This window comes from Mesorhizobium sp. M0816 (genome assembly GCF_040320005.1).
In the GTDB taxonomy this organism is placed as follows: Bacteria; Pseudomonadota; Alphaproteobacteria; order Rhizobiales; family Rhizobiaceae; genus Mesorhizobium.
Genome location: NZ_JAMYOT010000008.1, coordinates 166,017 through 278,453, shown reverse-complemented (window position 1 = coordinate 278,453; position 112,437 = coordinate 166,017). Strand labels below are relative to the sequence as shown.

Genomic DNA, 112,437 nt, shown 5'->3' with positions numbered 1-112,437 from the left:
TCCTGTTTGGGATAATCGGCTCAGTGCTGGCACTGAGTGTCGGCTTTGCGGTCAACGTGTCCCAACTCTACAATGTAAAATCGAGCCTGCAAGGCGTGGTCGATGCAGCGGTCACCTCGACGGCCCGCGACCTGACAACCGGCGTCATCAGCGAGGCCGACGCCAGCAAATCGGTGCAGGCCTTTCTCGATGCCAACAGCACGGCGGGTATCCTCCAGGACAACCAGATCGTCCTCGACAATCTGGTTGTCGACAGGACAGCCAAGACTGTCCAGGCGGACGTCCATGTCAACGTCAACTACTATTTCCCGCTTTTCAGCACGGGTGGCATGCAACGCGTCCCCGCATCGACGACGGCGCTCTATTCGGACAAGCAGATCGAAGTCGCGATGATGCTGGACGTGACCGGGTCGATGGCCGGCCAGAAAATCATCGATCTGCGGGCGGCCGCGGCGAATGCTGTCGACAGCTTCCTGGGCGGCCAGGACCCCTCCAAGCCACGTGTGCGGGTTGCCATCGTGCCTTATGCCAATTCGGTGAATGCCGGTACACTTGCCGCCAGCAGCGTCTATGTGGAAACCACCGCCAGTCAACGCAAACAGGCGCCGGCCAATGACGCCGTGCAGTATGTCTCGGGCTTTATCCGTCCCGATAATTGCGCCACCGAGCGCAAGGGGACCTATCAGTATTCGGATGCGGGCCCCGACGTCAGCATGGTCAATCGCGACTACCTGCTGTCATCCTTCGCCTGGCAGACCGGCACCGCCGCCTGCCCGATCGCCGCGCTGATGCCGCTGACAGCGGATGCGACGGCGCTCAAGACGGTCATCAAGAATTTCGTCGCCTCCGGCGGCACCGCCGGCCATATCGGCGTGCAGTGGACCTGGTACATGCTTTCGGAAAACTGGGGCAGTGTGATGAAAGCCTCGGAACGGCCGGCCAAGATGGATCCAAAGAAGGTTGCCAAGATCGCGATCCTGATGACCGATGGCGAATTCAACCTGTCCTACTTCGATGCGAGCACGGTCAGCGACGTCTACAATGACGCCGGCAAGGAGCCGACCCGCACGGCCGCCAAGAAACTTTGCGCTGCCATGCGCGACAAGGGCATTGAGGTCTTCACCATTGGGTTTGACCTAAACGAAACGAATGCCAAGGCGACGCTCCAGGATTGCGCGAGCCCGGACACCGCCAAGATCAAGCACTTTTATCAGGCGGCCAATGGAACGGAACTCAACCAGGCTTTCCAGGATATAGCGCGCAACGTCGAGATGTTAACCGTAACCAAATAGGGGACAACAGCCCAAAAAGGAAAGGCCGCCGCTTCTCGCGAAGCCGGCGGCCTTCCGTGTTTCCGTCCATGGCGCGGCTCCTGGCGGCGACCCTGGTCGCCAGCCGCGCATCTCGCGCCTTAGCGGGAAGACTGCTTCCCGAAAGTGCGATCCGCTGAGGCCACGTTCTGGAAAACGAAATCACTCGACATCGGATCACCTCCTTTCGATTTGTTGAACACTCCCTCATGATGGGGTGTCATCCGGCAAATGGCAAGGCGCGGCACCCGAAAATCCTGAACAAGCCTGCTTGTGCACTCGGGCGGCTTGCGGCCGGCCGATCGGGCAGGCAAGATCGAGCCGCTATTGTTCCGGGCCACTATTTTGCCGGGTAAGGGAGGACGGGATGGAGGCAGCCGAGAGAGCGGCCCGGATTGTTCGGACGGTCATCGAGACGCTGAAGCCGGGTTTTGCGGTGAGGCTGTGGACAGGCGAGCGGATCGGCCCGGCTGCCGGCCCGGTGCTCACCATCAACGACCAGGACATCGTCTGGCAGATCGTACGTCGGCCCTCTTTATCGACGCTGATCGAGATGTGGATTGCCAAGGCGGTCGACGTCGAAGACGGATCGCTGTTCGATTTCTACGCCTTGCCCACGCACGGCAAGCTCAGGACGAAGCTCAAGACATTGCCGAAGCTGGCGATCCTGCGCGACCTGCCGGCGGTGCTGTTTTCGCGAAAACAGATGACGACGCGAACCGATCTTTCCGGCCGCAATCCTTTCGTCAGCGGTTCGAGCAAGGAGGCGATCGAGCATCATTACGACATTTCCAACGCATTCTACCGGCTCTTCCTCGACGAGCGCATGGTCTATAGCTGCGGCTACTTCAAGGATTTCGCCAACGATATCGATCAGGCCCAGAGAGACAAGCTCGACCATATCTGCCGCAAGCTTCGGCTGAAGCCCGGCGATAGATTGCTCGACATCGGCTGCCGCTGGGGAGCGATGCTCATCCATGCGGTGAAGAATTATGGCGTCGTCGGCCACGGCGTTTCGCTATCGGAAGCACAGACCGAGCTCGCCCGTGAACGCATCCGCGCCGAGGGGCTGGAGGACCGCATCACCATCGAGATAAAGTCCTATGCCGAGCTGTCCGGCTCCTTCGACAAGATCTCGTCGATCGGCATGTTCGAGCATCTGGGGCTTGCCAACCATGCGGCCTATTTCTCGAGGATCCATCGCCTGCTCAAGCCGGGCGGCATCTATCTGCACCACGCCATCACCCGGCGCGACAAGGGCAGCTTGAAGAAGACGCTGCGCAAGGGGCCGGAATTCAAGGCGCTGATCAAATACATTTTTCCGGGCGGCGAACTCGACACGATCGGCATGACGCTCGGCAATCTCGAGGCCCACGGCTTCCTCGTCTACGACGTCGAAAATTTGCGCGAGCACTATGCGCGCACCTGCAGGCTATGGGCCGAGCGCCTCCACGCACGCTTCGACGAAGCTATCGCCGAGGTCGGCGAAGCCAAGGCGCGGCTCTGGCTGCTTTATCTCACCGGCTGCTCGATTACCTTCGAACGCGCCTCGGCGCAGGTTTTCCAGACCGTCGCCACAAGGCGCGCGCGTGGGCCGAGCGGCCTGCCGCCGACGCGGGCGGATTTGTACCGATAGCTACAGGAGGCGCATCGTGGCGCCGATCTCGACGCGGGCCGGTCGATCGACGGTGCAGTAGACGCCGAGGTTATGGGCGTTGTGGCGGACCAGGCTGCGCAGGATTGCCGGGTCGTGGTCGAACCCGTCCTGGCCAATGATGGTGAAGCCGCAGCGGCGGCACGGCTCGGAGATGGTCAGGAGCAGGTCGCCGATCGCCAGCTTGCGCCCGATCCATTCCGTCTCGGGGAACGACCCCTCGACCTCCGGCACATCGACGACGATGTTGGGGCGGAAGCGGCGCGCGTCGGCGGTGCCCTTTGGATGCAGCACTTTCAAACGCGCCAGTGAGGCGGTGGTCAGCAGATGAATAGGGGCTTTGACGTAGCGTTCCGTCAGCAGAGGGCCGGCGTAATCCGGAGCAGCATTTTCCCGACGGAACGGCCGGATGGAAGCCGCAAAGCCGAGATAGGCGCAAATGGCGCGATCACTTTGCGCGCCAGGTGCCGAAAGCCAGCGTCCGTCGGGGATGGCGACCTCCAGCCTGCCGGCCTGCGACAGCCGGGTGCGGATGCGGGGCACCTTGTGCCATTTCGCTTCGCGGTCGGGCCGTGCGATTTCATCGGTCGAGGTATCGACAAGACCAAACAGGCGGTCGCCTTCGACGGTATGCCGGTCGACGGAGATCGCCTGCTGAAACTCGCCGGCGAGCGAGCTCGCGGGATAGCGCCAAAGCTCGGTGACGGCGCCCAATGCGGGTTGCATCAGCCCTTCTTGTTTTGCCGGTTGGCGATAAGGTCGTCGACGACCGCCGGATCGGCCAGCGTCGAGGTATCGCCGAGCGCGGCAAAATCATCCTCGGCGATCTTGCGCAGGATGCGTCGCATGATCTTGCCGGAACGGGTCTTCGGCAGGCCGGGCGCGAACTGGATCTTGTCGGGCGAAGCGATGGCGCCGATCTCCTTGCGGACATGGGCGACGAGTTCCTGGCGCAATTCCTCGCTTGGCGTTTCGCCGGCCATCAGCGTGACATAGCAGTAGATGCCCTGGCCCTTGATATCGTGCGGGTAGCCGACGACGGCGGCCTCCGAGACCTTCTCATGCGAAACCAGCGCCGATTCGACCTCGGCGGTGCCCATGCGGTGGCCGGAGACGTTGATGACGTCGTCGACGCGGCCGGTGATCCAGTAGTAGCCGTCAGCATCGCGGCGGCAGCCGTCGCCGGTGAAGTATCTGCCCTTGTAGGTCGAGAAATAGGTCTGCACGAAGCGGTCGTGATCGCCATAGACGGTGCGCGTCTGGCCCGGCCATGAGTCGGCAATACAAAGATTGCCGCTGGCTTCGCCTTCGAGCACCTTGCCGTCGGTATCGACCAGCTGCGGCTTGACGCCAAAGAAGGGCCGCGTCGCTGAACCCGCCTTGAGGTGGGTGGCGCCCGGAACCGGCGTGATCATGATGCCGCCGGTCTCGGTCTGCCACCAGGTATCGACGATCGGCACCTTGCCGTTGCCTACGACGTTGAAATACCACTCCCAGGCTTCCGGATTGATCGGCTCACCGACGGTGCCGAGCACGCGCAGCGACTTGCGCGACGTTTTGGTGACATGGGCATCGCCGGCGCCCATCAGCGCGCGCAACGCCGTCGGCGCCGTGTAGAAGATGTTGACCTTGTGCTTGTCGATCACGTCCCAGAAACGCGACTGCGACGGGTAGTTCGGCACGCCTTCGAACATCAGCGTGGTGGCGCCGTTGGCGAGCGGCCCGTAGACGATGTAGCTGTGGCCGGTGACCCAGCCGACATCGGCGGTGCACCAGTAGATATCGCCGTCATGATAGTCGAAGACATATTGGTGGGTCATCGAGACATAGACGAGATAGCCGGCGGTGGTGTGCAGCACACCTTTCGGCTTGCCGGTCGAGCCGGATGTGTAGAGGATGAACAACGGGTCCTCGGCGTTCATCTTCTCGGGCTTGCATTCGGCCTTAACCGTCGCGACCTCGTCATGGTACCAGACGTCGCGCCCGGCGGCCCAGCCGGTCTTGCCGCCAGTGCGGCGCACTACCAAGACCTTTTCGACTTTCGTTCCGGCCTTGGCGGCGATCTCGATCGCCTTGTCCGTGTTCTCCTTTAGCGGGATCGGCTTGCCGCCGCGCAGGCCTTCGTCGGCGGTGATGACGAAGGTCGACTTGCAGTCATCGATGCGTCCGGCCAGCGCATCCGGCGAAAAGCCGCCGAAGACGACCGAATGAATGGCGCCGATGCGCGTGCAGGCGAGCATCGCATAAGCGGCCTCCGGGATCATCGGCATGTAGATGGTTACGCGGTCGCCCTTCTTGACGCCGTGCTTTTTCATCACATTGGCGAGGCGGCAGACATGCGCGTAAAGCTCGTTATAGGTGATCTTCCTGTCGTCGTAGGGATTGTCGCCTTCCCAGATGATGGCGGTCTGTTCGCCGCGCTTCTTCAGATGCCGGTCGATGCAGTTCCAGGAAACGTTGGTCTGGCCATCCTCGAACCATTTGATTGAGACCTGGCCGTCGAAGGACGTGTTCTTGACCTTGCTGTACGGCTTGAACCAGTCGATGCGCTTGCCGTGCTTGCCCCAGAACTTGTCCGGGTTCTTGACGCTGTCGGCGTACCATTTCAGGTAGGTGTCATTGTCAATCAGCGCGTTCTTCTTCCACGCCGGCTGGACGCGATGGACATGAACATCGGACATTTCTTCGCCTTCCTCCCCAAAACCAAACCGCCGGCTTGACCGCCGGCAGGATCGCAGCGATGCGGCCGCGAATTCGCGCGCATTATTAACAGTTCGGCCGCGACGGCAACATTAGACGTTGGATTCGCGCGGCGGGATGCCGCAGGCGCCTTACCAGGCGGTGTCAGCACTCTCGTGAGTCGGCTGCTAAGCGCATGTTTTTGCGGAAGTAATCTGGTTCGATCATAGAAATATCAATAGACGATTAAGCAAATGGGGTGCACAATTTCAGCCTGGGAGGAAGGAGAATCAACCAGGGGACCGCAATGCGCGACCATTCCGAAATGGACCTGATGCTCAAGGGCTATGGCTTGACCACGGCCAAGATTCTTTATCACTTTCCAGATCATCCGCATCTGCTGCAGAGCTTCATCTGGCAGGATTACGACATCGCCCCGAAATTTCCCGTGCTGATCCGTTTCATCGAGTTCTGGAAGGCCAAGCTCGAAGGCCCGCTGCATTCGGTCAGCTACACGCACCAGAAGCTGATCGCGCCGAACGAATGGCGCAAGGTCGACGGCGAGTTCGTTCTGCATTAGCCGGGCGGGCGGCAGCCTGGGAGCCGCCGCCCAGCTTTTGGAGCGTCAGACTGCGGGCGGGTTCAGCCGGGCAAAACCCTCCTGCCGGCGATAGGGAAAATACGGATAGGGTGCGGTGACCTCACTTGCCGTGTCGAGCTTCTTCATCTGCTCGGCTGTCAACGACCAGCCGACGGCGCCGAGATTCTGGCGCAACTGCTCCTCGTTGCGCGCGCCGACGATGACGGAGGCGACGGTCGGCCGCTGCAGCAGCCAATTGATGGCGATCTGCGGTATGGTCTTGCCGGTTTCCTCGGCGACAACATCAAGCGCGTCGACGACCCGATAGAGATGCTCATCCTCGACGGGCGGTCCGAAGCTTGCCGTGTCGTGCAGCCGGCTTTTCTCAGGCAGCTTCTGGCCACGGCGGATCTTGCCGGTCAGGCGGCCCCAGCCGAGCGGGCTCCACACCAGCGCACCGACACCCTGGTCGAGGCCGAGCGGCATCAACTCCCATTCATAGTCGCGTCCGACCAGCGAGTAATAGACCTGATGGGCGACGTATCGGGGATAGCCGTATCTGCCCGCCAGGCCGAGCGATTTCATCACTTGCCAGCCGGAAAAATTGGAGACGCCGACATAACGCAGTTTGCCGGCGCGCACGAGACTGTCCAGTGTCGACAGCACCTCCTCGATCGGTGTTGCAGCGTCGAAGGCGTGCAGTTGCAGCAGGTCGATGTAGTCGGTGCCAAGGCGCCCCAGCGCGTCTTCGACGGCCTTGATCAGGCGTGAACGTGACGATCCGGCATCGTTGGGACCGTCGCCTATCGGCAGCGAGGTCTTGGTCGAGATCAGCACGGTGTCGCGGCGGCCCTTGATGGCAGCGCCGAGCACTTGTTCGGAAGCGCCATTCGAATAGACGTCGGCGGTGTCGAACAGGTTGACGCCGGCCTCAAGGCAGATGTCGACCAGCCGCCGTGCTTCCGTCGCATCGCTGTTGCCCCAGGCGCCGAACAGCGGGCCTGAACCGCCGAAGGTTCCAGCGCCGAACGAGAGCGCCGGGACCTTCAGGCCTGATGCGCCAAGATTTCGATAATCCATGGGTTTGCTCCTTGTGGAAGGATGGCTGTTTCAAAGATTGGTTGAGGTTTGCCGTTCTATGACCGCGCGATTTCCGGTGTGGCGAGGACAGGATCTCGGTCGAGGCGCAGCGCAAACGCCGCCACGGCAAGCGCTGAAAGCGGCAACAGGGCCGCGACCCAGGTGACGGCATCGAGGCCGGGACCATGGGCGATGACCACGCCGCCGAGCCAGGCGCCGGCAGCATTGCCGAGGTTGAAGGCGGCGATGTTGAAGGATGAGGCGAGGCTCTGGCCGGCGCCTTGTGCCTTCTGCAACACCCATAACTGTAGCGGCGCGACGGTGGCGAAGGCGGCGGCGCCGAGCAGGCCGACATAGATAACGGCCATGACCTGGCTGTGCAGGGCGAAGGTCATGGTGCCGAGCACCATCGCCAGGACGACGAGACTGCCGAGAACGGACGGTACCAACCAGCGGTCGGCGAACTTGCCGCCGGCGAGGTTGCCGGCAATGAGGCCGCCGCCGAAGACCAGCAGGATCGGCGACACCGCTGCTTCATCAAAACCGGTGATCTCGGTCAGCAACGGGGCGATGTAGGTGAAGACGGCGAAGACGCCGGCATAGCCAAGCACGGTGGTAGCAAAGCCAAGCAGGACCGGCGTGCGGCCGAGCACGGCGAGATCGGCGCGCAAATTGCTCTTCTCAGGCTCTGTTCGGCTGCCCGGCACCAGCAGCAGAATGATGGTAAAGGCGGCGATGCCGACCAGGGTCACCGCCCAGAAGGTCGCGCGCCAGCCGAAGGCTTGGCCGAGCCATGTGCCGAAGGGCACGCCGAGGATGTTGGCGATGGTCAGGCCGGTGAACATCAGGGCGATCGCCGAGGCTTTCTTGTTGGGCGCCACCAGTCCGGTCGCCACGACCGAGCCGACGCCGAAGAAGGTGCCGTGGGCGAAGGCGGTCAGTACGCGCGCACCCATCAGCGTCCAGTAGTCTGGGGCAAGCGCACAAGCGAGGTTGCCCAGCGTGAAGATCGCCATCAGCGCCAGAAGCACGGTTTTGCGCGGCCAACGGCCGGTTGCGATCGTCAGCAGCGGCGCGCCGATGACAACGCCCAGCGCATAGCCGGAAATCAGCTGGCCGGCAGCCGAGATCGAGACGTCGAGATCGGTGCTGACGTCGAGCAGCAGGCCCATGATGACGAATTCGGTGACGCCGATGCCGAACGCACCGGCGGCAAGAGCGTAAAGAGCAAGGGGCATGGCGGTTCCCACTTCGATGACGACCAGTTTTGACGACGGGCGCCGTGTCCTCCCACGCCCCGATCCGGAAGATCGTGCCGCGATGTGCTGTGAACCAGCCTTGCATCGGGCACATCGTCTGTGAAATAGATTCACCAATGGCCAGGCCCGACATCAATCGCTCCGGCGAGATCGAAGTGTTCGTCCGCGTCGTCGAGGCGGGCAGCTTTTCAGCCGCTGCCCGCGCGTTGCGGATGACGCCGTCGGCGGTGAGCAAGCTGATCGCGCGGCTGGAGGCGCGGCTTGGTGCGCGGCTGGTCAGCCGTTCGACGCGCAAGCTGCAACTGACGCCGGAGGGGGCGGCGTTCTTCGACAGCGGCGTGCGCGTCCTGGCCGACATGGCGGCGGCCGAGCGCGAGGCAGCGGCGGGTGCCGCGCCGCGTGGCCGGCTGCGGATCAACAGCTACGTGCCTTTCGGGCAGCATCGGCTGATCCCGCTTTTGCCGCGTTTCCTAGAACGCTACCCCGAAATCTCGGTCGATCTGGTGTTGACCGACGATGTCATCGACCTGATGGAGGAGCGCGCTGACGTCGCCATCCGCGCCGGACCGCTCGGCGAATCACGGCTGGTGGCGCGCAAGCTCGGGCAGAGCCGGGTGGTCGTCGTTGCGGCGCCATCGTATCTCGAAGCGCGTGGCACGCCCAAGGAGCCCGCCGATCTCGATCGTCACAACCGGATGGGCTTCCGTTTCGTACGTCACCTCGAGGGCTGGCCTTTTATCGACGCGGCCGGCAAGCCGATCACCCTGTCGATCATCGGAAATACGCTGGTCAGCGACGGCGAGGCGATGCGGCTGATGGCGCTCTCGGGGGCGGGCATCGCCCGGCTGGCACGCTGGCATGTGGAGGCCGACATTGCCGCCGGCCGGCTGCTGCCGCTGCTGGAAGAGTTCAACCCCGGCGACGAGGAACTCACCCACGCCGTCTATGTCGGCCAAGGCAAGCATCTGCCGGCGCGGGTGCGGGCGTTTTTGGACTTTTTGGTCGAGACTGTCCGGCTGACCTGAGCCCAAAAAAGATCGGGAGCCTGCCGGCTCCCGAAGCATCGAATCGAAGGTAAATTGAACTACTTGTTCGGCACAAAGGGCGCCGGACGCCGGCCGGCCGCCTGACGCTCCAGCATCCAGCCGGGGTATTCGGCGGGCAGGGCACTGACTTCGTCGAGGCGAACAAGATCATCGGCATCGAGTTTCAACTCGGTGGCTGCAAGGTTCTGTTCCAGCTGCTCCATGCGGCTGGCGCCGATGATGACGCTCATCACGAATGGCTTGGCCAGGACATAGCCGAGCGCCACCGTGGCGACGCTGACGCCGTGCTTGACGGCGATCTCGCGCATGACGGCGACTGCTGCCCAGGCACGGTCCTCATTGACCGGCGGGAAATTGAAGCTGGCGCGGCGGCCCTCGCCATTGCCGGGGGCGCCCGGTCCGTATTTGCCGGAGAGCAGGCCGCCAGCCATCGGCGACCAGACCATCAGCCCGAGCTTCTCCTCGTTGAGCAGCGGCACGATTTCGCGCTCGAGATCGCGGCCGGCGATCGAGTAGTACGACTGCACGGTCTCGAAGCGGGCAAAGCCTTTGCGCTCCGCAATACCCAGCGCCTTGGCGATGCGCCAGGCCTGCCAGTTCGAGACGCCGACATAGCGGACCTTGCCGGCGGCAACCAGGTCGTCGAGCGCCCGCAGCGTTTCGTCGATCGGCGTCACCGTGTCGGTGCCATGCAGTTGGTAGAGATCGATGTGATCGAGCTGCAGCCGCTCAAGGCTGCCTTCGACCGAATCCATGATGTGGCCGCGCGAGGAACCACGCTGGTTCGGGCCCCCGCCCATGGCGCCATGGACCTTGGTGGCGATGATCACGTCCTGTCGGTTGACGCCAAGATTCCTGAGCGACTGGCCGAGAAGCCGTTCCGAGGCGCCGAAGGAATAGACATCCGCCGTGTCGAAGAAATTGACGCCGGCGGCGAGCGAGCGGGCAACGATCTCGTCGACGCCCTTCTGGTCGAGGCTGGCGATCAGGCCCCATTGGGCATTCTCGCCGGCCGCGCCGAACGTCATCGTGCCGAGGCAAAGTTCGGAGACGAACATCCCCGTATTTCCAAGTTGATTGTAACGCATGGGTGGCTCCAGACGGGTTGAGAATAACTCGACCCATATAGGAACGAAACGTTCCGTTTCTATACGCTGGCGCAGTCAATGTCAGCCTGTGGCCTAAGGCCGGCTGCGCCTCATCTGGCGCCGAAAATTGCCGATCCAACCCTGACACTGGTCGCGCCGAAGGCGATCGCGGTTTCGTAGTCGCCGGACATGCCCATGGAGAGCTTGTCGACGCCGGCCTCAAGCCCAAGCTTTTCCAGCAGCGCGAAATGCGGACCGGGGTTCTCGTCGGCCGGCGGAATGCACATCAGCCCTTCGATGGCGAGGGCGTGAACCGAGCGGCAGCGGGCCACGAAGGCGACAGCCTCGCGCGGCTCGATGCCGGCCTTTTGCGGCTCGGAGCCGGTGTTGACCTGGACATAGAGCCTTGGTGACCGGCCTTGCCTGGCGATCTCCTTGGCCAGCTCTGCGGCGATCTTTTCACGGTCGACGGTTTCGATGACATCGAACAATGCCACCGCTTCCTTGGCCTTGTTCGATTGCAGCGGACCGATCAGATGCAGCTCGATGTCGGAAAATGCCTCCTTCAGCACCGGCCATTTCGCTTGTGCTTCCTGGACGCGGTTTTCGCCGAAGACGCGCTGGCCGGCCTCGATAATCGGGCGGATATCGGCGGCGTCGAAGGTTTTCGAGACTGCGACCAGCGTCACCGCTCCGGCCTCACGGCCTGCCTCGCGCTCGGCGGCAGCGATCCTTGCCTTGACCGTGAAAAGCTGTTCGACGGCGCTCGCCATGCCTATATCCTGCCTGTGTTTGGCTTTTCGCCGGATCGCCGCAGTTGACGGGTCCGGCAATCCATGGTGAACACCGCGACGACATTTCCTGAGCCGCCCGGGCATTGTCCGGCGGCTCGCGCATGCTTTTAAGTGAAAAACACCCGATGGCAACCGAACGATACAATCCGCGCGCGTCAGAGCCCAAATGGCAGAACGCCTGGGACGCCAAGAAGCTGTTCGAAGCCGACAATGACGACCCGCGCCCGAAATACTACGTGCTGGAGATGTTCCCGTATCCGTCGGGGCGCATCCATATCGGCCATACCCGCAACTATACGATGGGCGACGTGGTGGCGCGCTACAAGCGGGCCAAGGGTTTCAACGTGCTGCACCCGATGGGCTGGGACGCCTTTGGCATGCCAGCCGAAAACGCGGCGATGCAGAACAAGGTCCATCCCAAGGACTGGACCTATCAGAACATCGCCGCCATGCGCGAGCAGCTCAAGGTCATGGGCCTGTCGCTCGATTGGGCCCGCGAGTTCGCCACCTGCGACGTCGACTACTATCACCGCCAGCAGATGCTGTTCCTCGATTTCGTCGAGAAGGGGCTGGTGACGCGCAAATCCTCCAAGGTCAACTGGGATCCGGAGGACATGACGGTGCTTGCCAACGAGCAGGTCATCGACGGACGCGGCTGGCGCTCAGGCGCGCTGGTGGAACAGCGCGAGCTGACGCAGTGGTTCTTCAAGATCACCGATTACGCGCAGGATCTGCTGGATTCGCTCGACCAACTCGACGACTGGCCGGAAAAAGTGAAGCTGATGCAGGCGAACTGGATCGGCCGTTCGGAAGGGCTGCTGATCCGCTGGCCGCTGGCCAAGCCAGTCGCCGGCGAGCATGAGCTCGAAGTCTATACGACCAGGCCCGACACCATCTTCGGCGCGTCCTTCATGGCGATTGCGGCCGACCATCCGCTGGCCAAAAAGGCCGCCGAGGACAATCCGGCGCTGGCAAAGTTCATCGACGAAGTCCGCCATATGGGCACTTCGGCGGCGGCATTGGAGACGGCCGAGAAGAAGGGTTTCGATACCGGCATTCGCGTTGTCCATCCGTTCGACGAGAGGTGGACGCTGCCCGTCTACGTCGCCAATTTCGTGCTGATGGACTATGGCACCGGCGCCATCTTCGGCTGCCCGGCACATGACCAGCGCGACCTCGACTTCGCCAACAGATACGGCCTTCCGGTCATTCCGGTGGTGATGCCGGAAGGCGAGAATCAAGGAAGCTTCCAGGTCATCGACGAGGCTTATGTCGATGATGGCGCGATGATCAATTCGCGCTTCCTCGACGGCATGAAGCCGGATCAGGCATTCGACGAGGTGGCGAAGCTGCTGGAACAAAGGACCATCGGCAACCGGCCGATGGCCGAGCGCAAGGTGAATTTCCGCCTGCGCGACTGGGGCATTTCGCGCCAGCGCTATTGGGGCTGCCCGATCCCGATGATCCATTGCGAGGATTGCGGCGTGGTGCCGGTGCCGAAGGCCGACCTGCCGGTCAAGCTGCCGGACGACATCGAGTTCGACCGGCCGGGCAATCCGCTCGATCGCCATCCGACATGGCGGCACGTCAAATGCCCGCGTTGCGGCAAGGATGCGCGGCGCGAAACCGACACGATGGACACATTTGTCGATTCTTCTTGGTATTTCGCTCGCTTCACCGCGCCGTGGGCAAACGATCCGACCGATCCCAAGGCCGCGACTGAATGGCTGCCGGTCGACCAGTATATTGGCGGTATTGAGCATGCGATCCTGCATTTGCTCTATTCGCGCTTTTTCACCCGCGCCATGCGCGAGACCGGCCATGTCGATCTCGCCGAGCCGTTCAGGGGCCTGTTCACGCAAGGCATGGTGGTGCACGAGACCTATCGGGTTGGCGGCGCCTCGAACGGCCGCTGGCTTGCGCCAAGCGAGGTCAGGCTGGAAGACGCCGACGGCAAGCGCCGCGCCTTCGAACTCGCCACTGGCGAAGAGGCGGTGATCGGTCCGCTCGAAAAAATGTCGAAGTCGAAGAAGAATACGGTGAGTCCGGAAGAGATCACCGACGGCTACGGCGCCGATACGGCGCGCTGGTTCATGCTGTCGGACTCGCCGCCCGAGCGCGATGTCGAATGGACCGACGAGGGTGCGGCCGGCGCGCATCGCTTCATCCAGCGCATCTGGCGCCTGGTGTCGACGGCTGCCGAATCGCTCGCCGGAGTCCGGCCAGAGGCGGCGAAGGACGGCGAGGCCGGGACAGTGTCCAAGGCCGCGCACAAGATCTTGAAGTCGGTCGGCGAGGATATCGAAAAGCTCGCGTTCAACCGCGCCATCGCCCGCATCTACGAGCTCGCCAATGCCTTGACCGTACCGCTCAACGAGGCGGCAGAGGGCAAGGCCGGTCCGGCGCTGCAAGCGGCCTGCCGTGAGGCCGTCGAGATCCTGGTGCACCTGATCGCGCCGGTCATGCCGCATCTGGCCGAGGAGTGCTGGCAGACGCTCGGCGGCACCGACCTTGTCGCCGAACGGCCCTGGCCGGACTACGATCCCTCGCTTGTCGTCGACGCCGAGATCGTGCTGCCCGTCCAGGTCAACGGCAAGAAGCGCGGCGATTTGACAATTGCCCGCGACGCGGACCAAGGTGCGGTCGAAAAAGCGGTTCTGGCCCTCGACTTCGTGCAGAAAGCGCTCGAAGGTAAGGCGCCGCGCAAGGTGATCATAGTGCCGCAGAGGATCGTCAATGTCGTTGCCTGATCCGCGAAAGACAGAGCTGACGCTGCGCCGTATCGTGCTTTACGGGCTGCTCGCCTCGGTGGCGCTGGTTTCCGCCTGCACGGTGCGGCCGCTCTATTCGAGCGCGCCGCTGATCGCCGGCTCGCAGGTCGGCGCCGCTGCCGAGCTGGCATCGATCTCGGTCAAGCCGGTCAAGACCCGCTACGCCCAGCAGGTCCGCAACAATTTGATCTTCGCGCTCGGCCAGGGCGCCGGCGAGCCGGCTTCGCCGGTCTATTCGCTTGATCTCGGCGTCTCCGAACTCGTCGAATCGGCGGCAATCGAGCAGGTCACGACCGACGAAGACGAGCCGACCGCCGGCACTGTGACGCTGACTGCCAACTATGTGCTCAGCGATGCCAAGACGGGCACGGTCATAGCGAGGGGCAAGCGCTCGATTCCGTCGTCATACGACAGGCCGCGCCAGGAATTCGCGTCATACCGGGCCCAGATCGACGCCGAGAACCGTGCGGCGCGCGAGCTGGCAGATGTGCTGCGGCTGTCGATTGCCCAGGATCTGATCAAGCACGGCAAGCCGGCGGCAAGCTAGGTCTTTCCAGAGTGCGCAATCTGCAAAAAAGGCCGATTGCTCGGCTTTTTTTGTTCGTAGGATAGTCGCTTCAGCCGATCTTCTGCCCGGTCTTTGCCCAGTCGGCGAGGAACAGTTCCAGGCCCTTGTCGGTCAGCGGGTGCTTGACCAGCGCCTTGAGCGTCGCCGGCGGCGCGGTGATGACATCGGCACCGATCAGCGCCGCCTGCTTGACATGGTTCACGGTACGCACCGAAGCGGTCAGGATTTCAGTCTGGAAGTCATAATTGTCGTAGATGGTGCGGATATCGGCAATCAGCTCCATGCCGTCCCAGCCGCTATCGTCGATGCGGCCGACGAAGGGCGAGATGAAGGAGGCGCCGGCCTTGGCGGCGAGCAGCGCCTGGGTGGCCGAGAAGCACAGCGTGACGTTGACCATGCGGCCGTCCGACCGGATGTCCTTGCAGGCTCTCAGGCCGTCGAGCGTCAGCGGCACCTTGATGCAGACATTGTCGGCGATCCTGGCCAGGATCTTGGCCTCCGCCATCATGTCCTTGTATTCGGTGGCGACGACTTCGGCCGAGACTGGGCCCTTGACGATCTCGCAGATCTCTCTTGTGACGTCGGCGATCTTGCCGCCGGATTTCAGGATCAGCGACGGATTGGTGGTTACGCCGTCGAGCAGCCCCAAATCGTTCAGCTCGCGGATTTCCTTGACATCGGCGGTGTCGACAAAAAATTTCATGGCGGTCTCCTGAAGATTTTTCATGTGCACGTCATGCACATTTGGGGTCGGACTTTGATCTAGACCAAAGTCGGGGCAAGGTCACGCCTCATGATCGAAGATTCGCCCTTTGTCGCGGCCGCACCGGTGCTGGTGCCGATGCCCGCCGAGCGCCCCTACACCTATGCCGTGCCGGCTGGCATGCGCGTGGTGCCGGGCTCGATCGTGCGCGTTCCGCTTGGGCCCCGCCAGGTCGCCGGCATCGTCTGGGACGGCGCCGTCGAAAAGGTCGACGCGAAGAAATTGCGGCCGATCGAGCAGGTTTTCGACTGCCCGCCGATCGACCGCGCGATGCGGCGTTTTGTCGATTGGGTGGCGCAGTACACGCTGTCGCCGCCCGGCATGGTGGCGCGCATGCTGCTCAGGGCGCCGGAGGCGTTCGACCCGGAGCCGTGGATCGAAGGGCTGCAGCGCACGTTCGCCAAGCCCGACCGGATGACGGAGGCGAGGACGCGCGTGCTGGAGACGGCCGAAGGCGGACTTGCCTGGACGCGATCCGGCCTGGCGCATGCGGCAGGCGTGTCGTCGACGGTGGTGGACGGGCTGCGGGTGCAGGGCGTATTCCAGACGGTGATGATCCCGCCGCGGCCGGTGGTCGCAGCACCCGATCCCGGCTACGCCGTGCCTTCACTGATGCCCGACCAGAGCGATGCCGCCGAGACGCTGCGCGCCAATGTCGCGACCGGTACATTCGGCGTCACCCTGCTCGACGGTGTAACCGGATCCGGCAAGACGGAGGTCTATTTCGAGGCGGTCGCGGCCGCGCTCGATCGCGGCAAGCAGGTGCTGATCCTGCTGCCGGAAATCGCGCTGACCCACGCCTTCCTCGAACGCTTCCAGGAGCGGTTCGGCGCCAAGCCGGCGGAGTGGCACTCGGACCTGCCGCCAAGGATGCGCGAAAAGGTCTGGCGGCAGGTAGCGGAAGGCGGCGTGCGGGTCGTCGCAGGCGCGCGCTCGGCGCTGTTCCTGCCATTCAGGGAGCTTGGACTGATCGTCGTCGACGAAGAGCACGATCCCGCCTACAAGCAGGAGGATCGCGTCTTTTACAACGCGCGCGACATGGCCGTGGTGCGCAGCCATATCGGCGGCTTTCCGGTCGTGCTCGCCTCGGCGACACCGTCGGTCGAAAGCCGGGTCAATGCCAGCCAGGGCCGCTACAGCAGGGCGGTGCTTTCGGCGCGCTTTGCCGAGGCGGCACTTCCCGATCTCAAGACGATCGACATGCGCCGCGCGCCGCCGGCACGCGGCGGCTTCCTGTCGCCTGTACTGCTCGGCCATATACGGCAGACGCTGGAAAGAAAGGAACAGTCGCTGCTGTTCCTCAACCGGCGCGGCTATGCGCCGCTGACGCTCTGCCGGGTCTGCGGCCACCGCTTCGGCTGTCCGGTCTGCTCGGCCTGGCTGGTCGAGCACCGCTTTCGCGGCCAGCTCGTCTGCCACCACTGCGGGCACAATGAACGCCGGCCCGAAGCCTGTCCGGAATGCGGCACGCTCGATCATCTGGTCGCCTGCGGGCCAGGCGTCGAGCGCATCGCCGAGGAGGTCGTCGCGCATTTCCCCGATGCCCGCACCATCGTCTTGTCGTCCGACCTGATGGGCGGCGTGCGGCGGCTGCGGCTCGAGCTTGAAGCCATCGCCAATGGCGAGGCCGACATCGTCATCGGCACACAACTCGTCGCCAAGGGCCATAATTTCCCCAACATGACGCTGGTCGGTGTGGTCGATGCCGATCTCGGCCTTGCCAATGGCGACCCGCGCGCCGCCGAGCGCACCTTCCAACTGCTCAGCCAGGTGACCGGCCGCGCCGGCCGCACCGGCAAGAAAAGCCTCGGCCTGCTGCAGACCTTCCAACCCGACCACCCGGTGATGCGCGCGATCGTCTCAGGCGATGCCGAGGCCTTCTACGAGCGCGAGATCGCCGAGCGTGAGCGGGCGGGGCTGCCGCCCTTCGGCAGGCTCGCCGGCGTCATCGTCAGCGCGGCGACACGGGCCGAAGCCGAAGGGCACGCCCGTGGCCTGCGTCGCGCCGCGCCGCAGGCCAGCGACCTGTTCGTGCTCGGCCCGGCCGAGGCGCCGCTGTCGTTGATCGGCGGCCGCCATCGCTTTCGCCTGCTGATCCAGGGCGAACGGCGCGCCGACATGCAAGGGTTCATTCGCACCATGCTGGCCGAGGGACCGAAGATAAGGGGCTCGGTGCGAGTCCAGGTCGACATCGACCCGCAGAGCTTTTTGTGAAGGGGCTCAGAGGACAGGCTTCCGTAAATTGCCGATGCCCATCTGGCGTATGTCTCTTGCTTCGTTAGAATGCCCGAAATTTTGAATATCCATTTACGAGGGGACAACATGGAATTTGCGTTTCCGTGGCCGATGAGCCAGGGCGAGTGGCTGGCATGGTCGAGCGCCGTGGTGACCTTGCTGTTCGGCCTGCTGCTGTTCCTGGCGCCAGGATTGGCCTTCCGGATCCTGCGGCTGCAGGTCAGACCGGAGAAGGCAGCGGCGATCGCCGAGGGGCGCGGCCGGATGTCGGGCTTCTATCTCGGCCTCAGCCTGTGCTGCATCCTCCTGGCGCAGCCGCTGCTCTATATGGCGCTCGGCTTCTCCTGGCTGTTCACCGCCTTCGGCCGGCTGCTGTCGATGATGTCGGACGGCGCCAACACGCCGTTCAACTGGGCATCCATCGTCGTCGAGCTGGTGCTGGCGGCGCTGCCTCTGGCCTTCGCCTTCGGCTTTTTGCCCTGAATCAGGGATCAATCCGGGGTTGGTTGCTGAACTCGGCCGGCGGATGCGACAATAGTGCCTGAAAACCATGCCGGACGACGCATTGCGGTCTGAAAATGCCTGTGCTAGACGGCAATCGACTTTCGACCGGGGATAGCGGAAGCCGCGCCTCCGTGCTTGGAAAAATGCAGTAAGGTCAAAGATTTAGCCAGAGTTTTTGCTCGCGCCAACAATCTGCGGCCTGTCAGACAAGAGAAAAGACGGTCCGTGGCCCAATCGTCATCGCCAATCTCAGGTGTCGCAGAACGCTATGCGGGTTCGCTGTTCGAACTCGCGCTGCAGGCCAATTCGGTCGCCAGCGTCGAGGCCGACCTCAATAGGTTCGAAACGATGCTCGAAGGCAGCGCTGACCTTTCGCGGCTGATCAGGAGCCCTGTCTTCTCCAGCGAGGACCAGGCCAAGGCGATCGCCGCGATCGCCGACAAAGCGGGGATCACCGGCCTCACCGGCAATTTCCTGCGCGTCGTTGCCCAGAATCGCCGGCTATTTGCCGTGCCCGGCATGATCAAGGCGTTCCGCCAGATCGCCGCCGAACACCGCGGCGAGACCGCCGCCGAGGTTACCTCGGCGCATGCGCTGACGCCTGCCCAGGAAACCGAGCTGAAGGCAGCGCTGAAAAGTGTCGCCGGCAAGGATGTGGCGATCACGGTCACCGTCGATCCGTCGCTGCTCGGCGGACTGGTGGTCAAGATCGGCTCGCGCCAGATCGATACGTCGCTCAAAACCAAACTCAATTCGCTCAAGCTTGCACTGAAAGAGGTCGGCTGATGGACATCCGCGCCGCGGAAATTTCCGCAATTCTGAAAGACCAGATCAAGAATTTCGGCAAGGAGGCCGAGGTCTCCGAAGTCGGCCAGGTGCTGTCCGTCGGTGACGGTATCGCCCGCGTCTACGGCCTCGACAATGTCCAGGCCGGCGAGATGGTCGAGTTCCCCGGCGGCATCCGCGGCATGGCGCTCAACCTCGAAGCCGACAATGTCGGCGTTGTCATCTTCGGCGCCGACCGCGACATCAAGGAAGGCGACACCGTCAAGCGCACCGGCGCCATCGTCGATGCGCCCGTCGGCATGGGCCTGCTCGGCCGCGTCGTCGACGCGCTCGGCAACCCGATTGATGGCAAAGGCCCGATCCAGGCCACCGAACGCAAGCGCGTCGACGTCAAAGCGCCCGGCATCATCCCGCGCAAATCGGTGAACGAGCCGATGTCGACCGGCCTCAAGGCCATCGACGCGCTGATCCCGGTCGGCCGCGGCCAGCGCGAACTGGTCATCGGCGACCGCCAGACCGGCAAGACCGCGATCATCCTCGACACCATGCTCAACCAGAAATCGGTGCACGACAACGGCCCTGAGAAGGAAAAGCTGTACTGCGTCTATGTCGCCGTCGGCCAGAAGCGCTCGACGGTGGCGCAGTTCGTCAAGGTCCTGGAAGAGCGCGGCGCGCTCGACTATTCGATCATCGTCGCCGCGACCGCCTCCGATCCGGCGCCAATGCAGTTCCTGGCGCCGTTCACCGCCTGCACCATGGGCGAATATTTCCGTGACAACGGCATGCACGCGCTGATCAGCTACGACGACCTGTCGAAGCAGGCCGTCGCCTATCGCCAGATGTCGCTGCTGCTGCGCCGTCCGCCGGGCCGCGAAGCCTATCCCGGCGACGTTTTCTACCTGCACTCGCGCCTGCTCGAGCGCGCCGCCAAGCTCAATGACGAAAACGGCGGTGGGTCGCTGACGGCGCTGCCGATCATCGAAACGCAGGCCAACGACGTGTCGGCCTATATCCCGACCAACGTCATCTCGATCACCGACGGCCAGATCTTCCTGGAAACCAATCTGTTCTTCCAGGGCGTGCGCCCGGCGGTCAATGTCGGCCTTTCGGTGTCGCGCGTCGGCTCCTCGGCGCAGATCAAGGCGATGAAGCAGGTTGCCGGGTCGATCAAGGGCGAGCTCGCGCAGTACCGCGAAATGGCTGCTTTCGCGCAGTTCGGCTCCGATCTCGACGCCGCCACGCAACGCCTGCTCAACCGCGGCTCGCGTCTGACCGAGCTGTTGAAGCAGCCGCAATTCTCGCCGCTCAAAGTCGAGGAGCAGGTCGCGGTGATCTTCGCCGGCGTCAACGGCTATCTCGACAAGCTGGCGGTCAACCAGGTCGGCAAGTTCGAGCATGGTCTGCTGTCGCATATGCGCTCGGCCGGCAAGGACGTGCTCGACGGCATCCGCAAGGAGAAGGCGCTGTCCGACGATCTGCGCGCCAGGCTGAAGGCAGAAATCGACGCCTTCGCCAAGACCTTTGCTTGAGCAGGACGGACGGGATCAGGTTTGAAGCATGCCTTCGTTAAAAGACCTTCGTAACCGTATCGCCTCGGTCAAGGCGACGCAGAAGATCACCAAGGCGATGCAGATGGTCGCCGCGGCGAAGCTGCGTCGCGCGCAGGAAGCGGCGGAAGCGGCGCGTCCCTATTCGGAGCGCATGGGCGCGGTGCTGGCCAATATCACCCAGGCGATCGGCGGCGGCGGCGATGCCCCGGCGCTGATGACCGGCACCGGCAAGGACGACGTGCATCTGCTTGTCGTCTGCACGGCCGAACGCGGTCTGTGCGGCGGTTTCAATTCGCAGATCGCCCGCTTTGCCCGCGACCACATCCGCAAGCTTCTGGCCGACGGCAAGCAGGTCAAGATCATCTGCGTCGGCAAGAAGGGGTTCGACATATTGCGCCGCGACTACGGGGCGCTGATCATCGAGCGTGTCGACCTGCGCGAGGTCAAGACGCTGGGCTTCGTCAATGCCGATGCCATCGCCAAGAAGGTGATCCACCTGTTCAACGAAGGCGGCTTCGACATCTGCACGCTGTTCTATTCGCAGTTCAAGTCGGTGATCAGCCAGATCCCGACGGCGCAGCAAATTGTCCCGGCTGGCGCGCCTGCGGCTGGCGCGGAAGTGAAGGACGGCGGCAGCGCCGTCTACGAATACGAGCCGGAGCCGGGCGAGATCCTCTCCGATCTCATCCCACGCAACATTTCCGTGCAGGTTTTTCGCGCGCTGCTCGAGAATGCTGCCGGCGAGATGGGCGCCAAGATGAGCGCCATGGACAATGCGACGCGCAACGCCGGCGACATGATCAACAAATTGTCGATCACCTACAACCGCCAGCGGCAGGCGCAGATCACCAAGGAATTGATCGAAATCATTTCGGGCGCCGAGGCGCTCTAGGCACGCCCACAAGGAGGTCATCGACCTCAAGCGTGTGAGAAACAAAGAGACGAAAAGGGTAAAGACGATGGCGAAAGCAGCGACCCCGAAGACGGCAGCCCCTAAGGCCGCGGCACCAGCGAAGGCTCCGGCAGCAGCAAAGGCCGCTCCGGCCAAGAAGGCGGCAGCAACCAAGGCCGCCGCTGTGAATACGCCGGCCGCCACCATCAAGAAAACCGGCCTGGCAGGCAAGGTTCGCCAGGTCATCGGCGCCGTTGTCGACGTCCAGTTTGGCGAACATCTGCCGGCGATCCTGAACGCGCTTGAGACGATCAACGTCGGCAATCGCCTGGTGCTAGAGGTGGCCCAGCATCTCGGCGAAAACACCGTGCGCTGCATCGCCATGGACTCGACCGAAGGTCTGGTCCGCGGCCAGGACGTCTATGACACCGGTGCACCGATTACCGTGCCGGTCGGCCCGGGCATGCTCGGCCGCATCATCAACGTCATCGGCGAGCCGGTCGACGAGGCAGGCCCGGTCGACGGCATCGAGATGCGCTCGATCCACCAGCCGGCGCCGACCTATGTCGAGCAGTCGACGGAAGCGCAGATCCTGGTCACCGGCATCAAGGTGCTCGACCTGCTGGCCCCCTATGCCCGCGGCGGCAAGATCGGCCTGTTCGGCGGCGCCGGCGTCGGCAAAACGGTGCTGATCCAGGAACTGATCAACAACGTCGCCAAGGCGCATGGCGGCTTCTCGGTGTTCGCCGGCGTCGGCGAGCGCACCCGCGAAGGCAACGACCTCTATCACGAGTTCATCGAGTCCGGCGTCAACAAGAAGGGCGGCGGCGAAGGCTCCAAGGCCGCGCTCGTCTATGGCCAGATGAACGAGCCGCCGGGCGCCCGCGCCCGCGTCGGCCTGACCGGCTTGACGGTTGCCGAATATTTCCGCGACCAGGGCCAGGACGTGCTGTTCTTCGTAGACAACATCTTCCGCTTCACGCAGGCGGGCTCGGAAGTGTCGGCGCTGCTCGGCCGCATTCCTTCGGCCGTGGGCTACCAGCCGACGCTGGCTACCGACATGGGCGCGCTGCAGGAGCGTATCACCACGACGACCAAGGGTTCGATCACCTCGGTGCAGGCGATCTATGTGCCGGCCGACGACCTGACCGACCCGGCACCGGCGACCTCGTTCGCCCACCTCGACGCGACGACCGTGCTCAACCGCGCGATTTCGGAAAAGGGCATCTATCCGGCCGTCGATCCGCTCGATTCGACCTCGCGCATGCTCGACCCGATGGTTGTCGGCGAAGAGCATTACCAGGTCGCCCGCCAGGTGCAGTCGATCCTTCAGCGTTACAAGTCGCTGCAGGACATCATCGCCATCCTGGGCATGGACGAGCTGTCGGAAGAGGATAAGCAGACCGTGGCCCGCGCCCGCAAGATCGAGCGCTTCCTGTCGCAACCCTTCTTCGTCGCCGAAGTGTTCACCGGCGCACCGGGCAAGCTGGTCGACCTCGCCGACACCATCAAGGGCTTCAAGGGCCTTTGCAACGGCGATTACGACCATCTGCCGGAGGCCGCCTTCTACATGGTCGGCGGCATCGAGGAAGCGGTCGAGAAGGCACAGCGCCTGGCCGCCGAAGCGGCCTGATGGTGAATGGTCAATAGTGAATTGTGAATGGGGAGTAGCGGATAGGAAATCGGGGCTGAGTGAAGGTCATTCTTTCTGACCGTTCACCATTCACCATTCACCAGTCGCTAAACTGATCATGCCTGAAGCTTTCAAATTCGAACTGGTCTCGCCGGAGCGCCTCTTGGTTTCCGAGCAGGTCGAATCCGTCGTCATTCCGGGCGCCGAAGGCGAGATGACTGTCATGGCGCATCACGCGCCGGTCATGACCACAATCAAGCCGGGCGTCGTTACGCTGAAGACCGCGCAAGGCAAGGAAGAGCGCTATGTGGTGTTCGGCGGCTTTGCCGACATCGTTCCGGCCGGCTGCACGCTTCTGGCGGAATCGGCGGTAGCCGTCGGCGACATCGACCGCGCCGACCTTGCCCGCCGCATCCAGGAGGCCAGGGAAGACGCCGCCGACGCCAAGGACGACCAGACCCGCAGCAAGGCCGAGCAGTTCCTCAACCAGCTTACGACGCTTGAAGGTGCGCTGTTGCCGGCGTGAGTTCCGGTCAAATGACTAACTGAAAAAGCGGGCTTGCCCCGCTTTTTTGTTTGGTGGACAGTCTGGCTGCCTTGGCGTGGGGGGTGGCCGATGACAGAACAAGCAGTGCAACAAGAAACTATCTCGCGATCCAGATGGTCGACGGCCCTGGTTTCGGCCTTTGGCGGCCCGTTTGGCGGGTTCCTCTGGATCGGCAGCGGCAAACTGGCGGTCGCCAGCCTGGTGGTGATCAGCGTCGTCGTTTTCGCGCTTATTTACATTGGCTTTCCGGTATTGCCTGGCGTCGATCTTGCTTGGTGGGCCAATTTTTCAGGGATCGGTTTGATGGCCCTGTGGGCAGCGATCGTTGTTCCCTTCGCGCACCGGTTCAAGCCGGACAGATGGTACGCGCGTGGGCTTTCGGTGCTGGTGCTCGTCTTTCTGACCTCGTATCCGGCTGCATTCGCAATACGCGCGTTCCTGCTCCAGCCTTTTTCGATTCCCTCCAGCAGCATGGTGCCGACGTTGCAGGAAGGCGACTATCTCTTCGTCTCCAAAATGGCATACGGCTACAGCCGCTACAGCGTGCCGTTCAACTTGCTTCCCGTTGATGGACGTATATTCGGCGCGGAACCCAAAAGGGGAGATGTGGTTGTCTTCAAGTTCCCGCCCGATCCGAGCGTGGACTACATCCAGCGGATTGTCGGCCTTCCCGGCGAGAAGATCCAGATCATCGACGGGGTGCTTCACATCAACGATGTCGCGGTGGGACTCGACGATATTGGTACTTTTTCGTCCGACGAGTTCTCGAGAGCCAAGCTCCAAAGCGAAACCTTGCCGGGGGGTGTCACCCATTCCGTTCTCAACCTCACCGACAACTCGATCGGCGACAATACGCGCGTGTTTGAGGTGCCCGCAGGCCACTACTTCGTGCTTGGCGACAACCGCGACAATGCCTCCGACAGCCGGTTCAGTGTCGCGTTTGTTCCCTATGAAAATCTGGTCGGCAAGGCCCTGCGGCTGTTCTGGAATTCCAAAGGTACCGATTATTCGTCTCGACAGACGCTGAACGGCCAGGCGAGCAAGTAGCTCAAACTGTCAGTGCCTCTACTGCGCGCATGACGCCGCGCAGTTCGGCGAGGCCCTTCAGGCGGCCGATGCAGGAATAGCCGGGGTTCACCTTCTTGCCGATGTCGTCGATGATGGCGTGGCCATGGTCGGGACGCATCGGCACCTGCCAGTCCGCCCTGCCGGCTGCCTTGCGCCGCCGCTCTTCGCCAATCAGCGCCGACACGACCGCCACCATGTCGGTGTCGCCGTCGAGGTGCTCGGCTTCGTGGAAAGAGCCGTCTGGCTCCTTGGTGACGTTGCGCAGATGGGCGAAATGGATGTTTTCGGCGAAGGCCTTTGCCATTGCCGGCAGATCGTTCTGCGCGCCCGCGCCATAGGAGCCGGTGCACAGTGTCAGCCCGTTTGCCGGCGAAGCGACGGCGTCGAGCAGCGCGCGGGCATCGGCTGCCTTGGAAACGATTCGCGGCAGGCCGAACAGCGAAAAAGGCGGATCGTCGGGGTGGATCGCCATCCTGAGGCCGGCCTCTTCGGCCACCGGCACGATCTCGCGCAGGAAGGCAAACAGGTTTTCGCGCAGGCCTTCGGTGGAGACGTCCTTGTAGAGGTCGAGGGCGCGGCGGAAGCTTGCCCGATCGAAGATGAATTCGCGCGCCGGGACCCAGCCGATCAGGTTGCGCTCCAGCCTTGCCTTGTCGCTGTCGCTCATCCCTTGCAGTCGCACACGCGCGGCCTCGACGCGGGCCGGTGGGTGATCGGCCTCCGCCCCTTCTCGCTCAAGGATGAAGACGTCATAGGCGCAGAGCTCGACGACATCGAAGCGCAGCGCCGTGCCGCCATGCGGCATCGGGTAATCGAGGTCCGTCCGCGTCCAGTCGGTGATCGCCATGAAATTATAGCAGACGGTGTTGATACCGGCGGCGGCGACGGCGCGGATCGAGGCCTTGTAATTGTCGATCAGGCTGCGCCAGTCGCCGCTGCGGGTCTTGATGTCCTCATGCACGACGATGCTCTCGACCACGTCCCAGGTCAGCCCTGCTGCCTCGATCTCGGCCTTGCGCCTGGCGATCTCGTCTGCCGGCCAGGCGCGGCCGTCGTTGAGGTGGTGCAGCGCGCTGACGATGCCGACGGCGCCGGCCTGACGGACATGGGCAAGCGTCACCGGATCGTCCGGCCCGAACCAGCGCCAGGTCTGTCTCATGGCTTCTCACTCCCTATGCCAAGCGCCGCCAAAGCTGCGGCAGTGCCGCCCCGCCGCAGGCGCTCGAGATGGGCTGCCGTCAGATCGATCAGTGTCATGCGGTGGGAATGGTCCTTGGCGAAGCCGGCGAGATCGAATATCGCTGTCACCGTCTCATCAGCCGGCCGGCTGCCGAGCGCCGTAAGCCGAGCGTCGATCGGGTCGGTAAAATGGGCTTCCGGCAAGGTTTTGCCGCGCGCCTCGCAAGCGGCGATCCAGGCCGCCACCACCAGCATGAGATGCGCGGGCGGGTCACCGGCGCCCAGTCGATCGAGGGCCGAGGCGACGATGCGCTGCGGCAGCTTCTGGCTGCCGTCATTGGCGATCTGCGCCGTGCGATGGGCGAGCGCCGTGTTCGAATAGCGTTCGGCGAGCTGGGCCGTGTAGCCGGCCGTATCGAGCCCGGCGTCCTGCGGCAGCGTCGGGATCGCCTCGGCCCATAGTCCGTCGACGAATTGCCGGATCGCCGGATCGGCAAAGGCGCGGTCGACCGTGTCGTAGCCGCTGAGCAGGCCGAGATAGGCGATTGCCGAATGCGAGCCGTTGAGCAGCCGCAGCTTCATGTCCTCGAAGGGCCCGACGTCGCCGACCATGGTGACGCCGAACTTTTCCCAGGCCGGCCTGCCAGCCGGGAAATCGTCTTCGACCACCCATTGGCAGAACGGCTCGGTCATCACCGGCCAGGCATCCTCGACGCCGAGCTCGACGGCGATACGCGCCCGGTCGGCGTCGGTAGTCGCCGGCACGATACGGTCGACCATGCTCGACGGAAACGCGACGCCGTCGGCGATGTGTGCGGCGAGCCTGGCATCGCCTGAAGTGGCGAGCCTGGCATCGCCTGAAGTGGCGAGCCTGGCATCGCCTGAAGTGGCGAGCCTGGCATCGCCTGAAGTGGCGAGCCTGGAATCGCGCAGCGCGGCGAATTCGACCAGCAGGCGGTGCAGCGTGGCGCCATTGGCCGGAAGGTTGTCGCAGCAGAGCACGGTGAAAGGCTGGATGCCGGCGGCACGGCGGCGCGACAGCGCTTCGGTGAGAAAACCATGCGCCGTCCGTGGCATTTGCGGGCTAGCCAAATCATGGACGATGTCCGGATGGGTGCTGTCCAAACCGCCGCCGGCTGCTCTCAGATAAGCCTTTTCGGTGATCGTGAGCGTGACGATGCGGGTGCGCTGATCGGTCAGGGCGGCGAGCACCGCAGCCGGATCTTCCGGCGCCACCAGCAGCGACAGGATCGAGCCGACGACGCGCAGCTCTTCGCCGATGCTGCTCCTGATCGCCAGCGTGTAGAGGCCATCCTGCGGCGCCAGTGCGTCGCGCGTGTCAGGACTGCGCAAGGACACGCCGACAATGCCCCAGTCCGCCTCGCCCGCCGCCAGGCAGTCGTCGACATAGGCCGCCTGGTGGGCGCGATGGAAGGCACCGACGCCGAGATGGACGATGCCAGGTGCGACGCCGCCGCGGTCGTAGCGCGGAATCGCGACCGAAGCCGGCAGTGCCTTCAGCGTGCTGTTGGAAAGGCGTCTATTGGTCATTGCGCCACGTGTCTGATCGAGATTGTTGGGTCACTGCTGTCAGGCGGCGTAACACCCGATGCCGTCACGCACAATGGGCAATGGCCGACGAAAAGTCATCATACAACAACCCAGTTTTTGTATGTTGACATTATTTCTTTCCAACCCTACCGATGTCCGGATTGGGAGGATTTGCGTGGCCGCATTGACGGATCCGGATTTGCTGTTTGCCGCCGAGGCGCGCCCGCGTTCGCTGGCCCGTGATCTCTACGCCGCGGTCAAGGACCTGCCGATCGTCAGCCCGCACGGCCACACCGATCCGCGCTGGTATGCGCTCAACGAGGCGTTTCCCGATCCGGCGCAGTTGCTGATCGTGCCGGACCACTACATTTTCCGCATGCTGTTCAGCCAGGGCGTTCGGCTTGAGGAGCTTGGTGTGCCGACGCTTGACGGCTCGCCGGTGGAAACCGACGGCAGAACGATCTGGCGGTGCTTCGCCGAGCATTATTACCTGTTCCGCGGCACGCCGACCCGGCTGTGGTTCGACCATGTGCTTGCCCATCTGTTCGGCATCGACGAGCCGCTGACGGCCGCAACCGCCGACCGCCATTACGATATGATCTCGACCTTGCTGCAGTGGGAGAATTTTCGCCCGCGAGCGCTGTTCGAGCGCTTCAACATTGAAGTCATCGCGACGACCGAAGGCGCGCTCGACGATCTCAGATGGCACCAGATGATCCGCGACAGCGGCTGGGAGGGCCGCGTCATCACCGCCTATCGGCCGGATGCGATCGTCGATCCCGACTTCGAAGGGTTCTCGGCCAATCTCGACCGGCTTGGCGAGATCACCGGGTGCGATACCGGCAATTGGACCGGCTATCTCGAGGCGCACCGCCAGCGGCGCGCCTTCTTCAAGAGTTTCGGCGCGACTTCCTCCGATCACGGCCATCCTACGGCCGAAACCGCCAATCTCTCGGATGCCGCCGCGCAGGAGCTGTTCAACCGCATCCGCCGGGGCTCGGACGACGAGCGCGAGCGAAAACTGTTTCGCGCCCAGATGCTGACCGAGATGGCCAAGATGAGCCGCGACGACGGGCTGGTCCTGCAGATCCATCCCGGCTCCTGGCGCAATCATTCGCCTTCTATCTTTCACAGGTTCGGCAGGGACAAAGGCTTCGACATTCCGATCCGAACCGATTATGTGACGGCGCTGAAGCCGCTGCTCGACTGCGTCGGGCTGGAGCGCGACCTCACCATCATCCTCTTCACGCTCGACGAGACCAGCTATGCGCGCGAGCTGGCGCCGCTCGCCGGCGTCTACCCGGCATTGAAGCTCGGCCCGGCCTGGTGGTTCCACGACAGCCCCGAAGGCATGCGCCGGTTCCGTGAGATGACCACCGAAACGGCCGGTTTCTACAACACCGTCGGTTTCAACGACGACACCCGCGCCTTTCCATCCATACCGGCCCGCCATGATGTGGCGCGCCGGGTCGATTGCGCATATCTGGCGCGTCTCGTCGCCGAGCATCGGCTCGGCGAGGACGAGGCGCACGAGCTGGCGCAGGAACTTGCCTATACGCTCGCGAAAAAGGCGTACCGGCTCTAACGGCGCTTGCCGCCATCGTTCAAACGGGAGGAAACCAATGCTGCATTTTTCAAGACTGGCGGGAGCTACGCTACTTGCCGCCGCACTGCTGGCCGGATCGGCAAGCGCCCAGACGGTCCTGCGCTCGTCCGACACCCACCCGGACGGCTATCCGACGGTCGAGGCGGTCAAATATTTCGGCGAGCTGGTGAAGGAGCGCACGGCCGGCCGCTATGTGGTCGAGATCTATCCTTCCGCGCAACTCGGCGAGGAAAAGGACACGATCGAGCAGGTGCGTACCGGCGTGATCGATCTCAACCGCGTCTCGATGGCGCCGTTCAACGGGCTCATCCCGGAGACCACCGTGCCCTCGCTGCCCTACATCTTCCGTTCGGAAGAGCATATGCACAAGGTCATGGACGGGGCGATCGGCGACCAGATCGCGGCGGCGTTCGACCAGGTCGGGCTGGTGCTGCTCGCCTTTTACGACGGCGGCTCGCGCTCCTTCTACAATTCGAAGAAGCCGATCAACACTGTAGCCGACATGGCCGGGATGAAGTTCCGCGTCATCCAGTCCGACATCTTCGTCGACATGGTGGCGGCACTCGGCGCCAACGCGACGCCGATGCCGTATGGCGAGGTGTATTCGGCGATCGAGACCGGAGTGATCGACGGCGCGGAGAACAATTTTCCGAGCTACGACACCGCCAAGCATGCGGAAGTCGCCAAGTACTATTCGCTCGACGAGCACACGATGGTGCCGGAAGCCTTCGTCATGGCGAAGTCGAGCTGGGACAAGCTGACGCCGGAAGACCAGGCGATCTTCAAGGCGGCCGCCAAGGAAAGCGTCGCCAAGCAGCGCGAGCTGTGGACCGCCAAGGTCAAGGAATCGCGCGCCAAGGTCGAGGCGGCCGGTTCGCAGATCACGACGCCGGACAAGCAGCCCTTCATCGACGCGATGGGGCCGGTCTACGAGAAGCACGTCAAGGACGACAAGCTGAAGGCGATGGTCGAAGCCATCAAGGCCGTGCAGTGATCAACCGGCGGCGCGGACATTCCGTGCCGCCATCCTCCTGGGGAGACAACCGGTGACTTCCAGCCCAAAACCAACACCGCTCCTGTCCGGCGTCGCGCAAGTGATGTCGCGCGTCAGCACGGCGGCGCTGTCGATCGCCGGCATCGGGCTGGTGCTGATGACCGCGTTCGTCGCCTGGCAGGTGTTCGGCCGCTATGTTCTGAACCGCTCGCCGAGCTGGACCGAGCCCGGCTCGGTGATGCTGATGAGCTGGTTCATTTTCCTCGGCGCTGCCGTCGGTGTGCGCGAGAACTACCATCTTGGCTTCGACGTACTGCTCTACGTGCTGCCGAAAGGCGGCAAGCGCTGGCTGCGGATGATTTCGGATCTTGTCGCGCTCGCCTTCGGCATCGGCATGATCTGGTATGGCAGCCAGCTGGTCGCATTGACCTGGGGCTCCGTCTTGCCGTCACTCGGCATATCGGGGGGCTGGGACTATGTCCCGCTTGTCGCGGGAGGCGCGCTCATCGTGCTCTTCACGCTGGAGCGCATCGTGCTTCGCCTCTCCGGCGCGCCGATCGACGATGCCCTCGATGAACTGCCGCCGGCCGAAGTCGCGGCCGAACTCGACACCGCCAACGTGAAGGTCTGACGCCATGGAACTGTGGATTCTCTTCGGCGTCTTCACCCTGCTGATGCTTATCGGCACGCCGATCGCTTTCTGCCTGGGCGTCGCAAGCCTCGCCACCGTCCTCTATATGGGCCTGCCGCCGCTGATCGTGTTCCAGCGCCTGAATTCCGGCATGAGCGTCTTTTCGCTGCTGGCCATTCCGTTTTTCATCTACGCCGGCGACTTGATGGTGCGCGGCGGCATCGCCAGCAAGATCGTTGCCTTCGCCGGCTCGCTCGTCGGCCATTTGCGCGGCGGCCTCGGCCAGGTCAACATTGCAACCGCTACACTGTTCGGCGGCATTTCCGGCTCCGCGGTTGCGGAGGCAGCGGCGGTAGGCGGCCTGATGATCCCGCAGATGAAGGCGCGTGGATATGGAGCGGACTACGCCGTCAACGTCACGTCGATGGCGGCACTGATCGCGCTGCTGCTGCCGCCGTCGCACAACATGATCATCTACTCGATCTCGGCAGGCGGAAAGATCTCCATCGCCGATCTGTTCACGGCCGGTATCATCCCGGGCCTGCTACTGGCCCTGTCGCTGATGGTCACCGCCTATATCGTGGCGCGCTCCCGCGGCTATCCGACCGAGGCGTTTCCGGGCTTCACCGCGGTCGCGCATCTTTTCGCCGTCGCCGTGCCCGGCCTGCTGCTGATCGCGATCATCTTCGGCGGCGTGCGATCGGGCGTCTTCACCGCCACCGAGAGTTCCTGTATCGCCGTCATCTATGCGCTGCTCGTGACCGTCTTCGTTTACCGGCAGATGACCTGGGAAGGGTTCGTTCATGCCACCCATGGCGCCGTGCGCACCACGGCCATGGTGCTGCTCATCATCGGCATGGCGGCGGCGTTCTCGTGGCTGATGGCCTTCCTGAAAGTGCCGGCAGCGTTGATAGCCTCCATGAACGCGATCTCGGACGATCCGCTGGTTGTGCTTCTCCTGCTCAACCTCTTGATGCTGTTCCTCGGCACGTTCATGGACATGGGGCCGACGATCATCATTTGCACGCCTATCTTCCTGCCCGTGGCGCAGGCCTACGGCGTCGATCCGGTGCATTTCGGCGTCATCATGATCCTCAATTTCGGCATTGGGCTGAACACGCCGCCGGTGGGCGCAGTGCAGTTCGTGGCATGCGCAGTGGGCAAGATATCCGTCTGGGAATCGATGCGCTCGATCTGGCCATTCTATGGCGCAGGCCTCGTGGTGCTGGCGCTCGTCACGTACATTCCGGCCATTTCGCTATGGCTGCCGAGCGTCTTCAAATAGGGGGTGCGACATGGCATCGGACACGGCCGTCGGGCTCCGCGTCGAACGAAGACCGAAGCTTTCGGAAACCGTCGTCGCGGCGATCCGCAAGCAGCTGCAGGCGGGCGAGATCCAGCCTGGGCAAAAGCTGCCGACCGAGGGCCAGCTGACGGAAACCTTCGGGGTCAGCCGCACCGTAATACGCGAGGCGCTGGCCAAGCTTGCCGCGGACGGCCTGGTCGAGCCGCGCCAAGGCGCCGGCGTTTTCGTCACCGAACATATCTCGACAGCGTTCGGTGCTCTGGCAGCGGAGATGGGCAGCAAGGATTCGATTGCCCTCAACGTGCTCGAAGTCAGGTTGGCGATCGAGATCGAATCCGCCGGGCTCGCCGCCATCCGGCGCAACGCCGCGCAGGAAGCGGCAATCCAGGAAGCCTTCTTCGAGTTCGAACGGCTGCTCCTCAACAGCGAGCCGACTGGACCGGCCGACCTTGCCTTCCACCGCGCAATCGCCAGCGCCACCAACAATCCGTTCTATGTCGAGATGCTCGACGTGCTCGGCCGGCGCGCTATTCCTTGCGATGTGACCTCGCCCTGGTCGACCGAGTTCGCGCAGTCCGACGCCTACCAGCGCGGCCTGCAGCGCGAACACCTGATGATCCTCAACGCCATCTCGGCAGGCGATGCCGAAGCGGCGCGGGAGGCGATGCGCGGGCATCTCGGTGCCAGCCAGCAGCGCTATCGCGAGCGCCTGCACGCGCGCCAGATTTTTTATGCCGACTCGGTCAAGGCCGCGGCAACTGAATAAGCAATTGAGGCAGCCCCATGGGACAGCAATGAATCACACTGACAATCATACGGATTTCACCTCCCGCTTCGCCATCGACCCTGTTTCTGCCGCGGCGATGGGCACGGACGAGCTCCGTCACAATTTTCTCATCGAACGCCTGTTCCGGCCCGGCAGCATCAGCCTGACCTACACCCATTACGACCGCATGATCATCGGCGGCGCCATGCCCGCCGGCGCACCGCTGCCGCTGCAGGCGATCAAGCCGACCGGGACCAAGAATTTTCTCGACCGCCGTGAGATGATCATCGTCAACATCGCCGGTGCAGGCGTCGTGAAAGCCGGCGGCCAATCCTACGAGCTGCAGGCGCGCGACATGCTCTATCTCGGCATGGGCACCGATGAGGTGTCGTTCGCTGCGACCAATCCGGCTGAGCCGGCTAAGTTCTACCTGCTCAGCGCGCCGGCGCATCAGGGCCACCCCAACCGGCTGATCCGCATCGGCGATGCCAAGCGGCTCGATCTCGGCAGCCAGGCGACTTCCAACGAGCGCTCGATCTTCCAGTTCATCCATGCCGATGGCGTAAAGACCTGTCAGCTTGTCGTCGGCATGACGCAGCTTGCCCCCGGTTCCGTCTGGAACACCATGCCATGCCATGTGCATGACCGGCGCATGGAGGCCTATCTCTATTTCGACCTGCCGGAGGCGGCGCGGGTGTTTCACTTCATGGGCGAACCGGACGAAACGCGCCATCTCGTCATGCGCAACGAGGAGGCGGTGCTGTCGCCGGGATGGTCGATCCATTCGGGCGCCGGCACCTCGAACTACGCCTTCATCTGGGCGATGGCCGGCGACAATGTCGACTATACCGATGTCGACCTGGTGGCGATGGAGGAGCTCAAGTGAGCGACCTCTCTGCGTTCAGCCTTGCCGGCAAGCGCATCCTCGTTACCGGCGCCAATACCGGCATCGGCCAGGGCATCGCCGTGTCGATCGCGCGCGCCGGTGGCGCGGTGGTCGGCGTCGGCCGGTCGGCGATGGACGAGACGGCGGAGAGGATTGAAGCGGCCGGCGGGCGCTTCGAGGCGGTCCGCTGCGACCTTGGCGACGATGCCGCCGCCCAGGCGATGCTTGACCGCGTCTGGGACGACACCGGGCCGCTCGACGGCCTGGTCAACAATGCGGGCATCATCCGGCGTGCCGATGCGGTCGACCTCACCGAAGCCGACTGGGATGACGTCATCGGCGTCAATCTGAAGACGGTGTTCTTCCTCAGCCAGAGTTTTGCCAGGCGCGTGCTTGCCGAATCTGGACGGCGCGGCAAGATCGTCAACATAGCTTCGGTGCTGAGTTTCCAGGGCGGCATCCGCGTCGCCTCCTACACCGCCTCCAAACATGGCGTGCTCGGCATCACACGGCTGCTGGCGTGCGAATGGGCGGCAAAGGGGATCAACGTCAACGGCATTGCGCCCGGCTATATCGAGACCAACAACACCGAGGCGCTGCGCACCGATCCCGACCGCAGCGCTTCGATCCTGGCGCGCATTCCGGCCGGCCGCTGGGGCGCGCCGGAAGACATCGGCGACGCAGCCGTCTTCCTGCTGGCGCCAGCGTCCAACTACATGCACGGCGCGGTGGTGCCGGTGGACGGCGGCTGGCTGGCACGATGAACAACAAAAGGTGAGAGTTTGGCGATGACCGGAACCAAAATCTTCTCGCATGCCGGCGAGGCTGCGTGGACGCCGACGCCGGATGGCAACCGCAGGCGCGTGCTCCTGCACACGGATGAACTGATGATGGTCGAATTCGGTTTCGACAAGGGTGGTGTCGGTGCATTGCACTCGCACCCGCATGTCCAGGCGAGCTACGTCGCCGAAGGTCGCTTCGAAGTCACCATCGACGGCAGGACCGAGGTCCTGGAAACCGGCAGCAGCTTCATCGTTCCTTCCAACCTTGTCCATGGCGTCAAGGCGCTGCAGGCGGGACGGCTGGTCGACAGCTTCACGCCACACCGCGCCGATTTCCTCGACTGAGCTGCGGGCCCGAAGATCAGGCAGCCGGTTCTCAGAAAAAAACCCGCGCCTCCGGAGAGACGCGGGCGTGTTGCCTGGGCGCTTGTGGCGCCGCGGTACTCAAAACATCACCGCAGAACCTGAACCTGCCGAATGATAGTGAAGATAGGATTAACCGCTCCGAGGCGGTGCGATATTCACAGCCAAAGCGAATAGGGGCTGGAACGACGGTCTGATATCGGCCAATGAGAGAGAAGTTCGCCTCAGGCGGTGCCGCGGACAGGACCAGAGGGGTCGATAAATGTTCGAATCTGCTGTCCAGGCAATCACCTGGCGATTCGCCGGGGAATTTCGGCAGGTCGTATCCCCGAAAGTTCTGTAATGCAGGTAGCAGCGAGCATCCCGGCAGAGGATTCCAAGCGGCGCGTCCTGAAGGATGTATTCGGCTTCGATGATTTTCGTCTCGGCCAGGCGGCCGTGATGGAGGCGCTGCTGGCCGGGCATCATGTGCTGGCTGTCATGCCGACCGGCGCCGGCAAATCGCTCTGCTACCAGGTCCCGGCGCTGGTGCTGGGCGGGCTCACCATTGTCGTTTCGCCGCTGGTGGCCCTGATGCAGGATCAGGTCGCCGCATTGCGCCTTGCCGGCGTGGCGGCCGATACGATCAATTCCTCGCTCGACCGCGACGCCAATGTCGCTGCATGGCGCCGTGTCGCGGCAGGCCAGACGCGCCTGCTCTATCTTGCACCGGAGCGGCTAATGACGGTGCGAATGCTCGAGGCGTTGACCAAGCTCGATGTCCGGCTGATCGCCATCGACGAGGCACATTGCATCTCCCAATGGGGACCGGCGTTCCGGCGCGAATACGAAGAATTGTCGAGACTACGTGATATCTTCCCGAAAGTGCCGATCATTGCGTTGACGGCGACGGCGGACGAGACGACGCGCACCGACATTGCCGCGCAACTGTTCGACGGGCGCGTCGATACCGTGGTGCTCGGCTTCGACCGGCCGAACATCAAGCTAAGCATTGAGCCCAAGCAGGACAGCAAGCGCCAACTGCTCGGCTTCGTGCAGCGCCATGCGGGCCGCAGCGGGATCGTCTATTGCCTGTCACGCAAAAAGACCGAAGAGATGGCGGCGTTCCTCGAGCGGAACGGCGTACGCGCGCTCGCCTATCATGCCGGCATGAGCAAGGACGCGCGTGAAGCGAATCAAAACGCTTTCATGACCTTGTCCGGCGTGGTGATGGTGGCGACCATCGCCTTCGGCATGGGGATCGACAAGCCGGATGTCGCCTATGTCTTCCACACAGACCTGCCGGGCAGCTTGGAGGCCTATTATCAGGAAATCGGGCGGGCGGGCCGCGACGGGCGGGCGGCCGAGGCACATATGCTCTTCGGTCTCGGCGATATCCGCATGCGCCGGCTTTTCATCGAAGACGAGGACGCGCCGGCTGAGCACAAAAGGCGCGCGCATGGCCGACTCGATACGCTGATCGGTTATTGCGAGACGACGCAGTGCCGCCGTCAGATCCTGCTTGGCTATTTCGGCGAAAGTGCTTCGCCTTGCGGCAATTGCGACAACTGCCTCGACCAGGCGCCGCATGCGGATGGCGAGGCGGAGGCGCGGATCATCCTGGCGGCGATCGCACAGACCGGCGAGCGCTTCGGCGTCGCCCATGTCGTCGATGTCCTGCTCGGCCATGAGACCGAGAAGGTCCTGGACAGGAACCACCACAGGCTTGCCAGCTTCGGCACCGGTGTGGCGCATAAAAAGAGTTTCTTGCTGTCGCTGCTCCGCCAACTCGTCGCGGGAGGGTTCCTGACATTGGACTCAGCCGGCCATGGCGGCGTCGCCATTGCCGAGAAGGGCCGTGCGCTGGCTCGGGGCGAGGCTTCATTCCGGTATCGCTTGGACGCGCGCCAGTCATCGCGAGGCAAGATACGTCCTGAGGATACCGCAGCAGGCACGGAAGGTCTGGATTCGGCGCTGCTGGCCGCGCTCAAGGCTGTACGGCTGCGTCTTGCCCGGGAACGCCAGGTGCCGGCCTTCGTGATCTTTTCGGATCGTACACTGATCGATATGGCCGAACGCTGCCCGCGTGATCTGGACGCCTTCGCCGCGGTCAACGGCGTCGGCGCCGCCAAGCTCAAGGATTTCGGCGAGATATTCCTCGGCGCGATCGCTGCGCATCAGCCCGGTGGATCGGCGTGAGGGTAGCCAAAAATCAAACTCGCAATTGCGCGACACTGCAACAGGTTAGTTTGCCAGGCAGCATTTCTTTGCTTTCTTGCCGCTTCCACAGGGACACGGATCATTGCGTCCGACATGGCGCCAAGGATTTGTGACCGGCGCTGTCAATCTCGACAACTCGTCGAGCCAAGTTTGTTCCGGCAAGGGCGATTGCCAATCTTCCTCGCCAAAATACTCAAGGTGGCTGGTCCATTCCAACGCTTCAAGCACGTCGTCGATATAGCCGAGAGCGGCGCGCTCGAATCGATCCATGTCGTTTGGGCTTTGCTCGGCGGCCAGGAGATCGTCTTCGAAATCGCGGCGGTCGATTACCCCTTCGGGGATGCGGCCGTCGTCCCATGCGCTGTGAACAAGTGACGCCAGATCGCGCAAGCCAAGCAGGGCGATCGCCCCCAGCCAGGCGATCCAGGCGAAATCGTCGTCATCGGCCAGCCTCTCGGTGTGGAATCGCTCGAGAAAATCTCGCATTCGGTCACGCTCGATGCGGCCTTCCCAGGTCAGGAAGGTCGCTGCGCCCAAAACTGCATCGCGGACGAATTCATCGACGGAGCGGTCGCTGATCAAGCTGAACAAAGCGTCGGCGTCGCCATCAAATACGCCGGCGACGATACGCGCCATGCTCTCGGTCACCACGTCGCCGAGCAGGTCATCGAGGTCGCGTCCCGGCCGGCGCAGCAGGCGCAACAAGGGCCCGAACGTTCTAGTGTCGCGAGCGCCGCCCAGAATGTAGATGCCTCGCAAGAGCAGCATCTGATCATCCCGCGACAGAGCCTCTCCTTCGGCCGCTCTTGTGACGACGGCACGCAGCGCGGGAGCCGATTCTTCAATCCTCGCTATGCAGTGAATGATTGCGACATCCGGCAATTGCTGCTCGTTTGCCACGGCATGTAGTTGATCTTCTATCGGACCGAGATCGAAGCCGGGCTTGCCCCGTCCAAGGACGGAGTCCAGTTCTTCCTTCTTCATGGCATCCTCGCTGCCGTTCGCGCTTGCCAAATCTACGACAGGCCGGCTGCCTTTCAACAGTTCATCCGCACAGACGGCAAATTCCTGTGCAGAAAGTGCCAGACAGGGCGAGTTCGATCTCGACACAGCTCTATCCTGAACTGACCTGTGGGACGAGGATCGGCCAGCAGCCAAGCAACCATGAGCGAATATCAATACTACGAGTTTCGGGCGGTCGACCGCCCACTCAGCGAAGCGGATCGCCGGGACTTGCGCGATGTGTCGACGCGGGCGCGGATTACGGCCACGAGCTTCACGAATTTCTACGAGTGGGGCGACTTTAAAGGCGATCCGGTCGCGTTGATGCGGCGTTGGTTCGATCTTCATCTCTATTTGGCGAATTGGGGCACCCACCGGCTGATGATCCGGTTTCCAGCGCGATTAATCGACCGGCAGCGTCTCGAGGGATTCCTGCATGCGGTCGATTGCCTCGAGATCAGCACGTCCGGCGAGAACCTGATCGTCGACATCCTGTGCGAAGAACTGGAACCTGCGGACGATTGGGATAATTGGGACGACGACTCGCACTGGCTCGAAGCACTGGCGCCGCTGCGCGCCGACGTGCTCGGCGGCGATCTGAGGCTTTTCTACCTGCTGTGGCTGAAGGCGGCCGAGATCGGTTCCGTCAAGCCGGACGAGGCGGAGCCTTTGCCGGGGATCGGCCCGATGACGCCCGCGCTCGACGCTTTCGCGCGCTTCTTTCAGCTCGACGCCGACCTCGTCGCTGAGGCGGCCGAGCGTCCCGCCGGCACGACAACGGAATTGTCGCCGGATATGGTCCGGCGTTCAGTCGGCGCCTTGTCCGATCATGAAAAGACGACGCTGCTCGTTCGTCTCGTCGACGGCGATCGGCATGTTGAAAACGAGCTTCGGGCGTTCGTCCGGAATCGCTCGATGTTGAAAGTCTCTGTTGGAAGCCCCATGGCCACTGTTCCGCGCTCGGCCGGCGAACTGCGAGCCCGTGCCGAGGCGATCCGTCAGGCCCGCGAGCGCGCGCAGGAGGAGCAACGAGAGGCTGAAAGAAAACGGCAGGCGGCGGAAGAGGCGCGCGCTCGCCGTATTCGGCTCGATGCGCTCTCGCGACGCGGCGAAAGCGTCTGGCGTGAGGTGGAGAGCGAGATCGAACGCCGCAACCCTCCCGGCTACGATGAGGCCGCCAGCCTTCTGCTCGACCTCAAGGCAATCGCCGAGGAATGTGGCACGACCCACGATTTTGCTCGCAGGCTGCAGGCGATCCGCGATCGGCATATCCATAAGAGGCGTTTTATCGAACGGCTAAGAGACGATTAGCACCGGCTTCGTCTCGCCGCGGCAATCGCAGCCTCCTGCTGCCGCAAGCGCTCGATCTTCGCACTCTGGCGGGCAGCCACGGTCGAGGCGACACGCTGCCCTCCCAGCAGCCAGCCCGGAATGTTGGTGTGGACGACTTTGCCACGAGCGATGGCTGTCGCCGACATTTCGTCGGCGACAGCGCCGATCGCCACGTTGAGCTCGACGCAACTCATCTTGTCGTATTTCGCAGCATCAAAGGATGCCGGCAAAGGCGATGCGCAACTTCCGACAAACATGAGGCTGCATATCAGAGGCGTGGACGTGGAGATCGCCTTCATTCCCTTATCAAGCACATTGATGCCGGACGGGCGGATTTTCGGAGGGTTCTCGATCTAGGGCCGCGAAGCACTCGCGAGGTTCCGCGTAACTGAAGCATGTGACCTCTACAATACTCTGTGCTGACCGACCTGTTTGTCTTCAAAGAATTCCGAGAGAGCCGCTGCCGTCTTGTCGGGGTGCTCTTCCGGGAAAAAGTGCCCGCCTTGGACAGCGCATCCTGCCACTCTGTCGGCCCATTTCCTCCAGATGGCCAGCGGCCCGCCTTCTTGCGCATACCAGTTCTCCAGGGCGCCTTCGCCACTCCATAGCGCCAGTAGCGGACAGTCGATGCGACGACCGTTTGCGCGGTCCAGCGCGTCATGTTCACGATCGATCGTCGCAGCGGCGCGATACTCTTCGCAGATGGCATGAATATGCGCGGGATCGCGAAGCGCATCAACATAGGCGTTCCTGACCTCTTTGGAGACCATTTTCGCCGACGATCCCCAGTGCGTAATTGCATCGTCGACGACAGCATCGGGAGCCGCGCCGATCAGACGCTCCGGCAGGGGCTCCGGCTGCGCAAGAAGGCTCCAGGGCCAGAAGCCGAGCGCCAGTCTGGCATCCGCCCGATCCCACGTTGCGGCGGTGGGGATGATGTCGAGGACGGCGATTTTGAGCACTTTGTCGGGATGGTCGAGCGCCAGGCGATAGGTAACCCGCCCGCCGCGATCATGCCCGGCAACCATGAACCGCTCAAACCCCAGCTGCTTCATGGCCTGAACCATGTCGCCGGCCATGGCGCGTTTGGCGTATGGGCTATGATCGGCAGAGGAAATCGGACATCCGCTTTGCCCATAGCCTCGAAGGTCGGCGGCGACCACCGTGAAGCGGAGCGCCAAGGCTGCGGCGATATCCCTCCACATCAGATGCGTTTCTGGAAAACCGTGAAGAAGCAGCAGCGGCGGACCGGTGCCTCCGACCCTTGCGAAAATCGTCGTATCGTCCAGTCGTAGGCTGGTGGCTCTGAACCCTGCAAACACCGTCAGCTTCCTCCGCGCCCTTAGGAAAGCTCCCTAAGGGCGCTAACGGCCGCCTGGGGCGAAAACCCCGGCCGCGATGGCCAGGGTTCAAGCCGGCCAGTTGCTAGAATCGAAACCAGACCCAGACGCGCCTGCGGAAGCACCGCCTGCGCCGATAGCCGTTTCGCCAGTAAACGCGACAGACCCTTCTCCAAGCGCGCCGGCGGCGCCGGCGCGGCCGGTGCCACCGGCGATGATAGACTGGTTGCAACTCTGCTTGAGTTTCATCGTCGTCGAAGGTCTCGACATCCGGCGCCTCGAGTTCATCGAGAATGCCGCTTCTGGCAGTTGGAACGCCGGCCACTGCGTTGATTGGCCGAACTGTGCTTGCAAGGGCCGCGGCCCCGGCAATGCCAAACATTCCTGTCAAAAATAGTCGCCGATCCATGGAAACCTCCCAGTCTTCAACCAGCGATAGAACAAGCTAACGATGGTGAGATAGCGCAGTCGGTGCAAACGCCTAGTGCCGCACGGCGATTGGCGGTGGTCCGGTCGGCCGGAGGGTGTTGCCTCGTCCTCGAAGTGGGATGGCTACCTCGATCGACAAACACCGGAGCTGTCTGAATGGATGGCGGGCCGAGATCAATTAAGATCGAATGACGTCTACGCCATAGCCACGCAATTTCACGCTACTCGCGTTGCAATAAGACTTGACTGCCATCCTACCAGAAGGTAGGTAAAAGTATGAGCAACTTGTCTACCACCTCTGATGACATCCTGGCTTGCGCACGTTCACTGATCGTCGCTGGCGGCTACAACGGTTTCAGTTATGCCGACATCGCTGATGTGGTCGGGATCCGTAAGGCGAGCATCCATCACCATTTTCCAAGCAAGGTCGATCTGGTTCGGACACTGGTTGCGCGGTATCGCGAAGAAACTGAAGCTGGGATGGCAAATGTCGAACTTCACGAATCCGATCCGCTCGAACAGTTGCGGATCTATGCCGGGTATTGGGAAGCCTGCATCGCGAACGCCAGCGCCCCGTTTTGTATCTGCGCGCTGTTGGCAAGCGAGCTCCCCGTGCTGCCCGAGGAAGTTGGCCTTGAGGTCCGGGCGCATTTCCGCTCGCTGTCAGGGTGGCTTACATCGGTGATGGAGCGCGGTGCGCGGCACGGCCAATTTCGACTGATGAGCACCCCTCGTGCCGAGGCTGAAGCGTTCATGGCGACCGTTCACGGCGCGATGCTTTCAGCACGGGCCTATGGCGATCCGAAGATATTCGCCGTCGTGACGGGCCCGCTCCTGGAGCGGCTCCGCGCTTCCCCCCGGATGCGGGCCTAGATCTCAACTAACCATACTAGCAATCACTCTGCGACGTTCGTCGAGAGTCCCTACCTACTAGTCGAAAGGACAATCCAATGACGGTTTACAGTGGCGATCTTTCCCGCTCCAGCCAAGAACAATGGCTCAAGCTCTATTACTTCGCTCGGACGGCGTTCTCGGCTGTCTGGGTGGCGGCTGCCTTTACGGTGGGACAGCATTCCGGGGTGGTCGCGGCGGTGTTACTCGTGGCTTATCCTGCATGGGAATGCCTTGGCCAATTTTGTCGACGCATCGCGCAGCGGAGGATTGGGACAGAATCGCACCCAGACCATCAACGTCGTGGTCAGTGTGGCGACAACGCTCGCGGTCATTGTTGCGCTGAAGATGAGCATGAATTGGGTGCTCGGCGTGTTCGGCCTATGGGCGATCCTGTCCGGCCGCTTCAACTCGGCACCGCCGTCCGCCGTTGGAAGAGCTCTGGTGCGCAGTGGGCGATGATCCTGAGCGGAGGGCAATCAGCACTGGCAGGCACGTTTTTCATCGTGCAGACGCGGATGCCGATGCCGCCATCGATCTCCAACGTGGCCGGCTATGCCGCAGTAGGCGCCCTCTACTTCCTGGTTTCGGCGGTGTGGCTGAGCGTGAGCCAATTGCGGCGGAAGGCTGCATAGGCCCGCGATCTTAAGCCATTACCGGCGCGATGAGAGATGCTGTTACCTATGGGTCCGGAATGGACCATTCCGAAGTGGCGGAGAGGGAGGGATTCGAACCCCCGATGGGCTTGCACCCATGCCGCATTTCGAGTGCGGTGCATTCGACCACTCTGCCACCTCTCCGCGGTCATGGTCCGCCGTTGCCGGCGCGGCGCACTAGATAACGGCTGGACAGGCAGGTTACAAGGGCCAATCTGCCCCGGCGCCGCAGCTTCTGTCCGTGCTTCCTTCGAGGCTCCGGTAGCCGCTGCTCGATATTTGCAAGGACTGGGCTCAACCCGTTTGCAGCTTGCCCGCGGCGCTTGCCTTGACTCAAGCCGAACCTTCGGTTAGGGACAGCGCGCAATCGGCGTGGAGGGATCTTCCGCGCCGCTTGTTTTTTGAACCCGCAGACTGACAAAAAGACGGCCGAACCGCCTGAGGCGGTTCATCAAGGCCGACCGAACAGCGAAAGGCAAAAAATGTTCGCAGTCATCAAAACGGGCGGCAAGCAGTATCGCGTTGCCGCCAACGATCTCCTGAAGATCGAAAAACTCGAAGCCAATGTCGGCGACATCGTCGAGATCGGTAGCGTGCTCGCGCATGGCGAAGGCGAGAACGTCACGTTCGGCGCGCCGTTCGTCGATGGTGCGATGGTCACCGCCGAAGTCGTCGAGCAGGGCAAGAACCGTACCGTCATCGCCTTCAAGAAGCGCCGTCGGCAGAATTCGCGCCGCAAGATCGGCCATCGCCAGCTTTTGACCACCGTCAGGATTGCCGAGATCCTGCTGGGTGGCGCCAAGCCGGCGAAGAAGGCCGCCGCCAAGACCGAAGCGAAGGCCGAAGTTGCAGCCAAGACCGAGGCGAAGGCTGAAGCCGCGCCGAAGGCAGCAGCGAAGGCAGAGGCTGCGCCGAAGAAGGAAGCCAAGGCCGAGACGACCGAGGACAAGGCTGCCGAAGCCGCCGCGCCGTTGTTCAAGGCGCCGAAGGGCGAGCCGGACGACCTGACCGTGATCAAGGGCATCGGCCCGGTCGCCGCCGGCCAGCTCAACGAACAGGGCATCACCACCTTTGCCCAGATCGCCAAGCTGTCCGACAAGGACGTCGCCAAGATCGACGAGCACATGCCGTTCAGCGCCGACCAGATCAAGGACTGGCGCGAGCAGGCCAAGGAATTGGCGAAGAAGTAGAACGAACCGGCGCAATCGGCGCCGGATCGGACTTGAAACGGAACGCGAACGCGTTCATAAGATCGTTTAGGCGCCTCGCGGCGCATCGGAGTAGTTAGATGGCACACAAGAAAGCTGGCGGATCGTCGCGCAATGGTCGCGACTCCCATTCCAAGCGGCTCGGCGTGAAGAAGTTCGGTGGCGAAGCCGTGATTCCGGGCAACATCATCATTCGTCAGCGTGGCACGACGTGGCATCCCGGCACCAATGTCGGCATTGGCACGGACCACACGCTGTTTGCGCTCGAAGCTGGCGCAGTCACCTTCAACAAAAAAGCCAATGGCCGAACCTACGTATCGGTGAACCCGATGACGAAGGCAGCGGAGTAGCCGGTTCCGCACGAGAACACCGGCACCCATCTCGGGACCGGTGTCTGGCCAAGCCAGGAAATGGATCAGGGGAGATGGGTTTCCATCTCCCCTTTTTCTTGTGCCTGGAGGACTTTGATATGGTTGCCGAAGCGGAAGCGACAGACGACGAAAGTTACACGATAGATTGCCCGGTGCTCGCGACCGAGCGGCTGGTCATGCGGCCCCCGGGTGAGAGCGACATCGAGCAATTGGTGGCGCTCGCCGACAACCGCCACGTCGCGGAAATGCTGGCTCGCATGCCGCATCCCTATGGCGAGGCGGAGGCACGCGCTTTCCTGGCCATGACGGCATCGCGCCGGGCCGGAATCGCCTATGCGTTGACGCTGGCCGGCACCGAGACCTTCGTCGGCTGTGCCGGGCTCAACACTACGGATCGTGGGCTGGAGCTCGGCTACTGGATCGGCGAGCCGTACTGGAAACGCGGCTACGCGACGGAAGCAGCGCACGCACTGGTCGACCTTGCCTTCCAGAGAACCACGATCCAGGTGCTGCACGCCTCGACGCGGGTTATCAATCCGGCCTCGCGCCGGGTCATCCACAAATGCGGCTTCCAGTATGCCGGCCAGGGCATGCTGAACTCGATCGTTGCAGGCCAGGTGCCGGTCGAGCGCTACCGCCTCGATCGCAAGACCTGGACCAGCCTGCGGAACTGGGTGCATTTTTGATGGATGCGGCTCACGTCATCTCGAGCCAGACCGGCAAGTGATCCGAACCGGCCGCTTGCCGGTCGACCCACAGGCGCCTCAGCGATTTGGCAAGCGAGGCGCTGGTGAAGATGTAGTCGATGCGCTTGTAGCGGCTGGTATCGCCCGGCCGCTTGGGGTCGACCCAGGTGACGAGATCGGCGCCGGCGGCGCCGAGGCGCGTGGCGGCATCGACGGCGAGGTCGGCGGTCACCGGCATGCCGAATTCATGGTCAGCCTGGCCGGCGAGTTCGACATGTTCCGGCGATCCGGCCAGCATGTTGAAGTCGCCCATGACGACGAAGGCTTCGGGACAAGGCAGCTCCGGCAAGCCGATCTCGGCGACGCCGGAGAGCCCGCCGCCCTCGAGCGAGTATTTCAACAGACGCTGGCGCAGAAAGCGGATCTGGCTCAGCCGTTCAACCGGGCTGCGATGGTCGAGATGGGTGGAATAGAAGCGGATCGGACCAAGCGGCGTTTCGATCAGCGCCTCCAGCGCGCCGCGCTGGAAGTTCATCGCCTCGACACTGCGGCTGCGCGGCAAAAGGAGATTGCGCGACAGATGGATCGGCGTCCTCGACAGCACCATGTTGCCGAGCTGGAAGGTGGTCGTGATGGCGCGGCCGTTCTCCAGGCGCGAGCCGGCGTCGGCTTCGAAATTGCTGCCGTAGACGGCAAAATAGTCGGGCAGCGCCTTGCCGAGGTCGGCCACCATGTCGCGGCCGCCATTCTTCGGGTTGGCGCGGGTGACCTCCTGCAGCGCGATCACGTCGGCGCCGCGCACGGCATCGGCGATACGGCCGACATCGTACCGGCCGTCGAGACCGACGCCGTAGTGGATATTGTAAGTTACCAGCTTCATTCCGACATCTCGCGCTTGGAAAGCCGAAGATCGATTTTCGGCAAGGGTCAACCAAATGGTACGCGTCCAGAGCTACGCGCGACGTTACAGTAGCAAAAACGGCCCTCGCCCTTCGACCCGCCTTGGTTTAGAGCAATCCCGCAAAGCCAATAGCAGAAACCATACAATCCGATGAAATTTCTCGATCAAGCCAAGGTCTACATCCGCTCCGGCGACGGCGGCGCCGGTTCGGTGTCGTTCCGGCGCGAAAAGTTCATCGAGTTCGGCGGCCCGGACGGCGGCGACGGCGGTCGCGGCGGCGATGTATGGGTCGAGGCGGTCGATGGGCTGAACACGCTGATCGACTATCGTTACCAGCAGCATTTCAAGGCCAAGACCGGGACGCACGGCATGGGCCGCAACATGACCGGCGCCAAGGGTGCCGACGTAACGCTGAAAGTGCCGGCTGGAACACAGGTCTTTGCCGAGGACAATGAGACGCTGATCTGCGATCTGACGGTCGTCGGCCAGCGCTTTCTGTTGGCCAAGGGCGGCAATGGCGGTTTCGGCAACCAGCACTTCAAGACCTCGACCAACCAGGCGCCGCGCCGCGCCAATCCCGGACTGCCGGGCGAAGAGCTCAACATCTGGCTCAGGCTGAAGCTGATCGCCGATGCCGGCCTTGTCGGGCTGCCCAACGCCGGCAAGTCGACCTTCCTGGCGGCGGTCACCGCGGCCAAGCCGAAGATCGCCGACTATCCCTTCACCACGCTGCATCCGGGCCTTGGCGTGGCCCGCATCGACGGTCGCGAATTCGTCATTGCCGATATTCCGGGCCTGATCGAAGGCGCGCATGAAGGTGTCGGCATCGGCGACCGCTTCCTTGGCCATGTCGAGCGCACGCGTGTCCTTCTGCATCTTGTCTCGGCGCAGGAAGAAAATCCGGCCAATGCCTACAAGACCGTGCGTGCCGAGCTCGAAGCCTACGGCAATGGGCTGACCGACAAGGTCGAAATCGTCGCGCTTTCCCAGGTCGACATACTCGATGCCGACGCACGCAAGAAAAAGACCGCCTCGCTGAAACGTGCCGCCGGCCGCGCGCCGATGCTGCTTTCGGCGGTCACCGGCGAAGGCGTCGAGGCGGTGTTGCGCGCGCTGATCGCTGTGGTGGCCGATGCACGCGAGGCTGCCGCTGCGCCGGTCGAGACGCGCTGGAACACATAGCCATGGCCGCGCAATCGCTGAAAAATTATCGGCGCATTGCCGTCAAGATCGGCTCGGCGCTGCTTGTCGACCGCACGACGGGCCTGAAGCGCGACTGGCTGGCCTCGCTTGCCGACGACATCGCCGTGCTGGCCAATGGCGGCGCCGAAATTCTCGTCGTGTCTTCGGGCGCGATTGCACTTGGCCGCACCATTCTCGGCCTCGGCAAGCGGGCGCTGAAGCTCGAGGAGAGTCAGGCGGCGGCCGCCGTCGGGCAAATCGCGCTGGCCGGCGCCTGGTCGGATGCGCTCGGCAAGAATGGCTTGAAATCGGGCCAGATCCTGCTGACGCTCGGCGACACCGAAGAGCGCCGCCGCTATCTCAACGCGCGGGCGACGATTTCGACACTGCTCAAGATGAAGGCGGTGCCGGTCATCAACGAGAACGATACGGTGGCCACCTCCGAAATCCGCTATGGCGACAACGACCGGCTGGCGGCGCGTGTCGCCACCATGATGGGCGCCGACCTTTTGGTGCTGCTCTCCGACGTTGACGGGCTCTACACGGCACCGCCGGCGCGTGACCCGCAAGCCCGGTTCATTCAGGTCGTCGACCGCATCACCCCCGACATCGAAGCGATGGCGGGTGCCGCTGCTTCGGAATTGTCGCGCGGCGGCATGCGCACCAAGCTCGACGCCGGCAAGATCGCGACCGCCGCCGGCACCGCCATGATCATCACATCGGGCACGCGGCTGTCGCCGCTGCTGGCAATCGAGCGCGGCGAGCGTGCCACCTTCTTCCGGCCGAGCGCCAATCCGGTCAAGGGCTACAAGACCTGGATCGCCGGGCAGCTCGAACCGGCCGGCCGGCTGACCGTCGATGCCGGCGCCATCGGCGCGCTGCTCTCCGGCAAGTCGCTGCTGCCGGCCGGCGTCAAACTGGTCAGCGGCAATTTTGCGCGTGGCGACACGGTGGCGATCCTGTCGCCCGAGGGCCGCGAGATCGCGCGCGGGCTGGTTGCCTATGATGCCGCCGATGCCGTAAGGATCGCTGGGCTGAGGACGACAGAGATCGAAACCGTGCTCGGCTACGAGGCGCGTTCGGCGATGATCCACCGCGACGACCTTGTGGTGAGCCATGCCGGTGGTGAGCAAGTAGTCGGTGACCAGGTTACATAGCGGAGGATGAGCCATGCTGACGCTGCATGAAAAATCCCGGGATGATACCGTGGCGCTGATGGCCGATATCGGCCGCCGCGCGCGTGCCGCGGCCCGCCCGCTGGCCATAGCTGCGGCCGAGCGCAAGCACGCGGCGCTGATCGGCATGGCTCAGGCGATCCTTCGGCATGAGCAGGACATCCTCGACGCCAATGCCATCGACATCAGAAATGGCAGGGAGGCTGGCCTATCGGCAGCGTCGATGGATCGGCTGAAGCTCGATCCCGCCCGCATCCGCGCCATGGCAGACGGTATCAGCGAGATCGCCGGGTTACGCGATCCGGTCGGCGATGTCATTGCCGCATGGGACCGGCCGAACGGGTTGCATATCGAACGGGTGCGCACGCCGCTCGGCGTCGTCGGCGTCATCTATGAGAGCCGGCCTAACGTGACCGCCGATGCCGGCGCGCTCTGCCTCAAGGCGGGCAATCCGGTGATCCTGCGCGGCGGCTCGGATTCGGCGAATTCTTCCGCCGCTATCCATGCCTGCCTGGTCGAGGGGCTGAAGCCAGCCGGGCTGCCGGAGGATGCCATACAATTGGTGCCGACCACCGATCGCGCCGCCGTCGGCGAAATGCTGAAAGGACTTTCCGGCAATCTCGAGGTCATCATTCCGCGCGGCGGCCGCAGCCTGGTCGAGCGTGTGCAGAACGAGGCACGGGTGCCGGTCTTCGCGCATCTCGAGGGCATCTGCCATCTCTATATCGACCGATCGGCCGATCTCGACATGGCGGTCAAGATCGCGGTCAATGCCAAGATGCGGCGCACCGGGGTGTGCGGTGCTGCCGAGACGCTGCTGGTCGACCGTGCCGCCGCCGGCACGCACCTGGTGCCGATCCTCGAGGCCCTGCGGGCGGCGGGCTGCGAGATCCATGCCGATGCCGAGGCGCTGAGGCTTTATGCCGATGCCCAGCCCGCGACCGATGCAGACTGGGTGACCGAGTATCTCGATGCCATCATTGCGGTGAAGCTGGTCGACGGCATTGGCGGCGCCATCGAGCATATCGAGACGTTTTCCTCGCATCACACCGAGGCGATCATCGCCGAGGACGCCACAGCGGTCGACCGGTTCTTCAACGAGGTCGATTCGGCGATTCTTCTGCACAACGCCTCGACCCAGTTTGCCGATGGCGGCGAGTTCGGCATGGGCGCCGAGATCGGCATCGCCACCGGCAAGATGCATGCACGCGGGCCGGTCGGCGTCGAGCAACTGACCTCGTTCAAATATCGCGTGCGCGGGTCGGGACAGGTGAGGCCTTGAATCCGTCCACAGTCCGAGCCTGAGAGGCGTGCGCCCAGCCACCCCCCTCTGTCCTGCCGGACATCTCCCCCTCAAGGGGGGAGATTGGCTGTCATTTCTGATTTCGCCAATCGGCGGCGTTGCAAGATTTGCGCCTGCGATGAAGCTGACAATCTCCCCCCTTGAGGGGGAGATGCCCGGCGCGGCAGAGGGGGGTGCCTGACGCATGCTTGCCTTGTCCGAACATGCCATATCCTCCCGCTATCTCAAGATGCCGCATGCCGGGAAAGGCGTGGCGGTCGGGCTGTTCGGCGGTTCGTTCAACCCGCCGCATGCCGGCCATGCGCTGGTCGCCGAGATCGCACTCAGACGCCTTGCGCTCGATCAGCTGTGGTGGATGGTGACGCCCGGCAATCCGCTCAAGAATGCCGGAGACCTGGCGCCGCTGGCCGAGCGGCTGCAGCTATCCGAAAAGATCGCGAAGAACCCGAAGATCAAGGTCACCGCATTCGAGGCGGCCCACCGCGTCCGCTTCACCGCCGACACGCTGGCGCTGGTCAAGGCGCGTAACCCGGGCGTCGATTTTGTCTGGATCATGGGCGCCGACTCGCTTCGCGACTTCCACCGCTGGCAGCGCTGGCGCCGCATCGTCATGACGTTCCCGATCGCGGTGGTCGACCGGCCAGGCGCGACGCTGTCGTTCCTGTCGTCGGTGGTCGCCAAGACCTTCGACTATGCCCGCGTCGACGAGGGCGACGCACCGCGGCTCGCCCGCATGACGGCGCCGGCCTGGACCTTCATCCACGGCCCGCGTTCGTCGCTGTCGTCGAGCGCGATCCGCAAGGTGGCAAAGGGCTGAACCGGCGCGGAAGGCAAGTCCGGTGATGTCGCTTTTGCCGCTGCCTTGACCTGCTTGATGGGCGATCCTCGGTCATGACGATTCTCGAGCGCGACCAGGACAAGAACGGTCTAGGGCAGCCGGCGCCGTCGATCGCCATTGCCAGCATCCTTTTGTCGATGGCGCTGATCGCCGTCGGCAATGGGCTGATGTTCGCCTATATCCCAGTCCGGCTCGGCGCCGAGGGCTTCGATCCGACATGGGCGGGGCTGATCGTCACCGGCCTTTCGGCTGGCGGCCTCGCCGGCTGCATCCTGACCGGGCCGCTGGTGCGGCGTGTCGGCCATGCCCGCGTGTTCATGGTGCTGTCGGCGCTGATCGTGCTGTCCAACGCCGCGGTCGGCGCGGGGCCGCACCCATTGCCATGGATCGCTGCACGGGCACTCTACGGCTTTGCCATATGCGGCCTGTTCATTGTCGCGCAGAGCTGGCTGAACGATGTCGTCGCCAACGTCATCCGCGGCCGGGTCATGGCTATCTTCTACGTTGCCTACGTCGCCGGGCTCGGCGTCGGCTACTCGACGCTGGCGTTGGTCGATATCCGCGCGGCCGACGCGCCGCTGATCGGCATTGCCTTCACCGCGCTGTCGATCCTTCCCGTCGGGCTGACGCGGCTTGCGCAGCCGCCGGCGCCGCAAGCGGCGTCCGTGGCGCTCGGCCGCGCCTGGCGGATCTCCCCGGTCGGCGTTGCCGGTATGCTTGCCGTCGGCGGCCTGTCGATGACGATCTCGGGTTTTGCGCCGATCCATGCCACGGCCAAGGGCTACAGCCAGGCCGACGTCGCCTTGCTGCTTTCGGCAATGCCGGTCGGCACGCTGATCCTGCAGATTCCGCTCGGCTGGATTTCCGACCGCACCGACCGGCGCTTTGTGCTGATCGCGGCGTCGGCGCTTGCCGCCGCGGCGGGCCTGTTTGCCCTCGGTTTCGACGGCGGCGCGCTGGCGGCGCTGCTCGTCATCTATGTGGTCTGGGACGGCGCCTCGGAATCGATCTATTCGCTTGCCAGCGCCCATGCCGGCGACCGCGCCGGCAAGGACGACATGGTGGCGTTGTCGAGCTCGCTTTTGTTTGCCTGGTCGCTGTCCGGCTTCGTCGTACCCGGCATTGTGACCGGACTTTCCGCCGTCTACGGCACGCAGGCCTTCATCTATGTGGCAATCGTCATTGCCACAGCCTACTGCCTGTTCGTTCTCTGGCGCGTCGTCATGGTTCGGCCGGTGCCCGCCACCGAGACCGGCAGTTTCGCGCCAATGACGGCGCAGGCGCCGTTGCCTGTCGATCTCGCCTTCGCGCCCGAAGATCAGCGCGGGCGCGGAGAGCTTTGAGGGCCATCTGCCGGCCGGGTTCAAATGCTCTATTGCTGCGTGGCTGAGGCCTCCGGCTGCGGCACTTGCGGCGCCGGCGCCGGGATTGAAAGGCCTTCGGCATCGAACGCCTGCTTGACGCTCTTGGTGAGGTCGATCTGGGCGGCGAAGAAATCGGCAGCCGCCGTCCAGTAGCGCAAGGTGATGGCGACGGTGCTGTCGCCGACAGTCGCGACAAAGGCGATCGGCGCCGGCTGCCGCCTGACGCGTCGGTCGGCGGCGGCGACACCGAGCATGGTCTTCTGCGCAAAATCGATGTCGTTCCAGGAGCCGATGCTGAGCGTGATGTCGCCGCGGCGCACACCGTTGCGGGTGAAATTGCGGACCGGCTGGTTCCACAGGGTCGAGTTGGGTGCAAGCACGTAGACGCCTTCGACCGTCCTCAGCGTTGTGGCAAACAGCCCGATCTCCTCGACGGTGCCGGATATCGCGCCGACTTCGACATATTCGCCGATGCGGAACGGCCGCAGCGCCAGGAGCATGATGCCGGCGGCAATGTTCTGCAGCGTGCCTTGCAGCGCCAGGCCGATGGCCAGGCCGGCGGCACCGATAGCGGCAATGATCGAAGCCGTCTGCACGCCGAACTGGCCGAGAACCATGATCACGACCAGTCCCAGGATGGCGTAGCGGACGACCTGCGAGAAGAAATGGCGGAGCGTTTCGTCGAAGCCGCTGATATGGCCGAGGCCGGCATAGATCGAACGCTCGGCGAGGCCGGCGACGATGTAGCCGATGACCAGCAGGATGACGGCGCCGACCGCCGAAAGCGAGTAGGAGACGATCAGCGTGCTGAGTTGCGCCAGGCCGGATTGCACGGTGAGGAGGGCGTTCTGGGGATCGATCGGCATGTCGGGATTCCGGTTCGTGGATGAGCCGATAACCGCTGCGGGGCGAGGCGGTTCCGATTTTCTGGCCCGAAAAGCCGGATATTCGGCCGCTGCCGGGTGCCTGCTTGCGAGCGGTGTCTTGAAACTGCAACCTAACTCTGCCTATCTAAGCAGTGTCACCTGATTTCAGAGGTGATTTGGTTGTTCTTGCTGCGAAAGGAAATACACTGAGAACAGCACTGCGGAAGAAGGCCGACATCGTGCCTTCGCCGGCCGGGATCAGCGTAAACGACGCCGTGTCCCGCGCCATCAAGACAGTCCTTGCCAGTCTGGAAGACTCCAAGGCCGAAAACATCGTCTCAATCGACATTCAGGGGAAATCGAGCCTCGGCGATTACATGGTCGTCGCGTCGGGCCGATCGCACCGTCATGTCTCGGCTGTTGCCGATCATCTCCTCAAGGCGCTCAAGGATGCCGGGCTCGGCACGGCGCGCGTCGAGGGGCTGGCTGGCGCCGACTGGGTCCTGATCGATTCGGGCGACATCATCGTCCATGTCTTCCGTCCCGAGGTCCGCGACTTCTACAATCTCGAAAAGATGTGGCAGGCGCCCGATCTCGAGGAGGAGACCCTCCACTGAGCCGTATTCGTCTTGATGCATGTCGTTGTCTGACATGCATCAGCGGCTCTTCGAGGCAGGGATGAAGATTACGGTTCATGCCGTGGGCCGAATGAAAGCCGGCCCCGAGAAGCAGTTGGCCGACCGCTATTTCGAGCGTTTTACCAGGAGCGGTCCTGCCGTAGGCCTCGAATTCGCCGGGATCGTCGAGATTGCCGAAGGCCGCGCGCAGGCGGCCAATGAGCGCCGGCGCGAGGAAGGCCAGAAGCTGCAGACGCACTTGCAACCGGGCACGGCGCTGATGCTGCTGGATGAGCGCGGCAAGAACCTTTCCTCCGAGGATTTCGCCGGCCGCATAGGTTCGCTGCGCGATGGCGGGCGCAAGGCGCTGGTGATCGCCATTGGCGGCGCCGACGGCCATGACCAGTCGCTGCGCGACCTGGCTGATCTGACGGTGTCGCTCGGCGCGCTGACCTGGCCGCATCAGCTGGTCCGCGTGATGCTGGGCGAGCAGCTTTACCGGGCGGCCACTATCCTTTCCGGTCACCCCTACCATCGTTCATGAAGTCGGCTCCGTCGGCGAATTGATGCCAGCCGCCCGGATTTTTGCCCCAATGCTCATCGACAGTTTGGGCTCATGGGGTTTGCGGATGGCGGCCGGGGCTCGAACATGGTTGATGGTTCGTTAACGAAGCCGCGCATAGAGTTAGGCTTCAATGTTTGAAGACTGGAAATCACGAACGGGCTCCTGGCGCGTGCGCTACGGCATCGCCGTGGCGACGATCGCGCTTTCGCTCGGCGTCGCGCGGGCCGAGAACACGCTCGACCTGGCGCCCGACCCGGACCAGAGCCGCGCCGAATACGAAAAAGTATCGAAAGAGATCACGCTGTCGTCCGAGCGGCTGGCCAAGCTCGCCGCCGACATAGCGGCTGTCAAGAAAGACCACGCCTCGATCACCGCGGCGCTGATCCAGTCGGCGATGACCGAGCAGAAGCTCGGCCAGGACATCGAGGACATTGGCGGCAAGCTGGAAGGGCTGAAGGCGCAGGGGCAGAAGATCCGCGCCTCACTGGCCGCCAGACGCGACGTTCTGGCCGAAGTGCTCGGCGCGCTGCAGCGCATGGGGCTCAATCCGCCGCCGGCGATCCTGGTCAAGCCGGAGGACGCATTGTCGTCGGTACGCAGCGCCATCCTGCTCGGTGCCGTGGTGCCGGAACTGCGCCAGCAGACCGACATGTTGCTGGCCGACCTCAAGGAGCAGTCGCGGGTGACGGCCTCGATCGAGGCCGAGCGGGCGCGGCTGACGGCAGCTGTCGGCGAGCAGGCGGCGGAAAAAAAGCGGCTCGGCATGCTGCTCGAAGCCAAGCAGAAGCTCGCCGCCGATACGCAAACCGCGCTGGCCGCCGAAAAGCAGCGGTCCGCGACGCTGGCGGCCAAGGCCGGCAGCCTGAAAGAACTGATCGCCTCGCTCGAGGCCGACAGAGCCCGCAAGGCGGCGGATGCGGCCAAGGCAGCCGAGCAAAAGACGGCCGACGCCGACAAGGGCCCGGCATCGGCTGCGGCGCCGACGGAATTGGCCTCGCTGCCGGTGCCGGAGAGCAACAGGCTCACCGCTGCCGCGCCGTTTTCCGCGCTTCAAGGGCAGATCGCGCTGCCGGTCACCGGCAGGATCAAGCGGCGCTTCGGGGCCGACGACGGTAACGGCGCGGTGATGCTCGGTGACATGGTTGCGACACAATCGGGAGCCATCGTCACAGCGCCGGCGGATGGAAATGTGCTTTATGCGGGGCCTTTCCGCTCTTACGGTCAACTCTTGATCCTGAATGCGGGTAACGGCTATCATGTCGTCCTGGCGGGGATGAGCAGAATCAGCGTCGCGTCTGGCCAGTCGGTGCTCGCAGGTGAGCCGGTCGGCGCGATGGGAGAGGCCCGGGTGGCGAGCACCTCGGCATCGAAGAATGGAAATGCCACGCCGGAGCTCTATGTCGAGTTCCGCAAGGATGGAAAACCCGTCGATCCGGCCCCATGGTGGGCGGACCGTTTTTCTGGAAGGACGTGAATGATGCGGAAACTGTCGCTTCTGTTTGCCGGTGCGCTGATGGGTGCATCGGCGATGAGCCTGGTCTATGGCGCGCCCGGCTCGACAGCGAAAGCTGCGGGCTCCGAGACCTATAAGCAACTGGCGATCTTCGGCGATATCTTCGAACGGGTACGGGCGAATTATGTGACGCCGCCCGACGACAAGTCGCTGGTTGAAAATGCCATCAACGGCATGCTGTCGTCGCTCGACCCACACTCCTCCTACATGAACGCCGAAGAAGCGCAGGACATGCGCGTGCAGACCAAGGGCGAATTCGGCGGCCTCGGCATCGAGGTCACCATGGAGAACGACCTGGTCAAGGTGATCACGCCGATCGACGATACGCCGGCCGCCAAGGCAGGCGTGCTCGCCGGCGACTATATCGCCAAGATCGACGGCGAGGAGGTCCGCGGCCTGACGCTCAACGACGCTGTCGAGAAGATGCGCGGGCTGGTCAATACGCCGATCAAGCTCACCATCCTGCGCCAGGGCGCCGACAAGCCGATCGAACTGACCGTCGTGCGCGACATCATCAAGGTCAAGGCGGTCAAGTTCCGGGTCGAAAACGACATCGGCTACATGAAGATCACTTCCTTTACCGAAAAAACCTATGACGACCTCGAGAATGCCATCGACACCATCAAGAAGCAGGTGCCGAACGACAAGCTCAAGGGCTACGTGCTCGACCTGCGCCTCAATCCGGGCGGTTTGCTCGACCAGGCGGTGAGCGTGTCGGATGCCTTCCTCGACCGTGGCGAGATCGTCTCGACGCGCGGCCGCGACCCGAAGGACGTCACCCGCTTCGACGCGCGGGCCGGCGACGACATCGGCGGCAAGCCGCTGATCGTGCTCGTCAATGGCGGCTCGGCCAGTGCCTCGGAAATCGTCGCCGGCGCGCTGCAGGATCTGCGCCGCGCCACGGTGGTCGGCACGCAATCCTTCGGCAAGGGTTCGGTGCAGACCATCATCCCGCTTGGCGAGAACGGGGCGCTGCGGCTGACGACGGCGCTCTATTACACGCCGTCCGGCAAGTCGATCCAGGGCAAGGGCATCACGCCCGACATCAAGGTCGACCAGCCGCTGCCGGCGGAACTGCAGGGCAGGGACCTGACGCGCGGCGAATCGGACCTCAAGGGCCATATCAAGGGCGCCGACGAAAGCACGACCGGTTCGGGTTCGGCAGCCTATGTGCCGCCGGAACCGAAGGACGATTTGCAGCTCATCTATGCCGAGCAGCTGCTGCGTGGCCAGAAGACCGATCCGGCGTTCCCGCCGAATCCGCAAAAGGCCGTGTTGAACCAGTAAGGGCGGGCAAGCCGGGCCAAACAGGTCTGGCTGCCTGAGCGAAGCGATGCGATGCTGCCGGGGCCGCGAGGCTCCGGCAGTTTGATTCGGGGGCCGCGGCCGGCATGCTGCGCGTCCAGTGAAGCAAGGGGACGCGCCGACATTTTGGATTTTGCGCCTCCGGAGAAGGTTTACTTCGGGGATGCACGCCGGGGGGTGCGGGCTTGGCTGATATCGGCAAGGACATAGAACGACCTCTCGGACAGGCGATCCGGCTGCCGCGCTCAGGCAGCGGGATCAGCGCCGGTGCGGTCGCGGCCGCGCTTGTCGTGCTGTCCGTGGTCGGCGTCTCCAGCGCGATCGCCTTGCGAGACAAGCCGTTCCGGAAGCTGCAAGAAGTAGCCGTTTCGACGCCGAAGACGCCGGCGGCGGATACCGTCGCCGCGCCCGCCAAGGCGACGCCCGAAATGGCTGCGCCAAGCAACGCAAGGGGGGCCAACATAAGCGGGCCGAAGACGGGCGGTCCGCAGATCATCCATGTCCAGACCGAAGAGGGCGACGGTCCACCCAATGCGGCCATCGTCATCCGCGACCCTTCGACGATCGGCCAGAACCTCAGGATCGCGCACATTCCCGACAAGGCGCTGGTCGAGGCCAGCGAAACCGGTCCGTTGCCGATCCGCGCCGCCGACGGCAGGCGCCCGTTCGATGTCTATGCGCGGCCGTGGTCCGGGGCTCGCGGTGCACGCGTCGCGCTCGTCATCGGCGGGCTTGCCGTGTCGCAGACCGGCACGCAGGCAGCCATCGCCAAGCTGCCGGCGGAAGTGACGCTGGCCTTCGCGCCGCAAGGCAACAGCATCGGCCGCTGGATGCAGGTGGCGCGGCAGAGCGGCCATGAGGTCATCATGCAGGTACCGCTTGAGCCGTTCGACTATCCGAACGTCAATCCCGGCCGTAACACGCTGACCGTGGCTGCAACGCCGGACGAGAATTTGAAGAATTTACGCTGGGCGCTGTCGCGAACGACCAACTACACCGGCGTCATGAACTATATGGGCGCCCGCTTTTCGGCCGACGCGACGGCGATGGGGCCGTTGATGGCCGAGCTTGGCAAGCGTGGTCTGGCCTATGTCGACGACGGTTCGTCGGCGCGCAGCCTGGCACCCGAACTGGCGCTGAAGGACGGCGTGCCGTTCGTCGGCGGCGATACGGCGATCGATGCGGTGCAGGACCGCGGCGCCATATTGAAGAAACTGGATGGGCTGGAAGCGACGGCACGGGCGAAAGGGTTTGCCGTCGGCATCGGCTCGGCTTTCGACCTGACGGTGGATACCGTGTCTTCCTGGGTGACCGAGGCCAAGAAGCGTGGCATCGAGATCGTGCCGGTTTCGGCGGTGGCAATAGATCCGGAAAAAGGCTGAGATGGCAAAGAACAAGCTCGTTGAGCCCGAGACGCTGCCCTACCGGCCCTGCGTAGGGGTGATGGTCCTCAATGAGGCCGGCCTGGTCTGGGTCGGCCGTCGCATTGCCGAGCCGGACAGCGAATTCGCTGGAACGACGCAGCTCTGGCAGATGCCGCAGGGCGGCATCGATGATGGCGAGGAGCCGCTGCCCGCGGCGGCGCGTGAACTTTACGAAGAGACCGGCATGCGCTCGGTGTCGCTGCTGGCCGAGGCGCCGCACTGGATCAAATACGACCTGCCGGCGCATCTGGTCGGCGTCGCCTTCAAGGGACGATATCGCGGCCAGACGCAGAAATGGTTTGCCTTCCGTTTCCACGGCGACGAAAGCGAGATCGCGATCAATCCGCCGCCGGGTGGCCACAAGGCCGAGTTCGACCGGTGGGCGTGGCGGCCGATGCTGGAATTGCCGGGCCTGATCGTGCCGTTCAAGCGCAAGGTCTACGAAGACGTGGTGGCGGCATTCCGGCACCTGGTGGCGTAGCCGCCGGCCTTCCGTTAAAACAGGTCGGCATGAACAACAGCTCCAGCAAATCTCTTCCGCCGACCGTCACCCTGGGCGAACCGATCAGCGAAGCCGCGGCAGGGGCGATCCTGACCATCGATCTCGGCGCCGTCCGTGAGAACTACCGGCGGCTGAAGGCGCGGCTGGGCGGCGTCGGCTGTGCTGGAGTGGTCAAGGCCGACGGCTATGGGATTGGCGCGGCGCCGGTGGCGGCGGCGCTGATGGGTGAGGGCTGTAATACTTTCTTTGTTGCGCATTTGGCCGGCGGCATCTTGCTGCGCAAGGCGCTCGGCTCAGTCCCGGCCATTTATGTGCTGAACGGCATTCCGCCGGGTGCGGAAAGGGAAGCGGTTGCGGCAGGGCTTTGCCCAGTACTCAACAGCGCCAGCCAACTCGCGGCATGGCGCGAGATGGCCGGGCGGGTGGGCCGTAAGTTGCCGGCCGCCCTCCAGGTCGACAGCGGCATGTCGCGGCTCGGCATGACGCCATCCGAGGTGAAGGCAGTCGCGCAGGATCCGCAGGCTTTCAACGGTGTCGAACTGACGTTCGTGATGAGCCATCTCGCCTGCGCCGATGAACCCGAGCAGCCGGCCAACGAGCGGCAGCGGCTGGAATTCGAACGGCTGCGCCGGATGCTGCCGGAAGCGCCGGCTTCCCTTGCCAATTCATCAGGCATTTTTCTCGGGCAGCGCTATCACTACGACCTCGTTCGTCCGGGTGCCGCTCTCTATGGCGTCAATCCGACGCCGGCGAAGGACAATCCGATGCTGCCGGTGGTGCGATTGCAAGCCAAGGTCATCCAGACGCGGATATTGGAGGCCGGCGCCGGTGTCGGCTACGGTCACACTTTCCACACCAAGGCTCCGCTTGCCGCGGCGACGATTTCGCTCGGCTATGGCGATGGCTGGCATCGACGCGCCGCTTCCTCCGCCTGGCTCGAAAATATGCGGCTGCCCTTCGTCGGCCGGGTTTCGATGGATTCGATCATCCTCGACATTTCCGCATTGCCGCCCGGCAGGCTGAAGGCAGGCGACCTCGTCGAACTCATCGGACCGTCGTCGCAGACGGTGGACCAGGTAGCCGGCCAAGCCGGCACCATCGGCTATGAGGTCTTGACCAGTCTCGGCCACCGTTTCCACCGGCGCTATGTGAGTGGCTAGGACGCAAGGTTGTTGTCCTCACGCATGTCTTTTCCCTAAGCATCGGCACTTGGCTGACGCCACAGAATCCGGCAGACATGAGGCGGCGATGATCCCGGTCTCGAATCCCGACGAGATGCCGCCGCGGAGAACCAAACGATGAAGATCTTCGTGCTGGGCGGCGGCGTGATCGGGGTCAGCACCGCCTATTTTCTTGCCGAGGCCGGTCATCAGGTGACGGTGATCGATCGCCAGAAAGGCCCGGCGCTGGAAACCAGCTTTGCCAATGCCGGCGAGATCTCGCCCGGCTATGCCTCGCCCTGGGCCGGGCCCGGCGTTCCGCTGAAGGCCATCAAATGGCTTTTGATGAAGCACGGTCCACTGGTGGTGCGACCGGCCTTCGATCCGCATATGTGGATATGGCTGGTCAAGATGCTGCGCAATTGCACGGCTGAACGCTACGCGCTGAACAAGGCGCGCATGGTGCCGCTGGCCGAGTACAGCCGCGACACGCTGAAGGCGCTGCGCGAGGCGACCGGCATCGCCTATGACGAGCGCGCCAAGGGCACGCTGCAGCTCTTCCGAACGCAAAAGCAGCTCGATGGCGTCGGCGGCGATGTCGAGGTGCTGAAGGCCTATGGCGTCCCCTACGAGGTCCTCGACCCCGACGGCTGCATTGCGGCCGAGCCTGGGCTGGCCGGCGTGCGCGAAAAATTCGTCGGTGGCCTGCGGTTGCCCGGCGACGAAACCGGCGACTGTAAGATGTTCACCGACAGGCTTGCCGAGCTTTGCGCGGCACGCGGCGTCACCTTCGAATACGACACGGAGATACGGCGCGTCGTCAAGAAGCGCGATCGCATCACCAACGTCGGCACCAGCAAGGGCTGGATGGTCGCTGATGCCTATGTGATGGCGATGGGGAGCTATTCGGCACGGTTCATGCGCATGCTGAAGCGGTCCATCCCGGTCTACCCGGTCAAGGGCTATTCGATCACCCTGCCGATCAAGGACGTCGCCGCCGCACCGGTCTCGACCGTGATGGACGAGAGCTACAAAGTAGCGATCACCCGGCTCGGCGACCGTATCCGGGTCGGCGGCACGGCGGAGATTTCCGGCTTCGACCTGCGGCTGCACGAATCGCGGCGGCGCACGCTCGAACATTCGGTCGGCGACCTGTTTCCGGGCAGCGGCGACATGCGATCGGCGACCTTCTGGTGCGGGCTGCGGCCGATGACACCGGACGGGCCGCCGCTGATCGGCCGCACCGATTTCTCCAATCTCTATCTCAACACCGGCCATGGCACACTCGGCTGGACCATGGCCTGCGGCTCGGCCAAAGTTCTGGCCGACATCATCTCCAGCCGGGTGCCCGACATCGACGTCGGCGATCTCGGGCCCGGACGGTACGCCAAGTAAGACGCCCACCAGCTAAGACAGCCAGCGGCCGGCAGGCTCACGCGAACAAACCCCTGTCCCGTTCGACGGCCTTGGTAATGAAGCTCGCGACGACCTGGACGCGGCGCAGCGGCCTGACCGATTCATGATAGACCAGCCAGTAGGCGCGGCGTATGGGTGCGACGATATCGAGAGGCACCAGCTCCGGCATCGAGCGGGCAACGAAGGTGTGCAGGATGCCGATGCCGGCGCCGGAACGCACTGCTTCGGCCTGGCCGAGCGCGGAGGAAATAGCGAAGCTGGTGCGCCAGTCGGGGCTGAATTCGGCCGCGTAGTCGAGCGAGCGACTGACGATCAGGTCCGGCACGTAGCCGATCAGCGTATGCTGGCCTAGCTCGGCGGCGGTTCCGGGCAGGCCATGGGTGTCGGCGTAGGCCCGCGACGCGAACAGGCCGAGCGTGTAGTCGACCAGCTTTCCCGCCACCAGGCGGCCTTCCGTCGGCCGTTCGACGGTGATGGCAATGTCGGCCTCGCGCCGGGACAAAGAGAAGGAGCGTGGCACCGGCACCAGCTGGATGGTGAGCTCACGGTGCAGAGCGGTCAGCGCGCCGAGGCGCCTGGCCAGGAAGGCGACGCCAAAGCCGTCCGGCGCGCCGATGCGCACAGTGCCCGAGACGTCGTCGCCTTCGCCTGAAACGGTCGAGCGCGCGGCGATCATGTCGCCCTCCATGCGTTCGGCAATCTCGAGGAAACGCTCGCCCGCCGGCGTCAGCTCGCTGCCGGTGGTAAGCCGGCGAAACAGTTTTGTCCTGAGCGCATCCTCGAGGGCGGCAATGCGGCGCGAGACGGTCGCGTGATTAAGCTCCAGCCGCCTGGCGGCGCCGAGGATCTGGCCGGCCCGCGCTACGGCAAGGAAGATACGGGCATCATCCCAGTTCATGAGGGTGGTCCTGGCGATAACGATCAAAACCGCGTTCCTTCGCGCCCCCCTCTGTCCTGCCGGACATCTCCCCCTCAAGGGGGGAGATTGGCAGTTTCGCCGCAGGCGTCTTTCTTGCCGCGGTGAAGATTTCCGAAGGCGGGCGTGACAGCCAATCTCCCCCCTTGAGGGGGAGATGTCCGGCAGGACAGAGGGGGGCGGTGAAGGAACTCAATCTCAATCCTTGCTGCTGGGGACCTGCATTCTTCCTATTTGCGAGAATTGATGCTCTGCCGTCAATCGCTGTCTATTCTCCGCACAACGGTTGCGTTTTCACTCGCGTTGCCATCGCTCCCGCAAAGGCGGACAATGCCTCATCACGAACCAGGGAGAGAGACCATGATCGAATACGGTCATTTCATCGGCGGCAAGCGCGTCGCCGGAACCAGCGGCCGCAAGCAGGACGTCATGCAGCCGATGGACGGCACGGTGCGCGGCACGGTGGCGCTGGCTTCGCAGGCGGAATTGCGCGCGGCGGTCGAAAACGCCAAGGCCGCACAGCCCGGCTGGGCGGCGACCAATCCGCAGCGACGCGTACGCGTCCTGATGCGGTTCCTCGAGCTGGTCGCCAAGGAGTATGACGCGCTGGCCGAGATATTGGCGCGCGAACACGGCAAGACCATCGCCGACGCCAAGGGCGACATCCAGCGCGGCCTCGAAGTGGTCGAGGTCTGCATCGGTGCGCCGCATATGATGAAGGGCGAGTTCACCGATGGCGCCGGCCCCGGCATCGACGTCTATTCGATGCGCCAGCCGCTCGGCGTCGTCGCCGGCATCACGCCGTTCAATTTTCCGGCGATGATCCCGTTGTGGAAGATCGCGCCGGCCATCGCCTGCGGCAATGCCTTCATTCTCAAGCCGTCCGAACGCGACCCGGGCGTGCCGATGCGCATTGCCGAACTGTTCATCGAGGCCGGTCTGCCGGCGGGCATCCTTAATGTCGTCAACGGCGACAAGGAAGTGGTCGACGCCATCCTCGACGATCCCGACATCAAGGCCATCGGTTTCGTAGGCTCGACACCGATCGCCCAGTACATCTATTCGCGCGGCTGCGCGGCCGGCAAGCGCGTGCAGTGCTTCGGCGGCGCCAAGAACCACATGATCATCATGCCCGATGCCGACATGGACCAGACGGTCGACGCGCTGATCGGCGCCGGCTACGGCTCGGCCGGCGAGCGCTGCATGGCGATCTCGGTGGCCGTCCCGGTCGGCAACGACACCGCCAACCGGCTGATGGAAAGACTGGTGCCGCGCGTCGAGAGCCTGAAGGTCGGTCCGTCGACGGATTCTTCCGCCGATTTCGGCCCGCTGGTGACGGCGCAGGCGTTGGAACGGGTCAAATCCTATGTCGACACCGGCGTCAAGGAAGGCGCCAAGCTGGTCGTCGACGGCCGCGGCTTTTCCATGCAGGGCTACGAGAACGGCTACTATATGGGCGGCTGCCTGTTCGACAATGTGACCGCCGACATGCGCATCTACAAGGAAGAGATCTTTGGGCCGGTGCTGTCGGTGGTGCGCGCACCGACCTACGAGAACGCCATCAAGCTCGCCAACGAGCACGAGATGGGCAATGGCGTTGCCATCTTCACCCGCGACGGCGATGCGGCGCGCGACTTCGCCTCGCGGGTTCAGGTCGGCATGGTCGGCATCAACGTGCCGATCCCGGTGCCGATCGCCTACTACACCTTCGGCGGCTGGAAGGCGTCCTCCTTCGGCGACCTCAACCAGCACGGGCCGGACGCGTTCCGCTTCTACACCAAGACCAAGACGGTAACGTCGCGCTGGCCGTCCGGCGTGAAGGATGGTGCCGAGTTCGTCATCCCGACGATGAACTGACCGAACGATCCGTTTGCGTGTCCTCGCTTCCGGTTGCGGGCGCGCGAAGACAGACCGCGAGAAAGGCCCGGGCTCTGAGTCCGGGCTTTTTTGTCGCCGTCTTCATTGGCATGAACACTAATGTGATGGAACCAAGAAGGCAGCAATCTTCTTAGGTTGCAGTCCTGCCGCGAAGGAGACGCTGGCAGATCAACCAACGGCGCTGGTGACGGCTCCGGGGGATATCGTCCGGCGCAAAGGAGGTGTCAGATGGCACGTCTCATGGCGACAATAGCTTGCGCTGCAGTGGCAGTTTCCGCGATACCGGCAATGGCTGCCGAGCAATGCGCGGCTCGCGCCGATATGGTCAAGGCGCTCGGCGAGAAGTTTCATGAAAACCCGAGCGCGGTCGGCGTCGTCAATCCGAATGTGGTGCTTGAAGTCTTCGTTTCCGACAAGGGCACATGGACCATCCTCGCCAGCGACACAAAAGGTCAAAGCTGCGTGATTTCAGTCGGCGAAGGCTGGGAAAGCGCGATGACGACAGCGGCGCTGCCAGGCATCTGAACGATTTATCACGGGTCTGCGCGCCTCGGCATGGCCGCGCGGCCTGTGGCCCATTCTTTCGGCGACAACCGTAAAACGGATCTGCAGGCGCCCGCTTTGGGCGCCTGCTTGCGCTTTTCCATTGCCGATACCATATATCGAGAACATAATGGGAACATCTGGAATCGTTCCCACCAATGGCAGACCGGAACACAGAAAGGAACGACGCGATGATGATGACGTCGGAACCGGCCTGAATCGCTCCGGCAAAATGAGGCCGTCAAACCCCTCCTTTGCCGGAACGTGATGGCAAAGGAGGTGCCCTATGGCACGCAAATCGCTGTTGAGATGGGTGAAAACCCTAGTTCTTGCTGGCGCATTGGCGGTGGGTACGAACACCGCAGGCGCGCAATATCAATACTGCGTTGAACATGGCGAGATCGTCGCCCATTTGAGCGAGAAGTTCCAGGAAAGGCAGTTTGCTTTGGGGCTGATCGGACATGAGGCGGTCATGGAAGTCTTTGTCGCAGAGACCGGAACCTGGACCATCGTCGTCACCGATATCGCCGGCAGAAGCTGCATCGTCGCGGCCGGCGACAATTGGGAAAACGTGATGGCCCTGCCCGGCCAGGGCGCATGACGAAATGGCAGGCTCAGCGCGTAGCAGCCGCCTCGGCATGGCCGCGCAAAAGCGCCATCAGCCGCTTGGCGTCCTTGGCCGCGGCCTCTTCGTCGCCGGCGAGGATCGAGCGGATCAGCGCGACATGGTGCTCGGCTGATTCGGCCAAGCCGGTATCGGCCTTGTAGCGAAACCAGAAGCGGCGGCTGTGGGTTTGCAAGGGCGCCGCCAGGCGCGCGGCGAACGGGTTGTCGGCAGCCAGCGCCAGCGCCTCATCAAGCGCCTTGTCGGCCTGGATGAAGTAAAACACATTTTCTGAAATCACCGCCTTTTGCATGGCAAGGGCAGCGTCATGGAACAGGTCGGCGGCCTCGCGGGTGACGAAGCGGGCGGCCGAGCGGGCAAGCACCACCTCGATGCCACGGCGGGCGTCGAGGACACGCAGCCAGTCGCCAGGGTGAAGCGGGGCAATGGCGATGCCGGCGCGCGGCCGGACCTCGAGCAGCCCCTCCCAGGCCAGCCGCTGGATTGCTTCGCGAACCGGGGTGCGGCCGAGGCCGAGCCTGTCGATCAGCGCCCCCTCGGTGATGAAGCTCGCCGGCGCCAGTTCGAGAGTTACGATCATGTGCTCGAGCCTGCGGTAGGCCTTCGCGGTCGCCGGCTCGGAGCCCGGTCTGTCATATACCAATGCGACTTCTCCTGATATATTGTTGATATATCATATCAGATTCAATGTTGACAGCCGGCTTCTTAAGAAATATACGGCTGATATATCAGATGGAGTGATCGACATGTGGGCCGGAGTCTTCCCCGCCGTTACGACCAAATTCACCAAGGACGACGGCCTCGACCATGCCGAGATGGAGCGCTGCTTTGCGCTGCAGATGGAGGCCGGCTGTGACGGCATCATCGTCTGCGGGTCGCTCGGCGAAGGCCCGATGTTGTCGCACGACGAGAAGATCGCGGTGCTGAAGACCGCGCAGAAGATCGCCGGCAAGAAACCGGTGCTGTTGACGGTCAACGAGGCCGGTACACGCGAGGCGGCGGCGATCGCGCGCCGCGCTGCCAAGGCGGGCGCCAACGGTTTGATGGTGGTGCCGAGTCCGATCTACCATACCAATGCCGAAGAGACGGTCGCGGCACTCAGCGCCGCCGCCGCGGCCGGCGACCTGCCGGTGATGATCTACTCCAACCGGCTTGCCTACCGCGTCGACGTCACCGTCGACCAGATGGAGGAGTTGGCGAAGGACCAACGCTTCGTCGCCATAAAAGAGTCCTCCGACGACATCCGCCGCTCGACCGAGATCATCAACCGCCTCGGCGACCGCTACGATTTGTTCACCGGCGTAGACAATCTCGCCTTCGAGGCGCTGTCGGTCGGCGCCATCGGCTGGGTGGCGGGCCTGGTCACCGCGTTCCCGCGCGAGACCGTCGCCATCTACCAACTGATGAGACAGGGCCGCCGCGAGGAGGCGTTGAAGATCTACCGCTGGTTCCGGCCGCTGCTCGACCTCGACGTCTCGACCTATCTGGTGCAGAACATCAAGCTCGCCGAAGTGTTGGCGATCAACACCAACGACCGCGTGCGCATGCCGCGCCAGCCATTGTCGGGCGAGCGGCGCAAGGCAGTCGAAAAGATCGTCAGGGATGCGCTGGCGGTGCGGCCAGAGCTGCCGACATTCTGATCCAGTCGCTTTGAAGGCATTTGCAGATGTGCAGCGCGGCGCATGGCAATGAATGATAATGCTACGCTCGATGTCGCCATCATTGGTGGCGGCATCATCGGCATCTGCGCCGCCGCCTTTCTGGCAGAGGCGGGCCAAAATGTCACGATCTTCGATCGGACGGGGATCTGTGAGGAAACCAGCTCCGGCAATGCCGCTGCCTTTGCCTTCTCCGATGTGCTGCCGCTCGCCCACAAGGGCATGATCAAGCAGTTGCCGAAATGGCTCGCCGACCCGCTCGGCCCGCTCAGCATCCCACCCGCGTATCTGCCGAAGCTGCTGCCCTGGCTGGTCCGCTTCTGGCGCGCCGGCCGAAGCGACCGCTATGAAGCCGGCCTTGCCGCGCAGGCCGCGATGATGAAGCTCGCCGAGGCGGAATGGATGGGCTTGCTCGACCGTTCCGGCACACGGCCGATGCTGCATGAGGACGGCTCGCTCGAACTCTACGACAGCGAGGCCGAGTTCAAGGCCTCGCTGACCGGCTGGGCGGCAAGGCAGCGCTTCGGCATCGGCTTCAGCCATGTCGACGGGAGCGCTCTCACAGCCCTGCAGCCCGGTCTGTCGCCGCGCTTCGTCAAGGGAACGTTCGTGCCGGGGTGGAAAACCGTTGCCGATCCCAAACTGCTTGGAAAGGCCTTGTGGGCCTATGCCGAGAGGTTGGGCGCCGGGTTCGAAAGGGCCCGGATCGAGCGTGTCAAGGCGGGACAGGACGGCGCGATCTTGACCATGGCCGACGGCACGCGGCGACGGGCGAAGCACGTCGTCATCGCTGCCGGGGCCTGGTCGCATCTGCTGGCGAGACATCTCGGCGACGGAATCCCGCTGGAGACCGAGCGTGGCTACAACACGACGTTGCCGAAGACTGCCTTCGACGTAAAGCGGCAATTGATCTTCTCCGGGCATGGCTTCGTCATCACGCCGCTCGAGACGGGCCTGCGCGTCGGCGGCGCGGTCGAACTCGGCGGCCTTGAGAGGCCGCCCAATTATGCGCGCTCGAAAGCGCTGCTCGAAAAGGCGCAGAAATTCCTGCCGGGACTGGATCCGGCCAATGGACGCGAATGGATGGGGTTCCGGCCGTCGCTGCCGGATTCGCTGCCGGTGATCGGGCGGTCGCAACAAACGCCGTCGGTGGTGTATGGTTTCGGCCACGGTCACCTCGGCCTGACCCAGGCTGCGGCGACCGGGCGCTTGATCCGCGAGCTCGTTCTCGGGCAGAATCCATCGCTCGATCTCGGCCCGTTCAGCCCGCAACGGTTTTGAGTTCGAAGACATTCAGTTGGGAGCCGGCATGGCCAAGAATTCCTTCTTCTGCATAGACGGCCACACCTGCGGCAATCCGGTGCGGCTGGTCGCCGGCGGTGGGCCTTTGCTCAAGGGCTCAACGATGATGGAGCGGCGAGCGCATTTCCTGGCCGAATATGACTGGATCCGCACCGGGCTGATGTTCGAGCCGCGCGGCCATGACGTGATGTCCGGCTCGATCCTCTATCCGCCGACGCGTGAAGATTGCGACATCGCCATCCTGTTCATCGAAACCTCGGGCTGCTTGCCGATGTGCGGCCACGGCACCATCGGCACGGTAACTTTTGCCGTCGAGCATGGGCTGATCAAGCCGAAGACACCGGGCGTGCTCAGGCTGGATACGCCGGCGGGCGTGGTCGTAGCGGAGTACAGCCAAGTCGGCGACTATGTCGAGGAGGTGCGCATCACCAATGTGCCTTCCTTCCTCTATGCCGAGGCACTGACGGTCGAATGCCCCGGGCTCGGCGAGATCAGCGTCGATGTCGCCTATGGCGGCAATTTCTACGCCATCGTCGAACCGCAAAAGACCTATCGCGACATGGCCGACCATTCGGCCGGCGAACTGATCGCCTGGAGCCCGGTGGTGCGGCAGCGGCTCAACGAAAAATATACCTTCGTGCATCCGGAGAATCCCGGCATCAATACGCTGTCGCACATATTGTGGACCGGCGCGCCGACCAACCCGCAAGCCGATGCCCGCAACGCCGTCTTCTACGGCGACAAGGCAATCGACCGGTCGCCCTGCGGCACCGGCACCTCGGCGCGTATGGCGCAGCTTCACGCCAAGGGCAAGCTTGGGGTTGGCGACGACTTCGTCCACGAATCGATCATTGGTTCGCTGTTCAAGGGCAGGGTCGAGGAAGAGGTCACCGTCGCCGGCAAGCCGGCAATCATTCCCTCGATCGGCGGCTGGGCACGAATGACCGGATTGAACACGATCTTCATCTACGACCGCGACCCGTTCGCGCACGGCTTCGTCGTCAAATAGAAAAAACACTGACGCAAGGGAAAGAGAGAGCGCAAGCGGATTGACGTCAACGGCGCAACGATCCCGCTCATCAACTTATTTTGACGGCGATTTCTTCGAAATGGAGCGCATGCTGCGATTGAATCGTCAAAGACATTGCGTTAGGCCAATGGTAGGGTCCGCGATGGTCCAGGGGGCGGACGGGAACAAAACGGGCAATCGAACGGCGTGCGGCGAAAACACGCATAATGATCGAAAAATCACGTTGCAATCCGGGCTCGAAACTTTACGACTAGGGGAAATACGAAAAGGAATGCGTCTGCATGGGCGACATTCCAGGGGAGCCACGACAGCATGCAGTATTTTGTCCAGCAGCTTATCAATGGGCTGACGCTGGGATCGATCTATGGGCTGATCGCGATCGGCTATACGATGGTCTACGGCATCATCGGCATGATCAATTTCGCCCATGGCGACATTTTCATGATCGGCGCTTTCACCGCGCTCATCGTTTTCCTTATCCTCGGTGCGTTGTTCTATTCGCTGCCGATCGTCGTTGCGCTGCTGATCATGATGATCGTCGCGATGCTGCTGACCAGCCTGTATAATTGGACGATCGAGAAGGTGGCCTACCGGCCTTTGCGCGGTTCATTCCGGCTGGCGCCGCTGATCACCGCGATTGGCATGTCGATTGCGCTGTCCAATTTCGTCCAGGTGACCCAAGGGCCGCGCAACAAGCCGGTCCCGCCAATGGTGTCCAAGGTCTACAACATCGAAGGCATCAGCGTCTCGCTGAAGCAGATCATCATCGTCCTGGTCACCATAGTCCTGCTGGCGCTGTTCTGGTACCTGGTCAACAAGACCTCGCTCGGTCGGGCGCAGCGCGCCTGCGAGCAGGACCGCAAGATGGCCGCACTGCTTGGCATCGACGTCGACCGCACCATCTCGATCACCTTCATCATGGGCGCCGCCCTTGCCGCCGTCGCCGGCACGTTGTTCCTGATGTACTACGGTGTGGTGGTGTTTTCCGACGGCTTTACGCCCGGTGTGAAGGCATTTACTGCCGCGGTGCTCGGCGGCATCGGCTCACTGCCCGGCGCCGTGCTCGGCGGGCTGATGATTGGCTTCATCGAAAGCATGTGGTCGGCTTATTTCTCGATCGATTACAAGGACGTCGCCGCCTTTTCCATCCTGGCGATCGTGCTGATCTTCCTGCCTTCCGGCATTCTCGGCCGGCCAGAAGTCGAAAAGGTCTGAGATCATGGCGGTTACCGTGTCTCCGGAAAGCACCGTCGTCGCCACCCCGGTCCAGCGCGCTTTTCGCGAAGCGCTCTATGCCGGCGCCATCTCGCTTGGCCTGTTCGTGCTGTTCATCGGCCTGAAGACCGACCAGAACATCTCCAACGAACTGATCCTGGTGCAGCGCTGGGGCTTGCTCGCCGGCGTCGTGATCGCCACCATGGCCGGACGCTTCCTTTACGTCGCCTATGGCCAACCCTTCCTGGCGAACCAGAAGATCGTCGACGTCGCCACCGGCCTGCTGCCGGTCAGCCTGGCTTCGCGATTCTTCCGCTTTCCCGCGTTCATCGTGGCGCTCGCCGTCGCCGTTATTCTGCTCGCGCTCAGCGGCTTTCTGACCGACGCCTTAGGGCCGGAACTTTCCGATTTCGTGCGGTTCGTGCGGGCGCTTGCAATCATCTATGCGCTGGCCTGGCTGATTTATCATTTCCGGGCCTTCATTCATGCTCATTTCTCGGCATTGGGCATAACTGCACTGGCGCTCTACCCGATCGTGGTGGTGTTGGTGCTGGCGCTATATGCCGGGTCGATGGCCGCCGGTTTCCAGGGCTCGCTGAAATATGTCGACAATTACGGCATCCAGATCCTGATCTACGTGATGCTGGCCTGGGGGCTGAATATCGTTATCGGCTTGGCCGGCCTGCTCGATCTCGGCTATGTCGCCTTCTACGCCGTCGGTGCCTACGCCTATGCGCTGCTCGGCACGCATTTCGGCCTCTCCTTCTGGATCCTGCTGCCCGCCGCCGGCCTGATGGCTGCGTTTTGGGGGGTGATGCTAGGCTTCCCGGTGCTGCGCTTGCGCGGTGACTATCTGGCGATCGTGACGCTCGCCTTCGGCGAAATCATAAGGCTGGTGATCATCAACTGGCGCGAGGTGACCAACGGCTCGGCCGGCATTTCCGGCATCCCGAAGGTGTCTTTCTTCGGCCTGATGTCGTTCAACGTCTCCGACCCGAACTACATCTCGAAGGTGCTCGGCATCGCCCAATCGGGTGCCTACTACAAGATATTCCTCTACTATTTGATCCTCGGGCTCTGCCTGCTGACGGCCTTCGTCACCGTGAGGCTCAGGCGGATGCCGGTCGGCCGTGCCTGGGAAGCGCTGCGCGAGGACGAGATCGCCTGCCGTTCGCTCGGCATCAACACCACCACCACCAAGCTCACCGCCTTTGCCACGGGCGCGATGTTCGGCGGCTTCGCCGGCTCGTTCTTTGCCGCGCGGCAAGGCTTCGTCAGCCCGGAATCCTTCGTCTTCCTGGAATCGGCGATCATCCTCGCCATCGTCGTGCTTGGCGGCATGGGCTCGCTGGTCGGCATTGCCGTCGCCGCCATGGTGATGATCGGCGGCACCGAAGTCCTGCGCGAACTGGATTTCCTCAAGACCGGCCTCAGGTGGGGCAACACTACGGTCATACCCGGTTTCGGGTCCGGCTTCACGCCGGAACTGTATCGCATGCTGCTGTTCGGCATGGCGATGGTCATCGTCATGCTGTGGAAGCCGCGCGGCTTCGTCGGCAGCCGCGAGCCGACAGCTTTCCTCAAGGTGCGCAGGGCGGTGTCCGGGTCCTTCACCAAGGAGGGACACGGCTGATGAACGCGAGCCCCTCCATGAACAATGCCATCCTGCAGGTCGAGCATCTGTCGATGAAGTTCGGCGGTCTCGTCGCCATCGGCGACCTTTCCTTCCAGGCCAAGCGCGGCGAGATCACCGCGCTGATCGGTCCGAACGGCGCCGGCAAGACCACCGTGTTCAATTGCATCACCGGTTTCTACAAACCGTCGGAAGGCATGATCACGCTCAACCGGCGCGACGGCTCGACGTTCCTGCTCGAACGCTTGCCCAACCATGAGATCCCGGCGCGCGCCAAGGTGGCGCGCACCTTTCAGAACATCCGCCTGTTCTCGGGCATGACGCTGCTGGAGAACCTTCTCGTCGCCCAGCACAACAAGCTGATGAAGGCCTCCGGTTACACCATTCTCGGCCTGTTCGGCTTTAGCGGCTACAGACAGGCCTCGGCGGAATCGGTTGAACTGGCCGAGCACTGGCTGGAGAAGGCCGATCTTGTCGACCGCGCCGACGATCCGGCCGGCGATCTGCCCTATGGCGCGCAGCGGCGGCTCGAAATCGCTCGCGCCATGTGCACCGGGCCTGAGCTTCTGTGCCTCGACGAGCCGGCCGCTGGTCTCAATCCGAAAGAATCGGCGGGGCTCAATGCGCTGCTGATGGACATCAAGGACAACACCGGCACGTCGATCCTTTTGATCGAGCACGACATGGCGGTGGTGATGCAGATTTCCGATCACGTCGTGGTGCTCGAATACGGGCGCAAAATCTCGGACGGCAACCCGCAATCGGTGCGAACCGACCCGCGCGTCATCGCCGCCTATCTTGGCGTCGACGACGAGGAGGTCGAGACGGTGCTCACCGAAGTCGGCGACGAAGATGTCATCGAGCAATTGGATACGGGCCCGGATGCCGCCCACGGCCCAGGCACATCGTCTTCCTATCTCGCCGGACCGGTTGCCGACACGGTCGGCCACAGCGAGGGCGAGCGCGTCACCGTGTCGAAAGGTGCCTCGAAAGCCGGGCAGTTCGATGCGAGGTCGAGTGCCGCAGCAAGCAAGGCGGCAGCGCAGGCCAAAGCCAAACCGACGGCGAAATCTTCTGCCGCGAAATCCTCTGCAGCAAAGCCGGCCACCAAGGCTCCGGTGAAGCCGAAGACGCCGCGCGTCTCCAATCGGCGCGGAGGGCGCAAGTGATGGCCGGCACAACGCTGCTCGATATCAAGGGCGTTCAGACCTACTACGGCAACATCAGGGCGCTGAACGGTGTCGACGTCACCGTCAGGCAAGGTGAGATCGTAGCGCTGATCGGTGCCAACGGCGCCGGCAAGTCGACGCTGATGATGACCATCTTCGGTGCTCCCCGCGCCCGCGCGGGTACCATCACATTCGCCGGTACCGACATCACCCAACTGCCGACCCACGAGATCGCGCGCATGCGCATCGCCCAGTCGCCGGAAGGGCGCCGCATTTTCCCGCGCATGACGGTGATGGAAAACCTGCAAATGGGCGCCAGCCTCGACAACCTTGAGCATTATGACGAGGACGTCGAGAAGGTGTTCACGCTGTTTCCACGCCTGAAGGAACGCATTGCCCAGCGTGGCGGCACGCTGTCCGGCGGCGAGCAGCAGATGCTGTCGATCGGGCGCGCGCTGATGGCACGGCCGAAGCTGCTCCTGCTCGACGAGCCGTCGCTCGGCCTGGCGCCGCTGATCGTCAAGCAGATCTTCGACGCCATTCGCGAGCTGAACCGCACGCAGGGACTGACGGTGTTCCTGGTCGAGCAGAACGCCTTCGGCGCACTCAAGCTCGCCACGCGCGGCTATGTCATGGTCAACGGCAATGTGACGATGAGCGGCACCGGCAAGGAACTGCTCGCCAATCCGGAAGTGCGCGCCGCCTATCTCGAAGGCGGCCATCACTGAGTTTCAGGAGACATCAATCATGCAGGGCATTCTCTATGAGGAACCCTCGATCTGGCAGTTCTTCTTCGTCACCTGCCTGCTCGGCGGCTGGGCGGCGTGGATGACGGGCAAGGCGTGTGCGCAGACGTGGCGCAGCTTCGCCCAGTTGTTCGCCTTCATGCTGGGGCTCGGCATCGGCATAAGGTTCATTCATCACGCGCTGTTCGGCGGAACGATGTTCTCGCTGCATTACTACATCGTCGATACCATTGTGCTGATGATCTTGGGCTTCATCGGCTACCAATACACGCGCACCAACCAGATGGTAACGCAGTATAATTGGCTTTACGAAAGAGCCTCTCTTTTGAGCTGGAAACCAAAAGGTTGACATTTATCATTAACGGCGTTTCAGGGATGAATCGGCGTGACAAGTGCCTGAAAATCGGCAAAGTACTCTTTCTGCGAGCAAGAGTGGGCATCGCATGAAAGCAACATCCACGCCCACTCGGTAAATGGGAGCGTTTCAATGAAAAAGTCACTTTTGTCCGCCGTCGCCCTGACCGCGCTTGTCGCGTTCAGCGGCAACGCGTGGGCTGACATCCTGATCGGCGTTGCCGGTCCGATCACCGGCCCGAACGCAGCGTTCGGCGCCCAGCTTCAGAAGGGTGCCGAACAGGCAGTCGCCGATATCAATGCGGCGGGCGGCGTTCTTGGCCAGCAGCTCAAGCTTGAAGTCGGCGACGACGTCTCCGATCCCAAGCAAGGCATCTCGGTCGCCAACAAGTTCGTCGCCGACGGCGTCAAGTACGTCGATGGCCACTTCAACTCCGGCGTCTCGATCCCGGCGTCGGAAGTCTACGCCGAGAACGGCATCCTTGAGATCACGCCGGCCGCGACCAATCCGAAGTTGACGGAACGTGGCATGTGGAACACCTTCCGCACCTGCGGACGCGACGATCAGCAGGGCAAGGTCGCTGGCGACTATCTCGCCGCGAACTTCAAGGATGCCAAGATCGCTGTCATCCATGACAAGACGCCTTATGGCCAGGGCCTCGCCGACGAAACCAAGAAGGCGCTCGCAGCCAACGGCGTGACTGAGGCCATGTATGAAGGCATCAATGTCGGCGACAAGGATTTCTCGGCCCTCATCGCCAAGATGAAGGACGCGGGCGTCTCGGTCGTCTACTATGGCGGCCTGCACACCGAAGCCGGCCTGATCATACGCCAGCTCGCTGACCAGGGCCTCAAGGCAACCTTCATGTCCGGCGACGGCATCGTGTCGAACGAATTGGCCTCCATCGCCGGCGACGCCGTCGAGGGCACGCTGATGACGTTCGCTCCGGATCCGCGCAAGAATCCGAACGCCAAGGAACTCGTCGAGAAGTTCCGTGCGGCCGGCTTCGAGCCTGAGGCCTATACCCTTTACTCCTACGCGGCGATGGAAATCATCGCGGCCGCCATCACCAAGACCGGTTCAGCCGATGACGCTCAGAAGGTAGCCGAGACCATCAAGTCGGCCGGCCCCTGGAAGACCGCGATCGGCGAGATCGGCTACGACGCGAAGGGCGATATCACCCGTCCTGACTACGTCATGTACACCTGGAAGAAGGGTGACGACGGCAAGTACACCTATGTCGAGAACGCACCCGGCAAATAACCGGACGTTGCTACATGAGAATGCCCGGCGCCTCGCGCCGGGCATTTTTTATGAGAGTTCCCGAAAGCCTGGATCGGAACTGCCCAGGCGTTCTTCGGATCGACACGCAATGTGTCAGCGCGATGGATCAAATTAAATCGGTTTAATCCTCTTTTCGATTTTGTTTGCACTGCAGCATTTTCGCGCTAATCATGTCCGGCAGTTCCCTTCCCCGCGTCCGGAGCCCTGTCCTTGGCAATCTCGAAGATCCTTGTCGCCAACCGCTCCGAAATAGCCATCCGCGTCTTCCGCGCGGCAAACGAGCTCGGCCTCAAAACCGTGGCGATCTGGGCAGAGGAGGACAAATACTCCCTGCATCGCTTCAAGGCCGACGAAAGCTACCAGGTCGGGCGCGGGCCGCATTTGGCCAGGGATATGGGGCCGATCGAAAGCTATCTGTCGATCGAGGAGGTTATCCGCGTCGCCAGGCTTTCGGGCGCCGATGCCATCCATCCAGGCTACGGCCTGCTGTCGGAAAGCCCGGAATTCGCCGAGGCCTGCGCCACGGCCGGCATCATCTTCATCGGGCCAAAGCCGGATACGATGCGCAGGCTGGGCAACAAGGTCGCTGCCCGCAATCTCGCAATCGAAGTCGGCGTGCCGGTAATTCCCGCTACCGATCCCTTGCCGGACGACATGGCGGCGGTAAAGGAACTCGCCAAGACGATCGGCTACCCGGTGATGCTCAAGGCGTCCTGGGGCGGCGGCGGCCGGGGCATGCGCGCCATCCGGTCCGAGGCCGATCTCGCCCGCGAGGTGATGGAAGGCAAGCGTGAGGCGAAGGCCGCTTTCGGCAAGGACGAGGTCTATCTCGAAAAGCTGATCGAGCGCGCGCGCCATGTCGAGGTGCAGGTGCTGGGCGACACACATGGCAACGCCGTGCACCTGTTCGAGCGCGATTGTTCGATCCAGCGTCGCAACCAGAAAGTGGTCGAGCGGGCGCCGGCGCCCTACCTCGAAATGTCACAGCGCGAGGAGCTTTGCGGCTACGCGCTGAGGATCGCGCGCGAAACCAGCTATATCGGCGCCGGCACGGTCGAGTTCCTGCAGGATGCCGATACCGGAAAATTCTATTTCATCGAGGTCAATCCGCGTATCCAGGTCGAGCACACCGTCACCGAACAGGTGACCGGCATCGACATCGTCAAGGCGCAGATCCACATCCTCGACGGCTTTGCCATCGGCACAGCGGAATCGGGCGTGCCGGCGCAGAAGGACATCAGGCTCAACGGCCACGCGCTGCAGTGCCGCATCACCACCGAAGACCCCGAGCATAATTTCATCCCCGATTATGGCCGCATCACCGCCTATCGCGGCGCCACCGGCTTCGGTATCCGCCTTGATGGCGGCACCGCCTATTCGGGCGCGGTCATCACCCGCTTCTACGATCCGCTGCTGGAAAAGGTGACGGCGTGGGCGCCGACGCCGGCCGAGACCATCGCCCGCATGAACCGGGCGCTGCGCGAATTCCGCATCCGCGGCGTGGCGACCAACCTCACGTTCCTCGAGGCGATCATCAATCACCCGAGCTTCGCCGACAATTCCTACACCACCAAGTTCATCGACACGACGCCGGAACTGTTCGCCAGTGTGAAGCGGCAGGACCGCGCGACCAAGCTGCTCAACTACCTTGCCGACGTTTCGGTCAATGGTCATCCCGAGACGCGCGGCCGGCCGCAGCCAAAGGCCGATGCGGCGCCACCGGTGGTGCCATATCTCAACGGCAATGTGCCTCAAGGCAGCAAGCAGAAGCTCGACGTGCTCGGGCCGGAGAAATTCGCCGCGTGGATGCGCGAGCAAAGAGAGGTGCTGGTCACCGACACGACAATGCGCGACGGGCATCAGTCGCTGCTCGCCACAAGGGTACGCACCTATGACATCGCCGGCATTGCCGGCACTTATGCGCGCGCGCTGCCACAGCTTTTGTCGCTCGAATGCTGGGGCGGCGCCACATTCGACGTCGCCATGCGCTTTCTCACCGAAGACCCATGGGAGCGGCTGTCGCTGGTGCGCGAGGCAGCACCCAACCTTGTGCTGCAGATGCTCCTGCGCGGTGCCAACGGCGTTGGCTATACCAACTATCCCGACAATGTCGTCCAGCATTTCGTCCGCCAGGCCGCTGCCGGCGGCATCGACCTGTTCCGGGTCTTCGACTGCCTGAACTGGGTCGAGAACATGCGCGTCGCCATGGATGCGGTCGGCGCCGAGGGCAAGCTGATCGAAGCGGCGATCTGCTATACCGGTGACATACTCGATCCGGCGCGGGCCAAATACGATCTGAAATACTATGTCGGCCTGGCCAGGGAATTGCAGGCGGCAGGCGCCCATATCATTGCCGTCAAGGACATGGCTGGGCTTCTAAAGCCGAGCGCTGCCCGCGCGCTGTTCAAGGCACTGCGCGAGGCGACGGACCTGCCGATCCACTTCCACACCCACGACACATCCGGCCTGTCGGCGGCAACCGTGCTGGCGGCGGTGGAGAGCGGCGTCGATGCCATCGACGCGGCGATGGATTCGCTATCCGGCAACACCTCGCAGCCGTGCCTCGGTTCGATCGTGGAAGCGCTGAAGGGCACCGAGCGCGATCCGGGCCTCGACCCGCAGTGGATCAGGAACATCTCGTTCTACTGGGAGGCGGTGCGCAACCAGTATTCAGCCTTCGAAAGCGACCTGAAGGGGCCGGCATCGGAGGTCTATCTGCACGAAATGCCGGGCGGTCAGTTCACCAACCTCAAGGAACAGGCGCGCTCGCTCGGGCTGGAGACACGCTGGCACGAAGTGGCGCAGACCTATCACGACGTCAATCTGATGTTCGGCGACATCGTCAAGGTGACGCCGTCGTCCAAGGTCGTCGGCGACATGGCGCTGATGATGGTGAGCCAGGACCTGACCGTCGCCGACGTCGAGAATCCGGCGAGGGACATCGCCTTCCCGGATTCGGTGGTGTCGATGTTGCGCGGCGATCTCGGCCAGTCGCCGGGCGGCTGGCCAAAGCCATTGCAGAAGAAGGTGCTGAAGGGCGAAAAGCCGATCACGGTGCGGCCGGGTTCGCTGCTCAAACCGGCGGACCTCAAGGCCAGTCGCGCGGAGGTCGAGGAAAAGCTCGAGCGCAAGCTCAGCGAGTTCGAGTTCGCGTCGTGGCTGATGTATCCGAAGGTGTTTTCCGATTTTGCCGCCGCGCAGGAGACCTACGGGCCGGTCAGCGTCCTGCCGACGCCGACCTATTTCTACGGCATGGAGCCGGAAGACGAGATTTTCGTCGACATCGAAAAAGGCAAGACGCTGGTGGTGCGCTGCCTTGCCATCGGCGATGTCGACGAAAAGGGCATGGTCACCGTGTTCTTCGAGCTCAACGGGCAGCCGCGCCGGGTGAAGGTGCCGGACCGGGCGCATGGCGCGTCCGCTGCCAAGGCACGGCGCAAGGCGGAGCCGGGCAATGAGGCGCATGTCGGCGCGCCGATGCCTGGCGTCGTCTCGGCGCTTGCGGTCGCTGCCGGCCAGGCGGTGAAGGCCGGCGACGTGCTGCTGTCGATCGAAGCGATGAAAATGGAAACGGCGTTGCATGCCGAACGCGACGGCACCGTAGCCGAGGTGCTGGTCAAGGCCGGCGACCAGATCGATGCCAAGGATCTGCTGATCGCGTTCGGGTGAAATAGGCCGGCGTCAGAGAGACTTGTCGGCGCCTGGCAGCAGCCCTTCATGCCGCATCGATAGCACCTTGACCCGCCGCGCCCGGTCGGGCATCGAACCGCTGCAATTCGCCGCTCGGGTCACCCCGAGTCGCGGCGAGAAACGACGCGGAGAGAAGACTATGGCCGACGACATTACCGAGACCAGCCAGACTGTTGCCGCCGGCCAGTTGCGCGCCTTCATCGAGCGTATCGAGCGGCTCGAGGAAGAGAAGAAGACGATTGCCGACGACATCAAGGAAGTGTTCGCAGAGGCCAAGGGCACCGGCTTCGACACCAAGGCGATGCGGTCGATCATCCGGCTGCGCAAGAAGGACCAGGCCGAGCGGCAGGAAGAGGAATCCATTCTCGATCTGTACAAGGCCGCGCTCGGCATGGTGTAAAGGTCGGCCTCGGCGCCGGAGACGATCGCGGGAGAAGCGGTTCTGACCATGGATTCCAGCCATGAGCGAATTCGATTTTGGCGCCCGCCGCGCCTCTGAATTCCGCCAACGCAGCTTCTGGACGCTGTTCGCGGAACGGCATCCGGATGAAAGGGCTCTGCTGGCGAGGCGCGGACCGTGGTTCTGGCAGCGTAGGCTGCCCGATTTCGCATTGGTCCTTTCCATGTACGTCGCGCCTGCGCAGAATCATGTCGGCGTCTTCTTCGGCCGCAACGAGAAGTTCGGTGCCACGCAAGCCTGGTCGCGGTTGAAGCCGGTCCAGCCGGCCATCGAAGACAGGCTGAAGCTCAGGCCAGAACAAAGTTGCGACGGCCTCGGCATCAATTCGATGTGGCGGGTGAATTGTTTTGCCGAGGACAATTGGCCGGCGATGACCGACTGGCTGGTGACGGAAGCCTCACGTTTCGAGCGCGCGATTGCCGAAGTTCTGGGTGAGGAATAAAGCAGGGTTTCCAGACGCAATCCTTGTGGAAGGGTTGCTCTGGTGAGCAGAGCGAGGGAGCCGGTCGATCGATGACGATCATGTCGGGCGTTGCCGCCTTCTTCCGCTCACGCTGGTTCGGCGGCGTGCCGCTCGATCGGCTGTTCTGGCGCGACCTGGTCGTTGTCGGCACAGCGATCAACGTCGCGTCGTCGGTGGCGGCACTCATTCTGCTCGGGCTGAAGCTGCCGCTTGCGCTCGTCCTGGCGGTGCATTTCGCGCCGGTGCCCTACAATATCTTCCTGACCTTTGCCGTTTGGCGAACTGCCGGAAAATCGAGTGGCGTCATGGCCTCGCTGATGACGCTTGGCGCCACGTTGTGGCTGATCCTGGTGGTCGTGGCCTGACGATCAGGCGGCCGGCTCGAATTTGAGCGCCACGCCGTTGATGCAATAGCGCAGGCCGGTCGGCGGCGGGCCGTCCTCGAAGACATGGCCGAGATGGCTGCCGCAGCGGGCGCAATGGCACTCGGTACGGACCATGCCGTAGCTGCGGTCGACGGTGGTCTCGACCGAGCCCGGCACGGGATCGTTGAAGCTCGGCCAACCGGTGCCGCTCTCGAATTTCAGCTTGGATTCAAACAAGGGCTGGTCGCAGCCGACGCAGGAGAAGGTGCCGGCGCGCTTCTCGTGCAGCAGGGCGCAGCTTCCCGGCCGCTCGGTGCCGTGGTTGCGCATCACCGCATATTGCTCGGGCGTCAGCCGGGCGCGCCATTCGGCATCGGTGCGGGTAACGGGGTAGGTGTGGCTGTCCATTTTTTCCTCTTAGCTTATCTCGCTATTTGGGTTGCCTTCCCAACTTCGCCTGAAATAGGCATTTGTTACGGCGTTTGCCCGTATTTCCTATCCCGTTGCAAAGAATTCCTCAGGCGATGGCCGCGAGATAGCGCGCAACCGATGCTGAAAATGCCGCCTTTGCATCTCCGATGACGTTCTGGTTCCACCATGCGCCGTAGATATGGTCGAACGCGAAAGGCTCCAGCGCGGCCTTGATGCCGTGCACCTTCGTCGCGTTGAGCGGGATATAGTTCGGATAGCTGTACATGAAGCTGACATGACGGCGGGTCGGCGTCACCTGCAGGATGTCGCCGGCCAGGATGGCATTGCCGCCGTCGCGCTTCCAGTGCAGCACCTGGCCACCGGCAAAGTGGCCGCCGCAGCGGATGAGCGTCAGCGACGGGTTTATGGCGCGCATCTCGCCTTCCCAACTGATGATTGCCGGATGCGGCCGCATGATCCACTGACGATCATCGGCGTGCAGATAAATCGGCACGCCGCCAAACGCCGCGCTCCATTCGACCATTGCCGAATAATAATGGCAGTGCGAAATGGCGATGGCGGCCAGGCCGCCCCGGCGGTTGATCTCCGCCACCGCCTCGTCGCTGACCATCGAGATGCAGTCCCACAGCACATTGCCGTGCGGCGTTTGCGCCAGCAATGCGCGCTGGCCGATAGCGAAGCGCGGCTCGATGCCGAAGGCGAGCACGCCGACATCATCCTTGATCACGACCCGATGCCCGGCGGCGAGCTCTTCCGGCGTGGTCCAGGCCTGGCCCTCCCAGCGCACATATTGCCGCTCGTCCTCGCAGATCGGGCAATGTCGCGGCGGCGTCGCTGTCGCCGCGAACTGGACACCGCACTGCAGGCAAAGGAAACAGGTCGACCGTCCTGTTTTCCGTGGATCCATTCAGTGCTTCCTTGAAAGTTGCTTCGTCGCGGCTTCCAGGCCGGCGAGCGTCAGCGGAAACATGCGGCCGCCAAAGATATCGCGGATCATGGCAATCGAATGGGTATAGCCCCAGTTCTTCGCGTCTTCCGGATTGAGCCAAATGGCGTTCGGCCATTGCTGCAGCAGCCTGCCGAGCCAGACGGCACCGGCCTCCTTGTTCCAATGCTCGACCGAGCCGCCGGGTTGGGCGATCTCATAGGGGCTCATCGAGGCGTCGCCGACGACGATCACCTTGTAGTCGGGGCCATATTTATGGAGGAGATCGAAGGTCGGAATCACCTCGGCATGGCGGCGGCGATTGTCCTTCCACACGCCTTCGTAGAGGCAGTTGTGGAAATAGAAATATTCGAGCTGGCGGAACTCGGCGCGGGCGACCGAAAACAGCTCCTCGACGCTCCTGACATGGTCGTCCATCGAGCCGCCGACATCGAAGAACATCAGCAGCTTCACGGCATTGCGACGTTCGGGTTGTGTCTTAACGTCAAGATAACCGTGCTCGGCGGTGGCGTGGATGGTGCCGGGCAGGTCGAATTCCTCTTCGGCGCCTTCGCGCATCCAGCGGCGCAAGCGCTTCAGCGCGACCTTGATGTTGCGGGTGCCGAGTTCGACGGCATCGTCGAAATTCCTGAACTCGCGCCTGTCCCAGACTTTTACCGCGCGGCGGTTGCGGCTCTCGTGCTGGCCGATGCGCACGCCTTCGGGATTGTAGCCATAGGCGCCGAAGGGCGAGGTGCCGCCGGTGCCGATCCATTTCGAACCGCCCTGATGCCGGCCCTTTTGCTCCTCCAACCGCTTCTTCAGCGTCTCCATCAGCTTTCCGAAGCCGCCCAGCGCCTCGACAAGTTTTTTTCCTCGTCGGAGAGGTGCTTTTCAGCGAGCCTCCGCAGCCATTCCTCCGGGATGTTTGCGACATCGACCGGGTTTTCGCCAACCAGCGCCTCGACACCTTTGAAGATGTGCGAAAAGACCTGGTCGAAGCGGTCGATGTGGCGCTCGTCCTTCACCAGAGCGGCGCGGGCGAGATAGTAAAAGCCCTCGACATCATAGTCGACCAGCCCGGCCTCCAGCCCCTCCAGCAGCGACAGATATTCGCGAAGCGAGACCGGAACCCGCGCTGCCTTCAATTCGAGGAAGAAGGGGATGAACAATTGCTATCTGTGCCTCACAATCACGGCGGATTCACCCCCGGAACTGTCGATTTCGCCGGATCGCAGCAAATCCACTACCGTACTTGGGTTGGGCATGGGTAAGTGCTTTGCAATACGTGCTTCGACCCATTCGCGCGTGGCGGACGTCGCGTCGGCGATTGCTTCCTCGGGGCTTGCGCCGCCGCCGTGGTAGCCGGGAAGATCGGGCACCCGCACTCCCCAGACGTCATTGGCGCTATCCAGAATTCCGAAATAGCAGATCATTCAGCTCGTCCTCAGGTATTTCAACCGCTCTCATCACAGCAGATCATATTCGATGAAGCCGGTCCTGCGCGCCACGTGGTCGTAGAGCTTGCGTGCGGTGGTGTTGGTCTCGTGGGTCATCCAGTAGACGTTCTTGACGCCGATCTTGCCGGCTTCCTGCTTGACCGCTTCGATCAGGGCGGCGCCGACGCCCTTGCCGCGCACATCGGGGTCGGCGAACAGGTCCTGCAGATAACAGTTGTTTATCTGCGACCAGCAGGAGCGATGGTAGAGATAGTGCGTCAGGCCGACGGCCTTGCCGTCGAGGGTGGCGATGAAACCCTTCGGCTCGAACTCGCCCGCCGTGAACAGCCGCTTCCAGGTGACGGCGTAAACCTCTTCCGGCAGCTTGGTTTCGTAAAAGGTGAGGTAGGCGGTCCACAGACGCCGCCAGTTGGTATGGTCGGATTGCGCCAATGGGCGGACGGTGATCTCGGTCATTTCGTTTCCCTCTGAACTCGGCAACCCGAAGCTGCCTCCGTGCCCGGCTAGAGGCAACGGTCCAGCACCGGGAAAGCGCTGTCCGGTGACTTCGTGGGCTTCCGGCCGACCGGCCCCTCACCCCTGCCGTCTCGCCATGAAAGCCAGGCGCTCGAACAGATGCACGTCCTGTTCGTTCTTCAGCAAGGCGCCGTGCAGTTTCGGCAGCGCGTTCTTCGGGTCGGCGCGCAGGTCTTCGGGCGCGATGTCGTCGGCGACCAGCAGGCGGATCCAGTCGAGTGCCTCGGAGGTCGACGGCTTCTTCTTGAGGCCCGGCACGTCACGGATTTCATAGAATTGCGTGAGTGCGGCGCGCACCAGGTTCTGCTTGATGCCGGGATAGTGCACGTCGACGATTTTGTGCAGCGTCTCGACGTCGGGAAAGCGGATGTAGTGGAAGAAGCAGCGGCGCAGGAAGGCGTCCGGCAGCTCTTTTTCGTTGTTGGAGGTGATGATGACGATCGGCCGGACGGTGGCACGGATGGTCTCGCCGGTCTCGTAGACGAAGAACTCCATCCGATCCAGTTCCTGCAACAGATCGTTGGGGAACTCGATATCGGCCTTGTCGATCTCGTCGATCAGAAGCACGACTTTCTTGCCGGCAGCAAAGGCGTCCCACAGCTTGCCGCGCTTGATGTAATTGCGGATGTCGTTGAAGCGCTCGTCGCCGAGTTGGCTGTCGCGCAGCCGCGAGACGGCATCATATTCATAGAGGCCCTGCTGCGCCCGCGTGGTCGATTTGACGTGCCATTCGATCAGATCCAGGCCGAGCGCCGCCGCCACCTGGCGGGCAAGTTCGGTCTTGCCGGTACCGGGCTCGCCCTTGACCAGCAACGGCCGCTCCAGCGCGATCGCCGCGTTGACCGCCACCATCAGATCCTTGTCGGCAACATAGGCTGCCGTGCCTTCGAAACGCATTTTTGCTCCCGGGTTCATCGCGCGACCCTAAGGACGCGGCCTTCGCTGTGCAAGGCGCCGCTGGCAAAGCGGGGATCTTGCCGGCGCGACCTCGTCGAGCGGTTCTGCGTCGATTTAAGACTCGAAACATGTCGTCTCTCTGGCGCTTGGTCTGCCGTCTGCCTATATTGGCGGAGACGGTCTGCGCTTCCCGGCAGGAGAACATTTTCCCCGGGGCCTTAATGATCCCTAGGGAGCTGTCCCTGGGAAGACCCGTGGGTTTTCTCATACGGCGCCCACCTACTTTGTAGGTTCCCGGGATCGCTCTCTCCACCGGTTGTGTGGATCGTCACCTATCGAAAAGGCCATGTCTGGCGGATCTTGTCGTCGCGCCGCTTTGTGCGGTGCTCTCACGAACGAAAAGTTCGCCCCGCTCCTCCAAAACGTCGCTCGTAAAACTCCATTCAAATCTGACCTTTTCTAGCGTCGGCGCATGACATCCCCAAAAGACCTGAAAAAAAATCTCCGCAACCAAGCCCTCGGGCGCCGCGACGCGCTCGATCCTTTCTGGCGGGTGGAGGCAGCACTCGAAATGGCCGAGACGGCGCGCGACCGGATCACGGTCGAGCCGGGCCAGATCGTCTCAGGCTTCTGGCCGATGCGCTCGGAAGTCGACGTCCGGCCGCTGATGTTTGCCTTGCGCGAGAAGGGGGCAAGGCTCTGCCTGCCGGCCATTCTGGACAAGACCACCATCGTCTTTCGCGAGCTGGTGCGTGGCGCGCCGATGATCGACATGGGCTTCGGCACCGTCGGGCCGCATGAGGAAGCCGAGGTACTCGACCCCCAGGTCATGCTGGTGCCGCTCGCCGCCTTCGATGCGCGCGGCCACCGCATCGGTTACGGCGCCGGCTATTACGACCGGGCGATCGCGCGGCTGGCCGACAAGGGGCAGCAGCCGCGGCTGATCGGCATTGCCTTCGACTGCCAGGAGGTGGCCCTGGTGCCGGACGAGCCGCATGACGTGATCATTCCGGAAATACTCACCGAGAGCGGGTTGCGCCGGTTCGGTATCCCTTAAAATGTTCCGATCCGCTTAACGCGTTTCCAAGACATATCAGGATAGTGTTTCTGCAATACAATCCGGGTCGATGGCGCGATGGCTTTTGTCTTTATGCGATTCCTCTTGATGCCGTTCGCCCTGATCGCGGTAGCGCTGTTTGCGATGGGATTGCACGTCATCGGGACCACGCTGCATCACAAAGCCGCCTGGCATCAGACGGTCGCCACGGTGACGGATGTCGATCCCTACACCGAAACGCAGGAAAACGGCCTCACCACGGATGGCATCGATGTCGCCGTCACCTATGTGGTCAACGACGCGCCGATGACCTGGTCCGGAAAGGGAAAAATTATCGGTCTTTACAGTGCGTCCATGGGCGACAAGGTAGAATTGTACTACGACCCTGCCGATCCATCGAACCTCGATACCGCCGCAATGAAAGGCTGGCGTGGCGGGCTGTTGCTGCTTGTCGTCACCGGCGGTTTCATCGCCTTCTACGTCTGGTTCTTCTGGCTACGCGGACGGAATCCGCCGTCGCCTATGACGCCATCGCCCGTTCGCGCAGCGGGCGCGAGCGCAAAGCCGCAACGGCAGCGCGCCACTTTCGGCCGACATTAGAACCAATCGCGGGTACCGCTTGCCTAGCGTCCATGGCTCTGGATAGAAGTGCGCATGAGACTTCTCTTTCTCGGCGACATGGTCGGCAAGACAGGACGTACGGCGGTGTGGGAACAGCTGCCCGGCCTGATTTCGGATTTCAAGCTCGACTTCGTCATCGTCAATGGCGAGAACGCCGCCGGAGGCTTCGGCATCACCGAGGAAATTTTTCGTGAGACGATCTCGGCCGGCGCCGATGTCGTCACCACCGGCAACCACGTCTGGGACCAGCGCGATGCGCTGATTTTCGCGCCGCGCGAAGAGCGCTTCCTGCGTCCGTCCAATTTCCCCAAGGGTACGCCGGGGCGCGGCTCAGGCGTCTACATCGCCAGGAACGGCGCGCGCGTGCTGGTCGCCAACATCATGGGCCGGGTGTTCATGCATCCCGAGCTCGACGATCCGTTCCAGGCCGGCGAGCGCGAACTTGCCGCTTGTCCGCTTGGCGAGCAGGCCGATGCGATCGTCATCGATTTCCATGCCGAGGCGACCTCGGAAAAAATGTGCTTCGCTCATTTCGTCGACGGCCGTGCCAGCCTTGTTGTCGGCACCCATACGCATCAGCCGACCGGCGATCACCAGATCCTCAATGGCGGCACCGGTTATATTTCCGATGCCGGCATGTGCGGCGATTACGATTCCTCGCTCGGCATGGACAAGGAGGAGCCGCTCAACCGGTTCTTGTCCAAGGTGCCGAAAGGCCGCTTCGAGGCGTCGACCGGACCGGCGACATTGTGCGGCGTCGGCGTCGACATTTCCGACCGTAGCGGCCTGACCGAACGGATCGCGCCGTTTCGCCGCGGCCCGCGGCTGGAGGAAACGGCTCCATCCTTCTGGTCGTGACATTGATATAGACGCTTGCAATACCCAATTGCCGGCGAAACTGCTCTAGATCGTAGAGGGGACGACCTCCATGCAGCTAGTCGAATTCCTGGCGCCGCATCTCGCCTTTGTCTCCGACCCGACGGCATGGGTCGCGCTGCTGACGCTGATCGTGCTGGAAGTCGTGCTCGGCATCGACAATCTGATCTTCATCTCGATCCTGACCAACAAATTGCCGGTAGCGCAGCGGGCCCGCGCCCGGCGGCTCGGCATCTCGGCCGCGCTGGTGATGCGGCTGATCCTGCTGGCCACCATCTCGATCATCGTCCAACTGACGACGCCGATATTCACCGCCTTCGGCCACGGGTTTTCATGGCGCGACCTGATCCTGATCGCCGGCGGCCTGTTTCTCGTCTGGAAGGCGACCAAGGAGATCCACCACACGGTCGATCTCGATGATCACCAGGACACCATGATGGGCGAGACGCTGCAGCTTTCGCTGGCCGGCGCGATTTTCCAGATATTGCTGCTCGACCTCGTCTTCTCGATCGACTCGATCATCACCGCCGTCGGCATGACCGACGAAATCGCGATCATGTACATCGCGGTGATCGTGGCGGTGAGCGTGATGATGCTGGCGGCCGGGCCGCTGGCCGATTTCATCGCCAGGAACCCCAGCATCGTCATGCTGGCGCTCGGCTTCCTGCTGATGATCGGCATGACGCTGATCGCCGACGGCATGGGTTACCACGTGCCGAAAGGCTACATCTACGCCGCCATGGGTTTTTCGGCCTTGGTCGAAGGGCTCAACATGCTGGCTCGGCGGCGGAAGAAGGCAAAGGGCGGGGGCGGGCATTGACTTGACTCTTACAGAATTGTGCGTACAATTTTGTAAATAACGGTGCCGCCATATTGCGATTTGAATGGGATCCCGAGAAGGCCAAGCGCAACCGTGCCAAGCATGGTGTTGCGTTCGATCTCGCCGAAGATGTCTTCAAGGATCCGCTTCACCTGATTGTGCCTGACCGGTTTGAAGATGGCGAGCAAAGGTGGCATGCGATCGGGATGATCCAAGGGCTGGTGGTACTGCTCGTTGTTCACACTTATCCCGATCTCGAAGATGAGGAACGAATTCGGATTGTCGGTGCCCGGAAAGCAACGCCGCATGAAAGGAGGCGCTATGAGCAGGAAGGAACTTAGCCAAGATCAGCGCAACCAGCTCGCCAATTTGGCAGATTTGCCTGACAGCGAAATTGACACGTCCGACATTCCGGAAACTTCGGCCGAGAATTGGGTTCATGCTCGCCGAGGGCACCTCTACCGGCCACTAAAGCAGCCGGTGACCATTCGGCTTGACGCTGATGTGCTGTCCTGGTTCAAGGAGCATGTCGAAGGCGGTGGCTATCAAACGGAGATCAACCGCGTGCTCCGCCGTCATGTGCTAGAGCAGGAAAAGCGGCGTTCCTGAGCATTCGCGGTCTGTTGCCAGCCGATCTTGGCTCGCCGTTACTTAATTTGCTGGAACGTCCTTCGGGTGGCGGTCGCCGATCAGGCCGAGCATCACGCCTTGCTCCAGCCACGCCTTGGCGCCGGCGAGCACCAGCGCAAAACCGCCGGTCGAGCCGATCGCCTGCTTGACCTGCTCATCGGGGCTGCCGACAAAGCCGGAATTGCGGACCTCGACAAAGGTCGTGCCGCCCGGCATCTCGGCGAAAGTCCACACTACGGTGGTCGGCGGATCGCTCCATTGCATGACGATCTTCTTGTTATCGACGATCTCACTGACATTGACCGTCGTCGAGACGCCATACATGCGCCATTCCCAACTGATTTCCTTGCCGCTGTCCAACCTGTCGCTGCCATGGGTGAACCAGAATTTCGTCGTGATCGCCGGATCGACGAAGGCTTCGAATACGTCGGCGACCGGCCGCCTTATCAGCATGCCGGCTTCGGCGGTCGGTGTTTCACGGATTTTCATAGCGTCCTCCTTTCCACGGCGCCGCCCTGTTCACCAGGCATCGGGTTCGCGCACGAGGTGAATGATGTTGGCCGGATTGGTGATCCAGCCGCCGCGAAAGCCTTCACCCAGTGCCTCAATGGCATCGCAGCGCACGACGCCGGCCTTGGCGAGATGGTCCGCAGCGCCTGGAAAATCATCGGTGAACAGTTCCAGCCAGATCTCGGCCTGGCTAAGCGTCGGCGCTTCGTCGATCCACAGGCGATTGGGGCCGAGTTCGAAGCCGACGGCCGGCGGCTTGGCCGTGAATGGCTTCAGGCCGATGACGTCGCGATAGAAGGCGATCGTCGCCTGGTATTGATGCGGCGGGACTTTCATGGCGATGTTGATGCCGCCGGTGATCTTCGCGGTCATTCTTACTCCATTGCTCTCAGATGTTGTTCTCGTTAGCCGGCTCGCCCTTCATCTCGCTGCGGTAATAGCCGTCGCGCAGATTGATGCCGTATTCGACATAGGCCTTCATGCAGGCCAGCATCTGCGACCAGCCCTCGCAATTGAGGTAGGATTTCTTCAGGCCGACCGCGTTCTCGTGCCAGCCGGTTTCGGCGATGGTGACGAAGGTGCCGCCATCGTCGAGCGGCTCGAAATTCATCTCGATGCGGGTCTTGTAGGCTGGCTTGCCGTCGGCGTCGGTGGCATCCCAGCGCAGCACGATGCGGCTGTCCTTGGCCACCTCCTCTACCTCGACGGGAACCTTGCCCCACCAGATGACGGTGGCGCCCGCCACCAGCAGTGCGCTGGCGCCGCCGATCGTGGTGAAGTAGCCGCTGAGTTTCTTCGGATTGACGACCGCATCGAAGACTTCGGCGACGGGTTTGCCGATGCGGCCAGAAACCCTGAATCCAAGAGACATATCCACAGCTCCTTCCTTGAATGGCTCAAGGATATGTTATAGAAATATAACATGTCAAGCCAATCGCGAGACGACAATGTTTTCAAGGCGCTGGCGCATCCGCGCCGGCGTGCGTTGCTGGACCGGCTGAAGGATGCGCCGCAGACCACCGGCATGTTGTGCGATGCCTTCCCCGACATGGACCGCTGCACGGTCATGCTGCACCTGAAGGTGCTGGAGGAGGCCGACCTGGTCGTGGCGCGGCGCGAGGGGCGCGAACGCTGGAACCATCTCAACGCGCTGCCGATCAAGCACATCCACGACCGCTGGATCAGTCAATATGCCACGCACGCGATCAGCATCCTCGACCGGCTGAAATCCGATCTTAAGGGATGAAAGGTTTGCCGAAGCCTGCCGATTTTCGGATCTTGAAAGCCTTGCGTGCCGGCAGCAATGGCGCGGCTGGACGAATTGAGCCGATTTATCTATAAGCCGGCCATTCCGACAGCGAGCGCCGTCCGTCCGTCAGGGACGCAGCAGGACGTTCTGAAATTTTGAATTCGAGCATTTTTGCAAGATGCCGGGTGGTTCACCAGGCGGCAGATGCTCTAGCCGAGAAGACGACAGGGGTGCCATGGCTGGCCATTCACAGTTCAAGAACATCATGCACCGCAAGGGCCGCCAGGATGCGGTGCGGTCTAAAATGTTTTCCAAGCTGGCGCGCGAAATCACCGTCGCCGCCAAGAGCGGCACGCCCGATCCATCGATGAACCCGCGCCTGCGCCTTGCGGTGCAGAACGCCAAGGCGGTGTCGATGCCGAAGGACAATATCCAGCGCGCCATCAACAAGGCGTCGATGGGCGATGCCGAGACCTACGAAGCCGTGCGCTACGAGGGTTACGGGCCAGGCGGCGTCGCGCTGATCGTCGAGGCGCTAACCGATAACCGCAACCGCTCGGCGTCGAATGTGCGCGCCGCCTTCACCAAGGCCGGCGGGGCGATGGGCGAGACCGGCTCGGTATCGTTCATGTGGGACCGCGTCGGCGAGATCTACTATCCGGCATCGGCCGGCAGCGCCGAGAAGGTGATGGACGCGGCGATCGAGGCCGGCGCCGACGATGTCCAGTCGGACGAGGACGGCCACACGATCTATTGCGCCTTCGAGAATCTCGGCGAAGTGTCGAAGGCGCTGGAAGGCGCGCTCGGCGAGGCTGAATCGGTGAAGCCGATCTGGAAGCCGCAGACCAATATCGCGGTCGACGAGGAGCGGGCACAATCGCTGATGAAGCTGGTTGCGACGCTCGAGGACGACGACGACGTGCAGAGCGTCTACGCCAATTTCGAGGTCGACGAGGAGACCTTGGCGAAGCTCAGCGCGGCATGATCCAACAGGCGCTGCCCACAGTCCGCATCACCTATTGCACCCAGTGCCAGTGGCTGCTCAGGGCCGGCTGGATGGCGCAGGAGCTGCTGTCGACCTTCGGCACCGATCTGGGCGAAGTGACGCTGGTGCCCGGCACCGGTGGCATCTTCACCATTTCCTGCAATGACACGCTGGTCTGGGACCGCAAGCGTGACGGCGGTTTTCCCGACGCCGCAAAGCTCAAGCAGCTGGTTCGCGACGTCATCGATCCGGATCGCGATCTCGGCCATGCCGATCGCAAGGGCCATAAGCCAAAAGACCCTGCCTGAAGGCCTTTTACGCTTCCATCCTGCATTCACCGCCATGCGAAGATGAAGCAGCCCAGCGCCAGGATGGCGGTGATGGTGCGGACATGGTTCCACATCACCCAGTCCTTGAGATAGGTGGCCCACACGGCGGCGCCGTTGGCGCTTGCCGGATCGACGGCGGCCAGGGCGTTGTTGAGCGGCACGTTGAACATCATCGTCACGATCGGGTTGCCGACGAGATAGATCAGGGCGCCGGCGAGGAGCCAGAATGCACCCGGTTGGCTCCAGCCGATAAGAGCGCCGGCGGCAAGGACAAGGCAGACCAGTCCGGTGCCGAAAAGCGCGGTCATGAATGCCGGCGTAATCACGGTGATGTTGATCGAATTCATGGCGGCGATGCCGCCTCCGGCAGGCAAGCGGGCGAGCGCCGGCATGATAAAGTTGGAGAAGGCGAAGAAAACGCCGCCGACAACGCCTGAGCCAATGGCAGCGACGAAGGTGAGGGTGGGAAGCAGTTTCATGATCATATCAGTTCCTCCGGTTTCGGGGTTCGAGCAATTTGATTGGCACGTCCACAAATGTGAATAATCCTCATGTTTGCAAAACGTGATAAACCCTCGTATTTTGCGAGTCAAGGCAATTTGTTGATTGTTCGTCTGGAGACAGTCATGGAAGGCACCGCTGCACCGGGTTCCCGCAACGAGCAGATCGCATCGCCGCGCCGGGCGCCGAGCCAGCAGCGCAGCCGCGAGCGGGTCGAGCGCATGCTGGCCGCCGCCTCGGCGCTGATCGCCGAGCAAGGCAGCGACGCCATGCGCATGGGCGAGGTGGCCGAGAGGGCCGGCGTGTCGATCGGCTCGGTCTACCAGTTCTTCCCCGACAAGAGGGCGATCATCTGGGCGCTGGCCGAACGCTACACCGCCGAAAGCCAGGCCTGCATTGCGGCAGCGCTAGCCGAGGTCAATGACGCCGACGGCCTGCGTCGGGCATTTTCGGAACTGGTGAATATCTACTACGGAATGTTCCTGGCGGAGCCGGTGATGCGCGACATCTGGTCGGGCACGCAGGCCGACAAGGCGCTACGCGAACTCGAGCTTGCCGATAGCCGGGCCAACGCCGAATTCCTTACAGCCGTGCTGAAACGGCTGCGGCCATCCGCCGATCCGGAAGCGCTGGAAACGACGGCGTTTCTCATCTGGCAGATGGGCGAGGCCGCAATGCGGCTGGCGATCTCGGTCGGGCGGCAAGAGGGCGACAGGCTGGTTGCCGCCTACAAGCGGATGGCGCTGCGCGAGCTGGTCGGCGAATAGGGCCGTATTTTCGCAATAAAAAACCCGCCACGAAGGCGGGTTTCTCGATCTGCGAAACGCCAATGCGGCTTAGAGGCCGAAGCCTTCGAAACGCTTCTTGAACTTCGACAGGCGGCCACCGCGGTCGAGCAGGGTCTGCTGGCCGCCAGTCCAGGCCGGATGGGTGGTGGGGTCGATATCGAGGTTCATCGTATCGCCTTCCTTGCCCCAGGTCGAACGGGTCATGTATTCGGTGCCGTCGGTCATGACGACCTTGATGGTGTGGTAGTCGGGATGGATATCGGTCTTCATGGGTCTGTTCCTGGCTTGCCGGGTGCTGCCGACGGGCTGAAGCCTGCGTCGATGCGCCCCTTTTTAAAACTCGAAGCCGCAGCTATTGAGGAGCCACGGCTTCTAAAACGGTCGGCGAGCCTATACATCAGCCGGAATTGAATCACAAGGCCGCGGCAAGCGCATATTGATGGCGCAAACCTCAAAGGGCCAAAGGAAACGGTCATGGCGAACATCAGCGGCGATGCAGACGAGCGCAGGCGCTCGCTGAGGCCGCTGCAGCGCCTGTTTCCCTACATCACCCATTACCGCAAAATGGTCATCGGCGCGATCGTCTCTCTGGCCGTCGCGGCGGCGACGACGCTGGCGCTGCCGCTGGCCGTGCGGCGGATGATCGACCACGGCTTTTCCGCCTCCGATTCCAGCTTCATTGCCGAATATTTCGCCATGCTGGTGGTGATGGCCGCCGTGCTGGCGGCGGCATCGGCCAGCCGCTACTATTTCGTCATCACGCTCGGCGAGCGCGTCGTTGCCGATATCCGCCGCGATGTCTTTGCCCACGTCACCACCCTGTCGCCCTCGTTCTTCGATACAGCCCAGTCGGGCGAGATCGTCTCGCGGCTCGCCGCCGACACGACACAGGTCAAATCGGCCGTCGGTGCCACCGCCTCGGTGGCTTTGCGCAACGTCATCCTCGGCCTTGGCGCCGTGGCGATGATGGTCTTCACCAGCCCAAAACTGTCCGGCCTGGTCATCGCGGCCATTCCGCTAATCGTGCTGCCGCTGGTCGCCTTCGGCCGCTCGGTGCGGCGCAAGTCACGGCTGGCGCAGGATACTCTGGCCAATGCCACCGCCTACGCCAGCGAGCAGATCGGCGCGGTGCGCACCCTGCAGGCCTTCACCAACGAGAAGCTTGTCACCGGGTATTTTTCATCCGCCGTGGAAGCAGCGTTCGAAGCGGCGCGGGCCTCGATCTTTGCCCGCTCCTTTCTCACCTTCTTCGCCATCTTTATGATCTTTTCGTCAGTCGTGGCGGTGCTGTGGTTCGGTTCGCGGGACGTGCTCGACGGCACGCTGTCGCCGGGCACGCTCGGTCAATTCCTGCTCTATTCGGTGTTCGCCGCCGGCGCGCTCGGTGCCCTGTCGGAGGTCTGGGGCGAACTGTCCCAGGCAGCGGGCGCTGCCGAACGGCTGACCGAGATCCTGGCCGAGAAACCCGCGATCCAGGCGCCCGCCGATCCGAAGCCGCTGCCGGCAAAGGCGAGAGGCGCGATCAGCTTCGACGATGTCTCCTTCTCCTATCCGGCCCGGCCCGACCGCGCCGCCGTCCATGGCCTGAGCTTTCAGGTCAAACCCGGTGAGACGGTGGCGATCGTCGGGCCATCCGGCGCCGGCAAGAGCACGGTGTTTTCGCTGCTTCTGCGCTTCTACGATCCGGAGGCCGGCAGGATCGTCATCGACGGGGTCGATCTGCGCGAGGCCGATCCGGCCGCGATCCGCGCGCGCATCGCCATCGTGCCGCAGGACGTCACCATCTTTGCCGCGAGCGCGCGCGACAATATCGGCTTTGGCCGACCTGGCGCCAGCCAGACCGAGATCGAGGCGGCGGCGAAGGACGCGCTTGCCGACGAGTTCATCCTGAAACTCGAAAAGGGCTATGACAGCCAGGTCGGCGAGCGCGGCGTGACGCTGTCGGGCGGCCAGCGCCAGCGCGTGGCGATCGCCCGCGCGATTCTGCGCGATGCGCCTATCCTGCTGCTCGACGAGGCGACCTCGGCGCTCGATGCCGAAAGCGAGACGCTGGTGCAGACGGCGCTGGACCGGCTGATGAAGGGCCGCACCACGATCGTCATCGCCCATCGGCTGGCAACCGTGCTGAAGGCCGATCGCATCCTGGTCATGGATGGCGGCCGCATCGTCGAGGAAGGCACGCATCAGAGCCTGGTCGCCAAGGGCGGCATCTATGCGCGGCTGGCCAAGCTGCAGTTCGATACCGGGGCGAATGCTTTCAGGGGCGCGGCGGAGTAGCATCGCTCCATCCCGATGAAATCGGGATGAGGCTCCATCTTCTTGTTTGACCATGATCTTTTCCGAAAACCGGCATCCACTTTTCGGGATCATGGTCCCCAGCGGCCGCCGGGATTCTTCAGCTACCGAAAGCTCGGCGTTTGCCGCGTCGATAGGCGATGAACAGGGGAACGCCGACAAGCAACGACAACAAAAGCATGCTGGCGACGGTCTGTCGCTGCTCCTTTGCCGGATCGCTGAGCTGCACATCGGCAGGCGGCTCTTCATAGGTAAAATCGTACTGCCAGCGAATTTGGTCTGCGACGTCATCGACGGTTTTCAGATAATCGGCAATCGCCTTGGCCGGTACTTCAGTCGCCAGCGTCTGAAAGTTCCATTCAACTTGAAATTCGGTGGGCGTGTTGGACCAGGACGCCTTGAGAGACAGATAGGGCGTCACGACGTTTTTCATCGACTCGCCGGAAAACCTCGCCTTGAGGTTGCGCACGGTCACCTTGTGGCGGCGGTAGAACTGGGGGCCGAGGGAGACGGGCCCGGTTCGGTCGACGATTGTCGGGGTTGGAAGAGAGTTGTTGCCGAGATCGGCCGCGCGGATCGGGAAATTCTTTGCCAGATCGTTGGCCGCCAGCGCCTCCGCAGGCAAGCGATAACTTTCCTTCACGCTCACTATGTTGCCGTCGCGGCGATCCACGATTTCCGGCTTGGCGATGGTTTGGATGCCCGGATATTGCTTGTTGTAGTATTTCAGGTAGGCGTCCGACACCTCGCTCAGCGACCGGCTGGCGAAATTGCCGCGCATCCAATCGGCATCGGCGTCCTCATATGTCGAGAAGACCGTCAGCACGAGGGGATCGCCCGGTTTCCGCGGAAAGTCGAATTCCTCGGCGATCTGGATCGATGGGCTGGTAAGCACAGGAATCGGCATCTTCTCCAACCCGCCGGTGCTGGAAAGCGGCAGCGCGAAGCCGTAGTCCGGCTGTGCGAGATTGTGCGCCCTGCCGCCCTGAAGATAGTTCGTGGCGTCCAGCCAATATGTCTTTGCTCCGATCCTTGCCTTGACGATGGCATGGTCGAAATCGCGGAGCGCCGGCAGATGCTGGTCCAGGGCCCGCCCCTCGTCGAGATCGGCCAAGGCAACCTCGGCAGCAATGCCAAGCCGCACAAGCGACGAAACCAGCAGCAGGGCCTTGTCCTTGCAGTCACCGAACCCGCTCAGGATGACCGTCGCGGGATCACGCGGAACGTAGGAACCGGCACCCATCGACAGGCTTACATAGCGGATCTGGTCCTGCACCAACCGCATTGCCTCGACCATCCGGTCTTCGGGCACCGGATGCCGCAGAGCGATGTCGTCGAGCTTTGCGGCAAAAGCCGAGGGAAAAACGGTCGCTGGCTTGTAATAGGGCGCAACGGCATCGACCACACTTTGCCAATTCGCGGTAGACGCGACATCGATGGAGCCCCAGCCTGGATTGGTCACGGGCAGGTTGTCCTCGACATTGACCGGTTTCGGGTTTGAGATTTCCCACAGATAGGTGATGTCCGGCCCAGTCGGGGAGATTGAGGGCTTAAGTCGGGTTCCCCTTGTCTTGATCTGGAGCGGCTGGCCCGAGGGCCAAATGATGCTTGTGCGGATAAGCGCTACCGGCTCTTCCCATTCGGTGGAGAAATTCTTGAAGAAAAGGTCCTTGCCGACCAGCGGTGTTACTTCGTAGGTCGACCCGTAATCGACGATGTCGCCGGCACGCACGTCATCGATGTTGACATGTGCTGTCAGCCAGCCGTCGAAGACGCCCTTCTCGGCGTCTCTTTCCCTGCGGAAGATGTCGAATTCGACGCCTTCCAGCCGGTCCAAAACGGCGCCATCGCGGATGATGTGAAGATGGTTGAGCGTGACCTTGTGCCGGGACGGATCGAACTGCAGATCAATACTCGCGCCACGATCCAGGCCGGGACGGTCGACGATTTTATAGACGGTGCGCGAGTACTCGACATAGCCGCCGGCGCGATGCTTGATCTGGTCGTCCGAGAGCAGCCATGAAACGCCATTCTTGATTTGATCCGATCGGGTGGGATCGGCAGCCGGAATATCAAGCTGCTTTACCCAGCTTTCTGCCGGACCCTTGAGAACCATGTCGTCGGACATGGCCGGAGAACTCAGGCCGATCAATAAGATGAAAAATACCAAGCGGGGCCAGAAAGACTTCATCCTATGAAAACTGTAACAGACAGACATCTACGCTCGCCCAACTTGGAAGAACTCCTTTTTCAGAGGCTTTCCCACCAAAGTAAAGGCCAGTTTCGCGGATTTCTGCAGTCACCGCGGCAAGAACCTGGAATAGACGAAGCGGCTCAGTTCCCGTACCGCTTCTTCAGATGGTCAGTGAAATGTGCGGCATCGAGCTTTTCGCCGGTAGCGCGTTCGAGCAGTTCCGGTTTCGACCAGCGCGAGCCTTGCGACCAGATCCTTTTGCGGCGCCAGTCGTTGATCGCGGCGAAATCTCCCTTGGCGAGGTCTTCGTCGGCTGAAGGATGATCCCTGGTCAGCGCCGCCCATTGCTGCGCCGCCATCATGGCGCCCAGCGTGTAGGAGGGGAAATAGCCGAAGGCGGCACCCGGCCAGTGGACGTCCTGCATCGGACCGTCAGCCGGATTGTCTGATGTCGACAGGCCGAGATAATCGCGCATCTTGGCATCCCAGGCTTCGGGCAGGTCGGCTGCTTTCAGCCGTCCCGAGACAAGCTCCTGCTCCAGCTCGTAGCGCAGGATGACGTGCAGCGGATAGGTGACCTCGTCGGCATCGACGCGGATCAGGCCGCGCTCGACCCGGTGTACATGCGGCAGGATGTCGTCGATCGTCCAGCTCTCGCCGAGGTGTCTTTCGACCACCGGCAGCGCCCAGCGCCAGAATTCTGGATTGCGGCCGATCTGCTTTTCGACGAACAGGCTCTGGCTTTCATGCACCGCCATGCCGCGCGCTCTGCCCAGAGGCCAGTGCGCCCACGCCTTCGGCAGGTTCTGCTCGTACAGCGCATGGCCGGTCTCGTGCAGCACGCCCATCAGCGCCGACAGGAAATCCGAGGTCTTGTAGCGGGTGGTGATGCGCACGTCGCTCGGCACGCCGCCGCAGAAGGGATGGTGCGAAACCGACAGCGAGCCGTGGGTGAGGTCGAAGCCGACCGCCGCCATCATGGCGAGGCCAAGCTCGCGCTGCTTGTCCAAGGGGTATCTGCCGGAAAGCGGCTTCAGCGGATGTTTCGCCAGCCGCTCTTCCTGCACGGCCAGTGCCTCCGGCACGAAGCCTTTCAGGAAGGTCTTCAACTCGACAAACACAGGCGTGATGTCGGCGGCGCGATTGCCCGGGTCATATTGCTCCATGAGCGCGTCGTAAGGCTCGAGCCCGAGCACCTCGGCGCGAAGGGCCGCCTCCTCGCGGACCAGCGCCACGACGCCTTCGAGCGCCGGTAGGAAACCCGCCCAGTCGTTCTTGGCGCGCAGGTCGCGCCAGAGCTGCTCGGAGCGCATGCGCGCGGTCGTCTGGCGCTCGACGAACTCGACCGGCAGGCAGGTCAGGTTGGTGTATTGCCGGCGGAATTCCCTGACCGCAGCCTGCTGCTCTTCGTTGAGCGCCTCCTGCTCGGCCGCCGCGATCCAGTCGGCAATCTCCGGCGCAGTCGCCCGGGCATGGTGCATGCCGGCAAGCGCCGACATTGCCTCTGCGCGCTTCTCGCCGCCGCCGACCGCCATATGGGTCGCCTCGTCGGCGCCGAGGATGGCGAGGGCGTGTTCCAGCGCTTCGAGCTTGTGGCCGAGGTCGTCGAGTTTTTGAAAGGACATTGTGGGTTCCGCTGATTTGACGGCGGGAAAAGATACCAATGCAAAAGTGTTGGCAACCCCGAAGCCGTCCGCGATCGACGCATCGACTGCCAGCTGCAACGGCCGAAAAGCATCTTGTGGAAGCGGCGGCGTGCGTGATCAATGTCGTCCGCGGCGGCAGACCGCGATGCGGAGACGAAACATGATCGCCAATGTGCTGGTCGGGCTGGTGGCCGTGATCCACCTCTGCATCGTCTATCTTGAGATGGTGCTGTGGGACACGCCGCGCGGCCATATGGTATTCAGGCTGACGCCGGAATTCGCCAGTGCCTCGAAAGTGCTTGCTGCCAATCAGGGGCTTTACAACGGCTTTCTCGCAGCCGGGCTGATCTGGGGGCTTTACTTCGGCGAAGCCGGTTTCCAGTTCAAAGTCTTCTTCTTGCTCTGCGTCGCCATCGCCGGCCTTTACGGCGCAGCGACGGCGGGCCGTAAAATCGTGTTCATCCAGACAGTGCCGGCAGTGCTGGCGCTGATTGCGCTGGCGTTGGGCTAGCGCATGATCCCTTAACCGAAAGCTGGAAAAGGATCATGCGCAAAATCAATTGCCACAGCGCCGGGCGCTGCGGCCGATTTCAGCCGCCTGGATAAGTTGGGCCATAGCCGTTGGGATAGTATCCGCCATCGGCGCCGTTGCCGATGAGGAAGGCACTGCCGGTGTCAGCGCGCAGCTTTTGGCTGACATCGTCGAGCTGCGCCAGCAACTGCTGATATTGCGTGCTCGGCATGGTTCCATCGCGTGCGGCCCTCTGGGCGGCCCGATCGAGTTGAGCGACCTGCGTGCGCAAGTCACGTGCCTCGCCCGGCTCGAGCTTGTTCGCCCGGATGGCGCCCTGGATACCCGTCTCCACGCTCTGGATCTGATTGATCAAGGCCGTCGCACGCGGGCCGGCGTAAGCGCCAGCAAACGGAACGGCGAGGAGCAGTGTGGCGAGCGTAGCAGTCCTGAGATTCCTGGGAGCGAAGAAGCGCATGGTTGCGTCTCCTTTACTGGGGAAGGCGGTGGTTGGGAGGGTCCTGCCTTCCGGCCGCGGGCCGTCAGGTTCCGTCGCGTCGCGATGAGCGGTTCCACCGCCGGCGGTTCTCGGCCCATGACCAAGGCTAAAAGGCCATGGCGGCAAAGTGTAATTAAAAAAAGGTAATTTTTTCAGCGCTTGCCGCTGCCGCACCAGTGCCCTAAATGCCGCCGACTTGAGCCGGCCCGACCTGGCGCATGATACAAGCCAAAGGCCTGCAGATCACCGCTCGGTCAGCTTCAACTCGATGCGGCGGTTCTTGTTGCGCGCCTCTTCGGTATCGGCGGGGTCGAGCGGCTGGAATTCGCCGAAGCCGGCCGCGACCAGCCGGTTGGCCGGCACGCCGTTCTCGATCAGGAACTTGACCACCGATGTCGAGCGCGCCGTCGATAATTCCCAATTGTCGCGGTAGCGGCCGGTACCGGAGAGCGGCTTGTTGTCGGTGTGGCCGTCGACGCGCAGCACCCAGTTGATCTCCGGCGGGATTTCCTTTTGCAATTCGATGATGGCATCGGCGAGCTTCTTCATCTCGACCTTGCCGGCATCGTTGATCACCTCGGAGCCGGTCGGGAAAAGCACTTCCGACTGGAAGACGAAGCGGTCGCCGACGATGCGGATGTTCTCGCGGTCGGCAAGAATTTCACGTAAGCGGCCGAAGAAATCGGAGCGGTAGCGGTTTAGCTCCTGCACGCGTTGCGCCAGTGCGACGTTGAGGCGGCGGCCGAGATCGGCGATCTTGGTGTTGGATTCGCGGTCGCGCGTTTCGGACACGTCGAGCGCTTGTTCGAGCGCTGCGATCTGCCTGCGCAGCGCCGAAATCTGCTGGTTGAGGATCTCGACCTGGCTCAGCGCCTGCTGGCTGATCTGGCGCTGGCTGTCGAGCTCGCCGGAAAGTGCCGTCGCGCGCTGGTTGGCGGCATCGCCGGCACCAGCGCCTTGCGCCAGCAATTGCTCGAGCCGGCTCTTTTCCGCCTCCGACGCGGACAGCGACGCCTGCAAATTGGCAAGGGTGTCCTCCTTGTCCTGCGTCGTCGAGCGTTCCAGCGCCAGAAGCTGGGTCAACTCGTTGATCTGCGAATTGAGGCGGTTGAGCACCGTGTCCTTGCCGGAGATCTCGCGGCCGAGCAGGAACTGCGCCAGCACGAAAACCGTGAGCAGGAACATGATCGCCAACAGCAGCGTCGACAGCGCATCGACGAAGCCCGGCCAGTAATCGATGCGGCGGTCGGAGCGCCGGCCTCGTGCCAACGCCACGTCAATGCACTCCAGGCTTCTTCAAGGCGTCGGCGATCTTCTCCAGGGTGTTGCGCATCGCCTTCTGCTCGTCGGACTGGGCCTCGACCCAGTCGCGCATGATCTGCTGTTCCGAGCGCATGTTCTTGACTAGGCCGGAAATGCCGTCGGCGAGATTGGCCATGGCGGTGGCGACGCGCGGATTGGAGCCGCCGCCATTCTCCTGCAGAGTGCGCAGCTTTTCCGACAACAGCCGGATTTCCTCGGAGGGTTCGGTCTTGGCCGCGTCGGCAACGACGATGTCGGAGGACAGGTCGGTGACCGAGGACAGCCAGTTTTCGAGTTCGGTATAGAAGCGCGTCTGGGCGCGGCCGGCCTGCAGGTCGAGGAAGCCGAGCACCAGCGAGCCGGAGAGGCCGAACAGCGAGGACGAGAAGGCGGTGCCCATGCCGGCCAACGGAGCGGAAAGCCCCTGCTTCAGGGATTCGAGCACGGCCGCGGCATCGCCGGTGCCGGGATCGAGCGACTCGATGGTTTCGCGGATCGAGCCGATCGTGTTGAGCAGGCCCCAGAAGGTGCCGAGCAGGCCGAGGAACACCAGCAGTCCGACAAGGTAGCGCGACGTGTCGCGGCTTTCGTCGAGGCGGGTGGCGATCGAATCCAGCATGGTGCGCATCGAACTGGTCGAGAAAGCAATCGTCGAGGAGCGGCCGATCATCGCCTTCATCGGCGCCAGCAACACCGGTTCGGTGGTTTCGGAACCGGCGCGGAACGAGTTGACCCAGCGCACCTCGCGGAACAGCCGGCCGACCTGGACGAAGGCCAGCAGGATGCCGACCGCCAGCACGCCGATGATCAGGCCGTTGAGGCCGGGATTGGTGACGAAGGCGGTCGAGATCTGGCGGGTCAGGATGGCGGCGATGAAGGCCACGATGAACAGAAAGATCACCATGGTCAGCAGAAACACCTGCGGGCTCGACAATTTGTGCGGGTCGTAGATCAGAACGTCGGAGCGCCTGCCCATGCCGAAGGATCTGAGAAGAGTCATCCGTGCCCCGTTTCCGATGCCGTCGCCGCCGATCAATTTGTGTTTGCGACTCTAAACGGAATTGTGACGAAATTGAATGGCGCTTGGCAATATTGCCACTGTCCGCGACCGGAGGTCAAAGCCGGTTGATGACCAGGCAGTCGACCATGGCGGCCAGATGCAGGCCGGCGCCGGTGACGACAAAGCCATGCCACAGCGCATTGTGGAAGCGCAGGCCCTTCCAGGCGAAGAAGATCACGCCACAGGAGTAGACGATGCCGCCGGCAACGATGAGCGCGATCGATGTCGCCGGCAGCGTCCGCACGAGCGGCTCCACCAGAACGATACCGCTCCAGCCGATGGCCAGGTAGAAGACGATCGCAAGCCGGTCGAAACGGCCGGGAAGAAAGACCTTGATGGCGATGCCGACCGCCGCGGCGGTCCAGACCAGGACGATCATGGAAACGGCCAGCGGCGAGCCGCCGAGCTGGGCCAGGAAAGGCGTGTAGGTGGCAGCGATCAGCAGATAGATCGCGGCATGGTCGAAGCGCCGCAATATCCATTTTGCCGGCGACGACACCGGCCAGACATTGTAGGCCAGCGAAACCGACAGCACGGTGAGCAGCGAGACTACATAGAAGGCGGCGGCAACGTATTCGCCGGGGCCGGTTCGATAGGCGGCCAGTGCCAGCAGCGTCGAGCCGGCAGCGATCGCCAGCACGATGCCCACGGCGTGGACAATGCCGTCGGCGATGATCTCGGCGCGCGAGTAATGCCAGCGCCCCATAAAGGGAATGTCGAGCTGGGAGAGTTCGCTCTGGGGTTGGGGCCGGCTGTTCGTCATCGATGATCCTGCGCCACCTTATCTGGGCGGCCGCGGGACAGTATTTCAAGCTTTGGTTGCGGTTTTGCGACTGCGGCGGTTCAGCGCGGCGTGCCTCTATCAGCCGGCTGAGAGTGGCCTTTTGATAGTCTTCAACAGCGCGCGCTGGATGAGTTCGTTGCCGGCGACCAGTGAACCGGCGTTCAGCACATCCTGTCCCCCGGCGAAATCGGAGACGAAACCGCCCGCCTCGCGGATCAGCAAAATGCCGGCGGCGACATCCCAGGCCGACAGGCCGGTTTCCCAGAACCCGTCCATGCGGCCGGCGGCGACGTAGGCGAGATCGAGCGAGGCGGAGCCGAGACGGCGGACGCCAGAGACCTCGGCCATGACATTGCGCAACTCGATGAGGAAATTGCCGTGCTGGCCACGCCCGAGATGCGGCATGCCGCAGCCGATCACCGCATCGACCAGCTTGGTGCGGCCGGCGACGCGCAGCCGGCGGTCGTTCATGAAAGCGCCGCCGCCGCGCTCGGCGGTATAGAGTTCATCCATCGCCGGATTGTAGACGACGCCGGCGACGATCTGGCCCTGGCGCTCCAGCGCGATCGAAACGGCAAAGAGCGGAATGCCGTGCAGGAAATTGGTGGTGCCGTCGAGCGGGTCGACGATCCAGCGGTGCTGGCCGTCGTCGCCCTCGATCACGCCGCGTTCCTCCATCAGGAAGGCGTAGCCGGGCCGCGCCTTGGAGAGTTCGGCAAAGACGATGTCTTCGGCCTTGCGGTCGGCCTGGCTGACATAGTCGCCCGGCCCCTTCATCGAGACCTGCAGGTTCTGCACTTCGCCGAAGTCACGCGACAGCGAGCGGCCGGCTTTCATTGCGGCCTGGACCATGACATTGAGGATCGCGGAACGCGCCATTGCTGTTCTTCCTGTCGCTGCGCCTATTTGCCTTGACGCATGATCTTATCCAAAAAGTCTGCAACTCTTTGGGATCACGCCTTAGTCGGCGCGGCGCACATAAGTGATTTCGTTGGTATCGACGATGATGCGCTCGCCCGAGCCGATGAACGGCGGCACCAGCACGCGGATGCCGTTTTCGAGTATCGCCGGCTTGTAGGACGAGGCTGCCGTCTGGCCCCTCACCACCGGGTCGGCCTCGGTGATGGTCAGCGTCACCTGGTCGGGCAGCGAAATGCCGATCGGCCTTTCGTCATAGAGCTGGACCGTCACCATCATGCCGTCCTGCAGGAAGGCGGCGCGATCGCCGACGAACTCCTTTTGCAATTCGAGCTGCTCGTAGCTTTCGGTGTCCATGAACACCAGCGCGTCGCCCTGCTCGTAGAGGAAGGAAAAATCCTTCAGATCGAGCCGGATCTGCTCGACCGTCTCGGCCGAACGGAAGCGCTCGTTGAGCTTGGTGCCGTTGATCAGGTTCTTGAGTTCGACCTGGTTGTAGGCGCCGCCCTTGCCGGGCTTGACGGTGTTGGTCCTGACGGCCACCCAAAGGCCGCCATCATGCTCGATGACGTTGCCGGGACGGATTTCGTTGCCATTGATCTTGGCCATGGTGAGGTGATCCGGAAATGAGATGATCGCCGCAAAGGGCAATTTGGCGCCTCCAAGACCACAAATCGCCAGCAGAGGCAAGGAGCGCCTTCCGATGAAGCGGGAACGAAGCTGGCCCGGCAGCGCGCCGTGGCGGCCTCAGTCCGCCCTGACAGTCGCGGTGACGGCCTCGGTCACTGCGTCGGCGACCTCTGTCAAAAGATGCAGGTGCGGCGAACGCAGGACGACAATTCGCAGCGACAGCTCGAGGCCGGGAGCGTCGACCAGGGCAATGCCCTCAGGCAGCTTTTCCCGCAGCAGCCGCTTGGGCAGCAGGCCAAGGCCTTGGCCTCGACGAACCCAGTCGATCTGCAGCGCGCTGTCCTGAATCTCGGCGCCGACCATCAACCTGTGGCCGCCCTCGGCCAGGGCAGCCGCCAGCCGCCGGCGCGCGTCGCAGGGTTCAGGGCTGAGGACCCAGGGCATGGTCTTGACGTCGGCTTGCCGGCTGGTGTTTTCGGCAGCGATGATGCCGAGGGGCTCGGTTCCGACAACGCCGTCGCCAGCTTTGGAATTGCTGCCGTCCAGGATGAAGGCGAGTTCGAGCTGTCCGCGCTTGTGCTGGTCGGCCAGCTCAAGACTCCAGCCGCTCTTCAGACGCAGCGAGACCTTCGGAAACCGCGCCACGGCATCAGCAATGGCGGCGGCCACGGCTTTGTCGCAAAGTCCATGCGCGAGGCCGAGCCGCAGCAGGCCCTCCGGCTCGTTGCCCTTGGCGAATGATCTCAGCGCGTCGACGGCGGCGAGAATTTCCTTGCCGCGTGCCAGCACCTCTACGCCGGCCGGGGTCAGTCGCGACGGCTTTAGCCGGCGGTCGAGCAATTCCGTGCCGAGCATCTCCTCTAGCCGCTGGATCTGGCGGGTGACGGCCGGCTGCGTCAACGGCAGGCGTTGCGCCACCTTCTGAATCGAACCCTCCTCGGCAAAGAGGGCCAGTGTTTTCAGTTCTTCAAGCACGATACACCCGAACATGTCATGGAAGCATAATTATCCTGAACATTATGAATTTGAAATCCGATGGATGGCAAGCGATTTTCCTCTGGCAGGACCCAGCTAGAAAGGAACGACGATGAAAGCGATCGAATTGCAGAGCCCGGGCGGCCTCGAGAACCTCAGAATGGTCGAGCGGCCGATGCCTGAGCCAGGGCGCCAAGAGATGATTGTGAAGGTCAAGGCGACGGCGCTGAACTACCGCGATGCCGAGATCGTTCGCGGCAGCTATCACACGAAGTTTGCATTGCCGCTGGTGCCGCTGTCGGACGGCGTCGGCGAAGTCGTTGCCATCGGCGCCGAGGTCAGCCGGTTCAAGATCGGCGACCGGGTCTGCGCCACGTTCTGGCAGCGCTGGGTCGGCGGCAGTTTCGCCATGGCCGAGCCATCCTATCAACGCGGCGGCCCAATCGACGGGCTGCTCAGCGAATTTGCCCGGCTCGACGAACAGGCGGCGGTGCTGGCGCCGGCCAATCTGAGCGACCTCGAAGCGGCGACGCTGCCATGCGCCGGCGTGACGGCATGGCACGCGCTGTTTACGGAGGGCAGCGTCAAACCCGGCGACACCGTGCTTTGCCTCGGCACCGGCGGCGTTTCGCTGTTTGCGGTGCAGTTCGCCGCTACTGCCGGGGCGCGCGTCATCGTGACGTCGAGCAGCGACGAGAAGCTTGCGCGGGCAAGGCAACTTGGCGCGCAGGATGGCGTGAACTATCGCAGCGCCCCCGACTGGGCATCGGCCGTGCTGGGATTGACGGATGGCCGCGGCGCCGACCATATCATCGAGGTTGGCGGACCGCAGAGTTTTGCACAATCGCTGAGGGCAGCGGCGCGCGGCGCCCAGATCAACGTCATCGGCTATCTCGGCGGCAGTGACGGCGCCATCAACCCGCTCGACATCTTCCGCCGGCAGGTCCGGGCGCGAGGCATACCGGTGGGCTCACGCGAATCCTTCGAGGCGATGAACCGCGCCATTGTCGTCAACCGGTTGAGACCGGTGATCGACCGGGTCGTGCCATGGAGCCGGGCCGCCGAAGCCTTTCGGTACCTTGAACACGGCTCGCCTTTCGGCAAGGTCGTGCTCGATCATACGCAATGAGTCCGCCTGACGAGCCTGGTGCAATGAGTCGCGAGACCGCGGTCAGGGCAGGCGGTTGGCCCGTTGCAGCGCCTGCTGCGTCTGCTCGTCGGTCAGGCCCTGCAGGAAATCGTCCATCTCTTGGTCGATCAGCCCGGCGCGGCGGGCGACAACATACCAGGCGCCGGCGAGGATCAGATCCGGGTCGGTGCCGATGCCGTTCATGTAGAGCTTGGCGAGACGGTTCTGGGCGGCGACATTGCCGCCTTCGGCGGCCTGCTTCATCCAGTTGAACCCGGATTTCAGGTCGCGGGCGCCGCCGCGCCCCTCGATCATCCAGGTGGCGAGATCGATCTGTGCGGTGTCGTAGTTCTGCCGCGCGGCCTGTGCCAGCAGGCCGCGGGCGCTGACATCGTCGCGCGGCTTGCCGCCGGCGCCATTGGCGTAGACCTGTGCCATCGCATATTGTGCGTCGGCAAGCCCGGTCGCGGCAGCGCGCTCGTAATAGGACACGGCTTTGGCAATACCGGCATCGCCGGGCTCCTGTTCGACCATCAGCTGCGCAAAATTGAACTGCGCCAGGCGGTTGCCGGCCTCGGCGGCGGCCTGCATCAGCGCATAGGCCTCCTTCTCGTCCTTTTTGACGTAGCGGCCGTCGAGCAGCATCAGCGCATACTGGAATTGCGATTCCGGCACGCCCTGCTCGGCGGCAAGCGCATACCACTTCGCCGCCCCTGCCGCGTCGACCGGCACGCCGAGGCCGCGCGACAATATCTCGGCCACCAGCGTCTGTGCTGCCGGATCGCCGTTTTGAGCGCGGGAGAGCGCAAGGTTGTAGGCCGTCTTGTAGAGCCCGCGCTGAAAGGCCCCGTAGGCAGCATCGGACGGCTTTGCGCCGAAGCGGTCGGGGTTGATGGTGTCGGCCGACGGCAACGGGGTGGTGGTGGCGGGCTGCGGCAATTGTGCGGCGATCGGCTTGTCGGCAGGTTCGCTGGAATCCGGCCTGGGCTGCGGCAGCGGAACGGGTTCCGCCGCTATCGCCTGCGTCACGGCCGTTGCGAGAAAGGCGCTGAAAAGGATTTTCCGCGAGAGCACGTCAGTCCTCGAAGCGCGGCGCGGTTTCGTCGAGCAGCGCGTTGGCGGCGGCAACCGCCATCTTCGGATCGACGCCGTCGGCGAAAACGGCGCTGGACAGCGCCACGAATTCGGCGCCGGTGGCGGCGACCGCTTCCACCGAGGCAAGATCCGATCCGGCCATGACGATGCAGGGGATCTGGATGACGTCCGCCCACCATTGCCCGAGCGACAGGTTGCGCGGGTGCGGCTCAGGCTTGTTGTCGTAGCCGAAGCGGCCGAAGAAAATGTAATCAGGCCTGACCTCGCCGAGTTCCAGCGCATCGTCGCGGGTCTTGGCGCCGCCGGTGCCGACCATCATCCTGGCCTGGAAGTGTTCGATCGTTTCGGCGAGCTCGTCCTTGCCGACCTCGACATGAATGCCGTCGGCCTGGACGCGGCCGGCGATGCGGGTGTCGCCGGCAATGATGACGGCAATGCCGGCCGCTTGCGCCACCGGCACGATCTGCTCGGCAAAGGCTTGGAAAGAGGCCTCGTCCATACCGTTTTCCGGCAGGATAAGCGAGGCGACGTCACCGCCGTCGAAAGCCGCGGCGATGCGCTCGGCCGGCACGTTCGGCGGCGCGATCAGCACGATGCGGCAGCGGTTGGGCGGCGTTGCGTCATTCATTGGTGTTCGGTCCCGGTTATCGCCTATGCCGGGCGAAGATGGTTGCATTGCGGCATAGAGCAAAGTGCGGGAGTTGAACAGGCGGCAGGGGGATCACGTTTGCCGTCAACGATTCCATAGGGCTCGGCGCATGGCTGCCGTTGGCCGAAATTCTCCTCGCCTGGTCGCTTGCGGCCCTACGCAGGCACCTTCGATTTCCACAGCGACCAGCCGAGATTCATGCCGGCGGCGGCGACCAGGATGGCGGCGGCGCCGACGATCTGTGCCGGCTGCAGCCGATGGCCGAAGGCGACGACATCGACGAGGATGGCGACGACTGGGTAGATGAAGGACAGCGATCCCTGCAGATGCGTCGGCAGCTTCTGGATGGCACCGTACATGAGGATGTACATCAGGCCGGTATGGACGATGCCGAGCGTCGCCAGCATGACCCAGCTCCACGCATCGGCGGGAAGGTGGGTGAGATTGGCGAAGGGTGCCAGCATGAGAACGCCGACGCAGACCTGGATCAGGGCGATCAGGTGCGGCGGCGTGCCTTTGAGCTTCTTGGTGACGATAGCCGCAACGGCCCAGAAGAAAGCCGCGGCCAGCGCCATCGCAATGCCGGTAAAGTAATCCGTACCATGATCGCCTGCATCGGGCGCGGCCTGCACGATCAGCAGCATGCCGGCGAAGGCGATGCCGAGCCAGGTCAGCTTGGTCACCGTCAGCCGTTCGGAGAAGAAGAGCGCGCCAAAACCCACCAGCATGAAGGGCTGCGTGTTGTAAACGGCCGTGGCGATCGAGATCGACGCGCGGGAAAACGCGCTGAACAGCAACAGCCAGTTGATAACGATGGCAGCACCGCCGAGAGCCGCGATCGCGACGATGCGAAGCGACAGCCTGCCACGCAGCAGTCCCAGCGCCGCGCAGATGATCAGCAGCGTTACCGCCCCGAAAGCACAGCGCCAGAACACCACGTCCATGATGGGCTGGCCGGAAAGGACGACGAACCAGCCGATCGTGCCGAGGATCGCCATCGCCGCCGTCATTTCGATCGTGCCGCGTACCGTGTTGTCCATGGATGCTGCTGAAACCCGTTGAGATTTTATAATCTCACAGCGGATCGGGTCTTTCCATGACTTCTAGCTGGTGATATGCAGGACAAACCTAATTAAATTAGGTAAGCATCGGCTTTTTCTTGGAATTGTAAAATGCTGGACGAGCTCGACAGAAAGCTCCTCGATATCCTGGTCAAGGATTCACGGACCTCGCTGAAGGAACTGGCGCTGCAGGTCGGGTTGTCGTCACCAAGCGTTTCGGAGCGGCTTCGGCGGCTGGAGGATCGCGGCGTCATCCGCGCGTTCACCATCGACATCGATCCGCAGGCGCTCGGCTACGCCTTGCAGGCGATCGTTCGCATCCGGCCATTGCCGGGCAAGCTGCACATCGTCCAGAAGCTGATCGAGGAAATCCCGGAATTCGGCGAATGCGACAAGGTGACGGGCGATGACTGCTTCGTTGCCCGGCTGTTCGTCCGCTCGATCGGCGAGCTCGACGGGATTCTCGACCGCATCGCCGACAAGGCCGAAACCAGCACCGCCATCATCAAGGCGCAGCCGATCCGGAGACGCCCGCCGCCGCTCGACATGCCAAACATGTGACGGGTTTCGGTGGCGTGGCCCACATATTTGCGGTCGCGGTCTGGCCATTTCTGGTCTATTCCAGAGTTCAACTTTCCCTCCAGCGTCCTTTCCCATGTCAGGCCTGCTCGTCGATCCCTGGTTCTATGCCGCGGCCATTCCGGCCGTCATCCTCGTCGGCCTGTCGAAAGGCGGCTTCGGCGGCGCCGTCGGCTTTGTCGGCGTGCCATTGATGGCGCTGACCATGCCGCCGGTTCAGGCTGCCGCAATTCTTCTGCCAATTCTGTGCCTGATGGACATTGTCTCGGTGTGGACGTGGTGGGGTATCTTCGACCGCAAGATGCTGGCCGACATGATGCCGGGTGCCGTGATCGGCATTGCCCTTGGCTGGCTGACGGCGGCACTTGTAACCGAAGAGATGGTGCGGCTGATCGTCGGCGCGGTTGCGTTGATCTTCGTGCTGCGCTGGCTCTATTTGCAACTCCGCCACGGTGCCGGCCACGCGGCGGAGCCCAACCGCGTCGCCGCCGGCTTCTGGGCAACCGTTGCCGGGTTCACCAGCTTCGTCGCCCATGTCGGCGGCCCGCCTTTTCAGGTCTATGCGCTGCCGATCAGGCTCGATCCGAAGGTGCTGTCGGGCACCGCGGCGATCTTTTTCGCCGTCACCAACGCGCTGAAGCTCATCCCTTATTTCGCGCTCGGCCAGTTCGACACCACCAATTTGACCGCGTCGGCGGTGCTGATGCCGCTGGCGCCGCTGTCGACAATCGCCGGCGCCTGGCTGGTGCGGCGGATGCGGCCGGAGCTGTTCTATCCCTTCACCTATGCGACCGTGGCGGTCGTCGCGGTCAAGCTTCTGTGGGACGGCATCGCCGGCCTCCTGTAAGACGGCGGCCCCATTCGGCCGCCGCCGGATTCCTTACACCTCAGGCGGCACTCGGCAGCAGCTGCCGCGTCCTGCCAAGTGCCAGGGCAATGCCGGTTGCCAGTACGAGCGCCATGCAGCCCAGAATGGTGATGTCGTGGAGCGTCGGCTTCAGCACCATGTCCGCGATGATCACCAGCATCACCGAATAGTCGAAGCGCGCGGCGCTGAGGACGCGCTGGCCCTGGGCAAGCACTGCCGGCGTCACGCCCTCCTTGGCGATCATGCCTGCCATGCGGTCGGCAGTCGGCTTGAAGATGAACATGCCGATGCAGAAGGTCGTCGCATAACCGGCAAGGCCGATCAGCACCCACAGATCGGAAAAGCCGACCCAGAAGCCGCACATGATGAGGCCGAAAAGCAATGTCAGCATCGACATCGGCGCGAAGAACCGGTTGCCGAGCTCGCCGGTGGCGCGCATCGCCTGCAGCATGCCTTCGACGTTTCCAGCGCGGTCGGCGCGTACCGCGAGCAGCATCAGCGTGAAGCCGCCGCCGACCCAGAGGAACGCCGAGACGATGTGCAGAAATTTAACGGCCGAGTACCAGTCCATTGTTCGCTCCTTGAGAGATTGTCATGATTGCCGGAGCGCAAGGTTTGCTCCGCCTCGTTGCGAGGAACGGGCGTTTAGCGCGGCGCCTGTTTCGGAACGATGTCGCGCGCAGTGCCGTTTTGTTTCGGTAAGCCGGTCACCATTTGGAGGAAACCATGGCGCAAGCGTCGCCCCTACTTTCCAGGCGGTGGTGTGAACGGCGCCGTGGCCAGTCAGCTGTGCTGTTACGGCACAGTTGCTGGGCGCTTGATCGAAAAATATGCCCCGCGTTAAGGCTTCGTTAAGCTTTACAGGCGTTTACTATGTCCATCCAGTGATCTGGATTCTTACCGAGTGGTTGGAGCCACTTTGTTTGACGCCTCCCTGTTAAACTCCTGAGAGCCGCCTTATCCGCGGCTCTTTTTTTGTGCGCCGGCATGGGCGTCCTTCCGGCTAAATGCGGCCGTTAACCGTTTGTTAAACATGTGCTTGCCTTCGCTGGCAGCGAAGCGCATTTTCAAGCTTCAGTCGTTTAGGCTGCCGGATATGGCGGCCAAGAGCCGAATCGGCCGGCTGTCAGGCAAGTGCAGGGGCGTAGCGATGAACGAGCCTTCGAAGGCGAGCGCGAAAACCATCAAGCTGGCGGAG

110 protein-coding genes, 1 tRNA gene, 1 other RNA gene and 4 pseudogenes (2 of these 116 running past the window's edge) are annotated in these 112,437 nt (G+C 63.1%); 75 read left to right on the top strand and 41 right to left on the bottom strand.

Annotated features, from left to right (window positions below; translation table 11 throughout):
- Together NKI17_RS15355 and NKI17_RS15350 are read left to right on the top strand one after the other, a co-directional pair.
- Window positions 1-1,292, top strand: the 3' portion of a protein-coding gene (locus NKI17_RS15355; protein WP_023678115.1) for a pilus assembly protein. The gene continues 70 nt to the left of window position 1, outside the view; only the last 1,292 of its 1,362 coding nucleotides appear in the window; the start codon falls outside the window, past its left edge; it ends in the stop codon at window positions 1,290-1,292.
- Between the two features lie 385 nt (window positions 1,293-1,677).
- Complete coding sequence (locus tag NKI17_RS15350) at window positions 1,678-2,946, top strand: class I SAM-dependent methyltransferase (RefSeq protein WP_352906259.1); 1,269 nt, start codon at window positions 1,678-1,680, stop codon at window positions 2,944-2,946.
- On the opposite strand, the gene NKI17_RS15345 is transcribed toward NKI17_RS15350, so the two are convergent.
- Window positions 2,947-3,690, bottom strand: coding sequence for an MOSC domain-containing protein (locus tag NKI17_RS15345; RefSeq protein ID WP_023678113.1), 744 nt, complete (start codon window positions 3,688-3,690; stop codon window positions 2,947-2,949).
- Window positions 3,690-5,645, bottom strand: a complete 1,956-nt coding sequence (gene acs, locus NKI17_RS15340) for an acetate--CoA ligase (protein ID WP_023678112.1) — start codon at window positions 5,643-5,645, stop codon at window positions 3,690-3,692. The genes NKI17_RS15345 and acs overlap by 1 nt, the downstream gene beginning before the upstream one ends.
- Before the next feature lie 305 nt (window positions 5,646-5,950).
- Between acs and NKI17_RS15335 the strand changes: the two genes are divergently transcribed.
- Window positions 5,951-6,223 carry an usg protein gene (locus tag NKI17_RS15335; protein ID WP_023678111.1) on the top strand — a complete coding sequence of 91 codons (273 nt, stop codon included), beginning with the start codon at window positions 5,951-5,953 and terminating at the stop codon, window positions 6,221-6,223.
- Window positions 6,224-6,268: 45 nt separating this feature from the next.
- Here the strand turns inward: NKI17_RS15335 and NKI17_RS15330 are convergent, their stop codons facing one another.
- Both NKI17_RS15330 and NKI17_RS15325 read right to left on the bottom strand, forming a co-directional pair.
- Window positions 6,269-7,303, bottom strand: coding sequence for an aldo/keto reductase (locus NKI17_RS15330; RefSeq protein ID WP_352624917.1), 1,035 nt, complete (start codon window positions 7,301-7,303; stop codon window positions 6,269-6,271).
- Window positions 7,304-7,359: 56 nt separating this feature from the next.
- Entirely contained in the window at window positions 7,360-8,541 is a 1,182-nt protein-coding gene (locus tag NKI17_RS15325; protein ID WP_352569514.1) for an MFS transporter, read from the bottom strand.
- A gap of 137 nt (window positions 8,542-8,678) precedes the next feature.
- Here NKI17_RS15325 and NKI17_RS15320 point away from each other — a divergent pair, with 137 nt between their 5' ends.
- Window positions 8,679-9,587 carry a LysR family transcriptional regulator gene (locus NKI17_RS15320; protein ID WP_352618169.1) on the top strand — a complete coding sequence of 303 codons (909 nt, stop codon included), beginning with the start codon at window positions 8,679-8,681 and terminating at the stop codon, window positions 9,585-9,587.
- Window positions 9,588-9,646: 59 nt separating this feature from the next.
- On the opposite strand, the gene NKI17_RS15315 is transcribed toward NKI17_RS15320, so the two are convergent.
- Together NKI17_RS15315 and NKI17_RS15310 are read right to left on the bottom strand one after the other, a co-directional pair.
- Window positions 9,647-10,696 carry an aldo/keto reductase gene (locus NKI17_RS15315; protein ID WP_352906257.1) on the bottom strand — a complete coding sequence of 350 codons (1,050 nt, stop codon included), beginning with the start codon at window positions 10,694-10,696 and terminating at the stop codon, window positions 9,647-9,649.
- 110 nt (window positions 10,697-10,806) lie between these two features.
- Complete coding sequence (locus NKI17_RS15310; protein WP_023678106.1) at window positions 10,807-11,469, bottom strand: YggS family pyridoxal phosphate-dependent enzyme; 663 nt, start codon at window positions 11,467-11,469, stop codon at window positions 10,807-10,809.
- Between the two features lie 146 nt (window positions 11,470-11,615).
- Here NKI17_RS15310 and leuS point away from each other — a divergent pair, with 146 nt between their 5' ends.
- Window positions 11,616-14,240: a leucine--tRNA ligase gene (gene leuS / locus NKI17_RS15305; RefSeq protein WP_352906256.1), complete on the top strand. Its 2,625-nt coding sequence runs from the start codon at window positions 11,616-11,618 to the stop codon at window positions 14,238-14,240.
- On the top strand, window positions 14,227-14,808 hold the full coding sequence (locus NKI17_RS15300) for an LPS assembly lipoprotein LptE (protein WP_352826639.1): 582 nt from the start codon (window positions 14,227-14,229) through the stop codon (window positions 14,806-14,808). Before leuS ends, NKI17_RS15300 begins: the two co-directional genes overlap by 14 nt.
- 70 nt (window positions 14,809-14,878) lie before the next feature.
- On the opposite strand, the gene fsa is transcribed toward NKI17_RS15300, so the two are convergent.
- Window positions 14,879-15,532 carry a fructose-6-phosphate aldolase gene (fsa, locus tag NKI17_RS15295; RefSeq protein ID WP_023678103.1) on the bottom strand — a complete coding sequence of 218 codons (654 nt, stop codon included), beginning with the start codon at window positions 15,530-15,532 and terminating at the stop codon, window positions 14,879-14,881.
- A gap of 90 nt (window positions 15,533-15,622) precedes the next feature.
- On the opposite strand from fsa, the gene NKI17_RS15290 reads away from it, so the two are divergent.
- The 8 genes from NKI17_RS15290 to lepB all read left to right on the top strand — a co-directional run bounded on the left by NKI17_RS15290 (window position 15,623) and on the right by lepB (window position 24,786).
- Complete coding sequence (locus NKI17_RS15290) at window positions 15,623-17,806, top strand: primosomal protein N' (RefSeq protein ID WP_023678102.1); 2,184 nt, start codon at window positions 15,623-15,625, stop codon at window positions 17,804-17,806.
- Window positions 17,807-17,914: 108 nt separating this feature from the next.
- Window positions 17,915-18,310, top strand: coding sequence for an AGROH133_08824 family phage infection protein (locus NKI17_RS15285; protein WP_023678101.1), 396 nt, complete (start codon window positions 17,915-17,917; stop codon window positions 18,308-18,310).
- Between the two features lie 246 nt (window positions 18,311-18,556).
- Entirely contained in the window at window positions 18,557-19,117 is a 561-nt protein-coding gene (locus NKI17_RS15280; protein WP_023678100.1) for a F0F1 ATP synthase subunit delta, read from the top strand.
- A complete protein-coding gene (gene atpA, locus NKI17_RS15275) occupies window positions 19,117-20,646 on the top strand; it encodes a F0F1 ATP synthase subunit alpha (protein WP_023678099.1) in 1,530 nt (509 codons plus the stop codon). Before NKI17_RS15280 ends, atpA begins: the two co-directional genes overlap by 1 nt.
- A gap of 28 nt (window positions 20,647-20,674) precedes the next feature.
- Window positions 20,675-21,559, top strand: a complete 885-nt coding sequence (locus NKI17_RS15270; RefSeq protein ID WP_023678098.1) for a F0F1 ATP synthase subunit gamma — start codon at window positions 20,675-20,677, stop codon at window positions 21,557-21,559.
- Window positions 21,560-21,626: 67 nt separating this feature from the next.
- Window positions 21,627-23,192 (top strand): F0F1 ATP synthase subunit beta, encoded by a 1,566-nt coding sequence (gene atpD / locus NKI17_RS15265; protein WP_023678097.1) that lies wholly within the window; start codon window positions 21,627-21,629, stop codon window positions 23,190-23,192.
- A gap of 118 nt (window positions 23,193-23,310) precedes the next feature.
- Window positions 23,311-23,718: a F0F1 ATP synthase subunit epsilon gene (locus NKI17_RS15260; protein ID WP_023678096.1), complete on the top strand. Its 408-nt coding sequence runs from the start codon at window positions 23,311-23,313 to the stop codon at window positions 23,716-23,718.
- A gap of 90 nt (window positions 23,719-23,808) precedes the next feature.
- On the top strand, window positions 23,809-24,786 hold the full coding sequence (gene lepB, locus NKI17_RS15255; RefSeq protein ID WP_502894512.1) for a signal peptidase I: 978 nt from the start codon (window positions 23,809-23,811) through the stop codon (window positions 24,784-24,786).
- Window position 24,787: 1 nt separating this feature from the next.
- Here the strand turns inward: lepB and uxuA are convergent, their stop codons facing one another.
- Window positions 24,788-25,966, bottom strand: a complete 1,179-nt coding sequence (gene uxuA, locus NKI17_RS15250; protein ID WP_352569527.1) for a mannonate dehydratase — start codon at window positions 25,964-25,966, stop codon at window positions 24,788-24,790.
- On the bottom strand, window positions 25,963-27,537 hold the full coding sequence (locus tag NKI17_RS15245) for a mannitol dehydrogenase family protein (protein WP_352906255.1): 1,575 nt from the start codon (window positions 27,535-27,537) through the stop codon (window positions 25,963-25,965). Before NKI17_RS15245 ends, uxuA begins: the two co-directional genes overlap by 4 nt.
- A 175-nt stretch (window positions 27,538-27,712) precedes the next feature.
- Here NKI17_RS15245 and uxaC point away from each other — a divergent pair, with 175 nt between their 5' ends.
- The 9 genes from uxaC (at window position 27,713) to recQ (ending at window position 37,049) form a co-directional block, all read left to right on the top strand.
- A complete protein-coding gene (gene uxaC / locus NKI17_RS15240; protein ID WP_352621449.1) occupies window positions 27,713-29,122 on the top strand; it encodes a glucuronate isomerase in 1,410 nt (469 codons plus the stop codon).
- A 37-nt stretch (window positions 29,123-29,159) separates the two neighbouring features.
- The gene (locus tag NKI17_RS15235) at window positions 29,160-30,137 is read left to right on the top strand and encodes a TRAP transporter substrate-binding protein (protein WP_023678091.1); all 978 of its coding nucleotides are present in this window, start codon (window positions 29,160-29,162) and stop codon (window positions 30,135-30,137) included.
- Window positions 30,138-30,240: 103 nt separating this feature from the next.
- Window positions 30,241-30,768 (top strand): TRAP transporter small permease, encoded by a 528-nt coding sequence (locus NKI17_RS15230; RefSeq protein ID WP_023719697.1) that lies wholly within the window; start codon window positions 30,241-30,243, stop codon window positions 30,766-30,768.
- 4 nt (window positions 30,769-30,772) lie between these two features.
- Window positions 30,773-32,053: a TRAP transporter large permease gene (locus tag NKI17_RS15225; protein ID WP_023678089.1), complete on the top strand. Its 1,281-nt coding sequence runs from the start codon at window positions 30,773-30,775 to the stop codon at window positions 32,051-32,053.
- A 10-nt stretch (window positions 32,054-32,063) separates the two neighbouring features.
- Window positions 32,064-32,840 (top strand): FadR/GntR family transcriptional regulator, encoded by a 777-nt coding sequence (locus NKI17_RS15220; protein ID WP_352906254.1) that lies wholly within the window; start codon window positions 32,064-32,066, stop codon window positions 32,838-32,840.
- Between the two features lie 28 nt (window positions 32,841-32,868).
- Entirely contained in the window at window positions 32,869-33,726 is an 858-nt protein-coding gene (gene kduI, locus NKI17_RS15215; RefSeq protein ID WP_352906253.1) for a 5-dehydro-4-deoxy-D-glucuronate isomerase, read from the top strand.
- Window positions 33,723-34,490: a 2-dehydro-3-deoxy-D-gluconate 5-dehydrogenase KduD gene (kduD, locus tag NKI17_RS15210; RefSeq protein ID WP_352644661.1), complete on the top strand. Its 768-nt coding sequence runs from the start codon at window positions 33,723-33,725 to the stop codon at window positions 34,488-34,490. Before kduI ends, kduD begins: the two co-directional genes overlap by 4 nt.
- A gap of 24 nt (window positions 34,491-34,514) precedes the next feature.
- Window positions 34,515-34,853 (top strand): cupin domain-containing protein, encoded by a 339-nt coding sequence (locus NKI17_RS15205; RefSeq protein WP_352636897.1) that lies wholly within the window; start codon window positions 34,515-34,517, stop codon window positions 34,851-34,853.
- Between the two features lie 360 nt (window positions 34,854-35,213).
- Window positions 35,214-37,049, top strand: coding sequence for a DNA helicase RecQ (gene recQ / locus NKI17_RS15200; RefSeq protein ID WP_352906252.1), 1,836 nt, complete (start codon window positions 35,214-35,216; stop codon window positions 37,047-37,049).
- Window positions 37,050-37,094: 45 nt separating this feature from the next.
- On the opposite strand, the gene NKI17_RS15195 is transcribed toward recQ, so the two are convergent.
- Window positions 37,095-38,420, bottom strand: a complete 1,326-nt coding sequence (locus NKI17_RS15195; protein ID WP_352906250.1) for a DUF1186 domain-containing protein — start codon at window positions 38,418-38,420, stop codon at window positions 37,095-37,097.
- Between NKI17_RS15195 and NKI17_RS15190 the strand changes: the two genes are divergently transcribed.
- Window positions 38,397-39,383, top strand: coding sequence for a hypothetical protein (locus NKI17_RS15190; protein ID WP_352906249.1), 987 nt, complete (start codon window positions 38,397-38,399; stop codon window positions 39,381-39,383). The two genes, NKI17_RS15195 and NKI17_RS15190, sit on opposite strands and share 24 nt — an antisense overlap.
- On the opposite strand, the gene NKI17_RS15185 is transcribed toward NKI17_RS15190, so the two are convergent.
- A complete protein-coding gene (locus tag NKI17_RS15185) occupies window positions 39,380-39,634 on the bottom strand; it encodes a hypothetical protein (RefSeq protein ID WP_352594357.1) in 255 nt (84 codons plus the stop codon). The genes NKI17_RS15190 and NKI17_RS15185 overlap by 4 nt on opposite strands.
- Window positions 39,635-39,808: 174 nt before the next feature.
- The gene (locus NKI17_RS15180) at window positions 39,809-40,726 is read right to left on the bottom strand and encodes an alpha/beta fold hydrolase (protein ID WP_352569543.1); all 918 of its coding nucleotides are present in this window, start codon (window positions 40,724-40,726) and stop codon (window positions 39,809-39,811) included.
- A gap of 723 nt (window positions 40,727-41,449) precedes the next feature.
- Between NKI17_RS15180 and NKI17_RS15175 the strand changes: the two genes are divergently transcribed.
- Both NKI17_RS15175 and NKI17_RS15170 read left to right on the top strand, forming a co-directional pair.
- Window positions 41,450-42,046 (top strand): TetR/AcrR family transcriptional regulator, encoded by a 597-nt coding sequence (locus tag NKI17_RS15175; RefSeq protein WP_352696899.1) that lies wholly within the window; start codon window positions 41,450-41,452, stop codon window positions 42,044-42,046.
- Between the two features lie 77 nt (window positions 42,047-42,123).
- A pseudogene (locus NKI17_RS15170) lies at window positions 42,124-42,699 on the top strand (DUF308 domain-containing protein).
- 75 nt (window positions 42,700-42,774) lie between these two features.
- Here the strand turns inward: NKI17_RS15170 and NKI17_RS15165 are convergent.
- Window positions 42,775-42,864 (bottom strand) — tRNA-Ser (locus NKI17_RS15165).
- Between the two features lie 338 nt (window positions 42,865-43,202).
- Here NKI17_RS15165 and NKI17_RS15160 point away from each other — a divergent pair.
- From NKI17_RS15160 to NKI17_RS15150, 3 genes are all read left to right on the top strand, one after another.
- Window positions 43,203-43,910: a 50S ribosomal protein L21 gene (locus NKI17_RS15160; protein WP_352471261.1), complete on the top strand. Its 708-nt coding sequence runs from the start codon at window positions 43,203-43,205 to the stop codon at window positions 43,908-43,910.
- 98 nt (window positions 43,911-44,008) lie between these two features.
- Complete coding sequence (gene rpmA / locus NKI17_RS15155; protein WP_023678077.1) at window positions 44,009-44,278, top strand: 50S ribosomal protein L27; 270 nt, start codon at window positions 44,009-44,011, stop codon at window positions 44,276-44,278.
- Window positions 44,279-44,397: 119 nt separating this feature from the next.
- Entirely contained in the window at window positions 44,398-44,985 is a 588-nt protein-coding gene (locus NKI17_RS15150) for a GNAT family N-acetyltransferase (RefSeq protein ID WP_352569546.1), read from the top strand.
- 10 nt (window positions 44,986-44,995) lie between these two features.
- Here the strand turns inward: NKI17_RS15150 and NKI17_RS15145 are convergent, their stop codons facing one another.
- Window positions 44,996-45,865, bottom strand: a complete 870-nt coding sequence (locus NKI17_RS15145; RefSeq protein ID WP_352569548.1) for an endonuclease/exonuclease/phosphatase family protein — start codon at window positions 45,863-45,865, stop codon at window positions 44,996-44,998.
- 171 nt (window positions 45,866-46,036) lie between these two features.
- On the opposite strand from NKI17_RS15145, the gene obgE reads away from it, so the two are divergent.
- The 5 genes from obgE to NKI17_RS15120 all read left to right on the top strand — a co-directional run bounded on the left by obgE (window position 46,037) and on the right by NKI17_RS15120 (window position 51,727).
- The gene (obgE, locus tag NKI17_RS15140; RefSeq protein WP_352569549.1) at window positions 46,037-47,068 is read left to right on the top strand and encodes a GTPase ObgE; all 1,032 of its coding nucleotides are present in this window, start codon (window positions 46,037-46,039) and stop codon (window positions 47,066-47,068) included.
- 2 nt (window positions 47,069-47,070) lie between these two features.
- Window positions 47,071-48,225: a glutamate 5-kinase gene (gene proB / locus NKI17_RS15135; RefSeq protein ID WP_023678073.1), complete on the top strand. Its 1,155-nt coding sequence runs from the start codon at window positions 47,071-47,073 to the stop codon at window positions 48,223-48,225.
- 13 nt (window positions 48,226-48,238) lie between these two features.
- Window positions 48,239-49,525, top strand: coding sequence for a glutamate-5-semialdehyde dehydrogenase (locus tag NKI17_RS15130; RefSeq protein WP_352569550.1), 1,287 nt, complete (start codon window positions 48,239-48,241; stop codon window positions 49,523-49,525).
- Between the two features lie 250 nt (window positions 49,526-49,775).
- Window positions 49,776-50,363, top strand: a complete 588-nt coding sequence (locus tag NKI17_RS15125; RefSeq protein WP_031212055.1) for a nicotinate-nucleotide adenylyltransferase — start codon at window positions 49,776-49,778, stop codon at window positions 50,361-50,363.
- Between the two features lie 74 nt (window positions 50,364-50,437).
- Window positions 50,438-51,727 (top strand): MFS transporter, encoded by a 1,290-nt coding sequence (locus NKI17_RS15120; protein WP_352906247.1) that lies wholly within the window; start codon window positions 50,438-50,440, stop codon window positions 51,725-51,727.
- Window positions 51,728-51,756: 29 nt separating this feature from the next.
- On the opposite strand, the gene NKI17_RS15115 is transcribed toward NKI17_RS15120, so the two are convergent.
- Complete coding sequence (locus NKI17_RS15115; protein WP_023678069.1) at window positions 51,757-52,614, bottom strand: mechanosensitive ion channel family protein; 858 nt, start codon at window positions 52,612-52,614, stop codon at window positions 51,757-51,759.
- 239 nt (window positions 52,615-52,853) lie between these two features.
- Between NKI17_RS15115 and rsfS the strand changes: the two genes are divergently transcribed.
- The 8 genes and pseudogenes from rsfS to NKI17_RS15075 form a co-directional block, all read left to right on the top strand.
- Window positions 52,854-53,231 (top strand): ribosome silencing factor, encoded by a 378-nt coding sequence (rsfS, locus tag NKI17_RS15110; RefSeq protein ID WP_023678068.1) that lies wholly within the window; start codon window positions 52,854-52,856, stop codon window positions 53,229-53,231.
- Between the two features lie 61 nt (window positions 53,232-53,292).
- Window positions 53,293-53,775, top strand: a complete 483-nt coding sequence (rlmH, locus tag NKI17_RS15105; RefSeq protein WP_352906246.1) for a 23S rRNA (pseudouridine(1915)-N(3))-methyltransferase RlmH — start codon at window positions 53,293-53,295, stop codon at window positions 53,773-53,775.
- 151 nt (window positions 53,776-53,926) lie between these two features.
- Window positions 53,927-55,270, top strand: coding sequence for a murein hydrolase activator EnvC family protein (locus tag NKI17_RS15100; protein WP_352906245.1), 1,344 nt, complete (start codon window positions 53,927-53,929; stop codon window positions 55,268-55,270).
- Complete coding sequence (locus NKI17_RS15095) at window positions 55,271-56,596, top strand: S41 family peptidase (protein ID WP_023678065.1); 1,326 nt, start codon at window positions 55,271-55,273, stop codon at window positions 56,594-56,596. It begins immediately after the preceding gene.
- A 203-nt stretch (window positions 56,597-56,799) separates the two neighbouring features.
- A complete protein-coding gene (locus tag NKI17_RS15090) occupies window positions 56,800-57,996 on the top strand; it encodes a divergent polysaccharide deacetylase family protein (protein WP_023678064.1) in 1,197 nt (398 codons plus the stop codon).
- Window position 57,997: 1 nt separating this feature from the next.
- The gene (locus NKI17_RS15085; RefSeq protein ID WP_352471250.1) at window positions 57,998-58,519 is read left to right on the top strand and encodes an RNA pyrophosphohydrolase; all 522 of its coding nucleotides are present in this window, start codon (window positions 57,998-58,000) and stop codon (window positions 58,517-58,519) included.
- Between the two features lie 29 nt (window positions 58,520-58,548).
- Window positions 58,549-59,700 (top strand): alanine racemase, encoded by a 1,152-nt coding sequence (gene alr / locus NKI17_RS15080; RefSeq protein ID WP_352906244.1) that lies wholly within the window; start codon window positions 58,549-58,551, stop codon window positions 59,698-59,700.
- Between the two features lie 117 nt (window positions 59,701-59,817).
- Window positions 59,818-61,095 (top strand): annotated as a pseudogene (locus NKI17_RS15075) (D-amino acid dehydrogenase); the annotation flags it as partial.
- A gap of 37 nt (window positions 61,096-61,132) precedes the next feature.
- Here the strand turns inward: NKI17_RS15075 and NKI17_RS15070 are convergent.
- A complete protein-coding gene (locus NKI17_RS15070) occupies window positions 61,133-62,014 on the bottom strand; it encodes a LysR family transcriptional regulator (RefSeq protein ID WP_023678060.1) in 882 nt (293 codons plus the stop codon).
- A gap of 378 nt (window positions 62,015-62,392) precedes the next feature.
- On the opposite strand from NKI17_RS15070, the gene NKI17_RS15065 reads away from it, so the two are divergent.
- From NKI17_RS15065 to NKI17_RS15055, 3 genes are all read left to right on the top strand, one after another.
- On the top strand, window positions 62,393-63,889 hold the full coding sequence (locus NKI17_RS15065; protein WP_352471248.1) for a CoA-acylating methylmalonate-semialdehyde dehydrogenase: 1,497 nt from the start codon (window positions 62,393-62,395) through the stop codon (window positions 63,887-63,889).
- A 249-nt stretch (window positions 63,890-64,138) separates the two neighbouring features.
- Entirely contained in the window at window positions 64,139-64,435 is a 297-nt protein-coding gene (locus NKI17_RS15060) for a hypothetical protein (protein WP_352574655.1), read from the top strand.
- 304 nt (window positions 64,436-64,739) lie between these two features.
- Window positions 64,740-65,054 (top strand): hypothetical protein, encoded by a 315-nt coding sequence (locus NKI17_RS15055; protein ID WP_023678057.1) that lies wholly within the window; start codon window positions 64,740-64,742, stop codon window positions 65,052-65,054.
- Window positions 65,055-65,067: 13 nt separating this feature from the next.
- Here NKI17_RS15055 and NKI17_RS15050 read toward each other — a convergent pair whose 3' ends face one another.
- Window positions 65,068-65,658: a GntR family transcriptional regulator gene (locus tag NKI17_RS15050; RefSeq protein WP_502894516.1), complete on the bottom strand. Its 591-nt coding sequence runs from the start codon at window positions 65,656-65,658 to the stop codon at window positions 65,068-65,070.
- A 166-nt stretch (window positions 65,659-65,824) separates the two neighbouring features.
- On the opposite strand from NKI17_RS15050, the gene NKI17_RS15045 reads away from it, so the two are divergent.
- The 13 genes and pseudogenes from NKI17_RS15045 (at window position 65,825) to NKI17_RS14985 (ending at window position 80,448) form a co-directional block, all read left to right on the top strand.
- Window positions 65,825-66,718: a dihydrodipicolinate synthase family protein gene (locus NKI17_RS15045; RefSeq protein ID WP_023678055.1), complete on the top strand. Its 894-nt coding sequence runs from the start codon at window positions 65,825-65,827 to the stop codon at window positions 66,716-66,718.
- A gap of 48 nt (window positions 66,719-66,766) precedes the next feature.
- Window positions 66,767-68,017 (top strand): NAD(P)/FAD-dependent oxidoreductase, encoded by a 1,251-nt coding sequence (locus NKI17_RS15040; RefSeq protein WP_352906242.1) that lies wholly within the window; start codon window positions 66,767-66,769, stop codon window positions 68,015-68,017.
- 28 nt (window positions 68,018-68,045) lie between these two features.
- Window positions 68,046-69,047, top strand: a complete 1,002-nt coding sequence (locus tag NKI17_RS15035; protein WP_352634258.1) for a 4-hydroxyproline epimerase — start codon at window positions 68,046-68,048, stop codon at window positions 69,045-69,047.
- A 333-nt stretch (window positions 69,048-69,380) separates the two neighbouring features.
- Window positions 69,381-70,283, top strand: coding sequence for a branched-chain amino acid ABC transporter permease (locus NKI17_RS15030; RefSeq protein ID WP_023678052.1), 903 nt, complete (start codon window positions 69,381-69,383; stop codon window positions 70,281-70,283).
- A 4-nt stretch (window positions 70,284-70,287) separates the two neighbouring features.
- Complete coding sequence (gene livM / locus NKI17_RS15025; RefSeq protein ID WP_023678051.1) at window positions 70,288-71,916, top strand: high-affinity branched-chain amino acid ABC transporter permease LivM; 1,629 nt, start codon at window positions 70,288-70,290, stop codon at window positions 71,914-71,916.
- Window positions 71,916-73,076 (top strand): annotated as a pseudogene (locus tag NKI17_RS15020) (ABC transporter ATP-binding protein); the annotation flags it as partial. The gene livM and the pseudogene NKI17_RS15020, both read left to right, overlap by 1 nt.
- A gap of 8 nt (window positions 73,077-73,084) precedes the next feature.
- Entirely contained in the window at window positions 73,085-73,813 is a 729-nt protein-coding gene (locus NKI17_RS15015) for an ABC transporter ATP-binding protein (RefSeq protein WP_352455032.1), read from the top strand.
- A gap of 19 nt (window positions 73,814-73,832) precedes the next feature.
- Window positions 73,833-74,180, top strand: coding sequence for a DUF6867 family protein (locus tag NKI17_RS15010; protein ID WP_023678048.1), 348 nt, complete (start codon window positions 73,833-73,835; stop codon window positions 74,178-74,180).
- 138 nt (window positions 74,181-74,318) lie between these two features.
- A complete protein-coding gene (locus NKI17_RS15005) occupies window positions 74,319-75,449 on the top strand; it encodes a branched-chain amino acid ABC transporter substrate-binding protein (RefSeq protein WP_023678047.1) in 1,131 nt (376 codons plus the stop codon).
- A gap of 231 nt (window positions 75,450-75,680) precedes the next feature.
- Complete coding sequence (pyc, locus tag NKI17_RS15000) at window positions 75,681-79,139, top strand: pyruvate carboxylase (RefSeq protein WP_352906241.1); 3,459 nt, start codon at window positions 75,681-75,683, stop codon at window positions 79,137-79,139.
- A 160-nt stretch (window positions 79,140-79,299) separates the two neighbouring features.
- Window positions 79,300-79,560, top strand: a complete 261-nt coding sequence (locus tag NKI17_RS14995; protein WP_023719653.1) for a DUF2312 domain-containing protein — start codon at window positions 79,300-79,302, stop codon at window positions 79,558-79,560.
- Window positions 79,561-79,621: 61 nt separating this feature from the next.
- Window positions 79,622-80,062 (top strand): hypothetical protein, encoded by a 441-nt coding sequence (locus NKI17_RS14990; protein ID WP_352906240.1) that lies wholly within the window; start codon window positions 79,622-79,624, stop codon window positions 80,060-80,062.
- Between the two features lie 71 nt (window positions 80,063-80,133).
- Complete coding sequence (locus NKI17_RS14985) at window positions 80,134-80,448, top strand: hypothetical protein (protein ID WP_352832947.1); 315 nt, start codon at window positions 80,134-80,136, stop codon at window positions 80,446-80,448.
- A 3-nt stretch (window positions 80,449-80,451) separates the two neighbouring features.
- Here the strand turns inward: NKI17_RS14985 and msrB are convergent, their stop codons facing one another.
- From msrB to NKI17_RS14955, 6 genes and pseudogenes are all read right to left on the bottom strand, one after another.
- The gene (gene msrB / locus NKI17_RS14980) at window positions 80,452-80,856 is read right to left on the bottom strand and encodes a peptide-methionine (R)-S-oxide reductase MsrB (protein WP_027152870.1); all 405 of its coding nucleotides are present in this window, start codon (window positions 80,854-80,856) and stop codon (window positions 80,452-80,454) included.
- A gap of 109 nt (window positions 80,857-80,965) precedes the next feature.
- Window positions 80,966-81,787 (bottom strand): MBL fold metallo-hydrolase, encoded by an 822-nt coding sequence (locus tag NKI17_RS14975; RefSeq protein WP_352906239.1) that lies wholly within the window; start codon window positions 81,785-81,787, stop codon window positions 80,966-80,968.
- Window positions 81,788-82,977: pseudogene (locus NKI17_RS14970) on the bottom strand (vWA domain-containing protein).
- Between the two features lie 3 nt (window positions 82,978-82,980).
- Window positions 82,981-83,241 carry a type II toxin-antitoxin system HicB family antitoxin gene (locus NKI17_RS14965; RefSeq protein ID WP_352906238.1) on the bottom strand — a complete coding sequence of 87 codons (261 nt, stop codon included), beginning with the start codon at window positions 83,239-83,241 and terminating at the stop codon, window positions 82,981-82,983.
- Between the two features lie 33 nt (window positions 83,242-83,274).
- Window positions 83,275-83,721, bottom strand: coding sequence for a GNAT family N-acetyltransferase (locus NKI17_RS14960; protein ID WP_023678039.1), 447 nt, complete (start codon window positions 83,719-83,721; stop codon window positions 83,275-83,277).
- A 117-nt stretch (window positions 83,722-83,838) separates the two neighbouring features.
- Window positions 83,839-84,678 carry an AAA family ATPase gene (locus NKI17_RS14955; RefSeq protein ID WP_352569568.1) on the bottom strand — a complete coding sequence of 280 codons (840 nt, stop codon included), beginning with the start codon at window positions 84,676-84,678 and terminating at the stop codon, window positions 83,839-83,841.
- Between the two features lie 175 nt (window positions 84,679-84,853).
- On the opposite strand from NKI17_RS14955, the gene ssrS reads away from it, so the two are divergent.
- From ssrS to NKI17_RS14920, 7 genes are all read left to right on the top strand, one after another.
- Window positions 84,854-85,009, top strand: a non-coding RNA gene (gene ssrS / locus NKI17_RS14950) — 6S RNA.
- 141 nt (window positions 85,010-85,150) lie between these two features.
- Window positions 85,151-85,735, top strand: a complete 585-nt coding sequence (locus NKI17_RS14945; RefSeq protein WP_352569569.1) for a 5-formyltetrahydrofolate cyclo-ligase — start codon at window positions 85,151-85,153, stop codon at window positions 85,733-85,735.
- A 78-nt stretch (window positions 85,736-85,813) separates the two neighbouring features.
- Complete coding sequence (locus NKI17_RS14940) at window positions 85,814-86,335, top strand: DUF3592 domain-containing protein (protein WP_352569571.1); 522 nt, start codon at window positions 85,814-85,816, stop codon at window positions 86,333-86,335.
- A gap of 54 nt (window positions 86,336-86,389) precedes the next feature.
- Window positions 86,390-87,214, top strand: coding sequence for a TIGR00282 family metallophosphoesterase (locus NKI17_RS14935; protein ID WP_023678036.1), 825 nt, complete (start codon window positions 86,390-86,392; stop codon window positions 87,212-87,214).
- Between the two features lie 70 nt (window positions 87,215-87,284).
- Window positions 87,285-88,052 carry a TerC family protein gene (locus tag NKI17_RS14930; RefSeq protein WP_352569572.1) on the top strand — a complete coding sequence of 256 codons (768 nt, stop codon included), beginning with the start codon at window positions 87,285-87,287 and terminating at the stop codon, window positions 88,050-88,052.
- Window positions 88,053-88,105: 53 nt separating this feature from the next.
- Complete coding sequence (locus NKI17_RS14925) at window positions 88,106-88,393, top strand: BrnT family toxin (RefSeq protein WP_352569573.1); 288 nt, start codon at window positions 88,106-88,108, stop codon at window positions 88,391-88,393.
- Complete coding sequence (locus tag NKI17_RS14920) at window positions 88,374-88,661, top strand: BrnA antitoxin family protein (RefSeq protein ID WP_352450852.1); 288 nt, start codon at window positions 88,374-88,376, stop codon at window positions 88,659-88,661. Before NKI17_RS14925 ends, NKI17_RS14920 begins: the two co-directional genes overlap by 20 nt.
- A gap of 42 nt (window positions 88,662-88,703) precedes the next feature.
- Here the strand turns inward: NKI17_RS14920 and NKI17_RS14915 are convergent, their stop codons facing one another.
- Genes NKI17_RS14915 through NKI17_RS14905 form a run of 3 tightly spaced genes read right to left on the bottom strand, consistent with a single transcriptional unit; the run spans window position 88,704 to window position 90,063 of the window.
- On the bottom strand, window positions 88,704-89,171 hold the full coding sequence (locus NKI17_RS14915; protein ID WP_352569574.1) for an SRPBCC family protein: 468 nt from the start codon (window positions 89,169-89,171) through the stop codon (window positions 88,704-88,706).
- A 30-nt stretch (window positions 89,172-89,201) separates the two neighbouring features.
- Window positions 89,202-89,564: a VOC family protein gene (locus NKI17_RS14910; protein WP_352454915.1), complete on the bottom strand. Its 363-nt coding sequence runs from the start codon at window positions 89,562-89,564 to the stop codon at window positions 89,202-89,204.
- Between the two features lie 16 nt (window positions 89,565-89,580).
- A complete protein-coding gene (locus tag NKI17_RS14905) occupies window positions 89,581-90,063 on the bottom strand; it encodes an SRPBCC domain-containing protein (protein ID WP_352569575.1) in 483 nt (160 codons plus the stop codon).
- Window positions 90,064-90,114: 51 nt separating this feature from the next.
- On the opposite strand from NKI17_RS14905, the gene NKI17_RS14900 reads away from it, so the two are divergent.
- The 3 genes from NKI17_RS14900 to NKI17_RS14890 all read left to right on the top strand — a co-directional run bounded on the left by NKI17_RS14900 (window position 90,115) and on the right by NKI17_RS14890 (window position 91,734).
- Window positions 90,115-90,438 carry an ArsR/SmtB family transcription factor gene (locus NKI17_RS14900; protein ID WP_352569576.1) on the top strand — a complete coding sequence of 108 codons (324 nt, stop codon included), beginning with the start codon at window positions 90,115-90,117 and terminating at the stop codon, window positions 90,436-90,438.
- A 238-nt stretch (window positions 90,439-90,676) separates the two neighbouring features.
- Entirely contained in the window at window positions 90,677-91,426 is a 750-nt protein-coding gene (locus NKI17_RS14895) for a YebC/PmpR family DNA-binding transcriptional regulator (protein WP_352540320.1), read from the top strand.
- Entirely contained in the window at window positions 91,423-91,734 is a 312-nt protein-coding gene (locus tag NKI17_RS14890) for an Rdx family protein (RefSeq protein WP_352569577.1), read from the top strand. Before NKI17_RS14895 ends, NKI17_RS14890 begins: the two co-directional genes overlap by 4 nt.
- 26 nt (window positions 91,735-91,760) lie before the next feature.
- Here NKI17_RS14890 and NKI17_RS14885 read toward each other — a convergent pair whose 3' ends face one another.
- Window positions 91,761-92,240 (bottom strand): anthrone oxygenase family protein, encoded by a 480-nt coding sequence (locus NKI17_RS14885; protein WP_352569578.1) that lies wholly within the window; start codon window positions 92,238-92,240, stop codon window positions 91,761-91,763.
- Window positions 92,241-92,381: 141 nt separating this feature from the next.
- On the opposite strand from NKI17_RS14885, the gene NKI17_RS14880 reads away from it, so the two are divergent.
- On the top strand, window positions 92,382-93,023 hold the full coding sequence (locus NKI17_RS14880; RefSeq protein ID WP_352569579.1) for a TetR family transcriptional regulator: 642 nt from the start codon (window positions 92,382-92,384) through the stop codon (window positions 93,021-93,023).
- Window positions 93,024-93,092: 69 nt separating this feature from the next.
- Here the strand turns inward: NKI17_RS14880 and rpmE are convergent, their stop codons facing one another.
- A complete protein-coding gene (rpmE, locus tag NKI17_RS14875) occupies window positions 93,093-93,314 on the bottom strand; it encodes a 50S ribosomal protein L31 (RefSeq protein WP_006327661.1) in 222 nt (73 codons plus the stop codon).
- Window positions 93,315-93,518: 204 nt separating this feature from the next.
- On the opposite strand from rpmE, the gene NKI17_RS14870 reads away from it, so the two are divergent.
- A complete protein-coding gene (locus tag NKI17_RS14870) occupies window positions 93,519-95,321 on the top strand; it encodes an ABC transporter transmembrane domain-containing protein (protein WP_352569580.1) in 1,803 nt (600 codons plus the stop codon).
- Window positions 95,322-95,439: 118 nt separating this feature from the next.
- On the opposite strand, the gene NKI17_RS14865 is transcribed toward NKI17_RS14870, so the two are convergent.
- The gene (locus NKI17_RS14865; RefSeq protein WP_352906237.1) at window positions 95,440-97,467 is read right to left on the bottom strand and encodes a DUF3857 domain-containing protein; all 2,028 of its coding nucleotides are present in this window, start codon (window positions 97,465-97,467) and stop codon (window positions 95,440-95,442) included.
- Window positions 97,468-97,673: 206 nt separating this feature from the next.
- Window positions 97,674-99,158 carry a carboxypeptidase M32 gene (locus tag NKI17_RS14860; protein WP_352906236.1) on the bottom strand — a complete coding sequence of 495 codons (1,485 nt, stop codon included), beginning with the start codon at window positions 99,156-99,158 and terminating at the stop codon, window positions 97,674-97,676.
- Window positions 99,159-99,339: 181 nt separating this feature from the next.
- On the opposite strand from NKI17_RS14860, the gene NKI17_RS14855 reads away from it, so the two are divergent.
- A complete protein-coding gene (locus NKI17_RS14855) occupies window positions 99,340-99,690 on the top strand; it encodes a DUF1304 domain-containing protein (RefSeq protein WP_352906234.1) in 351 nt (116 codons plus the stop codon).
- Between the two features lie 79 nt (window positions 99,691-99,769).
- Here the strand turns inward: NKI17_RS14855 and NKI17_RS14850 are convergent, their stop codons facing one another.
- The 7 genes from NKI17_RS14850 to NKI17_RS14820 form a co-directional block, all read right to left on the bottom strand.
- Window positions 99,770-100,168, bottom strand: coding sequence for a hypothetical protein (locus tag NKI17_RS14850; RefSeq protein ID WP_352454908.1), 399 nt, complete (start codon window positions 100,166-100,168; stop codon window positions 99,770-99,772).
- Window positions 100,169-100,432: 264 nt separating this feature from the next.
- Window positions 100,433-101,464 (bottom strand): peptidoglycan -binding protein, encoded by a 1,032-nt coding sequence (locus tag NKI17_RS14845; RefSeq protein WP_023678020.1) that lies wholly within the window; start codon window positions 101,462-101,464, stop codon window positions 100,433-100,435.
- Between the two features lies 1 nt (window position 101,465).
- Window positions 101,466-102,491, bottom strand: coding sequence for a MotA/TolQ/ExbB proton channel family protein (locus NKI17_RS14840; RefSeq protein ID WP_023678019.1), 1,026 nt, complete (start codon window positions 102,489-102,491; stop codon window positions 101,466-101,468).
- Between the two features lie 115 nt (window positions 102,492-102,606).
- Entirely contained in the window at window positions 102,607-103,314 is a 708-nt protein-coding gene (gene trhA / locus NKI17_RS14835; protein WP_023678018.1) for a PAQR family membrane homeostasis protein TrhA, read from the bottom strand.
- Between the two features lie 99 nt (window positions 103,315-103,413).
- Window positions 103,414-104,214: an inositol monophosphatase family protein gene (locus NKI17_RS14830; RefSeq protein ID WP_023678017.1), complete on the bottom strand. Its 801-nt coding sequence runs from the start codon at window positions 104,212-104,214 to the stop codon at window positions 103,414-103,416.
- Between the two features lie 81 nt (window positions 104,215-104,295).
- Complete coding sequence (gene efp / locus NKI17_RS14825) at window positions 104,296-104,862, bottom strand: elongation factor P (RefSeq protein ID WP_023678016.1); 567 nt, start codon at window positions 104,860-104,862, stop codon at window positions 104,296-104,298.
- 138 nt (window positions 104,863-105,000) lie between these two features.
- Window positions 105,001-105,858 (bottom strand): LysR family transcriptional regulator, encoded by an 858-nt coding sequence (locus NKI17_RS14820; RefSeq protein WP_352796509.1) that lies wholly within the window; start codon window positions 105,856-105,858, stop codon window positions 105,001-105,003.
- A gap of 112 nt (window positions 105,859-105,970) precedes the next feature.
- Between NKI17_RS14820 and NKI17_RS14815 the strand changes: the two genes are divergently transcribed.
- Entirely contained in the window at window positions 105,971-106,987 is a 1,017-nt protein-coding gene (locus NKI17_RS14815; RefSeq protein WP_352796512.1) for a zinc-dependent alcohol dehydrogenase family protein, read from the top strand.
- 42 nt (window positions 106,988-107,029) lie between these two features.
- On the opposite strand, the gene NKI17_RS14810 is transcribed toward NKI17_RS14815, so the two are convergent.
- The 3 genes from NKI17_RS14810 to NKI17_RS14800 all read right to left on the bottom strand — a co-directional run bounded on the left by NKI17_RS14810 (window position 107,030) and on the right by NKI17_RS14800 (window position 109,771).
- Window positions 107,030-108,061 carry a tetratricopeptide repeat protein gene (locus tag NKI17_RS14810; RefSeq protein WP_352796515.1) on the bottom strand — a complete coding sequence of 344 codons (1,032 nt, stop codon included), beginning with the start codon at window positions 108,059-108,061 and terminating at the stop codon, window positions 107,030-107,032.
- A 1-nt stretch (window position 108,062) separates the two neighbouring features.
- A complete protein-coding gene (locus NKI17_RS14805) occupies window positions 108,063-108,710 on the bottom strand; it encodes a thiamine phosphate synthase (RefSeq protein WP_352450837.1) in 648 nt (215 codons plus the stop codon).
- Window positions 108,711-108,886: 176 nt separating this feature from the next.
- The gene (locus NKI17_RS14800) at window positions 108,887-109,771 is read right to left on the bottom strand and encodes a DMT family transporter (RefSeq protein ID WP_352796518.1); all 885 of its coding nucleotides are present in this window, start codon (window positions 109,769-109,771) and stop codon (window positions 108,887-108,889) included.
- Between the two features lie 132 nt (window positions 109,772-109,903).
- Between NKI17_RS14800 and NKI17_RS14795 the strand changes: the two genes are divergently transcribed.
- Window positions 109,904-110,353, top strand: coding sequence for an Lrp/AsnC family transcriptional regulator (locus NKI17_RS14795; protein WP_023678010.1), 450 nt, complete (start codon window positions 109,904-109,906; stop codon window positions 110,351-110,353).
- A 94-nt stretch (window positions 110,354-110,447) separates the two neighbouring features.
- Entirely contained in the window at window positions 110,448-111,218 is a 771-nt protein-coding gene (locus NKI17_RS14790) for a sulfite exporter TauE/SafE family protein (RefSeq protein WP_352906233.1), read from the top strand.
- A gap of 40 nt (window positions 111,219-111,258) precedes the next feature.
- Here NKI17_RS14790 and NKI17_RS14785 read toward each other — a convergent pair whose 3' ends face one another.
- The gene (locus NKI17_RS14785) at window positions 111,259-111,810 is read right to left on the bottom strand and encodes a DUF2269 family protein (RefSeq protein WP_352906232.1); all 552 of its coding nucleotides are present in this window, start codon (window positions 111,808-111,810) and stop codon (window positions 111,259-111,261) included.
- 579 nt (window positions 111,811-112,389) lie between these two features.
- Here NKI17_RS14785 and rcdA point away from each other — a divergent pair.
- Window positions 112,390-112,437 carry the beginning of a protease adaptor protein RcdA gene (gene rcdA / locus NKI17_RS14780; RefSeq protein ID WP_352796523.1) on the top strand. 480 nt of this gene lie beyond the right edge of the window, so 48 of the gene's 528 nt are visible here — the first part of the coding sequence; its start codon is at window positions 112,390-112,392; its stop codon lies off the right edge, out of view.

Coding starts and splice junctions, on each gene's coding strand:
- NKI17_RS15350 (WP_352906259.1), top strand. CDS start 1,678: ATGGAGGCAGCCGAGAGAGCGGCCCGGATTGTTCGGACGGTCATCGAG.
- NKI17_RS15345 (WP_023678113.1), bottom strand. CDS start 3,690: ATGCAACCCGCATTGGGCGCCGTCACCGAGCTTTGGCGCTATCCCGCG.
- acs (WP_023678112.1), bottom strand. CDS start 5,645: ATGTCCGATGTTCATGTCCATCGCGTCCAGCCGGCGTGGAAGAAGAAC.
- NKI17_RS15335 (WP_023678111.1), top strand. CDS start 5,951: ATGCGCGACCATTCCGAAATGGACCTGATGCTCAAGGGCTATGGCTTG.
- NKI17_RS15330 (WP_352624917.1), bottom strand. CDS start 7,303: ATGGATTATCGAAATCTTGGCGCATCAGGCCTGAAGGTCCCGGCGCTC.
- NKI17_RS15325 (WP_352569514.1), bottom strand. CDS start 8,541: ATGCCCCTTGCTCTTTACGCTCTTGCCGCCGGTGCGTTCGGCATCGGC.
- NKI17_RS15320 (WP_352618169.1), top strand. CDS start 8,679: ATGGCCAGGCCCGACATCAATCGCTCCGGCGAGATCGAAGTGTTCGTC.
- NKI17_RS15315 (WP_352906257.1), bottom strand. CDS start 10,696: ATGCGTTACAATCAACTTGGAAATACGGGGATGTTCGTCTCCGAACTT.
- NKI17_RS15310 (WP_023678106.1), bottom strand. CDS start 11,469: ATGGCGAGCGCCGTCGAACAGCTTTTCACGGTCAAGGCAAGGATCGCT.
- leuS (WP_352906256.1), top strand. CDS start 11,616: ATGGCAACCGAACGATACAATCCGCGCGCGTCAGAGCCCAAATGGCAG.
- NKI17_RS15300 (WP_352826639.1), top strand. CDS start 14,227: ATGTCGTTGCCTGATCCGCGAAAGACAGAGCTGACGCTGCGCCGTATC.
- fsa (WP_023678103.1), bottom strand. CDS start 15,532: ATGAAATTTTTTGTCGACACCGCCGATGTCAAGGAAATCCGCGAGCTG.
- NKI17_RS15290 (WP_023678102.1), top strand. CDS start 15,623: ATGATCGAAGATTCGCCCTTTGTCGCGGCCGCACCGGTGCTGGTGCCG.
- NKI17_RS15285 (WP_023678101.1), top strand. CDS start 17,915: ATGGAATTTGCGTTTCCGTGGCCGATGAGCCAGGGCGAGTGGCTGGCA.
- atpA (WP_023678099.1), top strand. CDS start 19,117: ATGGACATCCGCGCCGCGGAAATTTCCGCAATTCTGAAAGACCAGATC.
- NKI17_RS15270 (WP_023678098.1), top strand. CDS start 20,675: ATGCCTTCGTTAAAAGACCTTCGTAACCGTATCGCCTCGGTCAAGGCG.
- atpD (WP_023678097.1), top strand. CDS start 21,627: ATGGCGAAAGCAGCGACCCCGAAGACGGCAGCCCCTAAGGCCGCGGCA.
- NKI17_RS15260 (WP_023678096.1), top strand. CDS start 23,311: ATGCCTGAAGCTTTCAAATTCGAACTGGTCTCGCCGGAGCGCCTCTTG.
- lepB (WP_502894512.1), top strand. CDS start 23,809: ATGACAGAACAAGCAGTGCAACAAGAAACTATCTCGCGATCCAGATGG.
- uxuA (WP_352569527.1), bottom strand. CDS start 25,966: ATGAGACAGACCTGGCGCTGGTTCGGGCCGGACGATCCGGTGACGCTT.
- NKI17_RS15245 (WP_352906255.1), bottom strand. CDS start 27,537: ATGACCAATAGACGCCTTTCCAACAGCACGCTGAAGGCACTGCCGGCT.
- NKI17_RS15235 (WP_023678091.1), top strand. CDS start 29,160: ATGCTGCATTTTTCAAGACTGGCGGGAGCTACGCTACTTGCCGCCGCA.
- NKI17_RS15230 (WP_023719697.1), top strand. CDS start 30,241: ATGTCGCGCGTCAGCACGGCGGCGCTGTCGATCGCCGGCATCGGGCTG.
- NKI17_RS15225 (WP_023678089.1), top strand. CDS start 30,773: ATGGAACTGTGGATTCTCTTCGGCGTCTTCACCCTGCTGATGCTTATC.
- NKI17_RS15220 (WP_352906254.1), top strand. CDS start 32,064: ATGGCATCGGACACGGCCGTCGGGCTCCGCGTCGAACGAAGACCGAAG.
- kduI (WP_352906253.1), top strand. CDS start 32,869: ATGAATCACACTGACAATCATACGGATTTCACCTCCCGCTTCGCCATC.
- NKI17_RS15205 (WP_352636897.1), top strand. CDS start 34,515: ATGACCGGAACCAAAATCTTCTCGCATGCCGGCGAGGCTGCGTGGACG.
- recQ (WP_352906252.1), top strand. CDS start 35,214: ATGCAGGTAGCAGCGAGCATCCCGGCAGAGGATTCCAAGCGGCGCGTC.
- NKI17_RS15190 (WP_352906249.1), top strand. CDS start 38,397: ATGCGGCGTTGGTTCGATCTTCATCTCTATTTGGCGAATTGGGGCACC.
- NKI17_RS15195 (WP_352906250.1), bottom strand. CDS start 38,420: ATGAAGATCGAACCAACGCCGCATCAACGCGACCGGATCGCCTTTAAA.
- NKI17_RS15175 (WP_352696899.1), top strand. CDS start 41,450: ATGAGCAACTTGTCTACCACCTCTGATGACATCCTGGCTTGCGCACGT.
- NKI17_RS15160 (WP_352471261.1), top strand. CDS start 43,203: ATGTTCGCAGTCATCAAAACGGGCGGCAAGCAGTATCGCGTTGCCGCC.
- rpmA (WP_023678077.1), top strand. CDS start 44,009: ATGGCACACAAGAAAGCTGGCGGATCGTCGCGCAATGGTCGCGACTCC.
- NKI17_RS15150 (WP_352569546.1), top strand. CDS start 44,398: ATGGTTGCCGAAGCGGAAGCGACAGACGACGAAAGTTACACGATAGAT.
- NKI17_RS15145 (WP_352569548.1), bottom strand. CDS start 45,865: ATGAAGCTGGTAACTTACAATATCCACTACGGCGTCGGTCTCGACGGC.
- obgE (WP_352569549.1), top strand. CDS start 46,037: ATGAAATTTCTCGATCAAGCCAAGGTCTACATCCGCTCCGGCGACGGC.
- proB (WP_023678073.1), top strand. CDS start 47,071: ATGGCCGCGCAATCGCTGAAAAATTATCGGCGCATTGCCGTCAAGATC.
- NKI17_RS15130 (WP_352569550.1), top strand. CDS start 48,239: ATGCTGACGCTGCATGAAAAATCCCGGGATGATACCGTGGCGCTGATG.
- NKI17_RS15125 (WP_031212055.1), top strand. CDS start 49,776: ATGCCGCATGCCGGGAAAGGCGTGGCGGTCGGGCTGTTCGGCGGTTCG.
- NKI17_RS15120 (WP_352906247.1), top strand. CDS start 50,438: ATGACGATTCTCGAGCGCGACCAGGACAAGAACGGTCTAGGGCAGCCG.
- NKI17_RS15115 (WP_023678069.1), bottom strand. CDS start 52,614: ATGCCGATCGATCCCCAGAACGCCCTCCTCACCGTGCAATCCGGCCTG.
- rlmH (WP_352906246.1), top strand. CDS start 53,293: ATGAAGATTACGGTTCATGCCGTGGGCCGAATGAAAGCCGGCCCCGAG.
- NKI17_RS15100 (WP_352906245.1), top strand. CDS start 53,927: ATGTTTGAAGACTGGAAATCACGAACGGGCTCCTGGCGCGTGCGCTAC.
- NKI17_RS15095 (WP_023678065.1), top strand. CDS start 55,271: ATGATGCGGAAACTGTCGCTTCTGTTTGCCGGTGCGCTGATGGGTGCA.
- NKI17_RS15085 (WP_352471250.1), top strand. CDS start 57,998: ATGGCAAAGAACAAGCTCGTTGAGCCCGAGACGCTGCCCTACCGGCCC.
- alr (WP_352906244.1), top strand. CDS start 58,549: ATGAACAACAGCTCCAGCAAATCTCTTCCGCCGACCGTCACCCTGGGC.
- NKI17_RS15070 (WP_023678060.1), bottom strand. CDS start 62,014: ATGAACTGGGATGATGCCCGTATCTTCCTTGCCGTAGCGCGGGCCGGC.
- NKI17_RS15065 (WP_352471248.1), top strand. CDS start 62,393: ATGATCGAATACGGTCATTTCATCGGCGGCAAGCGCGTCGCCGGAACC.
- NKI17_RS15060 (WP_352574655.1), top strand. CDS start 64,139: ATGGCACGTCTCATGGCGACAATAGCTTGCGCTGCAGTGGCAGTTTCC.
- NKI17_RS15055 (WP_023678057.1), top strand. CDS start 64,740: ATGGCACGCAAATCGCTGTTGAGATGGGTGAAAACCCTAGTTCTTGCT.
- NKI17_RS15050 (WP_502894516.1), bottom strand. CDS start 65,658: ATGATCGTAACTCTCGAACTGGCGCCGGCGAGCTTCATCACCGAGGGG.
- NKI17_RS15045 (WP_023678055.1), top strand. CDS start 65,825: ATGTGGGCCGGAGTCTTCCCCGCCGTTACGACCAAATTCACCAAGGAC.
- NKI17_RS15040 (WP_352906242.1), top strand. CDS start 66,767: ATGAATGATAATGCTACGCTCGATGTCGCCATCATTGGTGGCGGCATC.
- NKI17_RS15035 (WP_352634258.1), top strand. CDS start 68,046: ATGGCCAAGAATTCCTTCTTCTGCATAGACGGCCACACCTGCGGCAAT.
- NKI17_RS15030 (WP_023678052.1), top strand. CDS start 69,381: ATGCAGTATTTTGTCCAGCAGCTTATCAATGGGCTGACGCTGGGATCG.
- livM (WP_023678051.1), top strand. CDS start 70,288: ATGGCGGTTACCGTGTCTCCGGAAAGCACCGTCGTCGCCACCCCGGTC.
- NKI17_RS15015 (WP_352455032.1), top strand. CDS start 73,085: ATGGCCGGCACAACGCTGCTCGATATCAAGGGCGTTCAGACCTACTAC.
- NKI17_RS15010 (WP_023678048.1), top strand. CDS start 73,833: ATGCAGGGCATTCTCTATGAGGAACCCTCGATCTGGCAGTTCTTCTTC.
- NKI17_RS15005 (WP_023678047.1), top strand. CDS start 74,319: ATGAAAAAGTCACTTTTGTCCGCCGTCGCCCTGACCGCGCTTGTCGCG.
- NKI17_RS14995 (WP_023719653.1), top strand. CDS start 79,300: ATGGCCGACGACATTACCGAGACCAGCCAGACTGTTGCCGCCGGCCAG.
- NKI17_RS14990 (WP_352906240.1), top strand. CDS start 79,622: ATGAGCGAATTCGATTTTGGCGCCCGCCGCGCCTCTGAATTCCGCCAA.
- NKI17_RS14985 (WP_352832947.1), top strand. CDS start 80,134: ATGACGATCATGTCGGGCGTTGCCGCCTTCTTCCGCTCACGCTGGTTC.
- msrB (WP_027152870.1), bottom strand. CDS start 80,856: ATGGACAGCCACACCTACCCCGTTACCCGCACCGATGCCGAATGGCGC.
- NKI17_RS14975 (WP_352906239.1), bottom strand. CDS start 81,787: ATGGATCCACGGAAAACAGGACGGTCGACCTGTTTCCTTTGCCTGCAG.
- NKI17_RS14965 (WP_352906238.1), bottom strand. CDS start 83,241: ATGATCTGCTATTTCGGAATTCTGGATAGCGCCAATGACGTCTGGGGA.
- NKI17_RS14960 (WP_023678039.1), bottom strand. CDS start 83,721: ATGACCGAGATCACCGTCCGCCCATTGGCGCAATCCGACCATACCAAC.
- NKI17_RS14955 (WP_352569568.1), bottom strand. CDS start 84,678: ATGCGTTTCGAAGGCACGGCAGCCTATGTTGCCGACAAGGATCTGATG.
- NKI17_RS14945 (WP_352569569.1), top strand. CDS start 85,151: ATGACATCCCCAAAAGACCTGAAAAAAAATCTCCGCAACCAAGCCCTC.
- NKI17_RS14940 (WP_352569571.1), top strand. CDS start 85,814: ATGGCTTTTGTCTTTATGCGATTCCTCTTGATGCCGTTCGCCCTGATC.
- NKI17_RS14935 (WP_023678036.1), top strand. CDS start 86,390: ATGAGACTTCTCTTTCTCGGCGACATGGTCGGCAAGACAGGACGTACG.
- NKI17_RS14930 (WP_352569572.1), top strand. CDS start 87,285: ATGCAGCTAGTCGAATTCCTGGCGCCGCATCTCGCCTTTGTCTCCGAC.
- NKI17_RS14920 (WP_352450852.1), top strand. CDS start 88,374: ATGAGCAGGAAGGAACTTAGCCAAGATCAGCGCAACCAGCTCGCCAAT.
- NKI17_RS14915 (WP_352569574.1), bottom strand. CDS start 89,171: ATGAAAATCCGTGAAACACCGACCGCCGAAGCCGGCATGCTGATAAGG.
- NKI17_RS14910 (WP_352454915.1), bottom strand. CDS start 89,564: ATGACCGCGAAGATCACCGGCGGCATCAACATCGCCATGAAAGTCCCG.
- NKI17_RS14905 (WP_352569575.1), bottom strand. CDS start 90,063: ATGTCTCTTGGATTCAGGGTTTCTGGCCGCATCGGCAAACCCGTCGCC.
- NKI17_RS14900 (WP_352569576.1), top strand. CDS start 90,115: ATGTCAAGCCAATCGCGAGACGACAATGTTTTCAAGGCGCTGGCGCAT.
- NKI17_RS14895 (WP_352540320.1), top strand. CDS start 90,677: ATGGCTGGCCATTCACAGTTCAAGAACATCATGCACCGCAAGGGCCGC.
- NKI17_RS14890 (WP_352569577.1), top strand. CDS start 91,423: ATGATCCAACAGGCGCTGCCCACAGTCCGCATCACCTATTGCACCCAG.
- NKI17_RS14885 (WP_352569578.1), bottom strand. CDS start 92,240: ATGATCATGAAACTGCTTCCCACCCTCACCTTCGTCGCTGCCATTGGC.
- NKI17_RS14880 (WP_352569579.1), top strand. CDS start 92,382: ATGGAAGGCACCGCTGCACCGGGTTCCCGCAACGAGCAGATCGCATCG.
- rpmE (WP_006327661.1), bottom strand. CDS start 93,314: ATGAAGACCGATATCCATCCCGACTACCACACCATCAAGGTCGTCATG.
- NKI17_RS14870 (WP_352569580.1), top strand. CDS start 93,519: ATGGCGAACATCAGCGGCGATGCAGACGAGCGCAGGCGCTCGCTGAGG.
- NKI17_RS14865 (WP_352906237.1), bottom strand. CDS start 97,467: ATGTCCGACGACATGGTTCTCAAGGGTCCGGCAGAAAGCTGGGTAAAG.
- NKI17_RS14860 (WP_352906236.1), bottom strand. CDS start 99,158: ATGTCCTTTCAAAAACTCGACGACCTCGGCCACAAGCTCGAAGCGCTG.
- NKI17_RS14855 (WP_352906234.1), top strand. CDS start 99,340: ATGATCGCCAATGTGCTGGTCGGGCTGGTGGCCGTGATCCACCTCTGC.
- NKI17_RS14850 (WP_352454908.1), bottom strand. CDS start 100,168: ATGCGCTTCTTCGCTCCCAGGAATCTCAGGACTGCTACGCTCGCCACA.
- NKI17_RS14840 (WP_023678019.1), bottom strand. CDS start 102,491: ATGACTCTTCTCAGATCCTTCGGCATGGGCAGGCGCTCCGACGTTCTG.
- trhA (WP_023678018.1), bottom strand. CDS start 103,314: ATGACGAACAGCCGGCCCCAACCCCAGAGCGAACTCTCCCAGCTCGAC.
- NKI17_RS14830 (WP_023678017.1), bottom strand. CDS start 104,214: ATGGCGCGTTCCGCGATCCTCAATGTCATGGTCCAGGCCGCAATGAAA.
- efp (WP_023678016.1), bottom strand. CDS start 104,862: ATGGCCAAGATCAATGGCAACGAAATCCGTCCCGGCAACGTCATCGAG.
- NKI17_RS14815 (WP_352796512.1), top strand. CDS start 105,971: ATGAAAGCGATCGAATTGCAGAGCCCGGGCGGCCTCGAGAACCTCAGA.
- NKI17_RS14805 (WP_352450837.1), bottom strand. CDS start 108,710: ATGAATGACGCAACGCCGCCCAACCGCTGCCGCATCGTGCTGATCGCG.
- NKI17_RS14800 (WP_352796518.1), bottom strand. CDS start 109,771: ATGGACAACACGGTACGCGGCACGATCGAAATGACGGCGGCGATGGCG.
- NKI17_RS14795 (WP_023678010.1), top strand. CDS start 109,904: ATGCTGGACGAGCTCGACAGAAAGCTCCTCGATATCCTGGTCAAGGAT.
- NKI17_RS14790 (WP_352906233.1), top strand. CDS start 110,448: ATGTCAGGCCTGCTCGTCGATCCCTGGTTCTATGCCGCGGCCATTCCG.
- NKI17_RS14785 (WP_352906232.1), bottom strand. CDS start 111,810: ATGGACTGGTACTCGGCCGTTAAATTTCTGCACATCGTCTCGGCGTTC.